The organism is Chryseobacterium sp. c4a, from assembly GCF_009900745.1.
Classification (GTDB): Bacteria; Bacteroidota; Bacteroidia; order Flavobacteriales; family Weeksellaceae; genus Chryseobacterium.
This window is the reverse complement of record NZ_WXVU01000012.1, coordinates 57,672-173,014: the sequence shown is the minus strand read 5'-3', so window position 1 is coordinate 173,014 and position 115,343 is coordinate 57,672. Positions and strand designations below refer to the sequence as shown.

The 115,343-nt window shown below is 35.0% G+C and carries 109 protein-coding genes (2 of these 109 cut by a window edge); 62 read left to right on the top strand and 47 right to left on the bottom strand.

Features of this window, described 5'->3' with window-relative positions; all coding sequences use genetic code 11:
• The 3 genes from GTR01_RS16110 to GTR01_RS16100 form a co-directional block, all read right to left on the bottom strand.
• Window positions 1-1,470: the 5' portion of a phage baseplate assembly protein V gene (locus tag GTR01_RS16110; RefSeq protein ID WP_185155137.1), read on the bottom strand. 633 nt of this gene lie to the left of the window's left edge; the window shows 1,470 of its 2,103 coding nt (coding positions 1-1,470); it begins with the start codon at window positions 1,468-1,470; the stop codon falls past the left edge of the window.
• Between the two features lie 880 nt (window positions 1,471-2,350).
• Window positions 2,351-3,514 (bottom strand): iron-containing alcohol dehydrogenase, encoded by a 1,164-nt coding sequence (locus GTR01_RS16105; protein WP_160138824.1) that lies wholly within the window; start codon window positions 3,512-3,514, stop codon window positions 2,351-2,353.
• Window positions 3,515-3,670: 156 nt separating this feature from the next.
• Entirely contained in the window at window positions 3,671-4,081 is a 411-nt protein-coding gene (locus GTR01_RS16100; protein WP_160138823.1) for a winged helix-turn-helix transcriptional regulator, read from the bottom strand.
• Between the two features lie 99 nt (window positions 4,082-4,180).
• Between GTR01_RS16100 and lpdA the strand changes: the two genes are divergently transcribed.
• On the top strand, window positions 4,181-5,581 hold the full coding sequence (lpdA, locus tag GTR01_RS16095) for a dihydrolipoyl dehydrogenase (RefSeq protein WP_160138822.1): 1,401 nt from the start codon (window positions 4,181-4,183) through the stop codon (window positions 5,579-5,581).
• 132 nt (window positions 5,582-5,713) lie between these two features.
• On the opposite strand, the gene GTR01_RS16090 is transcribed toward lpdA, so the two are convergent.
• The 3 genes from GTR01_RS16090 to GTR01_RS16080 all read right to left on the bottom strand — a co-directional run bounded on the left by GTR01_RS16090 (window position 5,714) and on the right by GTR01_RS16080 (window position 7,588).
• A complete protein-coding gene (locus tag GTR01_RS16090; protein WP_160138821.1) occupies window positions 5,714-6,319 on the bottom strand; it encodes a hypothetical protein in 606 nt (201 codons plus the stop codon).
• Between the two features lie 64 nt (window positions 6,320-6,383).
• The gene (def, locus tag GTR01_RS16085) at window positions 6,384-6,965 is read right to left on the bottom strand and encodes a peptide deformylase (protein WP_160138820.1); all 582 of its coding nucleotides are present in this window, start codon (window positions 6,963-6,965) and stop codon (window positions 6,384-6,386) included.
• Window positions 6,966-7,021: 56 nt separating this feature from the next.
• Window positions 7,022-7,588: a Crp/Fnr family transcriptional regulator gene (locus GTR01_RS16080; protein WP_160138819.1), complete on the bottom strand. Its 567-nt coding sequence runs from the start codon at window positions 7,586-7,588 to the stop codon at window positions 7,022-7,024.
• 272 nt (window positions 7,589-7,860) lie between these two features.
• Between GTR01_RS16080 and GTR01_RS16075 the strand changes: the two genes are divergently transcribed.
• Together GTR01_RS16075 and GTR01_RS16070 are read left to right on the top strand one after the other, a co-directional pair.
• A complete protein-coding gene (locus GTR01_RS16075; protein WP_160138818.1) occupies window positions 7,861-10,395 on the top strand; it encodes a phosphoenolpyruvate carboxylase in 2,535 nt (844 codons plus the stop codon).
• A 5-nt stretch (window positions 10,396-10,400) separates the two neighbouring features.
• Window positions 10,401-10,979, top strand: a complete 579-nt coding sequence (locus tag GTR01_RS16070; protein ID WP_160138817.1) for a hypothetical protein — start codon at window positions 10,401-10,403, stop codon at window positions 10,977-10,979.
• A 34-nt stretch (window positions 10,980-11,013) separates the two neighbouring features.
• Here the strand turns inward: GTR01_RS16070 and GTR01_RS16065 are convergent, their stop codons facing one another.
• Entirely contained in the window at window positions 11,014-12,618 is a 1,605-nt protein-coding gene (locus GTR01_RS16065) for a S8 family peptidase (RefSeq protein WP_160138816.1), read from the bottom strand.
• 87 nt (window positions 12,619-12,705) lie between these two features.
• Here GTR01_RS16065 and GTR01_RS16060 point away from each other — a divergent pair, with 87 nt between their 5' ends.
• The 4 genes from GTR01_RS16060 to GTR01_RS16045 all read left to right on the top strand — a co-directional run bounded on the left by GTR01_RS16060 (window position 12,706) and on the right by GTR01_RS16045 (window position 16,557).
• The gene (locus GTR01_RS16060; RefSeq protein WP_160138815.1) at window positions 12,706-13,830 is read left to right on the top strand and encodes a DegT/DnrJ/EryC1/StrS family aminotransferase; all 1,125 of its coding nucleotides are present in this window, start codon (window positions 12,706-12,708) and stop codon (window positions 13,828-13,830) included.
• Between the two features lie 456 nt (window positions 13,831-14,286).
• Window positions 14,287-15,306, top strand: a complete 1,020-nt coding sequence (gene galE, locus GTR01_RS16055) for a UDP-glucose 4-epimerase GalE (RefSeq protein ID WP_160138814.1) — start codon at window positions 14,287-14,289, stop codon at window positions 15,304-15,306.
• Between the two features lie 21 nt (window positions 15,307-15,327).
• Window positions 15,328-16,092 carry a methyltransferase domain-containing protein gene (locus tag GTR01_RS16050; protein WP_160138813.1) on the top strand — a complete coding sequence of 255 codons (765 nt, stop codon included), beginning with the start codon at window positions 15,328-15,330 and terminating at the stop codon, window positions 16,090-16,092.
• Between the two features lie 12 nt (window positions 16,093-16,104).
• Window positions 16,105-16,557, top strand: coding sequence for an adenylyltransferase/cytidyltransferase family protein (locus tag GTR01_RS16045; protein ID WP_160138812.1), 453 nt, complete (start codon window positions 16,105-16,107; stop codon window positions 16,555-16,557).
• A gap of 45 nt (window positions 16,558-16,602) precedes the next feature.
• Here GTR01_RS16045 and GTR01_RS16040 read toward each other — a convergent pair whose 3' ends face one another.
• The 5 genes from GTR01_RS16040 to pnuC form a co-directional block, all read right to left on the bottom strand.
• Complete coding sequence (locus tag GTR01_RS16040; protein WP_160138811.1) at window positions 16,603-19,209, bottom strand: TonB-dependent receptor; 2,607 nt, start codon at window positions 19,207-19,209, stop codon at window positions 16,603-16,605.
• Window positions 19,210-19,340: 131 nt separating this feature from the next.
• Complete coding sequence (gene mltG, locus GTR01_RS16035) at window positions 19,341-20,366, bottom strand: endolytic transglycosylase MltG (protein ID WP_160138810.1); 1,026 nt, start codon at window positions 20,364-20,366, stop codon at window positions 19,341-19,343.
• 29 nt (window positions 20,367-20,395) lie between these two features.
• Complete coding sequence (gene dapF / locus GTR01_RS16030) at window positions 20,396-21,163, bottom strand: diaminopimelate epimerase (protein WP_160138809.1); 768 nt, start codon at window positions 21,161-21,163, stop codon at window positions 20,396-20,398.
• Window positions 21,164-21,268: 105 nt separating this feature from the next.
• The gene (locus GTR01_RS16025; protein WP_160138808.1) at window positions 21,269-21,937 is read right to left on the bottom strand and encodes a hypothetical protein; all 669 of its coding nucleotides are present in this window, start codon (window positions 21,935-21,937) and stop codon (window positions 21,269-21,271) included.
• 4 nt (window positions 21,938-21,941) lie between these two features.
• On the bottom strand, window positions 21,942-22,613 hold the full coding sequence (pnuC, locus tag GTR01_RS16020; protein WP_160138807.1) for a nicotinamide riboside transporter PnuC: 672 nt from the start codon (window positions 22,611-22,613) through the stop codon (window positions 21,942-21,944).
• A 165-nt stretch (window positions 22,614-22,778) separates the two neighbouring features.
• Here pnuC and GTR01_RS16015 point away from each other — a divergent pair, with 165 nt between their 5' ends.
• The 3 genes from GTR01_RS16015 (at window position 22,779) to hemN (ending at window position 26,995) form a co-directional block, all read left to right on the top strand.
• Window positions 22,779-24,293: an amino acid permease gene (locus GTR01_RS16015; protein ID WP_160138806.1), complete on the top strand. Its 1,515-nt coding sequence runs from the start codon at window positions 22,779-22,781 to the stop codon at window positions 24,291-24,293.
• A gap of 52 nt (window positions 24,294-24,345) precedes the next feature.
• Window positions 24,346-25,356, top strand: coding sequence for a WD40/YVTN/BNR-like repeat-containing protein (locus GTR01_RS16010; RefSeq protein ID WP_160138805.1), 1,011 nt, complete (start codon window positions 24,346-24,348; stop codon window positions 25,354-25,356).
• 280 nt (window positions 25,357-25,636) lie between these two features.
• Window positions 25,637-26,995 (top strand): oxygen-independent coproporphyrinogen III oxidase, encoded by a 1,359-nt coding sequence (gene hemN / locus GTR01_RS16005; RefSeq protein ID WP_160138804.1) that lies wholly within the window; start codon window positions 25,637-25,639, stop codon window positions 26,993-26,995.
• Between the two features lie 306 nt (window positions 26,996-27,301).
• Here the strand turns inward: hemN and GTR01_RS16000 are convergent, their stop codons facing one another.
• Window positions 27,302-28,681, bottom strand: coding sequence for a PQQ-dependent sugar dehydrogenase (locus tag GTR01_RS16000; protein WP_160138803.1), 1,380 nt, complete (start codon window positions 28,679-28,681; stop codon window positions 27,302-27,304).
• Window positions 28,682-28,897: 216 nt separating this feature from the next.
• Between GTR01_RS16000 and secD the strand changes: the two genes are divergently transcribed.
• From secD to GTR01_RS15970, 6 genes are all read left to right on the top strand, one after another.
• On the top strand, window positions 28,898-31,792 hold the full coding sequence (gene secD / locus GTR01_RS15995) for a protein translocase subunit SecD (protein ID WP_160138802.1): 2,895 nt from the start codon (window positions 28,898-28,900) through the stop codon (window positions 31,790-31,792).
• Window positions 31,793-32,220: 428 nt separating this feature from the next.
• Window positions 32,221-32,793 carry a hypothetical protein gene (locus GTR01_RS15990; RefSeq protein ID WP_160138801.1) on the top strand — a complete coding sequence of 191 codons (573 nt, stop codon included), beginning with the start codon at window positions 32,221-32,223 and terminating at the stop codon, window positions 32,791-32,793.
• An 87-nt stretch (window positions 32,794-32,880) separates the two neighbouring features.
• Window positions 32,881-34,152, top strand: a complete 1,272-nt coding sequence (locus GTR01_RS15985; RefSeq protein WP_160138800.1) for a hypothetical protein — start codon at window positions 32,881-32,883, stop codon at window positions 34,150-34,152.
• A 225-nt stretch (window positions 34,153-34,377) separates the two neighbouring features.
• Window positions 34,378-35,598 (top strand): TCR/Tet family MFS transporter, encoded by a 1,221-nt coding sequence (locus GTR01_RS15980; protein ID WP_160138799.1) that lies wholly within the window; start codon window positions 34,378-34,380, stop codon window positions 35,596-35,598.
• 51 nt (window positions 35,599-35,649) lie between these two features.
• Window positions 35,650-36,555, top strand: a complete 906-nt coding sequence (locus tag GTR01_RS15975) for a helix-turn-helix domain-containing protein (protein WP_160138798.1) — start codon at window positions 35,650-35,652, stop codon at window positions 36,553-36,555.
• 73 nt (window positions 36,556-36,628) lie between these two features.
• A complete protein-coding gene (locus GTR01_RS15970) occupies window positions 36,629-37,423 on the top strand; it encodes an arylamine N-acetyltransferase family protein (RefSeq protein WP_160138797.1) in 795 nt (264 codons plus the stop codon).
• Window positions 37,424-37,501: 78 nt separating this feature from the next.
• Here GTR01_RS15970 and GTR01_RS15965 read toward each other — a convergent pair whose 3' ends face one another.
• Entirely contained in the window at window positions 37,502-38,446 is a 945-nt protein-coding gene (locus GTR01_RS15965; protein ID WP_160138796.1) for a hypothetical protein, read from the bottom strand.
• Between the two features lie 315 nt (window positions 38,447-38,761).
• Here GTR01_RS15965 and GTR01_RS15960 point away from each other — a divergent pair, with 315 nt between their 5' ends.
• The 4 genes from GTR01_RS15960 to GTR01_RS15945 all read left to right on the top strand — a co-directional run bounded on the left by GTR01_RS15960 (window position 38,762) and on the right by GTR01_RS15945 (window position 41,084).
• A complete protein-coding gene (locus tag GTR01_RS15960) occupies window positions 38,762-39,100 on the top strand; it encodes a twin-arginine translocase TatA/TatE family subunit (protein WP_123908190.1) in 339 nt (112 codons plus the stop codon).
• A gap of 3 nt (window positions 39,101-39,103) precedes the next feature.
• Window positions 39,104-39,670 carry a phosphatase PAP2 family protein gene (locus GTR01_RS15955; protein WP_160138795.1) on the top strand — a complete coding sequence of 189 codons (567 nt, stop codon included), beginning with the start codon at window positions 39,104-39,106 and terminating at the stop codon, window positions 39,668-39,670.
• Window positions 39,667-40,479, top strand: coding sequence for a tetratricopeptide repeat protein (locus tag GTR01_RS15950; protein WP_160138794.1), 813 nt, complete (start codon window positions 39,667-39,669; stop codon window positions 40,477-40,479). Before GTR01_RS15955 ends, GTR01_RS15950 begins: the two co-directional genes overlap by 4 nt.
• Window positions 40,480-40,628: 149 nt before the next feature.
• A complete protein-coding gene (locus GTR01_RS15945; protein WP_160138793.1) occupies window positions 40,629-41,084 on the top strand; it encodes a tRNA (cytidine(34)-2'-O)-methyltransferase in 456 nt (151 codons plus the stop codon).
• Window positions 41,085-41,122: 38 nt separating this feature from the next.
• On the opposite strand, the gene GTR01_RS15940 is transcribed toward GTR01_RS15945, so the two are convergent.
• A complete protein-coding gene (locus GTR01_RS15940) occupies window positions 41,123-41,596 on the bottom strand; it encodes a 23S rRNA (pseudouridine(1915)-N(3))-methyltransferase RlmH (RefSeq protein ID WP_160138792.1) in 474 nt (157 codons plus the stop codon).
• Between the two features lie 264 nt (window positions 41,597-41,860).
• Here GTR01_RS15940 and GTR01_RS15935 point away from each other — a divergent pair, with 264 nt between their 5' ends.
• On the top strand, window positions 41,861-42,874 hold the full coding sequence (locus GTR01_RS15935; protein ID WP_160138791.1) for a YihY/virulence factor BrkB family protein: 1,014 nt from the start codon (window positions 41,861-41,863) through the stop codon (window positions 42,872-42,874).
• Here GTR01_RS15935 and nhaA read toward each other — a convergent pair.
• The 12 genes from nhaA to GTR01_RS15875 all read right to left on the bottom strand — a co-directional run bounded on the left by nhaA (window position 42,871) and on the right by GTR01_RS15875 (window position 58,608).
• Window positions 42,871-44,049, bottom strand: a complete 1,179-nt coding sequence (gene nhaA, locus GTR01_RS15930; RefSeq protein ID WP_160138790.1) for a Na+/H+ antiporter NhaA — start codon at window positions 44,047-44,049, stop codon at window positions 42,871-42,873. The genes GTR01_RS15935 and nhaA overlap by 4 nt on opposite strands.
• Window positions 44,050-44,051: 2 nt before the next feature.
• Window positions 44,052-46,262, bottom strand: a complete 2,211-nt coding sequence (locus GTR01_RS15925; RefSeq protein WP_160138789.1) for a RelA/SpoT family protein — start codon at window positions 46,260-46,262, stop codon at window positions 44,052-44,054.
• Between the two features lie 109 nt (window positions 46,263-46,371).
• Window positions 46,372-46,737, bottom strand: a complete 366-nt coding sequence (locus tag GTR01_RS15920) for a hypothetical protein (RefSeq protein ID WP_160138788.1) — start codon at window positions 46,735-46,737, stop codon at window positions 46,372-46,374.
• Between the two features lie 489 nt (window positions 46,738-47,226).
• A complete protein-coding gene (gene acs, locus GTR01_RS15915; protein ID WP_228452261.1) occupies window positions 47,227-49,155 on the bottom strand; it encodes an acetate--CoA ligase in 1,929 nt (642 codons plus the stop codon).
• 99 nt (window positions 49,156-49,254) lie between these two features.
• The gene (locus GTR01_RS15910; RefSeq protein WP_160138786.1) at window positions 49,255-51,141 is read right to left on the bottom strand and encodes an AMP-binding protein; all 1,887 of its coding nucleotides are present in this window, start codon (window positions 51,139-51,141) and stop codon (window positions 49,255-49,257) included.
• A gap of 55 nt (window positions 51,142-51,196) precedes the next feature.
• Entirely contained in the window at window positions 51,197-51,556 is a 360-nt protein-coding gene (locus GTR01_RS15905) for a response regulator transcription factor (protein WP_160138785.1), read from the bottom strand.
• Between the two features lie 9 nt (window positions 51,557-51,565).
• Window positions 51,566-54,268: an ATP-binding protein gene (locus GTR01_RS15900; protein ID WP_160138784.1), complete on the bottom strand. Its 2,703-nt coding sequence runs from the start codon at window positions 54,266-54,268 to the stop codon at window positions 51,566-51,568.
• Complete coding sequence (locus tag GTR01_RS15895) at window positions 54,261-54,455, bottom strand: hypothetical protein (protein WP_160138783.1); 195 nt, start codon at window positions 54,453-54,455, stop codon at window positions 54,261-54,263. Before GTR01_RS15895 ends, GTR01_RS15900 begins: the two co-directional genes overlap by 8 nt.
• An 80-nt stretch (window positions 54,456-54,535) precedes the next feature.
• Window positions 54,536-54,763 (bottom strand): DUF6814 family protein, encoded by a 228-nt coding sequence (locus GTR01_RS15890; RefSeq protein ID WP_160138782.1) that lies wholly within the window; start codon window positions 54,761-54,763, stop codon window positions 54,536-54,538.
• Window positions 54,764-54,806: 43 nt separating this feature from the next.
• Window positions 54,807-56,387, bottom strand: a complete 1,581-nt coding sequence (locus GTR01_RS15885) for an MFS transporter (RefSeq protein ID WP_160138781.1) — start codon at window positions 56,385-56,387, stop codon at window positions 54,807-54,809.
• Between the two features lie 192 nt (window positions 56,388-56,579).
• Window positions 56,580-57,959, bottom strand: a complete 1,380-nt coding sequence (locus tag GTR01_RS15880; RefSeq protein ID WP_160138780.1) for a porin — start codon at window positions 57,957-57,959, stop codon at window positions 56,580-56,582.
• Between the two features lie 232 nt (window positions 57,960-58,191).
• A complete protein-coding gene (locus GTR01_RS15875) occupies window positions 58,192-58,608 on the bottom strand; it encodes a helix-turn-helix domain-containing protein (RefSeq protein WP_160138779.1) in 417 nt (138 codons plus the stop codon).
• 160 nt (window positions 58,609-58,768) lie between these two features.
• Here GTR01_RS15875 and GTR01_RS15870 point away from each other — a divergent pair, with 160 nt between their 5' ends.
• The 8 genes from GTR01_RS15870 (at window position 58,769) to argH (GTR01_RS15835) (ending at window position 67,347) form a co-directional block, all read left to right on the top strand.
• Complete coding sequence (locus GTR01_RS15870) at window positions 58,769-59,407, top strand: GNAT family N-acetyltransferase (RefSeq protein WP_228452256.1); 639 nt, start codon at window positions 58,769-58,771, stop codon at window positions 59,405-59,407.
• Window positions 59,379-60,575: an argininosuccinate synthase gene (gene argG / locus GTR01_RS15865; protein WP_160138778.1), complete on the top strand. Its 1,197-nt coding sequence runs from the start codon at window positions 59,379-59,381 to the stop codon at window positions 60,573-60,575. The genes GTR01_RS15870 and argG overlap by 29 nt, the downstream gene beginning before the upstream one ends.
• 55 nt (window positions 60,576-60,630) lie before the next feature.
• Entirely contained in the window at window positions 60,631-61,596 is a 966-nt protein-coding gene (gene argC, locus GTR01_RS15860) for an N-acetyl-gamma-glutamyl-phosphate reductase (RefSeq protein WP_160138777.1), read from the top strand.
• Between the two features lie 82 nt (window positions 61,597-61,678).
• Window positions 61,679-62,818: an aspartate aminotransferase family protein gene (locus GTR01_RS15855; RefSeq protein WP_160138776.1), complete on the top strand. Its 1,140-nt coding sequence runs from the start codon at window positions 61,679-61,681 to the stop codon at window positions 62,816-62,818.
• A gap of 31 nt (window positions 62,819-62,849) precedes the next feature.
• Window positions 62,850-63,803 (top strand): N-acetylornithine carbamoyltransferase, encoded by a 954-nt coding sequence (locus GTR01_RS15850; protein WP_160138775.1) that lies wholly within the window; start codon window positions 62,850-62,852, stop codon window positions 63,801-63,803.
• A 74-nt stretch (window positions 63,804-63,877) separates the two neighbouring features.
• On the top strand, window positions 63,878-64,672 hold the full coding sequence (argB, locus tag GTR01_RS15845) for an acetylglutamate kinase (protein WP_160138774.1): 795 nt from the start codon (window positions 63,878-63,880) through the stop codon (window positions 64,670-64,672).
• Window positions 64,647-65,729, top strand: a complete 1,083-nt coding sequence (locus GTR01_RS15840) for a M20 family metallo-hydrolase (RefSeq protein ID WP_160138773.1) — start codon at window positions 64,647-64,649, stop codon at window positions 65,727-65,729. Before argB ends, GTR01_RS15840 begins: the two co-directional genes overlap by 26 nt.
• Before the next feature lie 313 nt (window positions 65,730-66,042).
• On the top strand, window positions 66,043-67,347 hold the full coding sequence (argH, locus tag GTR01_RS15835; RefSeq protein WP_160138772.1) for an argininosuccinate lyase: 1,305 nt from the start codon (window positions 66,043-66,045) through the stop codon (window positions 67,345-67,347).
• Between the two features lie 310 nt (window positions 67,348-67,657).
• Here argH (GTR01_RS15835) and GTR01_RS15830 read toward each other — a convergent pair whose 3' ends face one another.
• Window positions 67,658-68,119, bottom strand: a complete 462-nt coding sequence (locus GTR01_RS15830) for an Lrp/AsnC family transcriptional regulator (protein ID WP_160138771.1) — start codon at window positions 68,117-68,119, stop codon at window positions 67,658-67,660.
• A gap of 240 nt (window positions 68,120-68,359) precedes the next feature.
• Here GTR01_RS15830 and GTR01_RS15825 point away from each other — a divergent pair, with 240 nt between their 5' ends.
• From GTR01_RS15825 to GTR01_RS15765, 13 genes are all read left to right on the top strand, one after another.
• On the top strand, window positions 68,360-69,250 hold the full coding sequence (locus GTR01_RS15825) for an aspartate carbamoyltransferase catalytic subunit (protein ID WP_160138770.1): 891 nt from the start codon (window positions 68,360-68,362) through the stop codon (window positions 69,248-69,250).
• An 83-nt stretch (window positions 69,251-69,333) separates the two neighbouring features.
• Window positions 69,334-70,407 carry a carbamoyl phosphate synthase small subunit gene (locus GTR01_RS15820; protein WP_160138769.1) on the top strand — a complete coding sequence of 358 codons (1,074 nt, stop codon included), beginning with the start codon at window positions 69,334-69,336 and terminating at the stop codon, window positions 70,405-70,407.
• A 41-nt stretch (window positions 70,408-70,448) separates the two neighbouring features.
• Complete coding sequence (locus GTR01_RS15815) at window positions 70,449-70,802, top strand: four helix bundle protein (RefSeq protein ID WP_160138768.1); 354 nt, start codon at window positions 70,449-70,451, stop codon at window positions 70,800-70,802.
• Between the two features lie 59 nt (window positions 70,803-70,861).
• Window positions 70,862-74,044 carry a carbamoyl-phosphate synthase large subunit gene (gene carB / locus GTR01_RS15810; protein WP_160138767.1) on the top strand — a complete coding sequence of 1,061 codons (3,183 nt, stop codon included), beginning with the start codon at window positions 70,862-70,864 and terminating at the stop codon, window positions 74,042-74,044.
• A gap of 118 nt (window positions 74,045-74,162) precedes the next feature.
• Window positions 74,163-74,606, top strand: a complete 444-nt coding sequence (locus GTR01_RS15805) for a hypothetical protein (protein WP_228452255.1) — start codon at window positions 74,163-74,165, stop codon at window positions 74,604-74,606.
• Window positions 74,607-74,621: 15 nt separating this feature from the next.
• Complete coding sequence (locus GTR01_RS15800; protein ID WP_160138766.1) at window positions 74,622-75,161, top strand: hypothetical protein; 540 nt, start codon at window positions 74,622-74,624, stop codon at window positions 75,159-75,161.
• A 178-nt stretch (window positions 75,162-75,339) separates the two neighbouring features.
• Window positions 75,340-76,023, top strand: a complete 684-nt coding sequence (locus tag GTR01_RS15795; RefSeq protein WP_160138765.1) for a hypothetical protein — start codon at window positions 75,340-75,342, stop codon at window positions 76,021-76,023.
• A gap of 61 nt (window positions 76,024-76,084) precedes the next feature.
• Window positions 76,085-76,921, top strand: a complete 837-nt coding sequence (locus GTR01_RS15790) for a hypothetical protein (RefSeq protein ID WP_160138764.1) — start codon at window positions 76,085-76,087, stop codon at window positions 76,919-76,921.
• A 27-nt stretch (window positions 76,922-76,948) separates the two neighbouring features.
• Window positions 76,949-77,299, top strand: coding sequence for a hypothetical protein (locus tag GTR01_RS15785; RefSeq protein ID WP_160138763.1), 351 nt, complete (start codon window positions 76,949-76,951; stop codon window positions 77,297-77,299).
• A 163-nt stretch (window positions 77,300-77,462) separates the two neighbouring features.
• Window positions 77,463-77,957: a hypothetical protein gene (locus GTR01_RS15780; RefSeq protein ID WP_160138762.1), complete on the top strand. Its 495-nt coding sequence runs from the start codon at window positions 77,463-77,465 to the stop codon at window positions 77,955-77,957.
• Between the two features lie 203 nt (window positions 77,958-78,160).
• Complete coding sequence (locus GTR01_RS15775) at window positions 78,161-80,338, top strand: TonB-dependent siderophore receptor (RefSeq protein ID WP_160138761.1); 2,178 nt, start codon at window positions 78,161-78,163, stop codon at window positions 80,336-80,338.
• Window positions 80,339-80,571: 233 nt separating this feature from the next.
• Complete coding sequence (locus GTR01_RS15770; RefSeq protein WP_160138760.1) at window positions 80,572-81,846, top strand: PepSY-associated TM helix domain-containing protein; 1,275 nt, start codon at window positions 80,572-80,574, stop codon at window positions 81,844-81,846.
• Window positions 81,830-82,885, top strand: a complete 1,056-nt coding sequence (locus GTR01_RS15765; RefSeq protein ID WP_160138759.1) for an alpha/beta hydrolase — start codon at window positions 81,830-81,832, stop codon at window positions 82,883-82,885. Before GTR01_RS15770 ends, GTR01_RS15765 begins: the two co-directional genes overlap by 17 nt.
• A gap of 60 nt (window positions 82,886-82,945) precedes the next feature.
• Here GTR01_RS15765 and GTR01_RS15760 read toward each other — a convergent pair whose 3' ends face one another.
• The 6 genes from GTR01_RS15760 to GTR01_RS15735 all read right to left on the bottom strand — a co-directional run bounded on the left by GTR01_RS15760 (window position 82,946) and on the right by GTR01_RS15735 (window position 86,788).
• Window positions 82,946-83,395, bottom strand: a complete 450-nt coding sequence (locus GTR01_RS15760) for a MarR family winged helix-turn-helix transcriptional regulator (protein ID WP_160138758.1) — start codon at window positions 83,393-83,395, stop codon at window positions 82,946-82,948.
• Entirely contained in the window at window positions 83,396-83,809 is a 414-nt protein-coding gene (locus GTR01_RS15755; RefSeq protein WP_160138757.1) for an EVE domain-containing protein, read from the bottom strand.
• On the bottom strand, window positions 83,806-84,225 hold the full coding sequence (locus GTR01_RS15750; protein WP_160138756.1) for a polyketide cyclase: 420 nt from the start codon (window positions 84,223-84,225) through the stop codon (window positions 83,806-83,808). The genes GTR01_RS15755 and GTR01_RS15750 overlap by 4 nt, the downstream gene beginning before the upstream one ends.
• Before the next feature lie 105 nt (window positions 84,226-84,330).
• Window positions 84,331-84,741, bottom strand: a complete 411-nt coding sequence (locus tag GTR01_RS15745; protein ID WP_160138755.1) for a hypothetical protein — start codon at window positions 84,739-84,741, stop codon at window positions 84,331-84,333.
• Window positions 84,742-84,910: 169 nt separating this feature from the next.
• Window positions 84,911-85,915, bottom strand: coding sequence for a hypothetical protein (locus GTR01_RS15740; protein ID WP_160138754.1), 1,005 nt, complete (start codon window positions 85,913-85,915; stop codon window positions 84,911-84,913).
• A gap of 18 nt (window positions 85,916-85,933) precedes the next feature.
• Entirely contained in the window at window positions 85,934-86,788 is an 855-nt protein-coding gene (locus GTR01_RS15735) for a hypothetical protein (protein ID WP_160138753.1), read from the bottom strand.
• Between the two features lie 68 nt (window positions 86,789-86,856).
• Between GTR01_RS15735 and GTR01_RS15730 the strand changes: the two genes are divergently transcribed.
• The 8 genes from GTR01_RS15730 to GTR01_RS15695 all read left to right on the top strand — a co-directional run bounded on the left by GTR01_RS15730 (window position 86,857) and on the right by GTR01_RS15695 (window position 91,976).
• Complete coding sequence (locus tag GTR01_RS15730) at window positions 86,857-87,375, top strand: Crp/Fnr family transcriptional regulator (protein WP_160138752.1); 519 nt, start codon at window positions 86,857-86,859, stop codon at window positions 87,373-87,375.
• 53 nt (window positions 87,376-87,428) lie between these two features.
• On the top strand, window positions 87,429-87,977 hold the full coding sequence (locus GTR01_RS15725; RefSeq protein ID WP_160138751.1) for a DinB family protein: 549 nt from the start codon (window positions 87,429-87,431) through the stop codon (window positions 87,975-87,977).
• Window positions 87,978-88,019: 42 nt separating this feature from the next.
• Entirely contained in the window at window positions 88,020-88,532 is a 513-nt protein-coding gene (locus tag GTR01_RS15720) for a methylated-DNA--[protein]-cysteine S-methyltransferase (protein ID WP_160138750.1), read from the top strand.
• 103 nt (window positions 88,533-88,635) lie between these two features.
• Window positions 88,636-89,400: an isocitrate lyase/phosphoenolpyruvate mutase family protein gene (locus GTR01_RS15715; protein ID WP_160138749.1), complete on the top strand. Its 765-nt coding sequence runs from the start codon at window positions 88,636-88,638 to the stop codon at window positions 89,398-89,400.
• A gap of 2 nt (window positions 89,401-89,402) precedes the next feature.
• Window positions 89,403-90,446, top strand: a complete 1,044-nt coding sequence (locus tag GTR01_RS24910) for a bifunctional transcriptional activator/DNA repair protein Ada (protein WP_160138748.1) — start codon at window positions 89,403-89,405, stop codon at window positions 90,444-90,446.
• 29 nt (window positions 90,447-90,475) lie between these two features.
• Window positions 90,476-91,078 (top strand): DUF2911 domain-containing protein, encoded by a 603-nt coding sequence (locus GTR01_RS15705; protein WP_160138747.1) that lies wholly within the window; start codon window positions 90,476-90,478, stop codon window positions 91,076-91,078.
• Between the two features lie 2 nt (window positions 91,079-91,080).
• The gene (locus GTR01_RS15700; RefSeq protein WP_160138746.1) at window positions 91,081-91,608 is read left to right on the top strand and encodes a GNAT family N-acetyltransferase; all 528 of its coding nucleotides are present in this window, start codon (window positions 91,081-91,083) and stop codon (window positions 91,606-91,608) included.
• On the top strand, window positions 91,605-91,976 hold the full coding sequence (locus GTR01_RS15695; protein WP_160138745.1) for a cupin domain-containing protein: 372 nt from the start codon (window positions 91,605-91,607) through the stop codon (window positions 91,974-91,976). Before GTR01_RS15700 ends, GTR01_RS15695 begins: the two co-directional genes overlap by 4 nt.
• A 186-nt stretch (window positions 91,977-92,162) precedes the next feature.
• Here GTR01_RS15695 and GTR01_RS15690 read toward each other — a convergent pair whose 3' ends face one another.
• The 4 genes from GTR01_RS15690 to GTR01_RS15675 all read right to left on the bottom strand — a co-directional run bounded on the left by GTR01_RS15690 (window position 92,163) and on the right by GTR01_RS15675 (window position 95,086).
• Window positions 92,163-92,906, bottom strand: coding sequence for a dienelactone hydrolase family protein (locus tag GTR01_RS15690; protein ID WP_160138744.1), 744 nt, complete (start codon window positions 92,904-92,906; stop codon window positions 92,163-92,165).
• Between the two features lie 72 nt (window positions 92,907-92,978).
• Window positions 92,979-93,935, bottom strand: a complete 957-nt coding sequence (locus GTR01_RS24905) for a thrombospondin type 3 repeat-containing protein (RefSeq protein ID WP_160138743.1) — start codon at window positions 93,933-93,935, stop codon at window positions 92,979-92,981.
• 72 nt (window positions 93,936-94,007) lie between these two features.
• A complete protein-coding gene (locus tag GTR01_RS15680; protein ID WP_160138742.1) occupies window positions 94,008-94,622 on the bottom strand; it encodes an HAD family hydrolase in 615 nt (204 codons plus the stop codon).
• 32 nt (window positions 94,623-94,654) lie between these two features.
• The gene (locus GTR01_RS15675; RefSeq protein WP_160138741.1) at window positions 94,655-95,086 is read right to left on the bottom strand and encodes a type I restriction enzyme HsdR N-terminal domain-containing protein; all 432 of its coding nucleotides are present in this window, start codon (window positions 95,084-95,086) and stop codon (window positions 94,655-94,657) included.
• Window positions 95,087-95,093: 7 nt separating this feature from the next.
• Here GTR01_RS15675 and holA point away from each other — a divergent pair, with 7 nt between their 5' ends.
• The 3 genes from holA to GTR01_RS15660 all read left to right on the top strand — a co-directional run bounded on the left by holA (window position 95,094) and on the right by GTR01_RS15660 (window position 97,983).
• Window positions 95,094-96,131: a DNA polymerase III subunit delta gene (holA, locus tag GTR01_RS15670; protein ID WP_160138740.1), complete on the top strand. Its 1,038-nt coding sequence runs from the start codon at window positions 95,094-95,096 to the stop codon at window positions 96,129-96,131.
• A gap of 277 nt (window positions 96,132-96,408) precedes the next feature.
• Complete coding sequence (gene trxB, locus GTR01_RS15665; RefSeq protein ID WP_160138739.1) at window positions 96,409-97,350, top strand: thioredoxin-disulfide reductase; 942 nt, start codon at window positions 96,409-96,411, stop codon at window positions 97,348-97,350.
• 255 nt (window positions 97,351-97,605) lie between these two features.
• Window positions 97,606-97,983 carry a VOC family protein gene (locus GTR01_RS15660; protein ID WP_160138738.1) on the top strand — a complete coding sequence of 126 codons (378 nt, stop codon included), beginning with the start codon at window positions 97,606-97,608 and terminating at the stop codon, window positions 97,981-97,983.
• A gap of 74 nt (window positions 97,984-98,057) precedes the next feature.
• On the opposite strand, the gene GTR01_RS15655 is transcribed toward GTR01_RS15660, so the two are convergent.
• Window positions 98,058-98,306 carry a hypothetical protein gene (locus tag GTR01_RS15655; protein WP_160138737.1) on the bottom strand — a complete coding sequence of 83 codons (249 nt, stop codon included), beginning with the start codon at window positions 98,304-98,306 and terminating at the stop codon, window positions 98,058-98,060.
• Between the two features lie 30 nt (window positions 98,307-98,336).
• Entirely contained in the window at window positions 98,337-98,801 is a 465-nt protein-coding gene (locus tag GTR01_RS15650) for an HAD domain-containing protein (RefSeq protein ID WP_160138736.1), read from the bottom strand.
• Between the two features lie 332 nt (window positions 98,802-99,133).
• On the opposite strand from GTR01_RS15650, the gene GTR01_RS15645 reads away from it, so the two are divergent.
• Window positions 99,134-99,505, top strand: a complete 372-nt coding sequence (locus GTR01_RS15645; protein WP_160138735.1) for a VOC family protein — start codon at window positions 99,134-99,136, stop codon at window positions 99,503-99,505.
• Window positions 99,506-99,571: 66 nt separating this feature from the next.
• On the opposite strand, the gene GTR01_RS15640 is transcribed toward GTR01_RS15645, so the two are convergent.
• The 5 genes from GTR01_RS15640 to GTR01_RS15620 form a co-directional block, all read right to left on the bottom strand.
• Window positions 99,572-100,177, bottom strand: coding sequence for a hypothetical protein (locus GTR01_RS15640; RefSeq protein WP_160138734.1), 606 nt, complete (start codon window positions 100,175-100,177; stop codon window positions 99,572-99,574).
• Between the two features lie 58 nt (window positions 100,178-100,235).
• Window positions 100,236-100,526, bottom strand: coding sequence for a DUF1272 domain-containing protein (locus tag GTR01_RS15635; RefSeq protein ID WP_160138733.1), 291 nt, complete (start codon window positions 100,524-100,526; stop codon window positions 100,236-100,238).
• Window positions 100,527-100,693: 167 nt separating this feature from the next.
• Window positions 100,694-102,286: an argininosuccinate lyase gene (argH, locus tag GTR01_RS15630; RefSeq protein ID WP_160138732.1), complete on the bottom strand. Its 1,593-nt coding sequence runs from the start codon at window positions 102,284-102,286 to the stop codon at window positions 100,694-100,696.
• 266 nt (window positions 102,287-102,552) lie between these two features.
• Complete coding sequence (locus tag GTR01_RS15625) at window positions 102,553-103,611, bottom strand: serine hydrolase domain-containing protein (protein WP_160138731.1); 1,059 nt, start codon at window positions 103,609-103,611, stop codon at window positions 102,553-102,555.
• 142 nt (window positions 103,612-103,753) lie between these two features.
• A complete protein-coding gene (locus GTR01_RS15620; RefSeq protein WP_160138730.1) occupies window positions 103,754-104,908 on the bottom strand; it encodes a helix-turn-helix domain-containing protein in 1,155 nt (384 codons plus the stop codon).
• Between the two features lie 346 nt (window positions 104,909-105,254).
• On the opposite strand from GTR01_RS15620, the gene GTR01_RS15615 reads away from it, so the two are divergent.
• From GTR01_RS15615 to GTR01_RS15605, 4 genes are all read left to right on the top strand, one after another.
• On the top strand, window positions 105,255-105,398 hold the full coding sequence (locus GTR01_RS15615) for a bacteriocin-like protein (RefSeq protein ID WP_160138729.1): 144 nt from the start codon (window positions 105,255-105,257) through the stop codon (window positions 105,396-105,398).
• A gap of 25 nt (window positions 105,399-105,423) precedes the next feature.
• Complete coding sequence (locus GTR01_RS24900) at window positions 105,424-105,570, top strand: bacteriocin-like protein (protein WP_410492602.1); 147 nt, start codon at window positions 105,424-105,426, stop codon at window positions 105,568-105,570.
• A 169-nt stretch (window positions 105,571-105,739) separates the two neighbouring features.
• Window positions 105,740-106,564, top strand: a complete 825-nt coding sequence (locus GTR01_RS15610; protein ID WP_160138728.1) for a GyrI-like domain-containing protein — start codon at window positions 105,740-105,742, stop codon at window positions 106,562-106,564.
• 70 nt (window positions 106,565-106,634) lie between these two features.
• On the top strand, window positions 106,635-107,762 hold the full coding sequence (locus GTR01_RS15605; protein ID WP_160138727.1) for an agmatine/peptidylarginine deiminase: 1,128 nt from the start codon (window positions 106,635-106,637) through the stop codon (window positions 107,760-107,762).
• Window positions 107,763-107,898: 136 nt separating this feature from the next.
• Here GTR01_RS15605 and GTR01_RS15600 read toward each other — a convergent pair whose 3' ends face one another.
• Together GTR01_RS15600 and GTR01_RS15595 are read right to left on the bottom strand one after the other, a co-directional pair.
• Window positions 107,899-108,717, bottom strand: coding sequence for a GLPGLI family protein (locus GTR01_RS15600; RefSeq protein ID WP_160138726.1), 819 nt, complete (start codon window positions 108,715-108,717; stop codon window positions 107,899-107,901).
• Between the two features lie 169 nt (window positions 108,718-108,886).
• Window positions 108,887-109,216 carry a hypothetical protein gene (locus GTR01_RS15595; RefSeq protein WP_160138725.1) on the bottom strand — a complete coding sequence of 110 codons (330 nt, stop codon included), beginning with the start codon at window positions 109,214-109,216 and terminating at the stop codon, window positions 108,887-108,889.
• 1,249 nt (window positions 109,217-110,465) lie between these two features.
• Here GTR01_RS15595 and GTR01_RS15590 point away from each other — a divergent pair.
• The 4 genes from GTR01_RS15590 to GTR01_RS15575 all read left to right on the top strand — a co-directional run.
• On the top strand, window positions 110,466-111,230 hold the full coding sequence (locus tag GTR01_RS15590) for a hypothetical protein (protein ID WP_160138724.1): 765 nt from the start codon (window positions 110,466-110,468) through the stop codon (window positions 111,228-111,230).
• A 720-nt stretch (window positions 111,231-111,950) separates the two neighbouring features.
• Entirely contained in the window at window positions 111,951-113,387 is a 1,437-nt protein-coding gene (locus GTR01_RS15585) for a tetratricopeptide repeat protein (RefSeq protein WP_160138723.1), read from the top strand.
• 352 nt (window positions 113,388-113,739) lie between these two features.
• Window positions 113,740-115,278 (top strand): hypothetical protein, encoded by a 1,539-nt coding sequence (locus GTR01_RS15580; RefSeq protein WP_160138722.1) that lies wholly within the window; start codon window positions 113,740-113,742, stop codon window positions 115,276-115,278.
• A gap of 33 nt (window positions 115,279-115,311) precedes the next feature.
• A protein-coding gene (locus tag GTR01_RS15575) for a hypothetical protein (protein WP_160138721.1) crosses the window boundary here: on the top strand, window positions 115,312-115,343 show its start. It continues 682 nt past the right edge of the window; only the first 32 of its 714 coding nucleotides appear in the window; it begins with the start codon at window positions 115,312-115,314; its stop codon lies off the right edge, out of view.

Below are 115,343 nucleotides of genomic sequence, written 5' to 3'. Positions count from 1 at the left end.
CATCATTCTAATAAAGTGGGTCGTATTATGGTTTTGCCAGTCAAACTGCACTTGTACTCGTCCCTGATTCAAAGGATCGGTATTGGAGATTACTTTACCTAACTGAGGATCTGCTTTAGGTACCTGAAATTCCGGTCTTGGTATAAACCCGGAGTCGGCGGCTATAGCATCAAAACTACCTTCGTAATAACCCCGCCCATCCACTTCATGCACCACATTAAGCATCATTATTTTCGTAAAATACATTGTTTCATTGGAATCAGGTTTGCGCATTTCCAAATTAGCACAGCAACCGGGATATAAAAAAGGAACAGAAGTAGTTCCCGAAGTGATAAACACTTCCGAGGCATTGCTTCCAGCTGTCCCTTTTTGAGAGTCTTCCACATCCATAAAATTAACGGCCTGAATCGGCGCTACTCTTAAAGAGGGAGTTGTGTATGTTTTCTTTGAAATCTCGTACGCCTGTTTGGCAATTTCTGATTTATGATCAATCTTTGAACTTCCCGTCTGAAGCTTTTCATTTCTGCTGCTATTATATCCATAGAATATTGGATTCACGTGCAGGGCACGCATCTTCACACTAATATCACTTACACTGCTTCCATAGACAAGGGTAAGTGTATTTTCAGGGGGTGGAAGCTTTCCAAAATGCATGACTTCACCATCATAAAAAAACTGTTCGCCATACGCTTCTGCTATACGAGCCAGATAGTTGTAATGGGTTTCTTCGTACTGAGAACTATAATTGACATTATTATGTTTTGCATCTACTCTGAAATCAAATTTGTTTTCACCCAATCCTTCTTTTAGCACCTCAGATGCAATGGTATTAAGACTTACAGGTTCTTTTCCGCCAAAACTCTGGGTGTGTGGAGCGGCATCTAAAAGCATAGTGGGGCTAAAACCGGTAAGAACAATATTTCCCAGACTTCCTTTATCCTGTGCAAAACCCACTTCAGTAATCACCCCCACAAAATTCCGTTCCGGAGAATTCTCTACATCTTTGTAACTAAAAGTAGCAGTGATACGTTTTCCCAAAAAACTCTGTACCTGTTTCATGTTATGATTCTCTGCATCTCCCAAAACATCATAAGCCAGTGTGATGTTAAACTCATGATGCTTATTGGCACTTTGTACTAATTTAAAGTGTTTGAAATATTTAATAACAGTGCCATCAATTACAATTTGTAATTTTACAACACGGTTGATTCCTGCTACTTCACTTGATGGGATCGCAGCAGCATTATGAATTTTTGAGGTGGGTTGTTTTGCCCATAATTTTTTATCGACTGTAGTAGGCTGGTTGGGAACCAGATTTTGGTTCATAAACTTCTGCTCTGCGTCTTTAGCTTGCTTTTTTGGATCAATTCCCCGGCTAAGATCAGTTGTATTTTTATTAACAGCTTTAGGAAGATTTACTTTGGACGAATCTCCTTTTTGTGGAAGATCCCCTTTGAATTTTTGAAACATAAATAATTTTTTTACAGTTGTGTTTTTAAATATAAAATGAGTATACCCATTTATTTGCTGGCCTTAATTAGCTCATACACGGTCAGGCAAAATTGCGGGCCTCCATGTCCTTTTCCTAAAGACGGGTATGAGAATGTTTCAGAATAGTAAAGCATTAGTCTGAGTACTTTACTATATTACTTATAAGAAATGTTGAATGTATTTTCACAGCCAATATTTCATGATTTAATTAAGACTAATATACTACCATAAAAATTCACCACAAAATGAATCAATAGTTTTTTCGAAAATTGTAGTAGTTCTACGACAAAGCCTACCTAATTAGAAATCAGTTATTTTTAAAAAAATATTTATAAAACAGGTCTTAAAACATGAGTACAAACCAATAATTTAATTTCAATTACCCCTTATACATTTTAAATAATTGATAGTTCGGTTGAAGTATGCTTTATTACTAAATTGGAAGAATAATGTTTAATCCTCTTTCTTTGTTTTTTGAATAAGTAAAATTGAGGCTTGTAATTTTTTTATTAACGCTCTTAGGAGTTTCTAATTCTATTTTAGCGTGGTTAAGCAAGTCAATTTGAATTTCTGAAGATAAATACCCTTTGCTTCTAAGCAACGTTCAATGAGATAATGGTTCTCCAGCGTATTTTAAATTATTTATTGTGAGTGTTTTATAGTTGGTTTAGTTTGCTGATTTTTCAATCAAATGAGCAACTTTTTTCTTTTTTAAATTCATAATGCGTAACAGGTTTACTTATTCATGAATTTACCAATGTTCAGAATCAACAAGAGCAGGTTTTAACCTGCTCTTATTATAAAATGTATATTCTTTTGCTTTAACGAAAGCTTAAAGCAGGAATGTATTGAGAAATTTTTAGTAGCTCATTTCTACAATTTTGGAAGCATCCTGGGGAGTTAGTTTTTTATACTCTCCAAGTCCCATCCAATTTCTTTCTGTAAAGGCTTTTTCCACTCTTTCAGCAGTACCTTTATAGTCTTCTGTATATTCGGAAAGTTTGGTTTTAATGTGAAGGCTGTGGAAGAATTCTTCAAGCTTTTTGATTCCCAGTTCTGCTTTTTCTTCGATAGAACCTTCTTTAATTCCCCATACTCTTTCAGCATATTGGGCAAGTTTCCCTTTTTTATCTTCAAAGTTATAACGGTAGTGAGAAGGAGCGATGATAGCCAGAGTTCTGGCATGATCAATACCAAAGTAAGCTGTTAATTCATGTCCCATTGCATGCACTGCCCAGTCTGTAATAACTCCTTTCTGAATCAACCCGTTTAATGCCATGGTACAACACCACATAAAGTTTCCGGCAGCATCATAGCTGAATTCATCTGCTAATACTTTTGGAGCGGTTTCCTGAAGGCTGATTAGGATGCTTTCAGCAATCCTTTCCTGAAGATCTGCAGAAGATGGTGCTGTCATATATTGTTCCAATACATGAGTATACGCATCAGTAAGCCCGTTTACAATCTGGTTTTTAGGAATAGATCTGATGACCTCAGGATCTAAAACAGAGAATTGTGGGAAAAGTCCAGGCCCACCGGAAGATAATTTTTCATTAGTTTCTCTTCTTGAAATAACGTATCCGGAATTCATTTCAGAACCCGTTGCAGGCAGTGTTAAGATACTTCCAAAAGGCATTCCTTCTCCTTCAAACGTTCTTACCTGCTTTCTCAAAATATCCCAAGGTTCACCATCATAGTTCGCTGCTGCAGAGATAAACTTAGTTCCGTCAATAACAGAACCTCCACCTACAGCAAGAAGGTAATTGATTCCGTTTTCTTTAATAAAGCTAATAGCATTGATTAATACTTCGTATTCTGGGTTTGCAGGAACTCCTCCAAATTCATACAAATCATGATCTTTTAAGGCTTCTTTTACCTGGTCGTAAACACCATTGTTTTTGATGCTTCCACCACCATAGATCATTAATATTTTAGCGTCTTTTGGAATTTCATTGGAGATTTTAGCGATTTCACCTTTTCCAAAAAGTATTTTAGTCGGATTTTTAAATTCGAAATTAAGCATTATTCTAAATTTATTTTATTCAAATTTACGGAATGAAAAGGGAAAATTAAGTTAATGAAATTTTAAAATTGCTATGATTGTATTTTATGAAAGCTATCAAAACTTAATCCCGTGTTTATCAATATCCGTAATGATTGATAGTCTTTTTAATTGTATTTATTTGACATTATTAGACAGGTACGCCTTCGCTCTTTTGATAAAACCTTCCTTATCCTTTTTAATCTCTTCAAGAAGTTTCTTTCTATCATCCGGGATCGTTAGATACTTATCTCCCCAAAGATTCATTTCAACAATAATTGGCACCAGATCAATCCCTTTTTCTGTAAGATGATATAATATTTTTAACTTATTGTCCGGATGGTTTTTCTTGTCAATGATGCCATTTTCCAATAAGTTCTGAAGCCTTGTAGCCAGAATATTGGATGCAATTTTTTCATCAGCTTTTTGAAGCTCTCCATAAGTACATTCTTTTTTAAGCATCAGGTCACGGATGATCAATAATGACCATTTATCACCCCAGATTTCCAGAGAACAGCTGATGGGACAGTCTGATCTTTTTTTACTCATTATTTTTATTTTAAAATATTACTTGCAAATTGAAAGTGTTTGTTTTAATTTTGCTTTTATTTTGCAAGTAAATTTAACCATAAAAAATTAATAAATCAAATGGAAAATTATGACATCGCCGTAATTGGTTCAGGCCCCGGAGGATATGTTGCTGCTATAAGAAGTGCTCAATTGGGGTATAAAACCGTAATAATTGAGAAATATGAAGCGTTGGGCGGAACTTGTACCAATGTGGGTTGTATTCCGACAAAAGCTTTACTAGACAGTACTCACCACTATGCAGAAGCTCATCATAAATTTAAAGAGCATGGAATTATGCTTGATGAAATAGAACTTGATTTTACCCAGATGTACAAAAGAAAGTCAGAGGTAGTAGGTAAGAATATTAGTGGACTTGATTTCCTAATGAGTAAAAACAAAATTACTCGTTTGAGAGGTACAGCTGGTTTTATCAATAACACAACCATTAAAGTTGTTCATGAAACAGAAGTTAAAGAGATTACTGCCAAAAACTATATCATTGCAACAGGTTCAAAACCCTCAACTATTCCAGGGGTAGAAATTGATAAAAAAAGAATCATCACTTCTACTCAGGCTTTATCTTTAAACGATAAACCCACATCAATGATCATTATTGGTGGGGGAGTCATTGGAGTAGAAATGGCTTCTATTTTTAACAGAATTGGAACCAAGGTCACTATTCTTGAATATGCAGATCATCTGATCGCCGCTATGGATCATGAATTAGGAAAAAATCTGCAAAAAATTCTTAAAAAAGAAGGTGTTGATATCCGTTTGGGACAATCCGTATATAAAACAGAAGGTTCAGAGTCTGAAGCAAAAGTCTTTTTTAAAGATAAAAACGGTACAGAAAATGAATTGACAGCCGATTATATTCTTGTTGCTGTAGGAAGAAGCCCTTATACAAGAGGATTGGGGCTGGAAAATACTGATGTACAGTTGGATCAACGTGGATTTATTAAAGTAGATGAAAATAATCAGACCTCTGTTTCTAATATTTATGCTATTGGTGATGTTATAGGAGGAGTAATGCTCGCCCATAAAGCGGAAGAAGAAGGGGTTTTGGTTGCGGAATTGATTAACGGACAAAAACATCATATCCATTATAATCGTATTCCATCAGTTGTATATACCTGGCCGGAAGTAGCATCTGTGGGCTATACCGAAGAATATCTTAAAAAGAATAATATTGCCTATAATGTTGGGAAATTCCCGTTTTCGGCAAGCGCAAGAGCAAGAGCTGCTATGGATGTGGATGGGTTTGCAAAAGTTTTGGTAGATCCAAAATATGGAGAGGTTCTTGGTGTACATATTATCGGAGCAAGAGCAGCTGACCTGATTGCACAGGGCGTAATTGCACAGGAGTATGAGGTAACCGCAGAAGATATGTTTCGTATTTCTTATGCCCATCCAACCTACTCAGAGACTTTGAAGGAAGCTTATCTGATAGCTTCTGGACAAGGAGCCATTAATATCTGATGGTGAAGACGATAAAAAACACAAAAAAATTATTTTAGGTCAACCTGTTTTAAATTTTCAATGAATGCACGAATTATTTTATTCGTGCATTTGTGTAATATAATCTTTACGCTTTTGTATATTTAAAACAGGCTATAAAGTATTGCAATTTTCACTTTTTGAGTAAATACCATTACTTTTAGCTGCCAGTTTTCCAGATTTTCGATTGATTTTAATTAAAAAAGATTCTTTAATTACGGGACAACCTTTAGCCTGTAAAGCATATAGTGAAATGTAGTGATCATCAATTTTGTAGGAACCCGTGAAATGATTTTGAGTGTCAATTGAATATCCATAAGTAGTCGCTATTAAAAGCGCTTCGGGAAGATTATCAACTGTTCCGACGAAATCTCTTAATTGTTGTTCATTGGAAAAATAAACAGTTCTGTCTTTTTTGCAGGCAAGGATATATGAAAAACAGTTATTACCCATACATTTCTGGAGAAATCCTTTTTCAGGAGCAGGCTCGTTAATTGTCATGTAAAGAGGAGCCTGACTTTCATAAATGATAGCTTTATCCGGATCAGGGTCATTGGTCAATACCCTCCAGTAATCATATTCTTTGCTGGGAATGATGAATGGATAAAGATATTCCGTAGTGTCCAGAATATTCGGGATTTTTTTATAATCATCAGGAACCGTGATCTGAGCAGAAAGCAGATTGGAAATGATCAGGGAAAGAGTGATGATTATTTTCATAAAGAAATGCGTTTTCAGGACAAATTTACAAAAATTACTGATGCTTTTTAATGCTTTGAGTGGATTATAGAAACTTCATAGGATATCCTGTTTTGATGTTTCCATGAATGATCTTTTTCAATTTGGATTCAATCATTTTTTTCGTCAGGGGTTTTAAATGATCGATATATAAAACACCCTGCGTATGATCATATTCATGCTGTATGATTCTTGCTGTTAACCCACTGAAAGTTTTCGTTTGTTGGATAAAATCCTGATTGAGATATTGAATAGTAATCTGCCATGGCCTTTCCACTTTTTGAGACAAGCCGGGAATACTTAGACAGCCTTCATAATCTTCCCAGGTTTCTTCAGAAGAATCGATGATCTTAGCATTGATAAAAGTTTCCCTGATTCCTTTATCATTCCTCTCGAAATTAAGGAGCTGATCTTCAGTATCAAAGTTTTCAAAGATGATTTGGCTGTCAACAATAAAAAGCTGTAGAGGTTTATTGATCTGGGACGAGGAAAGTCCACATCCGTTGGAATTTTCCATGGTTTCCCACATATTGGAAATGAGATCCTGGATTTCCAGGCTGTTTTCATTAATTGATACACATTTTTGCTTTAAAATGCGGTTTCCATAGGCAACAATAGGTAAATTCATTGAAATAATTTTCTGCAAAGTTCAGCAGAAGAGGAGAGATATACAATGAACCTATGTTAATTAATCTGTCTACGGATTCTGCTTAAAGCTTGTGGAGTAATCCCGATATAAGAAGCAATATACTTTAACGGAACTCGTTGGAGCAGTTCAGGCTGTTCTGTGAATAATTTTAAATACCGTTCTTTGGCCGTAAGCTTCAATAAAGATATTTCTCTTTTGCTTTTTGCCAGAAACAGTTTCTCTGAAGCAAAACGCCCCAAATGGTTTCCTACATTGGTTTGACTGTATATTTTCTGTAAGTCGTTGTAAGAAATTTGCCATACCACAGTTTCTGTTAATGCCTGCATCTCATATTCAGAAGGTGTTTGGGTAAGAAAAGAATCATAGGCACAGGTGAACTCTTTTTCAAAACTGAAGCTGAAAGTATAGCCATGTTCATCATCAGGAATATAAAACCTGACCAATCCGGATTCAATGAAAGATAGAAAATTTTCTGTATTGCCTTGCTGAGTAATGATCTCATTTTTAGCATACACTTTTCTATGGAAATATCCTGCGATAAATTCCCATTCAGATTCTTGTAGCTTAACAATTTGCTCGTAATATTCTCTGATATAACCCATTTGTGACATTTTTTAATACAGCATCGGATGATATTGTAGATAAGAATTAATGAAGGTTCAAAGTTACGAAATGTTTCATTGAAGATACATATAATGATGATGTATGGAATGCTTAACTTTTTATGATAAAAAAGACTGCAGTTATCACTATTATTTTTAATTTTCAGGTGATGATAAAGTTTTAAAAATAAATTTTGAAATAAGTAAATTAACTTTTCATTTTTTGTCATTTATCAATTCAACTAATTTCAAAATCACTTACATTTGTTATTATGAGACACGACCAACGCGCAGAAAAATTCAGGCAGATCGTGGAGAATAAATTCCAGATCTACAATTCATTATTTATGAGCCTGCCCTATGATAAAATGACGAATATCGGAATGCTGCTTCCGTTCCTTTATGAGGAAAGCAGAACCGGCTATGAGGTAGGAAAAACACCCGAAGAAATCGTCGAAGAATTTTTTAAAAACCATACGGATCTTCAGACTGAAGAGCAGAAACTTGAACTGCTTTTTAAGATCATCCAATATATAGAGAGGCAAGTGGTTTTATTCGATAGTATCGAAGATGCTGCGTTTCCAAATCTACATTCTGAGAGTGATGGCGGAACCGTAACCAATCTTTTTGAACGCTCTTTTCAGGATCATAAAATTGAAAAGGTACGTGAGAAACTGAAAGATTTCAGTGTGAAGGTTGTATTTACCGCACACCCTACTCAGTTTTATCCAAGTTCAGTACAGAGAATTATTCAGGATCTGAGAGGAGCTATTACCAGTGATTCCGTTACACAGATTGATACACTTTTGCAGCAATTAGGAAAAACACCTTTTGTGAATAAAGAAAAACCTACACCTATTGATGAGGCTTTGAGTATTATTTCATATCTGAGATATGTGTATTATGATACCATTGGTGAACTATTTACTAAGATTAAAAAAATATTTGGAAACGGACATTTCCATCTGCATGAAGATATTATTCAGCTTGGCTTCTGGCCAGGTGGAGATCGTGACGGAAATCCTTTTGTAACGGCAGATGTCACCAAAAGAGTGGCCGAAGAACTTCGTTCTGCAATTCTAAAGTCTTATTATAGCCACTTGAAATTTATCCGAAGAAGATTGAGCTTTAGAGGTGTTTCTGAAGTATTAACCGCTTTAAGTGAAGAATTGTATGCTGCAATTTTTGATGGAAAAACAATTACTGCAGAAGCGATTTTAAAGAAGACGGATGAAGCTGAAAAAATATTGATCAATGAACACAATTCCTTGTTCCTGGATCTTTTGGTTAATTTCAGAGATCGTGTGAAGATTTTCGGAACTCATTTCGCAACATTGGATATTCGCCAGGACAGCAGGATTCATCAGAAAGTAATTGATGAAGTTTTTGCTAAAGTATATGGTGATGAGGAGGCAGATCATGAACAAAAATTCAATAAGCTGATTCAAATGTCAAATTCTGTAAATGCCAACGATTTTGAAGATATTGTAAAAGATACTTTACTAACGGTTTCTCAGGTTTCTGAAATTCAGGATCTGAATGGATTGAGAGGCATGAACCGCTATATTATTTCCAATTCCGATGCTGTGAAAGATGTGATGAATGTTTACGCATTCTTTAAGGTTTGTGGTTATCAGGATGAGGAAATCAATATGGATATTGTACCGCTTTTTGAAACCATGGAAGGTCTTGATAATGCAGAACATGTGATGAACGAACTGTATCAGAACCCTGTCTATAAAAAACATCTTGAAAGAAGAGGCAATCAGCAGACGATTATGCTAGGATTTTCTGATGGAACAAAGGATGGCGGATATTTAAAAGCCAATTGGGAAATTTATAAAGCAAAAGAAGTGCTGACTAAACTTTCGGAACAAAATAATATCAAAGTGGTATTTTTTGACGGTAGAGGCGGGCCGCCAGCAAGAGGAGGAGGAAAGACCCATGACTTCTATGCTTCCCAAGGAAAAACAATTGCCAACAATAAAATTGAACTTACGATTCAAGGGCAGACTATTACCAGTATTTTTGGAAATAAAGAACAGGCAAAGTATAATTTTGAACAGCTTTTGACGGCCGGGGTAGAAAATGATGTATTCAAAAATGCTAAAAAAGATCTTACAGAAAAAGAAAGAGCATTGATCATTGAGCTTGCCAATATCAGTTACCAGAAATATTCAGATTTGAAAGCTCATCCAATGTTTGTTCCTTATCTTCAGGAGATGAGTACATTGGAGTACTATGGAAAAACAAATATTGGAAGCCGCCCATCGAAAAGAGGTGGCGGAAGTGAACTGAAATTTGAAGATCTAAGAGCGATACCATTTGTAGGATCCTGGTCACAATTGAAGCAAAATGTTCCCGGGTTTTTTGGTTTTGGATATGCAATGCAGCAGATGAAAGAGCAAGGAAGGTTTGAAGAGGTTAGAGACTTGTATAAAGGTTCGGATTTCTTTAAAACATTGGTTTTAAATTCAATGATGAGTATGAACAAATCCTACTTTCCGTTGACGTATTATATCAAAAACAATCCTAAATTCGGTGCTTTCTGGAATATTCTTTTCAATGAATATGAGCTTTCAAGGGACATTATGTTGGAGCTTACAGGGTTCAAAATGCTTCAGGAAGAAGATCCATTATCCAGAAAATCTGTGAAAATTCGTGAAAAAATTGTTCTTCCGCTGTTGAGTATTCAGCAATATGCTTTGATGAAAATCCAGAAAGGAGAGGGAAATAAAGAAGCCTATGAAAAACTGGTAACAAGATCTTTGTTCGGAAATATTAATGCAAGTAGGAATTCTGCTTAGAAAGAATGAAAAGATTAAGTGCTGTGTTCTTATTGTTCATTTCTATTTTGGGATCTGGTCAGGCTAGACAAATGTGGAAATTTGAATTTGAGTTTAGTATAAAGTCACAAAAAAACACTTCATATCAATACCAAGATCTTGAGGTGTTTGTAAACGAAGCCAGTACATATCTTAGAGAATCTGAATTGAAATATAATCCTGTAAGCAAGAAGTATAATGTATTACTATCTTATACTTGTTTTGGTTGTGGGGAAGGATACAATTGCCAGCCACCGGAATTATACCTGAAACTGAATATGGAAGATATATCATTTTCCAATCCTAAACAGTTTTCTGCTTTAATTCCTGTATACTTCCAAGAGTTGCCGTTTGACCAAGATAAGCTAAATGAGAATGAAGTAATTCGCATTGGTGAAATTAATGTTGACCGTTTTCTATCAAAAGATGCCAACACTTATGAGGGTATAGAAATGCTTTCTCCTTTTGCAAAAAAACATAGTAAGAAAGGAGAATATATTCCCAGAAAAATTACCAGAATGGTGCATGTCCCTTTGCTGACTAATTCCAATAACAAACTTAAATAAAAATGGCTGTTTCATTTGAAACAGCCATTTTTATTTATTCTTTTATAAATTTTTCATAATAAACTTTGTCTTGTGAGATGATTTTAAGATAATAAACTCCTTTGGAAAAGTCATCAACTTTTACTGATTTTTCGTTGTTTACTTTTCTGATTAATCTTCCCAGATTATCATAAATTTCCAGTGAAATGATACCATTTTCTGATGCAATATTCAAAATATTTTTAACAGGATTCGGAAACAGAGCAAATTTTTCTTTTTTTACAATTTCAGACGTATTTAATACACTGTTGTACAGACTTCCAAAATTAAGAATGCCATATCCCATCTGGTCATTATGGTTAGGATAAAGTGAAGCCGTTTGTCTTAATTTTGTTTTGAGCTGATCCCTGTTCATGGTAGGAAATGCCTGAAGAAGACAGGCTACCCCTCCTGCAGCAATAGGAGTGGCAAGGGAGGTTCCGTTAGTACTATAAGTTGTGTCACCTAAAACTGTAGCCGTAGCCGTTCCGCGGGTGCTTCCATCAGGTTTAACGACTCCAAGTGAATTAGGGCCAAAAGATGAAAATATGGAAGAATTCCCGGCAGCATCTACAGCGCCAATGGTAAATACTTTAGGATTGTCTGAAGGGGTAAGAAGATAATGCCACGGCTTATCTCCTGAATTTCCAGCAGCAACAAGGACGAAAATTCCTTTGTCTGTAGCAATTCCGGCCCCTCTAGCAATAAAGGAAGTAGTCCCGTTCATGTTAGCATAGGTGTAATTATATTGTGGGTTATCAAAAACATTATATCCAAGGGATGTGGTGATAATTTCGACCCCTTTTCTATCAGCTTCTTCTGCTGCTTCAATCCAATAGAGTTCTTCTTCCGGGATTTCAGCTGCTGTATTTTCGCTACAGTACAGATAAAAATCAGCATCCGGAACCGAACCTGTAAAAACATTTTCCAGATATCCACCCATAACACCTAAAACAGTTGTGCCATGGGCATTCAGGGAAGAATTATAGATGTCGGTTGATTTGTTGACAAAGTTATAGCCGCCTTTTATTTTATTATTGTTTCTTAATCTTAGAAATGCTGCTCCGGTATTTACGGTGGGAAATCCGGTATCAATAACAGCAATAGAAATTCCGGTTCCGGTATAACCGGCAAGATGAAGAGGTCTTATATTGCTCTGGTCTATCTGTGCTGTCCCCGAACCATATTCAAAAGTTGTAAGCACTTTTTGTGCATTGGTGGGCTTATTCCATTTATTAACAGGTGACGACTTTACAATAGTTGCTCCGTTTTTGGCAAAACTTTCCACAGAAAGTACAAAAGGCTGTGTTTGCAAAAGGGCAATTTGAGTAGCAGTAGCATTTACAGCAGCACCATTAAGCCACTTAGAATAATCGGTGACGGTAAATCCCAGATTTTGAAGATTTTGTATATAAGATTGTTCTATGGGAGCATCCTGATCATTAAGTGATATTCCTAATATTGTGCGTCTGTCAAGGGATTTTTGACTAAGTTCAGAAAGAGGATTAGCAAAAAAAGCAGCTTTATTAGGCTTATCCTTAAAATACACAAAAACAAGCTGAGTTTGTGCTGTAGTATAGGAGTAACCTGCTAGGAAACAAAAGAGTAAAAATTTTTTCATATAAATTTTTGTATAAAGATAAAAACAAAATCAATAAAATTTTTGATAGGATTTTAAAATCCTTATTTTTACAGAAATAATTTATTTATGAAAAAAATTCAGATGGTTGACTTGCAAAGTCAGTATTACAAAATAAAGAATGATGTAGACAATGCAGTTTTAAATGTAATGGATTCCGCGGCTTTTATCAACGGTCCTGAAGTGAAGTCTTTCCAGAATGAATTGGAGTCTTATTTAGATGTAAAGCATGTTATTCCATGTGCTAATGGAACTGATGCATTACAGATTGCCCTTATGGCGTTGGATTTGAAGGAAGGGGATGAAATAATTACTGCAGATTTTACTTTTGCAGCTACAGTAGAGGTGATTCATTTACTTAAATTAAAATCGGTTTTAGTAGATGTGGACTATGATACTTTTACAATATCAACAGATGCTTTAAGAAAAGCGATCACTCCAAAGACAAAAGCAATTATTCCGGTACACCTATTCGGACAATGTGCCAATATGGAGGAAATTCTGAAAATTGCAGAAGAGTACAATTTATATGTAATTGAAGACAACGCACAGGCAATTGGTGCAGAATATACATTCTCCGATGGAACATCAAAATATGCCGGAACTATGGCAACAGTAGGAACAACCTCTTTCTTCCCGTCCAAAAACCTTGGATGTTATGGAGATGGTGGAGCTATTTTTACAAACAATGATGATCTGGCACACCGTTTAAGAGGAATTGTAAACCACGGAATGTACGAAAGATACTATCACGATGAGGTAGGAGTGAACTCTCGTCTAGACAGTATTCAAGCTGCTGTTCTAAGAAAAAAATTACCTCACCTGGATTCATACAATGAAGCAAGAAGAAAAGCTGCAGATTATTATGATGAAGCCTTTGCGGGGAATGAAAATATTTTAACACCTAAAAGATCTGAGAGCTCTACTCACGTATTCCACCAATATACACTAAGAATCCTGAACGGTAAGAGAAACGAACTTCAGAAGTTCCTTACAGAAAAGGAAATTCCGGCAATGATCTACTATCCGGTAGCACTAAGAAAGCAAAAAGCATATTTCCAGGAAAGTAATGCTGCTGACTTTGTGAATACAGATAAGCTTTTGGATCAGGTGATCTCTCTACCGATGCATACGGAATTAGACGAAGAACAGCTAAAGTATATCACAGATGCTGTGCTTGAGTTTATGGGATAAAAAAGTATGAAGGAATTTTTTCTTAAAAGTAAAAAGTATAAAATCTTTTTAGGGTTTCATCTTTTTATTACAGGGATCTATTCACTTTATTTAATAAATACGGTGATATCCTATAATTCCTCATCTTACTCTGAATACTATAAAGAGAGTATTTTTGAAAATATTCTGAAATACTCTCTTTACATTATTGTAAATTTAATGGCGGTGATCGTTATTTTTTACAAATTAAAATACACAAAGGCTATTCTCAATTTTTTTGCGGTAGTGATCTTTATTTTAGTTTGTTTTGCTAACTATACCTTAATTAAAAGTTACATTAACAATTCATATTATAACTTTGTAATTATTTTTAATACATTAGTTATAGGTTTTATTCTTTTTTATATCTACTATCTAAATTATAGAGAAATAGAAAAAAATGAAATAGAAAATATAGGAAAACACGAAGATTAAAAAATGGCAATACTTGTTACCGGAGGACTTGGATACATTGGTTCTCACACTGTAGTGGAACTTCTCAATAATGACTTTGATGTCGTTATTGTAGATGATCTATCCAATTCGGAGAGGTTTATTTTAAAAAATATTGAGGAAATTACAGGTAAAAAACCTGTTTTTTATCCTTTTGACCTGAAGCGTAAAGAACTTCTTTCTCAGGTTTTTGATGCACATAAAATTGATGGCTGTATTAATTTTGCAGCTTTCAAAGCTGTAGGAGAGAGCCAGGTAAAACCTGTAGACTATTATGAAAACAATTTGTTTTCCCTAATCAATATTCTTCAGGAATTTAAAGAAAGAGAAATTTCAAACTTTATTTTCAGTTCATCATGTACCGTATATGGACAGGCAGATGTGATGCCGATTGATGAAAATACACCCTTGAAAATGCCTGAAAGCGTTTACGGGAAAACAAAGCAAATGGGAGAAGAGATTCTGATCGATTTTGCGAAGGCATACAACAGGAAAATATCATTGTTGAGATATTTTAACCCTATTGGAGCACACCCCTCTGCAAAAATTGGAGAACTGCCAATAGGAGTTCCCAATAATTTGGTTCCTTACGTAATGCAGACTGCTGCAGGAGTACGTGAGAGACTAAGCATTTGGGGAAATGACTATCAAACATCAGATGGAACAGCGGTTCGTGATTATATTTACGTTATGGACTTGGCAAAAGCTCACGTATTAGCTTTGAAGAAACTTATAAAAGATCAATCAGTAGAAGCTGTAATTGATATTTTTAATTTGGGAACAGGAAAAGGCTCATCCGTTTTGGAAATTGTAAAAGCTTTTGAAAAAGCAAATGAAGTAGAGGTGCCTTACCAGATCTGCGATAGAAGAGAAGGAGATATTACTATTGCTTATGCTGATCCTTCTAAAGCGGATAGAGAACTTAATTGGAAATCTGAAACATCACTGGAAGAGTCTTTAAGAACAGTCTGGGAATGGCAAAAATATCTTAATTCGAGAAATTAGAATCATAAAAATACAATCATTATGGCTTGGAATCCGGAAGTGTACGATCAGTTTAAAGAAGAGCGCTCTGCTCCATTCTTTGATCTTTTAAAGCTTGTCGAATCAAGAACAGGAATATCTGTTATAGATTTGGGATGTGGAACAGGAGAATTAACGTCTAAGCTTTTGGATTATCTTGAAGACTCAAAGGTTTTAGGAATAGATTCTTCAGAGGAAATGCTAGAAAAAGCAGCTCAATTCAAAACAAGCCGATTGAGTTTTGAAAAAAGAAGTATTGAAGAACAGCTTCATCTAGGAGACACCTATGATTTGATTATTTCCAATGCAGCAATCCAATGGTGTAATAATCATAAGGAACTCTTTCCAAGAATCATCAGTAAGATTAAGGAAGGAGGCCAGTTAGCAGTACAGATACCATCTAATCATGAATATATAGTACATCAGCTTCTTAGAAAGATTGCTGGTACTGAACCTTATAAAAGTGCTTATAATGGCTGGGAAAGAGAGTATACCGTTTTAACGATTGAAGACTACGCCCGAATATTATTTGATCATAAAGGAAGAAACATTACCGTGTATGAGAAAGTATTTCCCCATGTTCTAGAAAATGCAGAGGCTGTATTTACCTGGGCTTCCGGAACAGCGATGCTTCCTTATATAGAAAGGCTTCCTGATGAGATGAAAGAACAATTTAAAAACGATTATAAACAACAATTACAAAACATCTTCCCTGAATCACCGGTCTTTTATCCCTTTAAAAGAACATTTATCTCAGCGAAGTTTTAATTTAACATTAATATGAAGACACAAAGAATAGGTATTACATTTTCCTCATTTGATTTATTACACGCAGGGCACATCAAAATGCTTGAAGAAGCAAAAACAGTGTGTGATTATCTGATTGTTGGGTTACAGATTGATCCATCTCACGATCGTCCCAATAAGAACAAGCCAAGTCAAACGATCGTTGAACGTTATATTCAGTTGAAAGCAGTGAACGCTGTAGATGAAATTATTCCTTACTACACCGAAGAGGATTTGCTGGATATTTTAAAATCATTTGTAATCGATGTAAGAATCATTGGTGATGATTACATGGATAGAGATTTTACCGGTAAACAATATTGTGAAGACAAAGGAATTGAGATCTTTTATAACAAAAGAGACCACAGGTTTTCCACCAGCGATTTAAGAAAAAGAATTTACGAAGCTGAAAAAGAAAAAGCTGAAAGACCAGAAACTGTAAAATAAAAGAATAAAAAATCCCGAAAATTACTTTTCGGGATTTTTGTTGTATTACATCGGGCCTTGTTGTTCGTCCCCGGTTGTATTAGAATTAATATCCTTTTTTCTCTTAGGCTGTTCTATTTTCTCACCTTGTTTGAATCTATAGGTTAAAGATACAGAAAACTGTCTTGGCTGCCATTGCATATAGCTGCTTCTCGTATAGTCACTTGTATAGTTAAATACTTCCATACCTCTTGTGTTAAAGATATCCTGAATATTGAAAGAAATAGTTCCATCTCCTTTCCAGATTGTTTTAGATGCTCCAAAGTTCAAAGCATACATATCTTTTCTATCTTGGTTGTCTGTTTTTTGACCTCCTCTGTAAAACCCTTGTAACTGTACGCTTAATGTCTTATCCAATCTGAACGTTGTATTAAGACGTAATCTTGTGGAGAAACCACTACCGTTAAAGTTTAACGTCCTTGTCTGAGATAAACCATTGATATCTGTCGTCAGATAGGAAGCAATTCCCGTTGTTTTGTATCTAAATATATCGGCACTACCCATAATTTTAAACCATGCAAAAGGATCATAGGTAAAGTTCAGATCCAAACCAATACGATCATCATTTCCTAAGTTTTCAGGTTTAGTATAGAATACTTTCTCTCTTTCATCCGGTCTGTAGACTAGCATTTTAGTGTCATCTGTGGCATGTCTGTAATAGAAAGTAGGGTTTAGGGTAAACTTCTTCTTAGTCAGATTATAACCTACTTCATATGAATCTACATAAGATGGATTCAAATCAATATTTCCTTCAAAAATATTCTGATTATTCGTATAGTTCGGGAAAGGAACCATAAAGAAAGATCTTGGTCTGTCTATTCTGCGGGAATAATTAACTAAGATTTGATTGTTCTTCGCGATATCATAACTTAAGAATACACTTGGAAATAAATTATTGTAATTCTTGGGTTTATCTAATGGGGCTTTCGTAGGGTTCTGGCTGATATAGTTGATTTTAATGTTAGAAATTTCATCTCTTAATCCTACCTGATACCCAAAGTTTCCAATCTTACTCTTAAACTGCAAGTAGAATGCGTTGAACATTTCCTTGTAATCTGTATTGTTGTTATAATCAGGAATAAGAGGATTATTAGACGTACTGCTTACAAAATTATCATAAGTATTGTTATTGATATCTAGTCTGTAACCGGCTTCAAGTTTTGAATTTTCACCTATTGGTAATTCATAATCTGCTTTTCCTATTATGGTTTTGCTTACAGAATGCCTTCTTGTAATATCCTGTACAGAAGGTACGTAATCTAAACTCTCCAGAATATCAGCATTATTGTTACTTCTGTTTCTTTGTAAACTTAATGATAAAGATAAATTTTGACCTTTATCATCAAACTTGTGATCCAACCCTACATCTCCCTGGAAGGCAAGATTGTTAAAGATACTTTTAGCATCCCTTAATGTGTAAGGGTTCATGAGTTTCCATAAATTTGAAGTATTTCCAGTATATTTATAGAAAGTATCATAAGTGTTGACAAGCTCATTTCCATCCCCTTCAAAAGTTCTTACTAATCCCGTTAAATTAATGGATGTTTTGTCTGAAATATCATATACAAAACCAGCATTCAAATTATAGTTTTTGCTATACGTCTTATTGGTTGAATTTTGAAGCTGATGAACAGCAATGGTTGGAATTTGATCTATTTCGTCCTGTGTAGTTGGAATAGGATTTATTGTTGGGAATTTAATGTTATGGTAAGTGGTTTCAGAATTGTTTTTCGTCTTGTTTTCTGTATAGCCACCGCCACCATTTACAAACCAAGTCCAGTTGTTTTTTCTCCAGCTTAAATTGGCGTTTAGAGATGTTCTTGGAAAATATCCCAAAGTTCCAACCACGCTTCCGTTAAACCCAATCTTTTTGCTCTTTTTAAGAATGATATTTAAGATACCGGAAGTTCCACTAGCTTCAAATTTTGAAGAAGGGTTCGTGATTACTTCAATTTTCTCAATCTGGTCAGCAGGAATACTCTGCAAAGCATTCGCTCCATCATCAATACCCAATAGGGAAGAAGGCTTACCATTAATTAAGAATTTTACATTGGAGCTTCCTCTCATAGAAACCGTTCCATCTGTATCTACTGTTACTGACGGAACATTTGTCAGAACATCCTGAAGGCTTCCTCCTTTGCTTACAATATCCTGAGATGGATCATACGTTTTTTTATCCAGCTCTACCTTGTAAGGTTTAGCTGCAGATGCTGTAATAACAACCCCTTGTAACTCTTGTGTTTTTCCATCTAATGTGGATGTCGTTGAAGCGTCAATAGATAGGGCACCAATATTACCGGCTCCGGTAATGTTTTTATTGATGATGCTTTTTTTGTAATCAATAGCCTCTACAGTAATATCATAGCTTCCGGGAGTAAGCTGTAATTTGTATTGCCCTTTTTCATCGGTCAATACCGCATCACTTAATGATTTGTTGGCTTTGTTCGTAAAGGTTACTGAGGCGTAAGGTACAGGTTGATTCTTTTTATTGACAATGATCCCCGTAACGCCGGCTTTCTCCTGTGCAAATGCCATTGCAGCTGCCGAAAGTACGAATGTAAGTCCTAGTGCTTTTCTGGTGAAAATATTGACAATTTCTGTCTTATTCTTCATAGGTTATTTTTTTGTATAAAATCGTGAAGGGATAACCCTACATACCTTTAAAATCAGTATTGGGTTGATTTTTAAAATATTATGATTTAATTATTCCGTTTTTATTGATAACACTCAGCTATCTGCTGAGCTTATTTTATATTTTTTGAATTAAGCCAGTCCTGATAAGCCTTTGCGTTTACAGCATGTTCTTCCGCACTAGCAGTGAACTTATGATACCCAAACCTTGCAGGGTCTGCACACATAAATATATAATTATTGTTTTCTGCATTCAAAACAGCATCTACTGAGTTCTTATCCACTACACAAATAGGCCCAGGAGGAATCCCTGCATTAGCATAGGTATTGTATGGAGAAGGAGTAGACAGATGCTTATATAAGACCCTTTTGATAGACTCTTTAAAATTCGTCTGCTTATTGATAGCATAGATCACCGTAGGGTCAGACTGAAGTTTCATTCCTTTTCTATAACGGTTCAAATACAATCCTGCAATCGTTTTCATTTCATCCTTCTTTCCTCCGGATTCCTTATAAACAATAGAAGCAAGTGCATAAATCTGCTCTCTTGTAAGGCCGGATTGCTGTTCTTTATTTTTTCTTTCAGAAGTCCAGAATTCATTGTATTGATCTTCAAACTTTGCAAAAAACTCTCTTGGGCTTACTGTCCAGAAGAAATTATAAGTATCAATGAAGAAATATTTTTTCAGATCTTCAACGTTCTTATATCCTTTTTCCTGAGCAACAACATCCAGGTCATTTACAAAATGAAGAGAATCCAGTTCTGTTTTTTTGGTAACCTTACCAATCATTTGGTACATATCTCCAAAATCTCCGATTCTGAATGAATTTGCTGTTTGGTTACCTGCTTTAATCATATTTACGAGATCTGTATTTCCTTTCCCGCTTTGGATGTGATAACGTCCCGCTTTAAAATTGTCAGGAAGACCTTTGTCTTTAGCTACAATTTCAAAAGACTCACGATCTTTAATATACGGAGCAATAGAATCCAGGATCTGATTAAAGTTTGCCTTATGAGGGATCAAAATATAACCGTCCTTTTCTACGTTATTTCCGAAGTATTTATTATAAAATCTCAAACCAAAAAATCCTGCCACTACAAAAACCAGCAGAATGATAATGAGAATAGCTTTTTTCATTCTTATATTATTGATTAAAAGTTTTGATTTTAAAGAAGTTCTACCTTACCTTTAAAAACTTGCTTTGCGGGTCCTTCCAGCCAGATATTGCAGAATGAATCACCGCTTTTTTCAGCATATACTTTAAGATTCCCTCCTAAAGTTTTAACTTTTACGGAAGTTAGATTGTCTTTTTGAAGAAAAGTTAAAGCCGAAGCTGTAACTCCGGTTCCACAACTGTAAGTTTCATCCTCAACGCCTCGTTCATAGGTTCTTACGAAAATCTCATTGGCTGAAATTTTTTCAACAAAGTTAACATTGATCCCTTTTTCTTTATAATTTTCCGAATTTCTGATCCCGTGTCCTTGAGTATAAACATCGTAATCACCCAGATTTTCTACATATTTTACGTAATGAGGAGAACCCGTATTCATTACAGCATCTTGTCCATCGTGTGAAATAGTGTCTACATTAATCATTTTTAGTTTAATGATCCCATTATGGATTTCTGCTTCATGCTCACCATCTATTGCAATGAATTTGCACTTATCTTCAAAAACGTCAAGGAAAAAAGCAAAAGCTACCAGGCATCTTCCGCCATTTCCACACATAGTACTTTCTCCACCATCTGAATTATAGTACACCATTTTAAAATCATAATCAGGATCGTTTTCCAGAAGGATAAGCCCATCAGCGCCTATTCCGAAACGTCTGTCACATAGCTTTTCAATGATGTTTTTATCTTTAGGAAACTGAAGGTCACGGTTATCTACCATTACAAAATCATTTCCTGTTCCCTGATATTTATAAAATTCCATATTGTTTTTTGTCTAAATAAAGAAACAAAATTAGTATATTTTAAATGAAAAACGAACAGTGTTAACTGTTCGTTTCCTTATTTATAATCGTTATTTATAATTGTTCTATCTAAAGCCTCCACCACTGTTTTGTTCTCTAGTTGTGCTTGTATTTTGGCTTCCTGAACTGCTGTTTCTGAAACCGCCACTGCTGAAACCTCCGCTAGAAGATGAAGATTCAGTTCTTCCGGTGTTAGTACTTCCAGAATTTCTGAAGCCTCCTGAGGTAGATCCTCTGTTTTCAAAGCTATTGTTTTGATTTCTGAATCCACCGCTACTTTGGTTATTCTGATTTCCCTGGTTGTTCTGATAGCCGCTGTTTGAATTTCTGAATCCACCACTGCTATTATTAGAATTAGAATTTTTGTAGCCTCCATTATTGTAATATCCGTTATTACTATTGTTATCACGGAAACCGTTATTAGGTCTCTGTGAAGTAGGAGTAGAATTTCTTCTTTCTACATATACTTTTCTTCTGGAGTTATTATAAGTGTCATAATAGTAAGGCATACCATTATCATAGTAGTAATTGATGTTGTTTCTATAATAATAGCCGTCATTACCATAATACCCGCCATTACCGTAATATCCGGAAGGTGCGTAATAATATCCATTGTTATAGTATGGGTCACCATAACCATAACCGTTGCTACCATATCCGTCCGTATAAGCTAAACAAGATGTTAAACTGCTAATAGCAAAGATACTAACTGCTATTTTTAATAAATTTTTCATGACTTTATTGTACTTTTTTTTCTTTAAAACTTTTTTTCCAATTGAGGTATCCTAAGATAGCCATTATTGTAAATACCAAATATTGAACCGAAGTGATACCAAGACCCTTAAAAATCATCATAGGAATGCAAATTAAGTCTCCGATAATCCAGAAAATCCAGTTCTCAATGCGCTGTTTAGCCATAAACCACATTCCTGCTAAAAATATTGAAGTGGTAAAAATATCCAGCCAATTTGCCCAATCCAAATGATAGAGTCCAAGGTTGACTCCTGCCATTGAAAAATGATTGTCAATATAAGGTTTATAATAATAAATAGAAGTAACCAATCCTAAACTCAGGATAAAAAGGATGATGGCATAGACCCATTCTTTTTTTGTTGCCCATGTAACATCCACATGGATATGATCTTCCGAATTTTTGGCCCATAATATCCAACCATATATACTCATCACAGTATAATAGACATTGATCAGGCAGTCTCCCAATAGTCCGAAATTAAAAAGAATATATACATAGATCAGCGTTGAGATAATGCCTGTAGGGTATACCCATATATTTTTCTTAATTGAAAAATATACGCTCATAGTTCCGAAAATAGCACCTGATGCTTCAAGCAAAATCTGTAAAGAATCATAGCTTTCATAAGGCTTTACAAAAAGATCATATAAATTCATGCGTTCAAAAATAAATAAAAATATGGACTTTTTAAAATGAATTAAATAATATGTTGTTTGGGCTTTTGAAGATTTTAATGTAAAATAAATGATGAAAGTTTAACGATAAACGCGGGAGTTCCTAAATTTTTTATATTTTCGTAAATCCTTAATAAATAAAAAAACATGTCGAAAATTTGGGTTAAAAAACCACTAAGTGCCTATGAGGCAGATATGAAGAAAAGTGAGCTGAAGAAGGTTCTTGGAAAATGGAGTCTAACAGCAATAGGAGTAGGTGCTATCATTGGAGGTGGAATCTTTGTTCTTACGGGAACAGGAGCCTATTATCATGCAGGGCCAGCACTTGCAATTTCCTTTATTATAGCAGGTATTGCCTGCGTTTTTGCAGCATTGTGCTATGCGGAGTTTGCCTCCATTATTCCCGTTGAGGGATCTGCGTATGCGTATGCGTACGGAACAGTTGGAGAAATCTTTGCTTGGGCAATGGGATGGTGTCTCATACTGGAATATGCTATGGCAAGTATGGCGGTTTCCGTGAGTTGGTCCGGATATTTTACCAAATTCTTGAAAATCTTTGGCGTTCATTTACCGGCATATCTTACGTCAGATCCTGCCAGTTACACAGGAGGTGGTTTTTCTATGAACCTGCCTGCATTTGTTCTTGTTCTTTTGATTACAGCTTTATTGGTAAAAGGAACTAAAGAAGCAGCAGGAGCTAATAACCTGATTGTTTTGATGAAAACTTCTGCCGTTATCTTTGTAGTAATTGCCGGAGCTTATATCATTTTCTCAAACCCTGAGCTGTACACAGCAGCAGACGGCGTGAAAAACTGGAAGCCTTTCATTCCGGATCAAGTTCCGATCAAGAATTCTGAAGGAGACTTGGTTTCTGCTTATGGTATCAAAGGAATTATTTCCGGAGCAGCAGCTATTTTCTTCGCTTATATCGGATTTGATGCCGTTTCTACTCAGGCAGGAGAAGCTATAAATCCTAAAAAAGATGTACCATTTGCAATCATTGCTTCATTGTTGATCTGTACTGCTTTATATATCTGTGTATCGCTTGTATTAACGGGAATGATGCATTATACAGACTTTAATCCAAATGGGAAATATCCGGATGCAATTAAAGCACCTGTAGCGTATGCATTTGAAATTGCAGGAAAACATTGGGCAAGTAATATCGTAACGATCGCCGCTACAGTGGGACTAATCTCTGTAGTAATGGTAATGATGATGGGACAATCCAGAATCTTTATCGGAATGGCAAAAGATGGATTGATTCCTAAATTCTTTGGAGAACTTCACCCTAAAACGAAAACACCTTACAAAGGAATTATTTTACTAGGAATTATCGTAGCATTGATTGCTGCATTTACCCCTATTTCTACTTTGGCAGATATGACAAGCTTCGGAACCCTATTTGCGTTTACATTGGTTTGTATTGCTGTTTGGGTAATGAGAAAAAAAGAACCTAATTTGATCAGACCTTTCAAAGTCCCAGCTTATAAAGTTGTAGTAGGACTTGGAGTACTTATTAATTTATATTTGATTTATAACCTAAGTGATCATGCTAAAGAGCTTTCTGCTTGCTGGTTATTATTAGGTGGAGTTGTATATTTTCTTTATGGTAAAAGAAATAGTAAACTTAATAATCCTGAAAAATATCAGAACGATTAATGATAATATAAACCGCTTCGGCGGTTTTTTTGTTCTTAAATACTAATATCTTATGAAAAAAATATTTTCTATTATACTCCTTTCTGTAGGAATGACTGCTTTTTCCCAACAAGTGGAAAACATTGAAACAATTCTTACTGATAAAATAAGCATCAGAGCCCTTGAATTGTATGACCATAAAGTCTGGTACAGTGGGACTGATTCCAAATTTGGATTTGTGGATCTTAAAGATTATAAGAATCAAAAACAGATAAAGCTATCAGAAGAAAAACTGGAGTTTAGAACTTTGGGACAGAACAAAGATTCTTTTTATGCAATCAATATAGTAAGTCCCGGTCGTTTCTTTAAAATTGATAAAAATGATCTTACATCAGAAATCGTTTATACTGATAATGCTTCAACGGCGTTCTATGATGCCCTGCATTTTGTAAATGATAAGCTTGCTTATACATTCAGTGATGCCGATAAGGATAATCTGTTGAAATTAGCCGTGTACAAGGATGGAGAATGGAACCCGTTTAAAAGTGATTTTAAATTAAACGAAGGAGAAGCTGCTTTCGCTGCAAGCAATACCAATATCTCTTCTTCTCAGAAATACCTGTGGATTGCCACAGGGGGGAAGGCTTCGAGAATTTTAAGAATGAATTTAAAAAATGAAAAGCTGGAAGCTTTCAACACTCCATTTGTTCAAGGAGAATCTTCTCAGGGAATGTATTCGATAGATTTTTTTGATGACCGTTTTGGAATTGCAGTAGGAGGTGATTATACCAAGCAAGCCGCTAATGTTAATAATATTGCAACCACTCACGATGGCGGTCAAACCTGGCAGGTTCAAGCTTCCGGACAGAATGCTGGATATATGACCTGTGTAAAAATCAAGCCAGGATCTAAAGGAAAGGAGATTATTGCAGTAGGAGATCAACATATAAGTTATTCTTCTGATTTTGGAAAGACCTGGAAGAAGATCTCTGATGAGAAAGGACTTTTTGTTTGTGAATGGATTAATGGAAACAGTGTTGTGTTGGCAGGAAATAGTAGAATTATAGTGATGAAGTTGAAATAGTTTCGCTTTCACTTGATTTTCTTAAAAAGATTCCAATCTATTTATTTTTATAGGGTAAATATTAAATACTTGTGATAAGAGAATCCGGATCAAAAAAATAAATAAAACTGATAGAATTTATCATTATCTCTGTAACATGCTCTGTTAGCGTATTTAGATTCATTATAAACTAGAACCTAATATAATTCATAGGTTAAAATTCATAACTAATGGTTAATTTTGTAGGATGGAATTTTAATTATGTTAAATTTCCTCACCTTATAAAATTTTATTTTTCAAAATGAACTCTTTAATAGATAAGTATAATATTCCTGGGCCTCGTTACACTTCTTATCCTACCGTTCCTTATTGGGACGAATCTACATTTTCTCCGGAAAAATGGAAAGAAACAGTAATCAGGTCATTCCATGAGACCAATGCAGAGGAAGGAATTTCTATTTATATCCACTTGCCTTTCTGCGAGGCGTTGTGTACATTCTGTGCATGTCATAAGCGTATTACCAAACAACACAGTGTTGAAGTTCCTTATCTTGAAAGTGTTTTAAAGGAATGGAAACTTTATCTTGAGCTTTTTAATGAAAAACCAAAACTGAAGGAATTGCACCTTGGTGGTGGAACTCCTACATTTTTCTCTCCTGAAAATTTAAAAACATTATTGGAGGGCATTTTTTCTACTGTAGAGATTGCGGAACATCCGGAATTTTCATTTGAAGGGCATCCGAATAATACAACAAAAGAACATCTTCAGACTTTATATGATCTTGGATTTAGAAGAGTAAGTTTTGGGGTTCAGGATTACGATCCGAAAGTACAGAAAGCAATCAATAGAATTCAGCCTTTCGAGAACGTGAAGAACGTAACGGAATGGGCTAAGGAAATTGGATACAGAGGAATCAGTCATGATTTGGTATTTGGACTTCCGCACCAGACTTGGGAAGCGATGGAACATACGATCAGAAAAACGATGGAACTGAAGCCGGATAGATTAGCATTTTATTCCTATGCACACGTTCCATGGGTGAAAGGGGTAGGACAGAGAGGGTTTGATGAAAATGATCTTCCAAGTGGAGAAGAAAAACGCCGTCTGTATGAAGACGGAAAAAAATTGCTTCAGGATTTAGGGTATATTGAAGTAGGAATGGATCATTTCTCATTAGAGCACGATGATTTATATCAATCTTTGATTCATAAAAAGCTTCACAGAAACTTTATGGGATATACTTCAAGTAATACTCAGCTGATGGTAGGACTCGGAATGTCTGCTATTTCAGATTCATGGTATGCTTTTGCTCAGAATGTGAAAACAGTGGAAGAGTATCAGACGATGGTGGAAGAAGGTAAAATTCCTGTTGTAAAAGGACACGTTCTGAATGACGAGGATCTGATTGTAAGAAGACATATTCTAAATCTGATGTGTCAGCTTGAAACGACCTTTACTTCAAACAATTCTTTCCCGGAACTTGATAACGCATTAGAAATGCTGGAGGAAATGCAAAATGACGGATTGGTTGAAATTTCAGGTAAGGAAATTAAAATTACTGAAGCGGGGAGAGCCTTCACTCGAAATGTAGCTATGGTTTTTGACCTTAGAATGATGAGGAATAAACCGGAAACGAGAATCTTCTCGATGACAATATAAAAACAAAAGCGATTCAACACTGAATCGCTTTTTATTTTAGCCACAAATACACGAATATTTTTGTATCATGAACTGAATAAGACTTTTTATATAATTAAAATTCCATATGCAGTTTGTTATTCCGTAGGAATCCAGATTCTTCTATTTCAATAGGCTATGTTGAGATTCCTACGGAATGACAATACACTTATAAATAAAAGATATTCGTGCATTCGTGACGATAAAACAGTTGAGTGAAATTCCTTTGTGAGTTTTTTTCGTTACTTATTAGCAATTATCATTGCGTTTCGTTTACAGTTAGGAGTATTATTTAATAACGATTTTCTGGCTGTAGGACTTATAATCTCCCGATTTCAGATTGATAAAATAAACCCCCGCGGGAATTCCGGAAATATTAATTCCTTTTTCATTAGTGATGTGATCTGTTACTAAAACTTTTCTTCCATCTGCGCTAATGATTTCTGCGGTTACGCTTTTATCTTTAATTCCACTGATGAAAATCTCTTTGGAAGCGGGATTAGGGTAAATTTTTAGGGTTTCCGAAAGATTATTTTCACGGATGTTTAAAGTTCCTGTGGTGATTTTGAAAATTTTCCCACTTTCTACTCCTGCTACGTAAAGCTCTTTTTGAGAATCCTGTCCGAAGGATGAAAAGCCGTTCCCACTATAGGCTGTTGTCCAGGTAATAGAATTATCAGTACCTAAGATACCGATTTGGTTGGAGCAGTAATCGGCAAAAAAATATTTTCCTTGAAGTGAAGGATATTGAGAGCCTCTGTACACATAGCCACCGGTAATTGAACATTTTCCTCCGGAATGATCGTATACGGCAATAGGAAATGTCATAGAAGATTGGACTGGACATCCTGTTGTAGTATTATAAGCATTGTTTCCTTCATAGCAACGCCATCCATAATTGATTCCAGCTTGTGAAATAGGCATTTTGTTAATCTCTTCAATCGCTCCTTGGCCAACATCTGCAATCATGGCATTTCCTGTGGTAAGATCAAATGAAAATTTCCAGGCATTTCGGAGCCCATACGCCCAGATTTCATCAGCACCGTCAATACCAGCACCTGCAAAAGGGTTGTCGGAAGGAATATTGTATGGAGTAGGATCTGTAGCATTCACATCTATTCTCAGCATTTTTCCCAGTAATGAGTTTTTATTTTGAGCATTATTATTAGGATCTCCACCGCTTCCGCCATCTCCTGTCACAACCCATAGTTTTCCGTCGGGTGCAAAATGAATACTGCCTCCGTTGTGGTTAGCAAATGGTTTTACAATCGTTAACAGGATTTTTTCAGAAGCGGGATCGGCAATATCCGGATTGGTTGGATTAACACTGTATCTTGCCAGTACAATATTTCCTGCTGTATTGTTATAATACACAAAAAAATACCCATTGGTTGGGTATTGCGGATGGAAAGCAAGTCCTAAAAGACCTCTTTCACCATTAAAAACAATTTTTGATGAAATATTCAGAAAGTTAGCTGAATTAATAGCTCCGCTAGGTTGAATAATCTTTATTATACCATTCTGCTGAACAACGAAAAGCCGGTTGTCATTGGCGTTCGTAATCTCCACTGGGCTTGTTAATCCCGTGGCAAATTCTTCCAAATTAATGCTTTGTGCATTAACAATTAAAGAAGAAAAGATACTTAGGGTAAAAAGTAAATTTTTCATAATATTGTGATAATTAGTGTATTGAGATGTGAATGAAAATTTTATACCAATCAGTTTTTGAAAACTTCACTATGATAGTATGAAAAAATTGTTAAATCTTAAATAGAAATCAGAATACTGATATATCTGAAAATAAACCATTTCTGTTGTTAAAAATTCATAAAATACAAGAAAATCATTATATTTGCCGACTTAATTTAACGTAGTTATAATAAAATGCAAGGAAAAGGGCTTATTACAATTGTTGCTATTGTCCTGGGGTTGATTTGCTTAAACGAGCTATTGCCAACCTGGTACGCCAGCAAAATTGAATCGCAGATAGAAGCTGCGAAAGGAAACGAGAAAGAGATCAAACGAATCAAGGAAGATACTCTTAATCTTGGGTATACAAAGCTTTATTATTCAAAAGCTAAAGACAAGGAAATGAAATTGGGTCTTGACTTAAAAGGAGGGATCAATGTTCTATTGGAAATCAACCAAAGAGATTTGGTAAATGATTTAACCAATTATTCTACAAATCCTGTTCTTATTGAGGCTTTAAATAAGACTGATGAAGCTCAGAAAAACTCAACAAAATCTTACATCGACAACTTCTTTGAACAGTTCGATGCAGTAAACAAAGCAAAAGGAACAAACCTAAAGCTTGCTGATCCGGAACTTTTCGGAAATACGACTTTATCTGAAATCAAGTATAATACTACTGATGAGCAGGTTAAAAGTATTGTGAAGAGAAGAGTTGACCTTTCTGTAGGAACAGCTTTCGAGGTAATCAGAACGAGAATTGATAAGCTTGGAGCAATCCAGCCAAACGTTCAGAGAGTACCTGGTACAGCTAGAATTTCTGTAGAAATGCCTGGTATGAAGGATATTGACAAAGTAAAGAAAATGCTTCAGACTTCTGCAAAACTTCAGTTCTGGGAAGTACAGCAAGTTCCTGAAATTGCCCCTTATTTCCAAACATTGACAACTATGGTTGCTGCAAAAGGAGATTCTATGGGAGTTGCAAAGAATGTGAACTTCATGAACCTTCTTCAGCTTGACAAATTAAGAAGTAATGGTGTTGCCAACGTAAAGTTATCAGATACTGCTGCTGTAAACAAAATCTTGAACAGCAAAGTAGGAATAGCTGCACGTCCTGCCAACATTAAATATACACAGTTTATGTGGGGTTACAAACCTGAAGCTACAAGTCCTGATGATTTAGTATTGTATGCAATCAGAAGTAACATCAACCAAAAAGCTCCGGTAGATGGAGCGGTAGAAACTGCAAACATTAGCTATGACGAACTTGGAAGAGTAGTTGTAGATATGCAGATGGATTCTAAAGGAGCAAAAGAATGGAAAACGTTAACTGAGAAGAACGTTGGAAAACCAGTAGCGGTAACTCTTGATAACAGAGTGTATACTGCTCCAAATGTTGTAAACGCTATTCCTAACGGTAGAACTCAAATTTCTGGTAACTTCTCTCAGGAAGAAGCCAAAGAATTGGTAGACGTTTTAGGAGCTGGTAAATTACCTGCTGGTGCTAAAGTAGTTCAGGCTACTCAAGTAGGACCTTCACTAGGACAGGAGTCTATCAACGCTGGTATGATTTCATTTGCAATTGCATTTTTAATTATTATTGTTTATATCATTTTCTATTATGGTGGTGCGGGAGTATACGCTGTAATTGCGATGGTAATTAACCTTTTCTATATTTTCGGAATTATGGATTCCGGAGATTTTACTCTTACGCTTCCTGGTATTGCTGGTATCGTATTGACGATGGCTATGGCAGTAGACACGAACGTAATTATCTACGAAAGAACAAAAGAAGAATTATTTGCTGGTAAGAGTATCTTAGAAGCTTATAAAGATGGTTTCAAGCATGCATTAAGTGCAATTATTGATGGTCACTCTACTACGTTATTGACAGCTGTTGTATTGTTCTTCTTCGGAACAGGGCCTATTAAAGGTTTCGCATTGACATTGATGATCGGTATTATCATGACATTGTTTACTTCTGTATTATTATCAAGAGTAATGATCTTCAGCAGACTAAACAAAGGAAAACAACTTTCTGTATGGACTCCTGCTACAAAGAACTTATTCAGAAATACGTGGATTGACTTCATTGGAAAGAGAAAGTATGCATACATCATTTCTGCTGTATTAACAGTGATCTGTTTAGTATCAATGTTTACACACGGTTTCAAATATGGTATCGACTTTACCGGTGGTAGAAACTATGTAGTAAGATTTGATAAAGAGGTTAATGCTAATGATGTTGAAGAGAAATTAGTAAAACTATTCAAAACTGAAGATGGTAAAAACTCTTCTGTAGAAGCTAAAACTTTCGGAAATAATAAGCAATTAAAAATCTCTACAGATTATCTTATCGAAGATGAATCTTTAAAAGCTGACCAGACGATTGAGCAGAAATTATTTGAAGGATTAAAAGCAGATCTTCCTGCTAATACTACTTTAAATGATTTTAAATCTGCAGACAAAGATCATGCTGGTATCATTTCATCTGAAAAAGTAGGGCCTACTGTAGCTGATGATATTCAGACACACGGTATCCTTGCAGTAGTAGCTGCATTGGCAGGTATCTTTATCTATATCTTATTCAGATTTAGAAAATGGCAGTTCTCTTTAGGTGCTGTTGCAGCATTATTCCACGATGCGGTTATCATTTTAGGAACGTATTCATTACTTCATAAATATATGCCATTCAACATGGAGATCAACCAGGATTTCATCGCTGCGATCCTTACGGTATTAGGATACTCTATTAATGATACGGTAATTATTTTCGACAGAATTAGAGAATACCTGAGAGAGAAGAAATCGATCACATTAGCTGGATTATTTGATGACTCTATTTCAAGTACATTGGGTAGAACATTCAACACTTCATTCACTACGATTTTGGTAATCCTTGCGATCTTTATCTTCGGTGGTGATAACCTAAGAGGATTTATGTTCGCTCTGTTAATTGGTATTGGATTCGGTACTTACTCATCTATCTTTATTGCATCGGCAATTGCTTATGACTTCCTTAAGACAGGAAAAGAAGAAGATGTACACGGAAAAACAACTTCCGAGAAAGAAGTACTTGCTTCAAAATAATACAAACTACAATAAATTAGTAAAAAGCCTTTCGAAAGAAAGGCTTTTTTCATTTTTGAACTATTTTCTTTAAGGCATCTTCTAGTATATTTTTCTATATGAATTGAGAAGCGGTATTTAATAGCTTGTGTAGTAAGGGATATTAATGATTGTGATGTTTTTTGTATTACTCATGCTTAAAATTTATTATATATTTCTCAGTGTGCGTGTTTTAACCCATTTTTTAGACTTAAAAAAACGCTCAATTTAACATAAAGTAGAGTTATTTTAAAATAAATCTATTTTTAGAGATTAATAATTTCGTGTAAGGTCTCAATAATACGGCTTTTTTTAATATTTTATATTAATAATGGTTTTGATTAAAAAAAATCAGAAAAATATAGAGTTATGCGGTAAATTATCATATATTTACTATAAACAAAACAAAAATGAAATTTGAAAAATTATTCGTGGCTGCGGCACTATGTGCTGGCGGCATTATTACCGCACAGACAGGGATTGGCACTCCTAGCCCTGATAAAAGCTCTGCTTTAGACGTTACTGGCACCAATAAAGGTGTATTAATCCCAAGAATTTCTGATCTAACTACTGTAGCCACTCCGGCAAATGGTTTATTGGTTTATGATCTGAAAAGGCAGGCTTTAACGCAGAATATCGGAACTCCTGCTTCTCCCAACTGGGTTCCCATCAGTGGAAACATCGTTAAATTCTTTTACATGCCCTCCATCAGCATTGATACGTCTACTTTAGGTACGGGAAGAACTTTAGATCTGTACCAGTTGTATAGAACACAGTTTTCAACACCTAAAGTCATCAGTACAGGAGCTCCTGCAGCAATTCCTTTTTTTGTAAATGCTACAGACCTTTATTATTATGTAACAGATTTTGACGGAAGTGTTTTAAAGAATGTAAGCATTGATGCTAATGGGATACTGAGGTATGATGTGACAGGAACAGCTACAGCCTGCTCCTTTGTTAATATTGTATTTGTTATCAAATAATTTTAGGAAACATAAAATCATTGCAGTCATGCCTAGCTAGGGATGAGTATTATTTCGTGTACAATTAACAGCTTAAAACTATCAATGATGAAAACAAATTCAATACTACGTTATATGCTTATAGCATTGTGTCTTTTCGTGTCAAACAAAATGACATCTCAGGAAATGGTTTCCCTGCCCATGGGTGGATGTGGAAGATTATTGGATACAAATACCTCTGCTCAATATGCTAATTTTATTACTATTTTTCCTCCTTGTTTAAAGGTGGGTGCAGTGGCAGCTAATGCCAGCAATATGACTGATATCGACGTTAATTCATACGCGTCTCTTAAACCGGGTATCGGAGCAGGGATATGTCCTATCTATATCAGTGTAGGAACTACCGGGAGCGATTTTCCTGCAAACAAACCAGTGTATATAGATTTTTCTTCTGAAGGATTTAATTTTAATGCTAGCTTCAATGATGCTAGTTTCAGATTTTTTAATAACGGTCAGGAAGTATATTCAACTCCGGTAGGAGGCCACTTTTTCTTTGATTTTGGAGATAATCAACCCAGAAAGATCATTAAAGTAATACCCACTGTAGCTTGGGATGAAGTTCGGTTATCTTATTCAGATTTTGGAATTGGCTTTACATTCAATGAAATGAAGGTGTACAATATCCTTTCGGAATATTATATAGATCCCATGACATACTTGTCTCAGCCGTCCGACAGAACTGTACCTGTAGGTGGATCCACTACCATGACAGCGGTTATCAGTAATACGGATATAGATGAGACTCCTGCTAATGTTACCTATCAATGGCAGGTATTAAATGGCTCTATATGGACTAATCTTACCAACGGAGCAAATTACAGCAATGTTACCAGTTCAACATTAAATATTAATAATGTTCCTGCAGGATTTAATAATAATCAGTATAGAGTAGTGGCTAAATCCAGTTTCTATACTTGTTCATTTCAGGCCAATTCAAATACAGGAAGACTTTTTGTAAATGCAGTAAACAATCCCGGAACTGTAGCTGCTGACCAAACAGTTTGCTTGGACATTAATAGTGATCCGGCTGCTTTCACCGAAACCGCGGCTGCACAGGTTACAGGAACAGCGGGTTATCAATGGCAAAGTTCAGCTGATAATATAACTTTTACAAATATTACCAATGCCACTTCTGCTACATACGATGCACCGGCAGTATCACAAACGACTTATTACCGCCGTGGCGTAAGATCAACACTTAACGGAGATATTACTGCTTATCAGTATAGTAATGTAGTAAAGGTTACTTTAAAAAAGAGCTGCCTTATCAAATGCATTATATCCAATCGAATGATCTCTACAAAACTTAATAGCAACTAGTTTTATGTAAACATTTATCGTAAAAGACCTGTTTTCAGAATCACCTGAAATCAGGTCTTTTTGTTTTATGATTATTATATCTTTAATTTTCTCTTCTTTCTATTGTTTAAAATAATATAAAAACAGATAGTTATGTAATATGATTCTGTTGTTCAGTATTATACTTCTTTAATATAGTGCAATTTAGAACCATTATTTTTAAGATTTGTTTAATTTTGCAGCATCATGGAAAATTCAAAGAAAAAAGCAGCTATAGGCTTTATATTTATTACTTTACTGATTGATATAACAGGATGGGGAATCATTATCCCCGTTGTTCCTAAATTAATAGAGGAGTTAATTCATGCCGATATCAGTGAAGCTGCTAAATATGGTGGCTGGCTGGGGTTTGCCTATGCATTCACACAATTTATCTTTTCGCCGCTGGTTGGAAATTTGAGTGACAAATATGGGCGTAGACCCATTATTTTGATCTCACTTTTCGGATTTGCCATAGATTATATTTTCCTTGCACTTGCCCCAACTATTTGGTGGCTGTTTCTGGGAAGAATTATAGCGGGAATTACCGGAGCCAGTGTCACTACAGCGAGTGCTTATATTGCAGATATTTCTACGGACGAAGACCGGGCAAAAAACTTTGGACTGATAGGTGCTGCTTTTGGTTTAGGATTTATTATAGGCCCTGTTTTGGGGGGAGTTCTTGGGCATTATGGAGCACGAGTTCCTTTTTATGCTGCTGCAGGTCTATGCCTTCTTAATTTCCTTTATGGGTATTTTATTCTTCCTGAAAGTTTGGATAAAGATAAAAGAAGAGAATTTGATTGGAAACGTGCAAATCCTGTAGGTTCATTTAAGTTCTTAGGAAAGCATCCGGAAATCTCAGGGCTTATTACTGCACTGATCCTGATTTATATTGCAGGACATGCTGTACAAAGTAACTGGAGTTTCTTTACCATGTATAAATTCAACTGGACGGAAAGAATGGTTGGTATTTCATTAGGAGTAGTAGGTTTGCTGGTAGGATTAGTACAGGGGCTTTTAATCAGGTGGACTACACCAAGGTTAGGAGAACAGAAGAGTATTTATTATGGTCTTGCCATGTATGCAATAGGATTGTTGTTGTTTGCTTTTGCTTCAGAAGGCTGGATGATGTTTGCCTTTTTAGTTCCTTACTGCTTGGGTGGGATCTGTGGGCCGGCTTTACAGTCTGTGATTACGAAAAGTGTACCTTCCAACGAACAAGGAGAACTTCAGGGAGCATTAACGAGTTTAATGAGTGCCACTTCCATTATAGGCCCGCCAATGATGACCAATCTGTTTTATTTCTTCACGCACGACGAGGCTCCATTTAAATTTTCTGGGGCACCGTTCTTCTTAGCATTCATTTTAATGGCGATTAGTGTTGTCATTACTTATTCTGCTTTTAAGAAAAAAGGAAAGATTTAATATATTCGACTTTTAAACCGGGAAGAGGAAGAAAATGATTATTTTTAAGAGATGAATCGTATTCCTCAATATAAGCCGGATGAGTTTAAATCGATCCTTGATCTGGATTGGGCGGGTAGGAGTATGGTGCACCAAAACCTTAATGCATTCTTTATCGAACCTCTTAAAGTTCTCAAAGATGCTAAAACCCCTTCTCAACCCCATCGTAAGACAGTTAATGATTTCGTTTTTATAAAGAAAGGAAGTCTTGAAAAAATGGTATGTTCAGATGTGTTCACCATACAAAAGAATATGGTAGTTATTCTGCCGCCATACAAAATCAGAACCTTTCTTAATAATACACCGGATGTGGAAGGTTTTTATTGTCATTTTTCTGATGAATTTATTTCAGAAGGTATTCCGGGGTTAAAATACCTTCAGGATATTTTGAGCTATATAGAGATCAGAAATAATCCTACATTATATCTTGACGATGAGCATCAGGAAAGAATAGATATCCTTCTTCAGAACATGACTGATCTTTATATGATGGATAATGATTCGGAGCTTGTAAGGATCTATCTTTTTACTTTATTAGGAGAAATCCGACATTTTATACAAGGGCTTCCTAAGCGAAATCTATCGATAAATGAAACTCTTGTATTCCGTTTCAGAAGGTTAATAACCCATCATATTCAACAGGTTCATGCGGTAAAAGAATATGCTGATCTTTTAAATGTTTCTCCCAATCATCTTAATAAATCCGTGAAAAAAGTAACGGGGAAAACGGCTTCTGATATTATCAATGAAGCACTTCTGATGGAGGCAAAGGCTTTACTTTCATCATCACTTCATACAGTCTCTGAAGTTGCTTTTGCAGTAGGGATTGATGATGTTTCCTATTTTTCAAGACTTTTTAAAAAGCATACAGGAGTAAGCCCTTCTGAGTACCAAAAAAGGATTGATTTATCCTATTAATGATTGTATATGTTCTAACTTTTTAAAACATAATCTCAGAAATTTGCAGATGTAAACATTTAAAATTAGAATCATGGATGATTTAAAATTAGAAAAATACCTCAGAAGAATTCATTATTCTGGTAATTTGGGGGTGAATATGGAGGTTTTAAAAAAGATTCATCAATTACACCCTCAGTATATTCCTTTCGAAAATATAGACTCTTATACAGGAAAAGTCCCCTCATTAGAGCTAGAACAAATTTTTCAGAAATTGGTAATGGAATCCCGAGGTGGGTATTGCTATGAACAAAATCTGCTTTTGAGTGAAGTGCTGAAATATTTAGGTTTTAAAGTTGAATTGCAATTGGGCAGAGTATTGTGGCGAAAAGATGAAAACAGCAGTGCTGCTAAAACACATTTATTGCTGATTGTTGAGTTGGATGATCAAAAGTATCTTGTAGACTGTGGTTTTGGAACTGCTACACTTACCAGTCCATTACTTTTGAATGAAGAGGAAGGGCAACAGACTCCTAATGAGCCGTTCAAAATTTCACAAAAAAATGGTGCTTACACACTCTGGACTTGGAGAGAAAAATGGCTGCCGGTGTATCGTTTTGAGCTGGAACAGGTAGAAGCTCCGGATCTTGACATCTGTAATTGGTATCTATCAACCTATCCCGAATCTAATTTCAGGAAAAATTTGATTCTTTCAAAAGTTGATGCTCTTGCACGGTATACATTTAGTGACAATACTTTAAATATCCGAAAAAAGACGGAAGGAAAAGAATCTGTTTCTATTGATAATGAAATCCAGCTTTTTCAAATGTTAAGGGATATTTTTGGTTTGAAGGAAAATGCAATTGAGCTTTTAAGGCAAAAAGGATAAATTAATATACTATATAAATAAAGGGAAGCTGCTGCCAGACTTCCCTTTATCATTTTGAAAATTTTATATTCTATGAAACTAAGGATATAGTGATTTTACTCCATTGCTTACCATATTGCTGCCTAATCCTGAAAATGATACCGAGAATTTGCTGGCATTAAAACTTAAAGATCCGGTTGGAGTACAAAGTCCCAATGCATACTGACATTGTCCATAAGCACCAGTTCTTTTGATAATTTTGCTTTCGCTTTTTGCTTTTCCTAAGCTGATATTGGCCCAATCATTAACATCTGCGTTGGATACTGATGAGCCAGAGTAGTAAATGGTAATCTGATATCCCATTTCTCCTCTTTTAGATCCCCAAAGCCAATTGGCTGTCCACCATTCCTTGTACCATTTGGAAACTACTTTTGCAGCGGCTGTATTTGAATTCTCAACAGTACTTCTCGTATCCATCATAATAAGACTTCCAAGAACATTATCCCAGATAATCCCGGCATCATTATAGAAGCAAAGAGTAGTGAATTTACCGCTTTTATTACTCCAAATGATTTCCATAACGTTGGTTCCGGATTTTATTTCTGAAGTCACCATTTCTTTTAATCCGCTTTGGGCAATGGTAAGATCATCACCTACATATAGATCACCAATTCTTCCCAATTTTACAGTGGAAAGATCTAAAAGGTTTCCTACAGCAATAAACTGATCTTTATCAGAAATAAGATTTTGAGAGAGCTCTATTCCTTTTTGAGTTGAAATTTTCCCGATCACATTTACACCGGCGATTTGTAAATCACTGTGCATGTATTTTTCAAGACTCTTTTGAGATTCATTCAGCTGAGACTGTACAATTTCTGGAACAACAGATGAAATAGAGGTGGTTTCTTTCTTCAGATCAGCAGAAGTGATTTTAGTATGAACAGCTTCTTGTTTGGAGATTTCGTTGTTATCATCACTACAGCTGCTGAGAACTAATACCGATAGAACGGCCATACATTTAAAGGCAGTAATTAATCTTTTCATAATATATTTGATTTAGGTTGTGCTTAGTAAATATAATTAAATATTGTGTAATTCTCAATATTTTGAATTAATTATTTATTAATTTGTAAATAAAATCTATTAATTGTGAGAAAGGTAGAGGCTGGATATAGTAAGGGAAATAGATTGGTAAAGGATAAACGTGGAAAAAGATGTTTGAAGTTGAAATTTAAAATCAAGGAAAGGGGAGTGCTCTAAATCTCTGATAATAAATCTAACTTTCCTTTGAAATCTTAAAATTTGTTTAAATTTTTAGTTTACCTTAAATAAATGTATAATCTTTCGTAATTTTACAGCATGGAATTAAGCATTGGAGAAATGGCACTGATTGCAATAGCAATCGTTGTATTATTCGGCCCGGATAAATTGCCTCAGATCGCGCGTGACTTAGGTGCGGGCGTTAGAAAGATGCGCGGCGCAGTAGAAGATATCAAAACTGAAATTATGAAGGAAACAGATAATCCTGTTTCTGAGATTAAACGTGAGATTGAAAAGGTAAAAGACGCTGCTAAAGATTTTAATCCCATGAAGGATATCGAAAAGGATGTTCTTACAGAACCTGCTTCTACCACTCAGGAGCCTCCAAAACCAAAGCCTGCCGATGATGAAACCTACGAAGGGCCTGTAAGCAGATAAAATATGGAGGAAATTATTCAGGAAGATAAGCAGGTATTTTTATACCTTAATAATTTGGGCGATCCAGCCTTTGATCAGTTTTGGATGTTGATATCCAGTACATGGATCTGGGTGCCGCTTTATATTATATTCCTTTATTTTTTATACAAAAATTATAAACTAAAATCTTTAGTTTTTATTCTTATATTTTTAGCACTTGGAGCCACGGTTTCCGATCAGCTTGCGAGTGTATTCAAATATGGAGTGGCAAGATTGAGACCCTGCCATGACCCTAGTTTGGAACATTATATGAGGATTGTAAAATGTGGCGGGCAGTTTGGATTTTATTCTGCTCATGCTTCTAATACATTCTTTTTAGCCGCCTTTTTAAGTATTTTGCTTAAAAATAAACTAAAATGGTTTCCTTATGCTATATTTGTATGGGCTATAGTGGTTTCCTACAGCCGAATATATTTAGGAGTGCATTTTCCAATTGATATTTTGGTGGGAGCGTTTGTTGGATCTTTATTGGGAGTGATATTTGGTGCACTCGCCAGAAAAGTGATCAACAAACAAAATATAACCTCATGAAAAAATCTTTATTACTTTTAGTTTCCATTAGTTTCTCTTTAAATGTCTTTGCCCAGGATAAAAAAATGGCCGAAGAATGCTTCAAAAAAGCAGATTATAAATGCGCTGAAGAACAATATTCCAAACTGGTGGAAAAAGAACAGATCCGAAAAATTCAATCAGAATATTATAACTATCTGGGAACGGCGCAAAGAAGATTAGGGAAGACCAGTCTTGCTTTCAAATCATATGATATGGCCTTAAAGACCAATCCAATGTCAGTTTCTGTGTATGAAAATCTTGCTTCATTATATAGCCAGAAAGGAGATAAGAAAAAAGCATTAGAGTATGTAGAAAGCGGACTTAAAGTAAATGACAAAAGCCCTGATTTATATCTCACCCGTTCCAAAATCTATGAAAGTCAGGACAAAAAAGATTTAGCTAAAGCGGATCTTAATCATATCCTAAACTTCGAGCCGGATAATCTTTTTGCAAAAACCGGATTGGCCAATCTGAAAAAAAATAACGGTGAACTGGAAGATGCATTAAAAGATTACAATAAACTCATCGCTGAAAAACCTGAATCTTTATTGTATAATGGCAGAGCCGATGTTTATGTAAGAATGAAAAAAAATAAAGAAGCTCTTGCAGATGTTACTAAAGCTATTTCCATTGATCCGAAATTTGCCCAATCCTATGTAACTAAAGCATTGATTTTATTTAATACCACTAAGCCTAAAGAAGCTTGTGAAAATCTTGATAAAGCGGTAGGGCTAGGTTATGAAAAAGCTATATTGGCAGAGTATTATGCTAAATGTAGTAAGAAATAATACAACTCTGTATAATTTTCCAATTCTTAAAATATACCTTGAATGATCAGGATTTTATTGTGAAATCTATTATTAACCAGAAATAAAAAACAGTTGAATAAGGTGATACACCACCCTTTAATTGTTTTTATTCATATAAAAAAATATACATGTTAAATGTCGTTCTTGTAGAGCCTGAAATCCCTAATAATACAGGAAATATCGGACGCTTGTGTGTGGGAACAGAATGTAAACTACACTTAGTTCATCCTTTTGGATTTATAATTAATGATAAAAACCTGAAGAGATCCGGATTGGATTATTGGGTACATCTCGATGTTACTGAATATGCGAATGTAGAGGAGTGGGTAAAAAGTATTCCCGATCCATCCCGAGTTTTTTTAATGAGTTCACACGCTGAAAAATCATATCTTGAAAACGAGTTTCAGGATGGTGACTGGCTTGTTTTCGGAAAGGAAAGTGTTGGATTGAGTGAAGAGGTTTTAAGCCAATTTGAAAAACATTTAACCATTCCAATGTCCAAGCTGATCCGAAGCTTTAATATTGCCAATTCGGTTGCTTTTGTTGTAGGAGAGGCCAAAAGACAGATCGGTCTAAAAAAGTAATCTGCTATTGACCGTATTTTTAATAAAAGAAATGACTTTTAATCATTATGATAAGGCTTTCCCTGAAGGATCTGATCTGCACGGTAAAGCTGTTCCACGATAAATAAGCGGATCATCTGATGGGTAAAAGTCATTTTTGATAACGACATTTTTTCATTCGCTCTGCTATACATATCTTCGGAGAAACCATAAGCACCTCCAATTAGAATGTGTACCTTTTTTATGGATGAATTCATCCATGTATCTATTTTTTGTGAGAACTCGCGACTTGTAAATTGTTTTCCCTTTTCATCAAGGATAACAACAAGATCGTTTTTATCAATATGGTTTAGAAAAAGCTTAGCTTCCTCTTTTTTAAGAAGATCAGGAGATAGATTTTTTGCATTTTTAACATCAGGAATTTCCGTAATTTCAAAATTCCAGTGCTTGGGAAGACGGTTAAGATAATAATTGATCAGGGATGTAATTTCCTTATCATCCGTTTTGCCGATACAAAGTAAACTGATTCGCATTGTAAGAAGTTTCAGGCGGCAAAGATAAGGTTTTTATGGTAAGGTTCAATATGAACTTAGATAGCTGGTTTAATGTTGAAAGTTCAAAGTTCAAGGTTTAAAGTGGTTATCCCTTCGCTTGTTATTGACGATTCACTTGCGAAGCAAAATTGACTATTGACATCTCATATCTCTAAGTCTATTATCTCTCCGTCTATTATCTCCGTATCTCTTTCTACTTATTTAATTTAATTCCCCTACCTTTGTAAAAATACAAGCACATAGATGGGTATAAAAGTTCCTAATTTTATTCTGAAGATTCAAGATTTTTTTGACAACATCCATATTCCGGTTTTAGGAATATCGCTTTGGCAAATGTTTCAAATCTATATCTCCGGGATTTTCAAAGGAAAGATAGGGCGAAAAGCAGCTGCTATTTCCTGGAGCTTTACCATGAGTTTATTCCCTTTTATCCTGTTCTTACTTTCGGTATTGCCTTATATGCCGCATTATGATAAATTGCAATTCTATATTTTTGATGTCCTGATGCATAATGTTTTTCCATCCAATATGGAAGGGGATGTGAGAGGATATATTGAAACCAATATTATTCCCAATATGAAAGGAATCAGTAATCTGACTATCGTATTGGCGCTCATTTTTGCAACGAACGGTACTTTCTCTTTGATTAATGGATTTAATGAAAATACAGAAGAAAAACTGAGTGATGTAAAGGAATTTATCCTTTCATTTTTTATTACCATAGGTTTTATTACCATGGTATTTTTAACACTTTTCGGAGTTTATTATGTGGAAGTGGTAATGAAGCTTTTTACGCCGGCTTATGATGTAACATGGCTGGTGGATAATCTTTCCAGTATCATTGGTTTCGTATCTTTTCCGCTGTTTTATTTTATTCTTTTAACTCTATTTTATTGGTTGGGAACGGTAAAAATTACAAGATTCAGACAGGCGGTTCCGGGTGCGATTCTTACAACAGTATTGTTTGTTTTAACGACCTATATTTTTGCTATTTATGTAAAGGATATTGCCCGCTATAACGTTCTTTACGGATCCATCGGAAGTATGATCCTATTGATGGTTTGGGTGAATGTAAATGTGTATCTTTTGCTCTTCGGAAATGAATTGAATATGGCGATCAGAAAACTTAGAATAGAAAAGCTGTTGTCGGATGAAATTCAGAAAGAAACTGTTCATTATCATTTACCGATTACCGAACCTAATTTTGAAAGTGATGAAGAGCATAGAAGAAAACTGGAAAACCAGAAAAAGAATTAATCTTCTTCCGGTTCCATATTTCTTTTAGAGCTGATGCTTAAAATCGTAAATCCTAAAATTGCAGCAATAAAGGAAGCAATCAGAATGGCAAATTTAGCTTCATCCTGAATCATAATTTCACCTTTAAAGGATAGTAAAGCAATAAAAATAGACATTGTAAATCCAATTCCTGCAAGCAAACCTACCCCAATCATCTGAGTCCAATTGCTGTTTTGTGGTAAAGAACTAAGCTTTAATTTAATCGCAATCAAAGAGAATAAATTGATTCCGATAAGTTTTCCAAGAATCAATCCGAAAATAATCCCCAATCCTAAAGTACTTGTTATCCCCGCAACCATTTCGTTTGAGAAGGTAATATTGGTATTTGTTAAAGCAAAAATAGGCATGATCAGGAAGCTTACAGGAATGTGAAGCTGGTGTTCCAGTTTTTCCAATGGTGAAATTTCTACATTCGAAGCGTTGGTAGGAATGGAAAACGCTAGTAAAACTCCTGCTATTGTTGCATGAATTCCGGAATGATGCAGGAAATACCATAAAAACAGCCCAGGAATAATATAAAATATTGTTTTGGTAACTTTTAAAAAGTTTAAAATAAATAGCAGAGCAGTTATTCCAAACGAGAGCAGGAGGTAAGTCCAGTGAATTTGATCAGTATAGAAAATAGCGATGACAAGAATTGCTCCAAGGTCATCTACAATAGCTAATGCTGCTAAAAATATTTTAATTGAATTAGGAATTTTCTTTCCCAGCATCGAGATTATGGCTAAAGAAAAAGCAATATCTGTAGCCATAGGAATTCCCCAGCCATTGCTGTATTCTGTTCCGGTATTGAAAATACTGTAAATAACTGCTGGTACAAGCATTCCACCCACTGCTGCAAAAATAGGCAATGAGGCATTCTTAAAAGAAGAAAGTTCACCCTCTACAAGTTCCCTTTTTATTTCAAGACCCACCAAAAGAAAGAATACGGCCATCAGGCCATCGTTAATCCAGATACTGACTGGATATTCCAGCCCAAATAAGTGTGTTCCTACTTCCTTGTCTAAAAAGTTCTGGAAACTTTCGGCAAGTGACGAGTTAGCAATAAGTAATGAAATAAGCACACAGAAAATAAGGATGATTCCTGAGGCTTGACTGTTGTTGAAAAATTTTTTAAAATAAAGAGATAAATTCATGTTTATGATTGTAGTCGTCTCACTCTGGAGACTCCATTAATATTCTTGAGCTTCTTGAAGGTTTCCTCCAATTGCCCCTTATTCTTGACTTCAAGATTAATGTTTCCGATGAAAACTCCGTTGTTGGATTCAATAGACATACTCTTCATATCCATTCCCATACTGCCACTGATCACTGTGGTGATATCGTTAATCATACCCATTCTATCAAGGCCTTCGATCTCGATTTTCACTCGGTTTTTGAAGCTTTCTTCATTTACCCATTTAGCAGGAATGACACGATAGTCATATTGTGCTCTAAGGTTAATAGCATTCGGACAGTTATCGCTGTGTACTTTAATACCATCAGAAATGGTAATGAATCCGAAAATTTTGTCTCCCGGAATTACCGTGCAGCATTTTGCATAGGTATAGTTCAGTCTTTCTTCATCTTTTCCAAAGACGATCATGTCAAGGTTTTGCTGTTTCGGCTCCTCATAATGAACATTCTTAGACGGAGATTTTCTGAATCTCGAAAGTAGATTATTAAATACGTTCTTACTTTCAATATATTTTCTTAAACTGCTTGCATCCAGTTCATTGGTCTGGAATTTAAGGAACAGTTCTTGTGAAGATTTTAAATTAAAGAACTTTTGCAGTTTATTGATTTCTTCATCATTGAAATTGATTTTTGCATGACGAAGTTTTCTTTGTAAAGTTTCTTTTCCTTCTTCTACCAGTTGATTTTTCTGGGAATTCAGATAACTTTTAATCTTGGATTTGGCTTTGGAAGTTACCACGAATTCCAGCCAGTCAGATTTAGGTTTCTGATTTTGAGAAGAAAGGATGTCTATCTGATCTCCATTCTGAAGAACATAAGAAATCGGAACCAGTTTTCCATTGATTTTCGCTCCCAAACACTTCATTCCCAAATCCGAGTGAACGGAAAAGGCAAAATCCAATGCTGTTGCATTGGTGGGTAAAATCTTAATTTCTCCTTTTGGAGTAAATACAAAAACTTCTTTTGAATAAAGATTCAGTTTAATATTGTCCAAAAGTTCAGAAGTAGAAAGATTCTGCTGTTGCTCAAGCACTTCACGAATTTCTGTAACCCATTTTTCGAAATTACGATCGTCAGAGCTTTGTTTATACCCTTCTTTATATTTGTAGTGAGCTGCAACCCCTTTTTCAGCGATTTCATCCATTCTTTCTGAACGGATCTGTACTTCAATCCACTTTTTATCAGGCCCTAAAACGGTAAGGTGCAAACTTTCATATCCTGTAGAACGAGGCTGGGTAATCCAATCACGCATTCTGGAAGGATTGCTGTGATAAACATCTGTAACGATGGAGTAAATTTTCCAGGCCAGGAACTTTTCGTTTTTAGCATCCGATTTATAAATAATTCTGATGGCATAATTATCGAAAACTTCTTCAAAGGAAACTCCTTGCTTCAGCATTTTTCTATAAATAGAAGAAATAGCCTTTGCACGCCCTTTGATTTTAAAATTTAGCCCTTCTTCACGAAGTCTTTCAGAAACCTCGGTTTTAAATTCCTCAATATATCTTTCGCGGCTTTCCTTGGCTAATTCCAATTTTTCCGTGATTTCATTATAGATCTCAGGGTTATTGTATTTTAAAGAAAGATCTTCCAGCTCAGATTTAATATTGTATAATCCAAGACGGTGTGCCATCGGAGCGTAGATATAAACCGTTTCTGAAGCGATTTTTTTCTGCTTGTCTGGTGCCATACTTTCCAAAGTACGCATATTGTGAAGGCGGTCTGCAATTTTGATCAGGATCACTCTGAAGTCTTCGGATAGCGTCAACAACAGTTTTCTGTAGTTTTCTGACTGTACAGAGATGTTCTGATGGTTCATGATGGATATTTTGGTCAATCCATTCACGATATTGGCAATTTTCTCACCAAATATCTTTTTCAGATCCTCATAAGTATAATCGGAATCTTCAATGACATCATGCAGCAATGCACAGGCAATGGAAGTTGCCCCCAAACCAATTTCTGTCGCTACAATTTTAGCTACAGCGATAGGATGGTAGATGTAAGGTTCTCCGGATTTTCTCCTTTGATCCTTATGAGCATCCAATGCAATATCGAATGCCTTCCGGATAAGTTTATTATTTTCCTCATCCAGTGTTCTGTATGTGTTAGAAATCAGATCCTTATATCTTGCAAGGATCTCTTTGTTCTCTTGTTCTAAATCGTAACTCATTTGTGCAGATGCCTATATTTAGACGAAAATACGAAATTTTTTGCTTTTTTCAAACATAAAAAATCCGTAGCACGCACTACGGATTTCTGGTTATTAGGTTTTATATCGATTAAGATTTTACTTCCGAATTGATCCCATCAGTTGATGTCTTAATTCTAATATCAGGGCTGTTGTGAATTTCAGCTCTGTTTCTGGCATCAATATATTTTTTAATGGTATCGTAATTAGCCTGATCAATGCTCATGTTTTCGAACAGGTACGTTTTTATGACAGCATTTTGGGTGAAAATATTTCGGACACTTTCCACCTGACTGCTATCTTTCGCTGCAACACTTGCCAGGTATTGGGTGTTACTGGATTCACTGCTAAGGTATATGATGTAATCAGAGTTGGAAATTCCTGAGTTTTCCAAATCACTCTCAAGCTTTTTGTAATCGCTATGGTGCTCAAATAGCCCAGCTAATATATTTGACATAATTAATGGGTTTTAAAGTTGTGATTAAAGTTAATAATTATTTTTCTAATTTTTTGTTGTAAAGGCAATAAAATTTATCTATTAATATTTTATCTATAAAATAATGTTAAATTGTTTGAGAATGTCTATTGAACGCGTGTTTGAATTTTAAAATTCAATAATTTTTTTGAAAGATTTCGTAGGAAGATAGATCTTCCTGTCAAAAGAAGATTGAAAAAAACTAGGGCTGTTTAACTCTAATTTTCTGATGGAGATTAATATATTCTTCGTGCAGATTTAAAAATGAACAGGTGGTATTCTGTACTCTGTTATTCTGAACGAAGCAAAATGCAGTGAAGAATCTTTTATATTGCCTAGATTTTTCACACTGAGATTGCTCTCATTACCTTTCACTGTGCTACAACATAACCATCTGCAAAATCTGCGAGAGATAAAAATAAAGAGACCACTTTATAGAAATGATCTCTTAATCGTAATATTTGAATTTAATTAAATTCTTTCGTTTTTAATTTCATCTACAATTTCAGGATTTAATAAGGTGCTGATGTCTCCAAAGTTGCTGAAGTCGCCTTCTGCAATTTTTCTAAGGATTCTACGCATAATTTTACCTGAACGTGTTTTGGGAAGTCCTGAAACAAACTGAATTTTATCCAGTTTGGCAATAGGGCCGATCTGATCTGAGATCAGCTGATTAATTTCTTTTTTAAGATTTTCTTTATCACGGCTTTCTCCGGTTTCTTTAAGCATTACATAGCCATACAGGGCATTTCCTTTGATATCGTGAGGATACCCTACGATAGCAGATTCTGCCACGGCAGGGTGTTGGTTGATGCTGTCTTCAATAGGAGCTGTTCCAAGATTGTGCCCGGAAACGATGATGACATCGTCTACACGTCCTGTAATTCTGTAGTAGCCCACTTCATCTCGTAGAGCACCATCACCTGTAAAATATTTCCCTGGAAAAGCTGTAAAATAGGTTTCCTTATATCTTTGATGGTCGCCCCAGATGGTTCTTGCAATTCCTGGCCATGGAAAACGGATACATAAGTTTCCGGTTACCTGATTTCCTGTAATTTCATTGCGTTTATCATCCATTAGAACAGGTTGAATTCCTGGTAAAGGAAGGGTAGCGTACGTTGGTTTGGTTGGAGTAACAAAAGGAAGCGGTGAAATCATGATTCCCCCAGTTTCAGTTTGCCACCAGGTATCAACAATAGGGCACTTTTTCTTTCCAACATGATCATTAAACCAATGCCATGCTTCATCATTGATAGGTTCTCCAACAGATCCAATGACTTTAAGAGAGCTTAGATCATGTTTATCTACCCACTCTGCACTTTCTTTAGCCAAAGAACGAATTGCGGTAGGAGCGGTATAAAATTGAGTGATCTTATGTTTTTCAATTACCTCCCAGAAACGATCCGGTTCAGGATAAGTAGGAACACCTTCGAAAATGACCGTAGTAGCTCCATTTAATAGTGGGCCGTAAAGAATATAAGAGTGACCGGTAATCCAGCCGATATCAGCGGTACACCAATAAATATCATTTTCTTTATAATTAAATACATTTTTGAAGGTATAAGCAGTGTACACCATATATCCGGCACATGTATGAAGCATTCCTTTTGGTTTTCCTGTAGAACCGGAAGTGTAAAGAATGAAAAGCGGATCTTCAGAATCCATGATAACGGTTACGAAATCAGGAGAAGCTTTTTCGTACAAATCTGCCAGCCAATAATCTCTTCCTTCTTTCATTTTGATCTCGTTGTGAGTTCTTTTAACGACTAAGACATTTTCAACCGTTGGTGTTTTTTCTAATGCTTCATCTACAATACTTTTCAGATCCAGAACTTTGTTTCCTCTGTAGCTTCCATCGGAAGTGATTACCATTTTTGCTTCACAGTCATTTACTCTTGAAGAAACTGCAGAAGCAGAAAATCCCGCGAAAATAACGGAATGAACAGCTCCTAGTTTAGCACAAGCCAGCATGGTAACGGCCAGCTCCGGAATCATCGGAAGGTAGATGCAGACTCTATCTCCTTTTTCAATACCCATCTCCTTTAAAACATTAGCTGTTTTATTAACGCGGGTATACAGTTCGTTGTATGAAATATGCTGAGCCTCTTCTTTTGGATCATTGGGTTCCCAGATAATTGCTGTTTTTTCTCCTCTTATGGCGAGATGTCTGTCCAGACAGTTTTTTGTGATATTAAGTTTGGCGTTTTTGAACCATTCGATTTTAGCTTCATTCATATCATACTTAACAACCTTGCTCCATCTCTGATACCACACGAAGTTTTGATCGGCTACCTTGTCCCAGAATTTCTTCGGATTTTTGATCGATTTTTTGTAATCTTCAAAATATTGTGGTAAATCTTCTATTAAGTAATTTCTCATATCCTTTTCGTTTTTTGAAATTTGAATTGTATTGATAGTTTGTTTTGATTGTATATAAAAAGAAGGAGGTACCTTTTTTTAAATTAAAAATGATACTTAAATATATGTTTAATTTTTCGGTTAACCCCTATATTCATTGATCTTTTCCTGAATTTCCTCAATAATTTTCTCATCATCTATAGTGGATGGAATCTGAAAATCTTTTCCATCCAGTAATGTTCTGATGAGCTTTCTTAAAATTTTTCCGGATCGTGTTTTAGGTAATCGTTTGACAACCATTGCGTTTTTTAAAAAGGCTACGGCTCCAATTTTTTCACGAACCATTTGAATGATATTCTTTTCAATTTCTTCTTCAGTGATGCTGGTGCCATTTTTTAAAACAACAGTTGCAAAAGGAATCTGACCTTTTAAATCATCATCTATTCCTACAACAGCGCATTCTGCCACATCGGGATGTGAAGAAACGATCTCTTCCATTTCAGATGTTGAAAGTCGATGTCCGGCTACATTGATTACGTCATCCACTCTTCCGGTGATAAAAATATAGCCGTCTTCATCCTGGATGGCACCATCTCCGGAAAAATAATATCCGTTGTATTGTGATAGATAACTGTTTTCAAAGCGCTCATAATCTTTCCAGATGCCAAGTAATGCTCCGGGAGGAAGAGGTAGTTTTATTACTAAATACCCTTCATGGTGAGGATCTAGCTCCAGTCCGTTTTCATCGAAAATTTTGATATCATATCCCGGGATAGGTTTTCCTGCAGAAGCTCTTTTGATTTTATAATTCTCATCATACGTTAATAAGCCAAGCATTGGCCAGCCCGATTCAGTTTGCCACCAGTGATCGATGGCTGGGATGCCAATATGCTCTGCAAACCAATCCAGAGTAGCAACATCACATCGTTCCCCGGCAAGGAATTGCTTTTTGAAGTTTGACAGGTCATATTTTTTTACCAATTCTCCATTGGGGTCTTCTTTTTTAATTGCTCTGATAGCGGTAGGAGCAGTAAACATGACCGAAACTTTGTATTCTGAAATAATTCTCCAGAAAGTCCCGGCATCAGGGGTCATGATAGGTTTTCCTTCAAAAATAATGGTTGTGTTTCTATTCAGTAAGGGGCCATAAACAGAGTAGCTGTGTCCAACAGCCCAACCAAAGTCGGAAGCGGCCCAATAAGTTTCACCAGGTTCAACACCATAGATATATTTCATGGAAAATTTCAATGCTGTGGCATATCCTCCGGTATCACGAACGATTCCCTTAGGTTTTCCTGTAGTTCCGGAAGTGTAAAGCAAATAGAGTGGGTGAGTGGATTCTACAGGAATGCAGTCAACAGGTTCTGATTGTTGAACTAATTCTTCATAATCAATCAGTCCTTCAAACATTTCATTCTGATTATCTACTAATTTCCTGTTGTAAACAACGATGTTGTCTACCTTATCCTGTGCTAACTCAATCGCTTTTTCTACCAATGGAAGATAAGGTATTCTTTTAGCTATTTCTATTCCTGCGGTAGCGGTGATTAAAACTTTAGGTTTGCAGTCGTCAATTCTTACCACCAGTTCATGAGGGGCAAAACCTCCGAAAACTACATTATGAATGACTCCAATTCTTGAACAGGCTAGCATGGCAAAAAGGGTCTGCGGAATCATTGGCATATAAATAACAGCTGTATCTCCTTTTTTTAATCCTAAAGAAGCTAGTCCCCCTGCAAGTTTTGATATTTCTTCCTTGGCTTGATTGAAGGTGTATTTTTTTTTCTGTCCTGTTACGGGGGAATCATAAACAATAGCATTCTGATCTCCGAAACCATCTTCAATATGTTTGTCAATGCATAGATAACACATGTTGAGTTTTCCATCGGCAAACCACTGAGGATAGCCGTTGGAATCATTTGAAAGAATCTGTTGTGGAAATTCAAACCATTGTATAGCCGCAGCCTGTTCTTCCCAGAATTTTTCTTTATTTTCTATGCTTTGTTTAAATAGAGTATCTGTATTCATATCAATAGTCTTGTATTTGGTGTTTTTTTGTTATCCTTGACAAGGATATTTTTCTCTAAAACAGCTCTTCAATCTGCTGTATCAGTTTCTTAATAGAATAAGGTTTTGTAACATAGGCATCAGCTCCCATTTCAAGGCCTTTTTCAATATCTCTCGGGTTGTTTTTGGCGCTGAGAAAGATCACTTTTGTGTCCTTTAGTTTTTCATCCTGTTTAATGAGATCTAAAGTGCTGTAGCCATCAAGATTAGGCATCATGATGTCGAGAAGGATCACATCCGGAACCATTGTTTTTAAGAACTCTAGAACCTCCGTTCCATCACGGGCAATGAAGACATCATAGCCGTTTTTCTTAAAGCTGTATTCGAGCGACATTAATATTTTGTGTTCATCATCTGCAATGATTATCTTTTTCATAAAGGCTTTTTAAAGAGGTTCAACTTCATTTTTGCTCTCGTTTATTATTTTCTCGGGAAGGCTGATGGTAAAGGTTACGCCTAGACCTCTGTTTTCAGCTTTTATACTTCCATTGTGAGCTTGTATTATTTTCTTGGAAATGGCCAGTCCAAGTCCGCTTCCCGTAGGTTTTAAAATATTTTGATTTTTAGACTGATAAAATTTGTCAAAAATCATTTCCAGATCTTCTTCCGGAATATGTTTTCCTGTGTTGAAAATGGTAATCATCAATTGGTGATCTCTTTCCAATAATTTAGTTTGTATGGTTCCTTGTTCATCAGTGAATTTTAAAGCATTTCCCCAAATGTTTTGAAGCAGCTGGATCATTCTTGCTTCATCATACTCAAAGATAAACTGATTCAGGAGATTAACCTCGCTTAAATGAATGTTTTTCTGTTGTATCAGATGGAGGAGAGGGCTTAATGCTTTTTTATACGTGTCAAGAATGTTGTTTTGTTGAATATTCAAAGAGATCTCACCATGCTGAAGTTTGTCGAGGTAAAGAATATCGTTAATGATCTCACTTAATCTGTCAGATTCCGTGATGATATTGTTTAAAAATTCCTGCTTGATTTCAAAAGGGATGTCGTCGTCATCGGCTAAGATCTCTCCTGCTGAACGAATTGCTGTGATTGGGGTTCTGAGTTCATGAGCAACAGAATCCAGAAAGTCGTCTTTTTGACGGTCTTTTACAATCAGGTTTTCATTAGCGGTTCGAAGATCATTAGATAATTTTTGAAGCTCTTCAGATTGTTCTGTCAGCTTTTTATTTAAACTGATATTTTCTTTGGATTCTTCAAGAATATTAAGAACTTCTTTCAGAGATATTTTATCCTCCTTGGTTACTCCTTCAATCAATATTTTTGCTGAAGCGGTTCCAATTCTTCCTGCCAGAAGGTTTTCAGAAAATTTGATAAATCTTGAGTCGGCGGTTTCTGTTTTAGAATCAATATTATATTTTAAATTAAAAATTCTCAAGGCTTGTTCAGTCTTGTTTTTGCCTAAAAATCGTTCCAAAATGTTTTGAATGTCTGAAATATAAGCGGTTCCTCTCCAAATAAAAGCATCTTCATGATTTTGAATGTATTTATCAATATCTACATACAATTCAGCGAAGTTTCTTTCACGGTAATTTCCTTTGGTACTTACAGAAATAATAGTGAACAAGCCTGTATTCACTAGAATCGACCAAAAGAAAATCTGTGGAATTCTTGCCAAGTAAGGAATCGTAAAGAAATTGAAAGAATTGTACATGTCTCTTAAAACCCCTTTGAATTCCTGGTTGTATGAGAAGTAATATTGCGGAATGATCAGTCCGAAATAACAGATTCCTAATCCTGCAGCAAGCCCAATCAGAGCGCCTTTATAACTTCCTCTCCTCCAGAATATAGCACCAAAGAATGCTGGAGCCAATTGTGCAATGATCACAAATGAGATTAATCCTACGGAGTCTAATGACGTTTTTAGGATGAAATATTTATAAAACACAAAAGCCATGATAATCAGAGCAAAAATGCTGAACTTCCTGATATTGGTAATGCTTCTTGTGTTTTGTTCCTCGTTTTCAGATTTTAGTTTTCCAAGTAAGCCATAAGGAATGATAAGATTGTTGGAAAGCATGATGGATAGAGTAATTGCAGAAATGATAATCATGGAAATGCATGAGCTCAATCCTCCAAGGAATACCAAAACAGTGATGATCGTATTGTCAAAATGTTGTGGAATTAAAATAGAGTAGAACTCCGGATTTACTTTTTCGCCATCAAAAATCAATCTGCCACCCCATGCAATTGGGAAAATAAATATGGTGAAGATTAATAAATAAAGCGGGAAAAACCAAATAGCAGTTCTGATGTGTTTTTCCTGTCTGTTTTCAACAATAGCTACGTGAAATTGTCGGGGTAATAGGCAGATGGCTGTAGCTGAGATCATACATAAAACCATCCAGTTCATAGCGCCTTCAATACCGTTGAACGTGTTTTTTTCTTTAAAATCTTCAAAATGACTTGCTTTCTGATAGATGTCTGTGAATCCGTCGAAAACATAATAGATCACGAAAAGACCAAGGATAATAATGAAAAATAGTTTTAAAAAACTCTCCAGCGCAATCGCTGAGATGATTCCAAGTCGCTTTTCTGACGCATCTACATATCTTGTTCCATAATATGAAGAAAATAAAGCGATTAAAACAACAACAAATGTTGCGTTATCAGTCAATATATTCTTAGACATAGGAGTTTCTGTAACCAGGTGAAAGGTTTCAGAAATGGCTTTTATCTGTAATCCGATATAAGGAATAATGGCTAAAAGGCAGACAATGGTGATGATGGCACTCAGGCTTCTGCTGTTTCCATATCTTAATGAGATGAAATCAGCGAGGCTGCTTATCTTATTAATTCGGGCAATTCTTACAATTCTTGTGTTGATGTAAATCCATGCAGGAATAATCATAGCGGGGCCAATGTAAATCGGAAGATAGTTAAGCCCGCTTGTAGCAGCAACACCAATGCTTCCATAGTAAGTCCATGCGGTACAATACACAGCCAGTGACAATGCATAGATATAAGGATTGTTGATCCAGAACTTACTTCTTTTCTTCTCTGCTAGGTGGGCAACTAAAAACAGAAGAGCCAGATAAAACAATACCACAAAAAATAATGCAAAGCTACTCATTGTACTTTTTTACAATTACAAAGGAAATCAAGATGGAGATCATCCAGACAACAAACAGATAGATTAAAATCATGGGATAGCCTAAAACCTCTCGCTCGCTATTGAAAAGTAATGAAATAGGGATGCTGAAAGCAATCATTAATCCGATGCTTAGGATAACCAATTTTTGTTCGTGTCTTTTTTTCATAAATGATAATTAGAAAAGATAATTGATGAATGATCGCTTTATAATGAATCATCCACCAATTATCATGAATCTCTTATTAACTATATTTTGTCATCAGAATATTCTCCTGTTAAAGCATAGTATCCAAAAACAGCCATTCCGCCTGAGATAATTGGCATCAATACAAATAAGATAATAATCCCAAAAACCAGGTCTTCCTGCTTTCCGGAAGTAATCTTTGGAATCCCCATCACTGTAATTCCGAAATATCCCACGACCACTGCTATTGCGATCCAGAGAATACCTAATATTTTTTTTAGTCCGTTCATTTTAGTTGTTTTAAAATTAATAAAAATTTGAGTGAATCAATGCTTAATCGTGAAGATTATTGTTCTTATTTTTAAGATAAATTAATCCGATGATTAGGCAGACTCCGGCTACTCCAATCGGATACCATAATCCTTCAAGATACCATGAAGCGTGTCCTGCTTCTTTTCCTGTGGTAACCAGGTAAGTTGCTACTGCAGGAAGAAGTCCTCCAAATACTCCGTTTCCAATGTGATAAGGTAAAGACATTGAAGTATAACGTATTCTTACAGGGAACATTTCAACAAGGAATGCTGCAATAGGCCCGTACACCATCGTTACAAAAATAACCTGAATAAATACAAGGAATACCAGGTACCATTTTGTGTGATCACTTACTGTTACAGATTGGGAAACTTTTGGTTCTTCAGCTTTTCCGTCTTTTATGATGGGGCCGCTTGGAGACCAATGAACGATACTGTCTTTTTTAATTAAAGTTCCATCTGTGTAAAGTGTTTCTTTATGAAAGGTCACAAGGCTGTCTGTAGCAATATCTTTGTGAATTTTAGCTGTTCTTTTTTCTGTAATTCCGTGGGATGCTACTGTTTTATTTTCAAGACTGACGCTTTTAAACATGCTGTCGTAAATAGGTCTGTAAGCTAAAATTGCAATCAACATCCCGGTCATCATCACTGCTTTTCTTCCGATTTTATCCGATAGCCAACCAAAGAATACAAAGAAGGGTGTTCCTAAAAACAAAGCTGTTGCCATTAAGTAATCTACCTGTGTAGAATCAATGTTCATTACCTTTTGCATGAAGCTCATCGCATAAAATTGTCCTGTATACCAGATGACCCCTTGTCCCATGGCTGCTCCAAAAAGGGCAAGCAGAACAAATTTAAAATTCAATTTATTACCAAAGCTTTCTTTTAATGGATTTTTAGAAGTTTTTCCTTCACTTTTAGCTTTTGCAAAAAGAGGAGATTCCTTCATGTTTTTTCTGATGATATAAGAAACCCCTACCATTAAAATGGAAATCCAGAAAGGGATTCTCCATCCCCAGCCATCAAATTCTTCAGGAGAAAGGGTGGTTTTTGTAATTAGAATCACAATTAATGAAATGAAAAGCCCGGCCGTTGCAGTCGTTTGGATCCATGAAGTCCAGTAACCTCTTCGATGAGGTTGTGCATATTCTGCAACATAGGTTGCAGCACCTCCGTATTCACCTCCAAGAGCGAGCCCTTGTAATAATCTAAGAATTAAAACCAAAACCGGAGCAAGAAATCCAATGGTTTCATAACTTGGAATACATCCGATAAGGAATGTGGAAAATCCCATAATAAGTAAAGTAACAAGGAAAGTATATTTTCTTCCGATAAGGTCACCTAGTCTTCCGAAAAATAAAGCTCCAAAAGGTCTTACTACAAATCCTGCGGCAAAAGTAGCTAAGGTTGATAAAAATGCTGCTGTTGGATTATCTGCGGGGAAAAACTTCGTGGCCAAAACAATGGCTAAACTTCCGAAAATGTAGAAGTCATACCATTCTATCAATGTTCCGAGAGATGAGGCTGTGATAACGCTCCAGATGGTGCGGTTTTTCTGCTTGTCGGTCATATTCTCGTAACTTTCGTGATGATTATCGCTCATATTGATTAGTTTTTGATGTTAATGGAAAGTGATCTTGAATGATCCAAAAAAGGATTGAGTTTAAATTTATTTTTGATCTATTAAGGATAGTAAAGATGATAACTAAGATTATTTTTAGTGGTATACTTATTCTTCATCTTTGGTGAAGCTTCATTTTTTTTTAATCTTCACATTTCTTAATGGTTTAAAACCTTATAGATAGATTTGGAACTGTACAATGAATTCTCCCTTTGAAGATGGGCTTTCGCTAGGACTGGTGTAAACAGGTCTTGTTGAGTATTGAGTGGTGATTTTGGCATGATGCCCGTCTATAAACCAATTGGCACCCACATCAAACTGGGAAGACGATTTATCAAAAGCTTCAAAATTCTTATGAGTATAAGCTGCGAAAGGCTGTATTCTGATTTTTGGCTTTTCTGCCTGACTTGGCAATAGTAAACCTGCTTGTGCGTAGATAATATTACCTGTTCCAATGGTGGGTTGTAGATTTCCTGGCCCTGCAATAGCTTTATTGCCGGTAAAATTAGGATCAACTGCCGCAACATTCATGGTGCCAAGATTTCTTACATAGTTGGGGCCGAAGTTGTAATTATAATATCCGGCATAAGCGGAAACAGCCATTTTGTTTTTGGCTTCTCCTAATGGGATGTCTGCAAAAGCATCTACTGCGAAAAGAGTAATGTCGTGTTTTTCTATGTTTGAATTAACGGAAGTTCTTGTTCCATCTGCCTGATGGTAAAATCCGGCACCTACATTGAAAACTTTCTTTGTTCCCAGATAAGATCCTACTTTAAAAGGTAATGTGTTGGATTCTTCATCAAGGAATTGATATTCCACGTATCCTGCTTTTGAAAAACTTGGGTTTCCATTGTTGTCTACTGCGACAGCTTTTGAAGAGTTGGTTACATTCGCTGGAGTAAGATCGGTAGCGAAAGGTTTGTTTAAACTGAAACGATATTCCAGTTTTCCATATTTCCCTTTGGCAAACATTCCGATTTGTCTTCCAAACTGATCCGAATTGTCAATCAATGGCCATGAGAATACTGGCGAGTCTACTGTAAGGAAGTTCAGGGTGGATGCCATAGTCATACGAGAAAGTCCCATATAGTAATGAAGTCCTGCCCCTAAAGATAAACTGAATTTTCCCGCTTCTCCAGGTAAAATAACTGCGTATTCATTCCAGGCATCATGAAAGAACATCTGAGTTTTCTTTCCGTTTCCATAACCTCCTGTTCCTGAGGTGCCCGAAGCGCCACCATTGATGAAAGTTTGATTATTGATTCCAAAATGAAGAAGGATCATATATCTTTTAGAGATCTGTGCATAGGTTAAAGCCCGTAATCTTCTGTTTCCCAGACTCCATGTGTTGTCTGTGGGTTCGTTTCCAACCATACTTCCGGGATTCATGGCGCTGTTTCTTAGCCAAAGCTGATCCCATAAAATAAATCTGATGAATTTGTCTCCCTCAGGGTTGAGGTTAATTTTTAATCCACTGCCATAATCAGGAGAACCCTGTGAATACATAGAACTGCTTATTAAGACTGCTCCAATAAATGTAAGTAATTTCCTCATAAATTATCAATTTTTGGCGTTGTTTTTTGTGAATACCAAATTGTAATTAATAATTTGTTTACGAAAATTTAATATATATTAGTGGTAATAGTATAGGTATAATTTGTTGCGAGGTGCGGGTTTCGTGTTTCGTAATCCGGGTTTTTGGATTTGTTTTATTTATAAAATATTGATAATTAATGATTTGTTGTTTTTTTACTGCGCTTCGCTTCTCTAGCCCCGAACCTCGCATCTACTTCTTAAATCTCTCCCATTTAATCAGCATATACTTATCAGCAAACTGAGTAATGATAATTCCTGAGTTTTTAATATTCTCTTCCTGAGCAATATATTCAATGAGTTCATTTTGTTTCAGGATTTTATAGACAGGATGGAACTCTGAGTGGGGTGGTCTTGTGATGTTGTATTTTTTGATCCACGAACTAATAGTCACATGAGATACTCCAATAATTCGTTCAATTTCACGGTAACTTAGTCCTTCCAGGTAGAGTTGTAAAGCTTTAGTGACATAATAGTCATCAATCTGTTTTCCTAGTTTTTTTACCGTAAAATAATAGTTGCAGTTTTTACAGTAAAACCGTTGTTTATTATTGATAATACCGCTTTTAACCACTTTATTACCCTTGCATTTAGGACATGTGTTTTCCATAACTATAGTATTTTAGCAAATATATAATAAATTAGCAAATATATATTTTTGATTAAAGATAATTTTACCTGTATAAATTTTTAAAACAAAAAAAATATCTTTTTTATTTGCATTTGAAAGAAAATATATTTTAAATTTGCCAAAAAAATTAGATAAATAAATGGAAATAGAAATTTCCTCATGCGAACATCTAATGTATGTGAGTGAAATACAGCAGGAAATGTATGATTCTGCACAGCGTAGAGGAACGGGAATCGCAAAACGTTCTATAGAATATTTGAGTAAAAAGATTTCAGAAGGCAATGCTGTGGTAGCCACTGAAAACGGAGAGTGGGTAGGTTTCTGTTATATAGAGACCTGGTCGCATGGGAAGTTTGTAGCTAATTCGGGATTGATTGTATCGCCCAAATTCAGGCATGGTGGAGTTGCTACTCAGATCAAACATAAAGTTTTCCAATTATCTAGAGATAAATATCCGGAAGCTAAGGTATTCGGGTTAACTACGGGACTTGCAGTAATGAAAATCAATAGCGATTTAGGATACAAACCGGTTATTTATTCTGAACTGACTCAGGATGAGGAGTTCTGGAACGGATGTAAGAACTGTGTGAATTATGAAATTCTAATGAAAAAGGAACGTAAGAACTGTCTTTGTACAGCAATGCTTTTCGTTCCTGATAATATTAAAAAAGATGAGGTTGTCAACAGTCAGCCTGATAATAATAAAGTAAATAGTGTTGTGAATGCACAACCAGAAATTAAATATAGCAATGAACAAGAAAGTCATCTTAGCGTTTAGTGGAGGTTTAGATACTTCCTACTGTGCAAAATATCTTAGTGAAACACTGGGGTATGATGTATATGCAGTTACTGTAAATACCGGAGGTTTTTCCAAAGAAGAAGAAAAAGAGTTGGAGAAAAAAGCTTTAAACCTTGGGGTAAAAGAATACAGGTGTGTAGATGCTCAGGAAGATTATTACAATTCTTGTGTGAAGTATCTGATTTTTGGAAATGTATTGAAAAACAACACATATCCTCTTTCTGTAAGTGCTGAACGTACAATTCAGGCACAGGAAATTGCAAAATATGCGATTGAAGTAGGGGCAGATGCAATTGCTCATGGAAGTACGGGAGCGGGAAATGATCAGGTTCGTTTTGATCTGATTTTCCAGGTGATGTGTCCTAATATTGAGATCATTACGCCAATCCGTGATATGGCTTTGTCTCGTGAAGAAGAGATTGAGTTTTTGAAAAGCCATGGCTACGAAATGGAATTCCATAAAGCACAATATTCAGTGAATAAAGGGCTTTGGGGAACTTCAGTAGGAGGAAAAGAAACTTTGACATCAAGAAATTACCTTCCTGAAGAAGCTTTTCCATCTCAGGTAGAGAAAACTCAACCTTCAGAATTGGAAATTGAGTTTAAAAATGGAGAGGTAGTGGCTGTAAATGGAGAAAACTTTGATCATTCCGTATATGCAATTCAAAAAATAGAAGCATTGGCTTCTGCTTACGGAATCGGACGTGATATTCATGTGGGTGATACCATTGTTGGAATTAAAGGAAGAGTAGGATTTGAAGCAGCAGCAGCATCAGTGATTATCAAAGCGCACCATTTATTGGAAAAACATACGCTTTCAAAATATCAGCAAATGATGAAGTCCCAGTTGTCTGATTGGTATGGAAACTGGCTTCACGAAGCGCTTTTCTTAGATCCGGTCATGAGAAATATTGAATCTTTCTTAACGGACTCTCAGAAAACAGTAAGCGGAAAAGTTTTTGTAACGCTTCATCCATACCGATTTGTTCTAAACGGAATAGAATCGGATCATGACTTAATGTCTGATAAATTCGGAAGCTATGGAGAAGCCAACAGAGCATGGACGGGAGATGATGTAAAAGGATATACAAAAATTGTAAGCAATTCCTTAAATATATATCACCAGATTAACCAAAATATCAACTAAAGTTCCGAAGGAACGCTTTACCCCCAAGATAGGACACAGTCCTATCGATTAAAGTATGAAAAAGACAGTAGGAATAGTTGGTGCCAACGGTTATACAGGAAGCGAGTTAATACGTTTACTAGCCTTCCATCCTCATGTGACATTGAGTTTTTTATATAGTCGTTCGAATTCGGGAACAAGAATTTCAGATCTGTACCCGGATTTAACGACGGTTTGTGATCAGGTATTAACTAATCAGGTAGAAGAGGTTGATGTACTTTTTTTGTGTCTTCCTCATAAAGAGAGCCAAAACTGGTTGACTCAAAATCCGGTTAAAGAAGAAACGCTGGTTGTTGATTTAGGCAATGACTTCCGTTTGGATGGAAATTTTAAAAACAGAAATTTTATCTACGGATTACCTGAAATCAATAAAAAACAACTGTCAGGTTCAAAAAGTATCGCGAATCCCGGATGTTTTGCTACGGCAATTCAATTGGCATTATTGCCATTGGCTGAAAAAGGATCTTTAGATGAGATTTTTACAACGGGAATCACAGGATCTACAGGAGCAGGTCAGTCTTTACAGGCAACAACACACTTCACCTGGAGAAATGATAATGTATCAGCTTATAAAACATTAACTCATCAGCATGTAGATGAAATTTTACAACAAATAGTTTTGTTTAACCATAAAGAAGTTAGCCTGAATTTTGTACCATGGAGAGGTGATTTTGCAAGAGGGATTTTTACAAGTTCTACAGTGAAAACAGATTTGGAACTTTCTGACATCTATCAATTGTATCAGGATTTTTATGCAGAGGCACCTTTTGTTACGGTGAGTGAAAAAGCAATTGATTTAAAGCAGGTTGTCAATACCAATCGCTGTGTGATCCAGATTGAAAAGAGTGGGAATGTAGCCGTTATTCACTCAGCGATTGACAATTTGTTGAAAGGAGCTTCAGGACAGGCGGTACAAAATATGAATATCGCGATGGGCTGGGAAGAAAATACAGGTTTGAACTTGAAACCGATAGCATTTTAATGCAATAATGTAACAACTGATATTTATGGGAACTCGAAACTCGAATCCCGTATCATTAATCAATTATCATTTATAAAAAGACATGAATTTATTCAACGTATATCCATTATTCAATATAAATCCAGTTAAAGCTCAGGGATCTTTCCTTTGGGACGATAAAGGCGAAAAATATCTTGACTTCTACGGAGGACATGCTGTAATCTCTATTGGCCATAATCATCCACACTACCAAAATAAACTGAAAGAGCAATTGGAAAAAATTTCATTCTATTCTAATTCAGTTCAGAATGAATTGCAGGTAGAACTGGCGGATAAACTGGGGAAGCTTTCAGGATATGAAGACTATAATCTTTTCCTGTGTAATTCAGGAGCTGAAGCTAATGAGAATGCATTAAAACTGGCTTCTTTTCATAATGGAAAAAGCAAAGTGCTTTATTTCTCAGGATCATTTCACGGAAGAACTTCTGCGGCGGTTTCTGTAACGGATAATCCTAAGATTGTTGCTCCGGTAAACTTTTCAGAACGATTCATCAAATCTGAATGGAATGATGTAAAGCAGCTTGAAGAAACTTTTGCTGTACATGGAAATGAAATTTCTTCCGTAATCATCGAAGGAATACAGGGAGTGGGAGGAATTATGATTCCTACAGAAGAGTTTTTATCGAAAATTAAAGAACTGTGTGATCAGTATGATGCTGTTTTGATTTTAGATGAAGTACAATCAGGATATGGAAGAAGCGGATACTTCTTTGCGCATCAGGAATTCGGAATTGAAGCAGATATTATCACTACGGCTAAAGGCATGGGAAATGGATTTCCTGTTGGCGGAGTTTTGATTAGTCCTAAGTTTCAGGCTAGCAATGGTTTGCTGGGAACTACTTTTGGTGGGAATCACTTAGCTTGTGTGGCTTCGATTGCAGTTCTGGATGTAATGAAAGATGAGAATCTTATAGAAAATACTCAGCAAATGGGTGAGTATATTGAAAATGAAATTAAAGATTTACCCCATATTAAATCGATCCGAAGGAAAGGGTTGATGATCGGAATAGAGCTCGATAGAGACTGTTCAGAAGTAAGGAAAAGCTTACTGTTTGATCATCATATTTTCACCGGAAACTCAAACGATAAAAGTGTTTTAAGGATTCTTCCTGCACTCAATATCAAAAAAGAGGAAACGGATCTTTTTATCAATGCTTTGAAAGAGGCGTTGGAAAATATTTAATAGGTATTAAAATCTTTAAAATCAATTCAAAATGAAAAAATTCACAGCTGTAAGTGATGTAGAAAACTTACAGGAAATTATAAAAAAAGCTTTACAAATAAAAGCAAACCCACATTCTGAAACAGAAAAAGGAAAGGGGAAAACAATAGGTCTTGTATTTTTAAATTCAAGTTTAAGAACCCGTTTAAGCAGCCAGATTGCAGCACAAAACTTAGGGTTGAATGTATTAACCTTAAATGCAGCGCAGGAAGCATGGAATCTTGAGTTTGCAGATGGAGCGGTAATGAACGGAGATACAGTAGAACATATCAAAGATGCTATTGAAGTTTTAAATCAATATTGTGATATTATTGCTGTACGTTGTTTTGCAGGAATGAAGAGTAAAGAAGATGATGTAAATGAAAGTATTCTGAGCCAGTTTGAACAACATGCAAAAGTTCCGGTTATTTCTCTGGAATCAGCAACACGTCACCCGCTACAAAGTCTTGCTGATTGTATTACGATTACAGAAAACTGGAAAGAAGACCGTAAGCCAAAAGTGGTATTAACTTGGGCACCACATATCAAACCAATTGCTCATGCGGTAGGAAATTCATTTGCAGAATGGATGCAGGAAATGGATGTAGAGTTGGTGATTACCAATCCTGAAGGATACGATTTGGATCCTGCTTTTACAAAAGACACAAAGGTAATTCACGATCAGGATGAAGCATTAAAAGATGCAGATTTTATCTATGTGAAAAACTGGTCTTCTTTTGATGATTATGCAGCAATGCCTGAAGTAAAAGGAGATTGGATGCTGACTAATGAAAAGCTTGCAAATACCAATAAGGCAAAAGTAATGCACTGTCTTCCGGTTCGCCGTAATGTAGAATTAAGTGATGAAGTAATGGACGGAGAAAATTCAATCATCTACCAACAGGCAAAGAACCGTATTTTCTCAGCACAGGCAGTTTTCAGCGAAATATTAGATACCATAAAATAACCTCCAATGAGTCCCGAAGGGACGATTTAACCCAAGATAAGAACTCATTTCTATCAATTCTAAATGTAAAAAAAATGAAACAGAAAATATACATCATAAAAATAGGCGGAGCGCTCATTGATGATGAACGATTACTGGATCAGTTTTTAGATCAGTTTTCCGAAATTAAAGAAAAGAAAATTCTTGTGCATGGCGGAGGTAAGCTGGCAAATACGCTGGCAGATAAACTCGGCATAGAGCAGAAAATGGTGAACGGAAGGAGGATTACGGATAAAGATACATTGGATATCGTAACAATGGTATATGCTGGTGGAATCAATAAAAATATTGTTGAAAAGCTACAGCAGAAAAAATGTAATGCGATAGGGTTTTCGGGAGCAGATGGAAATCTGATTAAAGCTAAGAAAAGACAACATCCTGAAATAGATTTTGGATTTGTGGGAGATATCAATAAAAAGAGTGTGAATAGAAAGCTTATCTCAAAATTGATGAAGCTGGATCTTATTCCTGTTTTTTCTGCCATTACCCACGATAAAAAAGGGAATCTTTTTAATACCAATGCAGATACTATTGCTTCTGTGATGGCACAGGCATTGTCGGAGAAATATGAAGTGGAGCTTTTGTATTGTTTTGATAAACAGGGAGTGTTGGAAAATGTAGATGACCCAGAATCTCTTATCAAAAGTATTTCTGAAAACGATTTTACAACGCTGAAAGAAGAAGGAAAGCTTCACAAAGGGATTTTACCCAAATTAGAAAATGCTCTTGGAGCAATAAAGAATAATGTAGATAAAGTGTTTCTGATTAAAGAAACAGAACTTAAAAACCATATAGAGAATCATCATGCAGGAACTGAAATCTGTTTATAATAAAGAAGAATTGTTGAATAATGCGGTTGAACTGCTTAAAAAACTGATTGAAATTCCTTCCTTCAGTAAAGATGAATTCAATACATCGGTGGAGATTGAAAACTTTTTCAAAAAACACCAGATCCCGACGAAGCGTTTTAAGAACAATATCTGGGCGGTGAATAAAAACTTTGACGTTTTTAAACCTTCAGTTTTATTAAATACACATCATGATACGGTAAAGCCTAATAAAGCTTATACGCTTGATCCGTTTGTTCCTATTGAAAAGGATGGAAAGCTATTCGGATTGGGAAGCAATGATGCCGGAGCTTCTCTGGTTTCTATGGCTCAGGTTTTTTTACATTTTTATGATAAAGAAGATTTAAAATATAATTTAGTGATTGCGTTGACAGCAGAGGAGGAGATTTCAGGTTTTGACGGAATCGAGGCTCTGTACCCACAGTTACCTAATATAGAACTTGCCATTGTAGGAGAACCCACGCAGATGAATCTGGCAATAGCCGAAAAAGGACTGTTGGTAATTGATGGAGAGATGAAAGGAACTCCTTCTCATGCTGCTCATCCTAATGACGATAATTCGATTGTAAAATGTATGCAGGATCTGCAGGGAATTTTAAACTTTAAGTTTCCGAAGGTTTCAGATTATCTTGGGGAAGTGAAAGTGACCCTGTCTGGAATTAATGCCGGTGTACAGCATAATGTAGTACCAGAGTCTTGTCATTTCACATTAGATGTAAGGGTAACGGATGAATATTCCAATAAAGAAGCCTTTGAAATTATTCAGTCTCAGATGAAATCAACGCTTACGGCGAGGTCTTTCAGGTTGAATTCTTCAAAAATCGAAATGGATCACCCGTTTGTAAAAGCAGGATTGGAAATAGGAAGGACAACTTATGGTTCGCCAACATCTTCGGATCAGGCAATCATTCCATGTACCTCTGTAAAAATGGGGCCTGGAGACAGTAGGCGCTCTCATACAGCCGATGAATTTATCTACATCAATGAAATTGAAGAAGGAATAGATATCTACATTCAGGTTTTGGAAAAGGTGTTATAAAGGATGGAAGCGGGAAGAAGGAAGAAAGGAGGTTGTTGCGTTTTATTATTAACTTCCAGTCTCCAGTTTCAGGCTTCCAGCATAATAAATATTTTGACTAATGCTCAGCAGGCAATAAAGTTTACGTTTTAATAAGGATTTATGCAAACGATACCATTAAAAAGTGACTTTATATATTAAGGAAATGTTTTTTTATAGTTAATAGTAATAAGGATAGTCTTGCTGGGCTTGTCAAAATCAATCAAATATTTTAAATCGGACTGTATCATATTATAATAAGGTGATTACAGTCTTAGAAAATCAATACGTACTTATGAAAAAGATATGGCAAAAGGACGACCTGGCCACCAATATATTAGTCAATAATTTTACCGTAGGAAAAGACCTTGACTTCGACGAACGTTTAGCAAAATATGATGTTAAAGGCTCTATGGCACATTGTAAAATGCTGGCAGAAACCGGAATTATTTCTCATGAAGAATCTGAGCAGATGCTGGTAGTGTTAAACGATATTTTACAGCAAATTGAAAATGGTGATTTTGAAATTGATAAAGAAGCTGAGGATATCCATTCTCAGATAGAAGCCATCCTGATTGCAAAACTAGGCGATACAGGAAAGAAAATCCATACAGCAAGATCAAGAAATGATCAGGTTTTACTGGATATTAAATTATATTTATTGGATGAAATTCGTGAAATAACGGCACTCACCGATGAGTTTTTCCAGATTTTGATCCAATTGGCAGATCAATATAAAAATGTATTGCTTCCAGGATATACCCATTTACAGATTGCAATGCCTTCTTCTTTCGGATTGTGGTTTGGAGCTTATGCAGAAGCACTTTTAGATGATGTGGAAATGTTGTTTTCAACAAAAAATATTATTAATAAAAATCCACTGGGATCAGCAGCAGGGTATGGTTCTTCTTTCCCGATCAATCGTGAAAGCACAACGTATAACCTCGGGTTTCAGTCGATGAATTATAACTCTGTGTATGCTCAGATGACTCGTGGAAAATCAGAGAAGTTATTGGCGATGGCAATGGCAACTTTAGCGGGAACACTTGGGAAATTTGCTTATGATGTTTGTCTGTATCTGAATCAGAACTTCGATTTTATCAGCTTTCCAAAAGAATTTACAACCGGAAGCAGCATTATGCCGCATAAGAAGAATCCGGATATCTTTGAATTGGTTCGCGCACGATGCAACAGAATTCAGGCGTTACCGAATGAGTTGATTTTATTGACGAATAACCTTCCGTCAGGATATCACAGAGATGTACAATTGACCAAGGAGATTCTTTTCCCTGCCATTGATTCATTGAAAGAATGTCTGGAGATATTAAGCTATACTTTGCCAAATATCCAGGTAAAAGATGGAATTCTTGAGGACGAAAAATATAAATACCTGTTCAGTGTAGAAAAGATCAATGAAGAAGTGAAAAGTGGAAGTTCTTTCCGTGATGCTTACATAAAAGTAGGGCAGGAGATTGAAAATAATGAGTTTGAATTTGAACCAGGCGCTCTGGATCATACACACCAGGGAAGTATAGGAAATCTATGCCTGGATAAAATAGAATATCAGTTCAATAAACTGAAAAATAAATTATTGGGTTAAAATCTAAACCATTAAGATATATAAAGGCTTGAGTTGACATAAAAATCTAAAAATTACTTTAGAATCGCCTTATGTTTTATCGTTGTGAAATCCTTAAATCTTAATTGCTTAAGCTGTCTTAATGGTTGGATTTTATTTTGATCTTTGAAATTGATGATGGTGGCTACCACCTTTAAAAACCATGAAGAATTTTAAAGGTAAAATGAGTTAAGAAAAGCTTGAGTTTTTACACTTAGCTTTTGTCATTCGCATGCGAGTATTCTTAACTATTTTTCATCACTTAAAGTTTTTTAATGGTTTAAATTGACAGCTATTCCAGTTCTATCTTAAATTTAGTAGATTTTTTTACCTCATGAAGTACGATGGAACTATGGTACTGTCCAATATTAGGAACGTTTGAAATCACATTGACTGCAAATTCATTATAAGAATTGATGTCTTTGGCAATAATCTTCAACATATAGTCATACTCTCCGGAAAGACTGATGATTTCCTGTACTTCATCATATTTACCGATATGTTTCTCAAAAGTTTCCAAAACTTTCTTGGATTGCTCTTTAAGACGAACATTACAGTAGACAACAATATTTAACCCCAGCTTCTCACGATCTAAAAGGCCTACATACTTTTGAATGATCCCTTGCTTTTCCAACTGTTTGATTCTTTCATAGGTTGGTGTAAAGGTAAGACCAATCTTTTCTGAAATTTCTTTCACTGATAGAGTAGAGTCTTCCTGAATAATGCTGAGAATCATTTTGTCTTTTAAATCCATAGAATAAATTTGAATGTTAACAAAAATATTAATTTTAAATGAGAATAGGTAAATACTAAAGGTTTTAATTTATTTTAAAATTTGTTTTTGGAGGTTCGTGAAATTTTTGTATCTTTGCACCTAATGAATAAAAAAGCATTTATATCATTAGATTTACCGGGCGAAAGCGCCCTTTACGATATTTATTGTTATTAGCGAAGATTGTTGTCTTCGCTTTTTTTATGCTTAAAAATTAAGATTATGTTTACGATTACAGAACTAAGTACCGAGAAAATCAACAGTATACTGACAGAAGCGATGGCTTTCAGAAATGGAAAAACTGCTAAAATTGAAGGCGAAGTTTTTTGCTCCAATCTTTTCTTCGAAGACAGTACAAGAACAAAAACAAGCTTTGATATTGCAGAAAGAAAATTAGGATTACAGGTTGTTCCTTTTGATGCTTCACACAGTTCTGTAAATAAAGGCGAAAGTCTTTATGATACAGTAAAGACCATTGAAAGCCTTGGAGTAAACCTTGTAGTAATCCGTGATAAGAAAGACAGATATTTTGAAGAACTGAAAAATATTAAAATTCCTGTAATCAATGGAGGAGACGGAACAGGAAACCATCCTTCACAATGTATGCTGGATCTGATGACGATCTATCAGGAATTTGGAAAGTTTGAAGGATTAAAAGTAGGAATTGTAGGGGATGTAAAACACAGTCGTGTTGCCAATTCAAATGCTGAAGCTTTAAGAAGACTAGGGGCTAAAGTATATTTCTCCGGTCCTGAACAATGGTTTGACGAAGGAGCATTAATCAACGGAACTTATCTTTCCGTAGACGAATTGATCGCTGAAGTAGACGTTCTGATGTTATTAAGAATCCAACATGAAAGACATGATGACGCAATGAGCTTTACTGCTTCAGATTATCACAGAAAATATGGTCTGACGAAAGAAAGAGAACTAGCCATGAAAAAAGAAGCCATCATCATGCACCCGGCACCTATCAACAGAGGAGTGGAAATAGATTCAGATCTGGTAGAATGCGAACGTTCAAGAGTCTTCAGACAAATGGAAAACGGGGTTTTCGCCAGAATGGCCATCTTAAAAGATGCATTAGAAGAAAAAGGATTTACCTTTAAATAAAAAGAGCCAAGGTAAAAGTAAAAAATATAGCGAGCTCCGTAGGAGCGACCTGATAATAAAAAAAGAAAATCTAAATAGAAAAAATGAAGAAAAAATTAATACTGGAGTCCGGTGAAGTATTTCATGGAGAAGGTTTCGGAGCAGAATTGGAAACTGCAGGAGAAGTAGTTTTCAATACCGGAATGACAGGGTATCAGGAATTGATCTCTGACCCATCGTATTGTGGTCAGATAGTTTGTATGACCTATCCGCTTATCGGAAATTATGGTATTAACCGTGATGATTATGAAAGTATTGAGCCGGCAATTAAAGGGCTTATCGTAAAAGAACTTTGCGATCTTCCTTCTAACTTCCGTACTCAGATTACTTTAGATGAACTATTTAAAAAGAAAAATCTTTCAGGAATTTCAGGAATTGATACAAGAAGACTGACAAGAATTCTTCGTAATTCAGGAGTAGTGAAAGGAAAAATTGTGAATGCGGACGCAGATGAAGCGTCAACTGCTGCAGAATTAAAAACAACTGCATTCCCAACAAATCAGGTAGAAGAAGTTTCTACAAAAACACCTTATGCAAACCCAAACAGAGGTTTCAAAGTGGTGTTGGTAGATTTCGGAGCTAAATTAGGAATCATCAGAGAATTATCTCAAAGAAACTGTGATATTATTGTGGTTTCTCAGGATACAACAGCTGAAGATATCCTATTGATGAATCCAGACGGAATCATGCTTTCAAACGGCCCCGGAGACCCGGAAGATGTACCACATGCATTAGATATGATCCGTGGATTATTAGGAAAAGTTCCAATCTTCGGAATCTGTTTAGGACACCAGTTAATTGGTCTTGCTTGTGGAGCTAAAACATTCAAACTGAAGTTTGGACACAGAGGAGGTAATCACCCAGTACTAGACCTAGCGAAAAACACGGTAGCAATCACTTCTCAGAATCACGGATATGCTGTAGATCAGGAAAGTTTAAAAGGAACAGACCTTATCGAAACGCACATTGCACTAAACGACAGAACCAACGAAGGATTAAAACACAAAATCCACCCTTGTTTCTCAGTTCAATATCACCCTGAAGCAAGCCCAGGCCCTGAAGATGCAAACTACTTGTTTGATGAGTTTATTGAAATGATGGAGGACTTTAAAAAGTAAGAAAGACTTCAGATATTAGACATCAGATAACAGACTTGATCATGCATAATTTTGAAAAACTGGTTTTTTGGCAGAAATCTATAGAACTTGCAAAACAGATTTATATCATTTGTGCAGAGTTACCTAAAGATGAAAAGTTTGGTTTGGTTTCTCAAATTAAAAGGTCTGTGGTCTCTATTCCTTCAAATATAGCCGAAGGAGCCGGAAGAAATAATGATAGAGAATTTTATCATTTTCTCGGAATAGCCAATGCGTCCTCTTTTGAGCTACAGACACAGCTAATTTTAATTAGAGAGTTAAATTTACTAGAAGCAGAAAAAGTCAATGGTTTAATATCAAATCTGAATGAAATTCAAAGAATGATTTATACATTCAAATCTAATTTAAAAAAGTAAAACATCCTGTTGGAAGTCTGAAATCTGACATCTAACATCTTGTATCTAAAAAAAGAAAAATGGCAAAACGTACAGATATAAAAACAATTTTAGTAATCGGTTCAGGCCCTATCATCATCGGACAGGCAGCTGAATTTGATTACGCAGGAACGCAGGCTTGCTTATCTTTGAAAGAAGAAGGCTACAAAGTAATTTTGATCAATTCAAACCCTGCAACGATCATGACAGATGTGGAAATCGCTGATAAAGTATATATCGAGCCGATTTCATTACAGTTTGTAAGCCACATCATCAGAAAAGAACGTCCTGATGCATTACTACCAACGCTTGGAGGACAAACAGGTCTTAACATGGCGGTAGAACTTGAGAAATCAGGAATTCTTGAAGAATGCAAAGTGGAAGTATTGGGAACTAAACTTTCTGCCATCAACAGAGCGGAAGACAGAGATCTTTTCCGTGAATTGATGAGAGAATTGAACGAGCCGGTTCCTGAATCTGATATTGTAAATACAGTAGAAGGAGCATTAGCTTTTGCTGATGAGATCGGTTATCCTGTAATTGTTCGTCCTGCCTTTACAATGGGTGGAACAGGTGGAGGTATCGCTTCCACTGAAGAAGAATTAAAAGAGATTGCTGAGCTAGGACTAAAACACAGCCCGGTTACACAGTGTCTTATTGAGAAATCAATTGCTGGTTTCAAAGAAATTGAGTACGAAGTAATGCGTGATGCAAACGACAACGCGATTGTGGTTTGTAACATGGAAAATATTGACCCGGTAGGAGTTCACACAGGTGACTCTATCGTAGTAGCACCTTCTCAGACCCTTTCAGACAGAGAGTACCAATTATTGAGAAATGCTTCTTTAAAAATCATCCGAGCATTAGGAATTGAAGGTGGGTGTAACGTACAGTTAGCACTAGATCCATATTCATTCAACTACTATATCATCGAGGTAAACCCTAGAGTTTCCCGTTCATCAGCTTTAGCAAGTAAGGCAACAGGATATCCGATTGCAAAGATCGCAGCGAAAATTGCAGTAGGATTAACGCTGGATGAAATCATGAACCCGGTAACAGGAAAAACATACGCATGTTTTGAACCTGCTCTGGATTATGTGGTAACAAAATTCCCAAGATTCCCATTCGATAAATTCGAAACTGCAGACAGAAGACTTTCCACTCAGATGAAAGCAACTGGTGAAGTAATGGCAATCGGAAGAAACCTTGAAGAGTCTTTACAAAAAGCAATCCGTTCATTAGAAACTGGAATCAAGCATTTAGGATTAAAAACAAAACAAGCTCAGGCTCTTACTGCTGAAGAAATCGAAAGAAGAATCAGAGTGTGTGATGATGAGAGATTATTCATCATCGGAGATGCTTTAAGAAGAGGATACGACTGGGAGCAAATCGTAGAATGGAGCAAAATTGATAAATTCTTCATCTGGAAACTAAAAAAACTAGTTGATTTTGAAAAAGTTATCGCTGAAAATAAATTTGATAAAGAAACATTAATTGAAGCAAAAAGATTAGGTTTCGCAGATATCAATATCGCAGTTCTTTGGGATGTAAAAGAACGTGAAGTATTCAACTTCAGAAAAGAAAACGGAGTAATGCCGGTTTACAAAATGGTAGACACTTGTGCGGCTGAGTTTGAAAGTGAAACTCCATACTTCTACGGAACTTATGAAGAAGAAAACGAAAGTGTAGTTTCTGATAAAGAAAAGATCATCGTACTAGGATCAGGACCTATCAGAATCGGACAGGGAGTTGAATTTGACTACGCAACCGTTCACTCAGTATGGGCGATCAAAGAAATGGGTTACGAAGCAATCATCATCAACAATAACCCTGAGACGGTTTCTACAGACTTCTCTATCTCTGACAAATTATACTTCGAGCCACTTACTGAAGAAGATGTAATGAACATCATCGAGCTTGAAAAACCTAAAGGAGTAGTAGTACAGTTCGGAGGACAAACTGCAATTAACCTTGCAGACAAATTAGCTTCTCATGGAGTACAGATTTTAGGAACTTCACTTGAAGATCTTGACAGAGCTGAAAACAGAGATAAATTCGAAAAAGCACTTCAGGAACTTGGAATTCCTCAGCCAAAAGGAAGAACTTCTACTTCAAAAGAAGAAGCCATTAAAATCGCTAACGAAATCGGTTATCCGGTATTGGTACGTCCAAGCTACGTTCTTGGAGGTAGAGCCATGGAAATTGTATATGCAGAAGCAGAACTGGCGCACTATATGGAGCATGCGGTAGATGCAAGCCCTGAGCACCCTGTGTTGGTTGATAAATATATGGTAGGAAAGGAGATTGAAGTAGATGCGATCTGTGATGGTGAAACAGTGGTAATTCCAGGAATTATGGAGCACATCGAAAGAGCAGGAGTTCACTCCGGAGACTCTATCGCAGTATATCCGCCACAGAATATCTCACAAAGTGAAATCGATACTTTAGTAGACTATACTCAAAGACTGGCAAAAGGACTGAAAGTAATCGGATTAATGAACATCCAGTATGTACTTTTTGAAGGAAATGTATATGTGATTGAAGTAAACCCACGTTCATCAAGAACAGTTCCTTTCTTATCTAAAATCACGGAAGTTCCAATGGCAAACCTTGCAACGAAAGCGATCTTAGGACAGAAGTTAGTGGATCTTGGTTACAAAAACGGATTGGTTCCAAATAAAGAAGGAGTCTTTGTAAAAGTACCGGTGTTCTCTTTCTCAAAATTAACGAAAGTTGACATCTCTTTAGGCCCAGAAATGAAGTCTACAGGAGAAGTTATGGGGAAAGATACGACTTTAGAGAAAGCCCTTTACAAAGGACTGGTAGCAGCAGGAAGAAAAGTTCCTATGCATGGTTCTATCTTATTCACTGTAGCAGATAAGCACAAGGAAGAAGCTGCTGATTTGGCTGCAAGATTCCATGAAGTAGGTTTCAGAATCTGGGCTACAGAAGGTACTGCGAAATTCTTCGAAGAAAAAGGAATTCCTTGCAAAATAGGATACAAAATCGGAGAAGAAAATGTAAACCTGATCGACCTGATCCAGAAAGGAAAAGTTCAATATGTGGTAAATACGACTACAAAAGGAAAACAAGCCGAAAGAGACGGATTCCAGATCAGAAGAATGAGTGTGGAAAACGGAGTTCCTTGTTTAACTTCAATGGATACAGTAGAAGCCATTCTAAAAGTAATCGAAAGCATGAGCTTCAAAATGGAGACGATGTAATTTCGAAAAACAAATATTTCAAATCCCGCGAGCTTTCTTGCGGGATTTTTTTTATTAAAAAAATCACCAATCAAAGTATTCTGTTTATTTTTACGAAAAACATCTAAACTAAATTGAAGTGAGTATAAAAGCAATGACGACAGGTTTTTTAAGTTTTATTTTTATCCTGATTTTTTTAGGATGTTCTTATTCAACAGATTTTTATATTCAAAATCTGACCGGAACAAAAAGAATAATAACGATCAATTATCATTACCCTGTTTCAAAAGCAATAAATAATGATTCTGTTAGTTTCGGATTTCATTATGAAAATGAAATATTATCTCCTAAAGCTTTTAGAAAAATAAAAAAGCTGAAGTCTCTTGAAAAGATAGAAATGAAAGACTCTGCTATTGTTCTGGAAGTTCCGCCCAATTCCACAACAAGGATTGACAAAAGCTATAACGGAAGATGGAGATATATGATTAAAAGTGTTGAAGTTGATGGAAAAGTCTTTAACACTGAGGACTTGCAAAATAAAACCAAGTTTATCAGTAATGATTATATTTATAAAATTGAATAATAAAAAATGGATTGAATGAGAAATGTAAGATATGTTTTTTTATTATTTAATTGGGTTCTTTTATGTTCTTGTGTAGCAAAAACTAATTTTGAAAATAATTCAGAATTCAGAAAGTATGAACTTGCCTATAATTCTATTGCTCATAAACTTAATCAAGGAAAACCATTGCTAAAAGAGTATAATTCAGATGCTTCTGGAGTGAAAATAATTTCCAGAATTTATAAAATTAAAAACTATTCTCTCTATAAAAGTGAATATTTTAAGAATGAGAATTCATTTCCAAACGCAATCATAGCTAAGATCTCAAAAAAATATACTCAACCAAATTGGAGAGAAGATAAAAAGTATAGAGTTATAAGGATTGATGAATTAAGTAAATTTCATGGGCCTTTACAGTATATTTACTTTTCAGAAATCAAAAATGATTCTCTGAGAGCAGATATTTTAGGAAATCCTTTTACAACATATTCAATGACTACCGGTCAACATTATTTAATCATATTTAAAAATAATAAGATTGAATCTGTACAAAAAAATATTGGACATTATGATTAAAAGTGTTGAAATAATTTTACAAAAAGAATATAAATTCCTCGCTAGACTGTATCTTCGCATATAGATATCTATACGCACCATGAAATACAAATATTTACTTTACATTCCGTTATTGACAATTATATCTTGTAATAAACCTGACCAAAGAAATTCTGCAACCCCAAAAAGATCAGTTACTTTGGCATCAGTAAAAAATCAAAACGGGAAAGAAATATCTTGGAAAGGTTTTGTGAACGGGAAAACTCCTGTATTTATTCACTATCAGATTGATGGAGATATAATTGTAGGTGAAATTACTTACTTGAATACCAAAAACAAATTACCAATAACACTTATAGGAACCCTTGAAGCTGATCATAGTTACAGAATTCTGGAGTTTGAAAAGTCAGGAAATATAACCGGTGTTATTACCGGAAAACCTACAGAAGGTAATTTCAAAGGAAGTTGGTTTTCGCCCAAGACCAGAAAGGAACTTGTACTTGATCTTGTGAAGAAGGATACAGCTCTTGTTTCAAAGGAAATAGAAACAAAAAGAGAAGATTTGTTCGGACGTTACCATTACCAGTATAGTGAAGCTGGGTATCAGGGAGATTTGGAAATTAAGAAATTACCAGATTCAAAAGCTGTTTTTGGGATAACATCAGTAACAGGAGATCCGGGAAGAAATATTGCCCAAATAGATGATGACACCATCAGTCTTACAACAACCAATTTTACTTACAAACTTCCGGATACAGATGATTGTGAGTTTAAAGTAAAATTCTACAAAGGGTTTGCTGTAGTTCAATATACTCAGGGAGTATGCAGCGGACAATTCGGAATGAATGCCACCATTGAAGGAATATATTTGAAGACAAAATAATCAGTGATCACTGTTTATTACCTAGGAATAAGTGAATACATAATATGATTATCGATAATAGATGGACGAAAAAGCAATAAAAATCTTGCTCAAAACTATAAAGAAATCTCAGGATGAAAGCTTAAGGGATTGGTTTGAATGGGATGCTTATATACAATATATTACCAAAGAAGATTTTGAATATGCAAAGAAGCATCATGTAATGTATGAACAGGAAAATATCGGTCATGATGAAATTTGCAGTAGAATTAAAACTGCTGTAGCTAAGATTAAAAAACAGGATGTTGTAAACGCTTTCCTTTATAGTTTAAGTACCAGACAATTAGAATACCGCTCATTTTTATCAAGTTACTGTATTGCAAAATCATTGTCGGAACATAGCTTTACAGCCAGTCCGGAACCGAATGAAGATATTTGTGCAGTTTGTGGACTTCATACCTTTGAATTTGAAGAGTCTATTGAATTTAATACGATCAATTATTTTAAATATAAAGACGGAGCTTGCTTTGATAGTTTAATCCAGGTGTTATTTGATGTAGAACAATTTCCAAAACTACCTGTTGTAAAGCCTAATGAAAATGATTATACAATATTATCAGAGCTGAAAGAAGTTATTGAAACTTCTGACCCCAACGATAGAGTAGCTCAACTTAAAAAAAGGATTTCCAAAATATTAAAATCAAATGATGGAGAACGGGTAGCATTGTTGGAAATTCTGGGAGTTATTGATATCTTGCACGATGATGACCATTTCGGATATGCTGAAAAATATGTTACTTATCCGGAAAGAGAACACAGACCCATCAGAAATGATGATGTTAGTTATCCGGCACGATGGTGGCAAGGAAAATTTGGGATTGATATTGAAAAATGGGAGTATTGGTTTAAAAATGAATAACATTATTATTGTAATAACTTAAATACAATGTCAGAATTAGAAAAATATAAAAGATTGATACTTGGTAGAGAATTATCTAATCTGTTTTTTACCAGACAGGATGGGCCTTATGAACATATACAAGGCATCTCACCTGCATACTATTTTTCAACAGTTATGGAACTTGATGATACATTGAAACTGCACTTTGGAAGCGACTTTATTACAGATTGGATCAGTAAAGAACCTCTTACTATTCTAACAAATGAAAATTGGGAACTTCCCAAGGATATAGCTTTCAAAGGTCAGAAAATCATAGATCTGAGTAGGGATGAATACGAACAGCTTGTTTTTCATCTAGAAAACGGAATAACCATAATGCGCACAATGGATTATTGAGATCAGTTGTTTATTGAAAAGATGGCGTAAAATAGACAGCAATATAAATCTAATTTATTTTTTTTTGCTGATTTATGTAAGAGGTTGTAAATTAGGGGGTCATAAATAAATGATTCAAGAATTGTTATAAATTAATCAACTCCCACCAAACTATAAAACAACCATGGCAGAATATTACGCAAAATCTAATGATTCTTTATCTTTTGATCTCATGCATGATGATCAACTCACAGGAAAAATTACCTATAAAAGTTGGTTTAATTTCAATGCAGTAATGGAACTGGCCAACCATCAAAATTATCAGATAGAACCCAAAGGATTTTGGGGTACAACTATTGAATTGAAAGATAATGAAAAGGTTCTGTTAAAGTTTAGAATGAATTGGAATGGTGAAATAATCGTACAAACGTATTTTGATGGAGTAAAAGAAAGTTTTGTGTGTAAACATAGAGGAGTCTTCAAAGATTCATTTGTACTTACTGATAAATTGGGGATAGAACTTTTAGTAATGAAACCTAAGTTTAAATGGAACCTACTGAATTATGAATATCAAATCAATACTTCTGATGGCTTTGAGGAGTTTTCCCATAAAGATATCCTATTATTGACTTCATTACACTGTGCAAACTATTATATGTCTATGATGGTAGTTGTATAAAGAATTCAACCAGAGATAATAAAGTTTTTATATAAAATAGAGCGGTTAAATTTCAATCGTTATTGAAATAAAGGGTTTGTGATTTTTCACAAACCCTTTATTTATGGCCTTTTTCCAGGGATAAAATTTATGATATCGATCATGTTTTTATTTAGAATTAATAAAAATAAACTATTTTTGTTGGACTAAGCTTAATTATAAAAATGAAAAAAACTATTATTTCTGCTGCTTTATTGGCAGTAACCATGCTAAGTGCACAAGAAAGTGATACCATTAAAGTAGCCGAGATCCAGTCGGTATCCCTTCAGGGAACCCACAATTACAGAACCAAAAAATCAGAATCAGTAGCAAGACTTCCTTTAGAAAACCTCGAAAATCCAACGGTTTATAATCTTGTTCCTAAAGAGATCATCAGCGAAATGAGTGCTACCGATTTCAATACGGCAATGGCTTCGGCTCCCGGAGTTGTAGTAAACAACAGTGTTAATGATAGTGGTAACGATATTTTTCTTAGAGGATTCAGCTCCAATGCCAGTTTCAGAAACGGATTGACTCAAAACCCAAGAGTACAGTCGGAAATTGCCAATATTGAAAGAGTAGAAGTTATCAAGGGGCCATCAGGAACATTGTTTGGTGGAACGTTGGCAAGCTATGGCGGAGTAGTGAATGTGGTTACCAAGAAGCCACAGGAAAACTTTGGCGGAATCATCAATTACACCACGGGAAGCTGGGGAATGAGCAGAATCACAGCAGATGTAAATACCCCTTTGAATAAAGAAAAAACAGCATTGGCAAGATTTAATGTAGCTGCTTATTCTCAAGATTCTTTTCAGGATGCAGGGTACAGTAAAGGAGTATTCTTTTCAGGAAGTATCTTATATAAAGTAAGTGATAAAACTACTGTAACCTTAGATACAGAATTTCACGCACCGGAAAAAACACTTAATGCTTATGTAAGAAGGTCTGAAAACTTAACCTTACATTCTATGAAAGACCTCTCGGCAATTCATGGCAGATCATTTACCAGTAATGATGTTGGCTCGAAAAGAACCAATTTTGTAACCATGGCTGAAGTTACCCATAAATTCAATGATCAATGGACTTCCAGAACATCTTACCAAAGAGGAGAAGCTAATGAGAAAGAATCTATTTTTTTGGTATTAAATTACAAGGATAATAACTCAGTAAGCAGAAGTATACGCCCTTTTGATAATTATAAAATTACAACAGATAATATTCAGCAAAACTTTATTGGCGATTTTAAAATTGGAAATTTAAGAAACCGTTTGGTGGTGGGATTAGACTATTTCCAACAGACCAGCAAAAATCAATATCCAGTATATAAAGTAGGGAGTAACCCCTCTTCAGCATTCGTTCCTTATCCTTTAGACGGGATCATTAATCCGGATAAAAGCAAACAGAAAGATGATGTAGTTATTTTAGATTCTACATCACCATGGGCTCCTATTTCACGAGATATTATCAAATCACTTCCGAGAAACGGGACGATGTTCGATATCAATAAGGTGACTACACTCAGTGTATATGCATCAGATGTATTGAATATTACTGATAATCTATTGGTAATGGCAAGTTTGAGAATGGACAATTATAAGAATGAAAATTTGATCAGTAATGGAGCAGAAAAGCAGGGGGAGTATAAACAAACTCAATTTGCACCTAAATTCGGATTGGTGTATGAAATTGTAAAAGATCAGGTTTCATTCTTTGCTAATTATGTGAACGGATTTAAAAACGTTGCACCTCAAAGAGATCCAAGAAATACAAATGTTTTTATAGAATACAAACCTGAACAAGGGAACCAGTTTGAAGCTGGATTTAAGCTAGACTTATTAGGCAAAAAATTACTGACAACGGTAAGTTATTATAATATGAAAATTAAAAACCGTCTGATTGAAGATCCTTCTATTCTAGGATTATATATTCAGGATGGAAATATCAAAAATCAAGGTTTTGAGGTAGATGTTGTAGCAAACCCTGTGAAAGGATGGAATATTGTCGCAGGATACGGTTTTAATGATAATAAATTTGATGACAGAAGCCCGGATGCCGGAAAAAGAAGCGCCTGGACACCTAAACACGTAGCCAATTTCTGGACAAGCTATAAAATTATGAGCGGAAGCTATGAAGGACTAGGTTTCGGAGCAGGATTCAATTTTGTAGATAAAACGTACATCAATATCAAAAATCATTTCCTGGCACCATCATATACCACGGTAGGTGCAACGATTTTCTATGATAAGAAAAAATACAGAATCGGTCTGAAAATGAATAATGCATTCAATGAAACCTATTGGAACTTCTACGGACAGCCACAAAAACCAAGAGAATTCCTGGCCAATTTTGCATTTAAATTCTAATATTCATTAAAAAACAAAAAACGTTGTCTCAACCTTAAAGTTGATTGGAAAAGCGCAACGGCGTAAAAAACAAAATTTTCAGCAGGAATAGCCTGTTATATCAATCTCACAAATTTCAATAGAGTATGACCTACGAGAGATAATATAACAAATTTTGAAATTGTATGAAGATAAAATCTTTGCGCCCTTGCATTTTCCAACAACACAATGATCAAAAGACGACTCTTTCAGATATGGAAAATAAAAAAACTAACCCCAAGAAAAAACAGGGAAAATCCCTGACAAAAAGAATTACAGGATGGCTCCATCTCTGGCTCGGACTTGTTTCCGGGATCATACTACTTGCCGTTACGCTTTCCGGAACGGTTTTCGTCTTTTGTGACGAGATTGTTGATCTTTGTGGTGGAAGTGCCAAATATGTACAGGCTCCGGCCAATGCAAAAAAAATGTCACCTGAAGAGCTATTAGCCAAGTTTCATGAACAGGTTCCAGATCGTAAAGCATTTTATTTCGATACCTATAGAGAAGCAGACAGAACATTCCGGGTAGCTTCTGCCACCAAACCGCCAAAAGATAAGAATGCTGAAAAAGCAGAAAAACCTAAAGGAAAAGGCAGAGGGCCAAGAGGTGTATTTGCCTATCATTATCTTGATCCTTACACTGGAAAAGTGATGGGGTCTACAAAAAGTTATGAATTTTTCTATGTGGTCGCTCACATTCATGCCCAATTATTGGCAGGGAAATTTGGAAAAACGGTAGTAGGAGTAGCTTCTATTATATTTTTTATTCAGCTAATCAGTGGATTGATCCTCTGGTGGCCAAAAAAATGGAACAAAACAACAAGAACAACTGCTTTTAAAATCAAATCAGGAACAAAATGGCGCAGAAAAAATTACGATTTCCATAATGTTTTTGGGTTCTATTCTCTGTTACCTGCTGTATTTATTACAATTACAGGACTGATTATGGCGTATAAGGTTTTAACAGATCTTACTCAGGTTACTTTTGGGGGAGCTCCCGATGCGCATAAGATTGCAGAAAAATATGATCCCGTATATGATCCCGAGAAAAAAGCATTGTCGTTTACAGATTTTATAGATCGAAGTTTTAAAGAAATTCCCCAGGCAAAACAAGTCAGAATGAGTGTGCCGCGTAAAGATTCTGCAACGGTTTACAATGTGGTGGCCGCTAAATTTATTGGCTTAAAAAGCATTGTGGATGGGAAAAGCAAAGAAGTCAACAAATATACAGGAGATGAAATTAATTATCCGAAAGAAGTGCTGATGCATGAAGTGATAGAACATATGAACTTTGACCTTCATGTTGGTTATTGGGGTGGAATGTTCGGAAAGATTTTCACGTTTATTATCGGAATCATTTGCAGCAGCCTTCCCATTACAGGATTTCTGATCTGGTGGGGAAGAAGAAATAAAACAACTAAAAAGAATACTGAAATTAAAAATATTCATCAACACAGAAAAGAATCACATCATGAACAATTGGTTTAAAATTTTATATGTATCTATATTTTCATTCTTTACACTTGGAAAAGCTCAGGAAAAGGTAACGATTGGAGAGAAACAAACTGTATTTTCAAAAATTTTGAATGAAAACAGAGAAGTCTGGATTCATCTGCCTAAAACCTATAATGATACCACTATTAATCCTGCAAAATATCCGGTGATCTATCTTTTAGACGGTGAGATCAATTTTGAATATTATACCGGGCTGACGGATTTTATCGCCAGAACTCCTTATGCGGATATGCCGGAATGTATTGTCGTTGGAATCAAAAATACAGAGCGTACAAGAGATCTTACCCCTACAAAATCCCAAAAGAAAAGCCCTGTAAATCCTTTGCTGACTCTTTTTGCAGACAGTGGCGGAAGTGAAAACTTTGTAAAATTCTTACAGGACGAGCTAAAACCTTTCATCAGCAAGAACTACAGAACGCAGGAGTATTCTGTGTTGGTAGGACATTCGTTTGGAGGTTTGTTTGCCATTAATGTGTTGCTTGCTCATCCGGAATATTTTAATGCTTATGTTGCCAATGATCCAAGTTTATGGTGGGATAATGAAGTAACGCTTTCAAAAGCAAAAGATTATCTTGATAAAAATAAAAAATTCCCTGCCAATAAATCTCTATATGTTTCTCAGGCTGATAATGAAGAACAACAGAAAAACTGGAATTCTGATATGACCCAGGCTATAGAGAAATTTAAAGAAATGGTTGAGAAAAACGCTACCTTAAACTATAAGCATCGCTTTTTTGAAGGAGAAACACATGGGACGGTTTCTTATCCTGGAAACTATGAAGCGTTAAAGTTTATCTTCAAAGGTTTCAGAACGGATATAAAGCAGCTTGCTAAAAATCCCGGGTTACTGGATGCAGAGTATAAAAAGTTCTCAGGAAAAATGGGAGCAGAGTTTATACCTTCCGAATCCTATCTGAATGTGATTCTTAAATTCATGAAAGGAAATGATTTTAAAGAATCCGAAGCGTATTTTATAAAGCAGAAAGACAAGCTTTATCCGAAAGTTAAATAATTGATAAATTGGGGTACACTGACAAAAGTTCAATGTACCCCATTTTTTATAGATATTTATTTATATTTTTAATAAGCTCAGTAGGTTCTTATTGAATTCCTTTTGTGAAGTTTCAAGCTTTGAAAAGAATTCACGATCAAAATTTTCTACAGCAACTACAGCTTTTTTTATTGTTTTTTTTCCGGCATCGGTTATTTCAATGGTTTTGGCTCTAGTATCTGTGATATGTTCTTTTCGACTGATAAACTCCTTTTTTTGCAGTGCCCTCAATACCTGTGAGGTTGTCATTGGGTCAATTTTAGTCGTGTGAGAAAGAATAATCTGGGTAACTTCAGTCTTTTGAAGAATAAGCCAGTGAGCACTCGCTAAAATAACAAATTGTGAGTGGGTGAGATCAAATGGCAAGAGTGCTTTTTTAATTTCCCGTTGCCAAAGATTGGTAACCTGCCATAATAAAAAACCTGAACTGTCCTCAGCTTTCTCTACACTGAATGTATTATCCTTATTCATTTAGAACATTTTTGAAGCGATTAAATTAAAATCTTTTTCGGAAATTTCAAAATGTCCATAGCGAAAGGGGTAGCCCCAAAACTTTTTATTTTCTATAAAATCAAGCTCCTCAATGAGTGGGATGATAGAACATTTTTTACAATCATAAAATTCTACATTTCTTCTGAAAGGAATAAATGTTTCTGTCATTTGAAAAGAATAGATTTCATCTTCAATGATTTTTCCAATTGCAGTAAATGCCTGTAGTTTTGCCGGGCTGCTCATCTTTATCTTAGAAGAGTAAACAATAATATAATCACCCTTTTTCATGCGCTGTAAAGGTGCTTTTTTACCGTGGCAAACCTGAATAAATTTACCCTCTACTCCGAGTTCTGTATGTTCTCTAGACACAGAAGCTATCCAATATCTGGTCATAATTTCTTAGCATTTTTAATTTGATTAGCAATATCTTCCGGAAGACTCTTAACAATATCATGAACAACCAGTTTGATCCAAAGTTTAGATAATAAACCTTTTACAGTCATTGTAACCGTGATTTTTAAACCATTTTCTGTTACTTCGTAAAAATGCTCGCCATACATTTTCGCCAACGGAAATGAAGTTAAATCAGTAAATTTTTGAAAAGGTATAACTTCTACAATTTTAATTTTTACTTTTGGCCCCCCTTTCGGCTTTAAAATAAAAAATTCCCCTTCCTTAAATTCCCTCAAAAGGTTTGAATACTCAACAGTATCATCCCAGTCTTTCCAATGATTAATGTCGGTAGTTAATTTCCAAATTTGTTCTCGGGTAACTTCTCTTGTAAGTACTGAATATGTTTTTTTCCACATAATATTAATTTTATAAGTGCAAATATAATAAGTGTGCATATTAAATGCAAAAGATAAATACTGTTTATGATAATGGTGTGTTTTAATATGTTGTTTGTCTGTTGTTTATATTTTGTGTCTCATGAAATATAAACAGATAAAATTGAATAATGCTAAAGGTATCCAGAAAGGACAGGCCAGGACAATTGCAAAAATAAACATAGGAATCGCTCCTTTTAATCCGGCACTGATGATTCCGTCTGTTGATAAACGATTCCCAATGGAAGTAAAGATACATGCAATGAACAAGGATGCAAGACTCAATCCGGCTGAAAATCCAGTCAGTTTCCAGTTTCCGTAATTCTTAGAAGTTCCGTTCAGTTTATAAAATACGATTCCATACATAATGAATATGAAAAGTGAAATAAGAATATGATAAATGGACATCAGACCAGGAAAGATAATGATGAGTACAATATTGCCAATCAGTAGATTAATGAAAATACATAATGTAAAAAGATGTATATTTTGTTTCATAATTGTGTTTTGTGTTATCTTAAAATTACATTATTTTTTGCTTCAAAAACTTTTTACAATAAAAAAAACAAACCTGTACATTCACAGGTTTGTTTATCAGTTTATTTCTTTGAAAAATATCTTGCAAACACTGCTGATTGAGCAGCTTCAACAAACTATTTTTCAGCAATTAATGCCTGTTATCGCAATTAATGCTAAGTTCAGTCTTTTCTTTATCCAAAAATGTAATCACCGGGCAACCGAAAGAAGGAGATATGAAATTAAAGACTACAGGTTCTTTTCCTTTAAAAAGTTTACCCGTCCATTGAGCATAATTATTGGAAGAATCATTTTCCGTTTTTACTAGAGGATTAAATTCTGCACCGTCTTCAATGAAAAATGTTTTTTCAAATATTTTTTCTTGATGCTCATTAACCACAACCAGTTTACGTTCCTGCGTTCCATATTCTTCAAGAAGATCCTGTACATAATAGGTAAGATTTTCATATTGATACTGATAAATACCACCGTATTTTAGTTTTGAACCGGAAAAATATTTTTTCTGAATATCAGCATCTGCTTTTTCCCATTTGATCATCTTCATTTGATTTTCTACAAATGGACTTTTACTCCCAAAGTAAGCGATCACATTCGTGTATTTATCAAAGATATCATTGCCTTTCTGAGTGTCAAGCTGGAATCCTACCATATAAGACTCAGAATCTATCTCATCTCCTTCACCCATATAAGGTGAGATATAGGCTACAGCTTTTAGCTTATTAACAGGGATTTTTTGCAGCTTATTGGTTTCATAATTGTAGAGATATAATGAATCATTTTCTGTAATATGAATTCCGGCCAGCATTTTTTTTCTGTAAGAATCATCTAATTCAATATAAGATAACTCGTTAAACGGAAGTTCCTTTTGTTTTTTCAGAAAATCTGCCGGAACAGCATCCTTGTCATTATAAATATCAGAGACCGAGATAAAGGTATCCATAAGGTCTTTGCGCTGCATGGTGGAAACATTGAAAATATTAAAATTCTTAAAATCTATTTCCTCTTCCTTGGTAGCCGTTTTTACAGAATCTTTTACAATTGTTTGCTGATTCTGAACCGTTTGTTTGTCATCTTTTTTACAGCTGACAATCATTAGTTGTGAACATAAAAGCACTATGGCCGTATTAATCTTCATGATTAAGAATATTTGAATTTAATTTATTTTGTAATAAGTCTCAGAATAATATTTACTAGGCTTAATGTAAGCCATTTTTCTGTCTGCATCAAAAATCCAGATGAATCTACGCATCATATCTGCTCCAAAATAGCTGATATTTTGAGTTTTAAGTTCTCCGGAAAAGAACCCTACAGGCATGTTTTTAAAAACAAAATTTCCAAGTTTAAACGCAGGAAGAATCGCTTGTTTTGTAATGACGCTCTGGCCTTGGGCATTTTTTAGCGTTTTTTCTCCAGTAACTTTTAAATGTTTGTTCAGCTCTTTGTCATCATCAAAATCATTGCTATATAAAATGCTTCCTGAATATCCGGACTGGAGTGCAAAATATTCTTCCTGTTGCTTTTTCCCATCCACAACATTATCCGCCGCAAGGTAAAAAACATCCTGTTTCCACAAAATAGGAACAGCTTGGAATCCTTTTAGATCTGGGAGTTTATCATAGACTGTAAATTGGCTGTTATCATAATCAATTTTAAAAGTTTTTCCCTCAAAAAGAGCTGTTCCAATCTTGCCATCTGCTTCAAGACCTGTTAATTGATTATCTGTAAAACTGACATCTTTCCAGCTCATATTGCCAATATCAACAGTATTATGCTCGCTGATTTCCTCTTTATTGAAAATGATATGATCCGTTTTTCGTTTTCGTTGCGGAGAAACAGCAGCCTCCTTCATGGCAATCTGAAACATCAGGTCTAATGAATCTTTTTTGTTGACAAGCGTTTTTATAATAATGGTATTATGTTTTGTGATTCGGAAAGGAATGTTTTGCTGAGCCTTTATACCGAAAAATACAGCAGAAAAGAGGAGTGAAAAAACTGTTTTTTTGAGCATTATTCGTGATTGGTATTTAAACCTTTAAAATTACCCATTATCTTTGGAACACCAAATAATAATATGAAATGGTTGAAAAATTACTTCAAAGCGGAATTCATTGGGAAGATAGAGCGTTCAGACGGAATGAGCTTCTGAAGATTTCAGGAAGTACAGATACTGATATTTATTTTATTGAAAAGGGAAGTGTTCGGATCTTTATGATGGATGAAAATGAAGAGAGAATCATTCGTTTTGGATATACCGGGAATATTATTGTTTCCCTCGATTCCTTTCTTTCCGGAAAGCCATCGGAGCTTTATATTCAGGCTATCAAAAAAACGATGGTAAAAGTTGCTTCAAAAAAGGATTTTTATGGCTTTATTCAATCTGATGAAGAAAATATGAGATTTTGGATGAATGTTTTAGAAGATCTTGTGCTACAGCAATTAGAAAGAGAAAAAGATCTGTTGATTAATGCTCCAAGAGAACGCTTCGAAAGAGTATTAAAGCGAAGTCCAAAGTTGTTTCAGGAAGTTCCCAATAAGTATATTGCCAATTATCTAAGGATGTCACCGGAAACCTTATCAAGGCTTAAAAAATCTTGAGTTGAATCAATATTTAAGAATATACCGATTCGGAAATTTGTAAAAAAACAGTAATGAAAATTTCAACCGCAAAATTGTTAGATGAATTAAAAAGCAGAACCGGAGAACACTTACAATATGCCCGAAATCTTTTATTAAGACCGGAAAATGAACTGAATTTCAGAACATCTGCCGATAGTTGGAGTGTATTGGAATGTCTGGAACATCTCAATCGTTATGGAAACTTTTATATCCCTGAAATTTCTCATCGAATTTCTTCTTCTGCAACAAGTCCGAAACCTGATTTTAACCCAGGAATTTTAGGAAACTATTTTGCTAATATGATGCTCCCCAAGGAAAAGTTGAATAAGATGAAGACCATTAAAACCATGAATCCTATTCATAGCCAGCTGAATAAAGAAGTCGTGAATGAATTTATAATACAGCAGCAACAGTTACTTGATCTATTGGAAAAGGCAAAGCATATCAATCTGGAAAAAACAAAAACCGCAATCAGTATTTCAAAATTAATCACCTTAAAATTGGGTGATACTTTCCGTTTTGTCATCTACCATAATGAAAGACATATTGCCCAGGCAAAAAAGGTTATAAAGAATATATAAAAGAAAGGGTGTGAATTCGGGAAAAATAGTAATTTTAAACTAATGGAATTCATACATCAAAAAAAGATACAGACTCCACTGGGAGAAATGATTGCCTGTGCAGTTGATCAGGGAATCTGTCTGTTGGAATTTACTGACAGGAAAAATTTTGATAAACAACTGAAAGCATTATCAAAAACACTGAAGGCAGAAATTGTAGAAAAAGATCATATTCATTTTCAACAATTGGAAAAAGAGCTAAAAGAATATTTTGATGGAGACAGATCCCGGTTTGAAGTCCCTTTATTTATCACAGGTACTGAATTTCAGAAAAAAGTTTGGCAGTTATTACGCGAAATACCAATGGGAGAGATCAGAACCTATAAGCAACAATCTGAACTTCTTGGTAATCCAAAAGCTATTCGTGCTGTAGGTACCGCTAATGGAATCAATAAAATTGCAATTTTAATTCCTTGTCATCGTGTTATCGGCTCGAATGGAGAACTGGTAGGGTATGCAGGCGGAATCTGGAGAAAACAAAAGCTGTTGGAATTGGAGAAAGCAATCCTGTTTTAAAAGTTTGTAAGAAAAATATAAAACCCAACACCTTCAAAAATACTTGTTCATTTTTCGGTTGCAGCCACCTGAGTAATATTCCTACTTTTGACTAAAAAATAGAATGATCAGTTTCAAAAGTTTACATCAGGAAGAAGAGCCCTTACTATTAGGAAATGTGTGGAATGTACAAAGTGCAAAAGTATTTGAAAAATTAGGGTATAAAGCGCTGGCAACTTCAAGTTCGGCTGTAGCGATGAGCTTAGGATATGAAGATGGAGAGCAGATGAGTTTCGAAGAGTATTTTTATATCATTAAAAGAATAAAAGCATCCGTTTCCATTCCTTTATCTGTTGATTTGGAGGGAGGGTATGGAAGTACCGATGAGATCGTTGTTTCAAATATTATCAAGCTGCTGGAAATAGGAGTAGTCGGAATCAATTTGGAAGACACCTATGTTATTCACGGAGAAAGAAAGCTTTTAGACAGAAATGTATTCTTTGAAAAACTAAGCACTATTCTGTCAATGCTAAAAGAAAGAAGAAATGAAATCTTTATCAATATAAGAACTGATCCTTTTTTACTGGGTATGGAAAATGCATTGGAAGAAACACTCAAAAGAATTGAAGGGTTTGAAAAACTTAATGTTGATGGAATCTTCGTTCCCGGCATGACGAATGAAGAAGATATCAAAACAATTGTCCATGCAACATCACTTCCCCTTAATGTCATGTGTTTACCTGATCTCCCCAATTTTGAAACCTTGAAATCAGCAGGCGTAAAAAGAATTACTTCAGGGGCATTTTTAAACAGGCATATTTATCGTGAATTGGAAAAAATAAGCGATACAATTACGAATAGCAAAAGCTTTACAGCACTTTTCATCTGATCATGGAACTTACAGAAAAAATAATGTATGACGCTTCTTTTCGGAAAGATTCCTCCTTTGAGGGGATCTTCTGGATGGGAGTAAAGACGACCGGAATATTTTGTCGTCCTACCTGTACTGCGCGTAAACCGAAATTTGAAAATGTGGAATTCTTTTCCAATACAAAAGAAGCGATGTTGAAAGGGTATCGTCCCTGTAAAGTTTGTAAACCTTTGGAAACTTTGAATGTAACTCCTACTTATATTAAAGAATTGCTGCAGGAAATTGCCGAAGATCCTGCTTTGAAGCTTAAAGATTATGATCTGGTGAAAAGAGGATTGGAACCCGCAACGGTTCGCAGGTGGTTTCTGAAACATCATGGCGTTACGTTTCATGCCTTTCAGAGAATGTCTAAACTAAATACAGCATTTAAAAAACTTCAGCAAGGCGAGCTGGTTACTGAAGTTGCTTTTGATTCAGGATATGAAAGTCTGAGCGGTTTTAACGAAAGCTTTAAAAACATTTTTGGAGTATCACCAGGTAATAATAAATCAGAAAAGATTATTGATCTGAAAAGAATAGAAACCATACTGGGAACCATGGTAGCTTGTGCAGATGAATACGGGATTTGCCTCCTTGAATTTTCAGACAGAAAGGCTCTGCCGACAGAATTGAAAAATATTTCCGCTTATTTTAATGCAAATATCATACAAGGAGAAAACTCTCATTTTATAACCCTGGAAAAAGAACTTGATGAATATTTTGAAGGAAAAAGGACAGCATTTACCGTTCCTCTTTCTCTTGTAGGAACCGCTTTTCAGAAGCAGGTCTGGGAGATATTAAAGCAAATTCCTTATGGAGCAACCAGAAGTTATCAGGAACAGGCCGATATTCTCGGAAATCCGAAATCTGTTCGAGCAGTAGCTAATGCCAATGGACTCAATAAAATCTCAATTTTGATTCCCTGCCATCGGGTTATTGGAAGCAATGGACAGCTAACAGGTTATGGTGGCGGAATCTGGAGAAAACAAAAATTATTGGAGCTGGAGAAAGCTATTTTATTTTGATTTTCGTAATTTTAAACAAAAATTTACACGTGAAAAAGTTATTAGTAGCAGTTTGTATTTCAGTTTCAGCGTTCGCTTTAGCACAGGATTACTCCGTACCAGCGGTAAGTCCGCGTCAGAAAGTAGAACAGCAGTTTTCTATGTCTAAAATTTCTATTGACTATGGAAGACCGGGAGTAAAAGGACGTAAGATTTTTGGAGAACTAGTTCCTTATGGTCAGATTTGGAGAGCAGGAGCTAACTCATCTACAAAAATTACATTCGGACAGACCGTTAATTTTGGCGGAAAAAATGTTCCGGCAGGAACTTACGGATTATTTATTGTTCCTACAGAAAAAGAATGGAAAGTAATTTTGAATAAAGATTTCCAGCAATGGGGTGCCTATACTTATGATCCTAAACAGGACGTAGTAGACGTAACGGTGCCGGTGAACAAACTGGCAGACAAGCAGGAGTGGTTTGAAATTACCCTAAATCCAACAGATGAAAACTCAGGGAACTTAGTGATCAAATGGGATATGAACCAGGCTGAAATTCCATTGAAACCAGCAAAACTGGATACGGTGATCAAGATTTCTGATAAATTGAAAGAAATCCAGAAAATAGAATCCGATTCTAATAAAAAAGGCTAAGCATGAATTTTTCTATTCAGCCTGTTTTAGAGAATGAAGAATTTCAATTAATCCCCTTACAGCAAGGGGATTTTGAATCTTTATATGAAGTAGCATCAGATCCTAAAGTTTGGGAACAGCACCCGAACAAGGATCGTTACCAAAGAGAAATTTTTGAAAATTTCTTTAGAGGAGCTATAGAAAGTGAAGGAGCTTTTAAAATCGTAGAAAAAGCAACCGGAGATGTATTGGGAAGCAGCCGTTATTATAATTTTGATGAAAAAGACAGCCATATTTTCATAGGTTATACTTTTTATGGTACAAAATCATGGGGAAAAGGAATTAATCCTAAAGTGAAGAAGTTAATGCTGGATTATATCTTTCAATATGTAGATAAAGTACATTTTCATATTGGGAAAGAGAATTTCCGTTCACAAAAAGCCCTTGAAAAACTTGGCGGGATAAAAATCGCAGAAGAGGAAGTTGCCTACTTTGCAGAGCCTACAAGAACCAATTTCGTATATGAAATTAAAAAAGAAGATTGGGTATGAAAAAATATAAAATACAACAGTCTCCTTTTGTAGTTCCTACTACAGACGGAAAATTGATTGAAGAACATTGGGGAAATTCCACTGGGAATTCTAATGTCTCCATTGCTCACATGGTAGCTCCTCCGGATTGGAGTGAACCCCATCAGACCCCTGAGTTTGATGAATTTACCTACATTATTTCTGGGAAAAAGCAATTTGAGATCGATGGCGAAATCGTTGTTTTGGAAAAAGGAAGCAGTATCCTTATTGAAAAAGGAGCGAGAATTCGTTACAGCAATCCATTTTCAGAACCATGTGAATATCTTGCGATCTGCCTGCCTGCTTTTTCTATGGAGCTGGTGAACAGGGAAGAGGAAGGAGTAGACTAATCATTGATGGCTTTTTAGAAAGTAAAAAGGATGAATGGATCTGCAATGAGTGTGGTGCTAAAGCAAAAACTAAACTGAAAGATCCTTCAAAAGAATATTGGTTGTAATACAACACAAAAATAAATGAAAGCTATCTCAAAAATGAGATAGCTTTTTTGTGGTAAGGACTCTTTTTTAGACTGTATACTATCTAAGAATTTCTTTTAAAAACAACAGCGTATGGCTCCAGGCTCTCTTTGCCATCGTTTCGTTATAATCCGGTGATTTGGGATCTGTGAATGTATGCTTGGAATGAGCATAAGTAATGATTTGCCAGTCTGCATTTCCGTCATTCATTTCCTTGATGAGGTTATTGTAGTCATCAGGGCTTACACTTTTGTCATCGGCAGGATTTTCCACCAGAATTTTAGCATTTAATTTTTCATTTTTTCTGCTCTGATCTCTTCCCAGACTTCCATGAATAGAAACCACACCTGCTACAGGAAGATTTCCTCTGGCAGACTCAAGAGCACCTGTTCCTCCGAAGCAATAGCCGATCACTGCAATTTTATCAGCAATGGCTCCGCCTCTTTTCAGTTGTTCTAAAGCCAGGGCAATTCTGTTCTGATATTCTTTATAATTTTGTTTGTAATAGCCAGAGCTTTTGGCTGCTTCTTCATTGTTGACAGGGATTTTCCCTTCTCCATAAATATCTGCAATGAAGGCAATATAACCTTGTTTTTCAAGTTTAAGAGCTGCTGTTTTGGCTTCCTCATCAATTCCTTTCCAGGCGGGAAGAATAAGGACTCCGGGAAGTTTCTGTCCTGCATTGGACGTGACTAAACCATTCAGTTTTTGTGAGCCGTCTTTATAAGAAACTGTTTTAAGGTTTTGACTTAAAAGAGTTCCTGAAGCAATAATTGATGCAGTGAGTAAGATTGAACGTATCATATTATTTTGTTTTTTGCTGAGGTTAAAAAATGATTAGAGATCTAAATTAATGAAAAATAATGGGGTATAGTTTTATTCTTTAAGGGATTTCCACTGGCCGTTTTTATATTCATAGGTTTTTGGAAGAGCAGAATTCAGAATTTCGATTTTAAAGGGGGTTATAAATTGTATATATATTTGAATATAATCCTTAGGTCTTATTTTGTTTTTGGATGGAATGATGATATTGTCGCTTTCTTTATCGTAATACTGAAGAAGGTACTGAAAAGTGTCCTTACCCATTAAGCTTTCCAGTTCAGTATTCGTAGAGTCATCAAAGATTATTCTTCTGATAAGGATTTCCTTGTTGTACTTTTTTAAAATGTATTGGAAGATATCTTTATTCCAGAATTTTGAAATCAAAAAGTTTTTAATGTTCATAGGATAGGGATCATAACAGCCAGTTCCGCAGATGGAAGTGAACTTTATATATCCGATACTGATCCCAAAATTATGACTTAGTACCTCTTTTTTATGAGTGGCAAGAACATCTTCCAGGATTTTTTTATTGAGAAGGCTATATATGGCTTCAATGTTTTGATGTTCTTCCTGAAATTGCTCATATTTTATTTGTTGTTGTTTTTGAAACTTCCCGCAATCTTGTTGAGTAGGACGGGGACAGCCACTATTTTCAGGTAATCCGGGTATTGTGGGGCAGGCATCATCTTTATCCAAGATACCATCATTATCATAGTCAGGCCATGGGCAGCCGGAATTTTCAGTTGGGCCGGCTACTTCGGGACATTGGTCGTCTTTATCTACTATGCCGTCCTTATCAGTGTCAGGCCACGGGCAACCGTAGTTTTCTGCTGCACCAGTTTCTGTAGGGCATTTGTCAAGGTAAAACGGGATATTATCATGGTCTTCATCTGCAAGACAATTTTTTTTGTTGAATTCTTTTCGGCATTTTTGGAATGCTTCCTTGTCTTCAATGGTCTGGGCATGAAAGAAAGTACATACAAATAGTAATAAGAATAAAAAATTTCTCATATTTATAAAAAATCCTCAGCCAAATTAATGAAAATAACTTAACTGAGGATTTTTTTTATATTTATAATAAAATTACTGGATTTCGATACCCAGATGAGCTAGCTCTTGCTTCAGATCCGTATCCGGCAGGATATGAATGGTTTTGAATCCCAGTGATTGTGCCATTTCAATATTCTTTAGGTTATCATCAATGAAAACTGATTCATTTGCCTGGATATTATACCTTTCCAATAAAACCTGCCAGATTTTAGGATCAGGCTTAATCAGTTTTTCTGTTCCGGAAACCACAATTTTTCCATCAAAAAGCTGGAAGAAATCATAATTTTCCAAGGCGTAAGGAAAAGTTTCAGCTGACCAGTTGGTGAGTCCAAATAAATGGTAGTCTGTGTTCTTTAGTTTCCTTAAAATATCAACATTTTGAGGGATATCACTTTTCAGCATTACCGTCCAATTATCGTAATAGGCTCTGATTTCTTTTTCCCATTCCGGAAATTTCTTTATCTGTATTTCTGTGCCCTCTGAAAGACTTCTTCCTCTGTCTTGTTCAATATTCCATTCGTCCTGGGCAATATTTTTCAGAAAGTATTCCATTTTTTCATCATCATTGAAATAATCTTTAAAGAAATATCTTGGATTCCAATCCATTAAAACACCTCCGAAATCGAATATTATATTTTTAATTTTCATACTGAATATTTGCTGCTTTTTTTGTTTAAGCTTTAATCTGGTCTATAAAATATATATTGCTCATTTTCATAATAAGCATTAATGTGCTGAAGACCATTTGTTAAAATAATTTCCTTAGCTCCGATAATAGAGTTGTATCTGGCCGTCTGTTCAAATGTTTTTTCCGTGAGTTTAATTTGGGGAGCTTTACATTCAATCAGGATAACAGGTTCTGTTTTTTCGGTGACTAACAGATCGATTCTTTTGGTGAGACCATTTAAAACAATCTTTTTTTCGGTAATTAAAGCAGAGGTAGAGTAGGACTTTACATTAAGATAATAATGTATCCAATGTTGTCTTACCCATTCCTCAGGAGTGAGTAGAAGATAAGTTTTGCGAACCAAATCATAAATAAAAAACTTATCTTTGTCTTTCTTGAATTTAAAATCAAAAGTTTCCTGAAAATTCAGTTTTGGAAGTTCCATTAGTAAGATGAAAGAATTAGATTTAATCCTCAAAAATATTAAAAATAAAGAAGTTTTACCTATTTATTTTTTCCACGGAGAAGAAGCCTACTTTATTGATGTTGCCGTAAAAGCCCTTGAACATAACTTTTTGGAAGAGGATGAAAAGGCCTTTAATCAAACCGTTACCTACGGAAAAGATACTTCTTATCAGGAGGTACTTTCTTTGGCAAGGCAGTTCCCAATGATGGGTGATAAGCAGGTAATTATCGTAAAAGAAGCTCAGGATCTGAAGCTCAATGAAGAGGAAAACAGAATTCTGGAAGCTTATGTTGAAAATCCCGTACCTTCTACGGTATTGGTTTTTGCCCACAAACATAAGAAACTGGACAGCAGAAAAAAGGCTGCTAAAGCTCTGGATAAGGCCAATGCTCTTTTTCTTAGTGAATCAGTAAAGGAAAACAACCTTCCCAAATGGATCTCTGATGAATGTGTAAAGCTTAAAATCAAGACAGCTCCCAATATTTCTCATCTTTTAGCAGAATATCTTGGAAATGACCTTTCAAGAATTGCCAATGAACTGAATAAACTGAAAATTATCCTTAAAGAAGGAGAGGTTTTAGATGGAACGATCGTTGAAAACCATATCGGGATCAGTAAAGAATATAATATTTTTGAGCTTCAAAAGGCCTTGGGAACAAAAAATGCCAATACAGCTTTTAAGATTGCTCATTTTATGGGTAAGAATCCTAAGAATAATCCTTTTGTGATGATGCTGGCAAGTCTTTACAATTATTTTTCTAATGTAATCATTTATCAGACGATGGCAGGGCAGTCACCACAAACGATAGCCTCACAGATGGGGGTAAATCCTTATTTCGTCAAAGATTATGCAGAAAGTGCAAGGTTATATCCTTTGAAACATGCTACAAGAGTGATTTCTATCTTAAGAGAATTTGATATGAAAGGAAAAGGTCTTGGTGCTGTGAATATGGGCGAAGCTGAACTCATTAAGGAATTGGTGTATAAAATCATTAATGTAGACAAAATTAAAATGAAGGTATAGAGTAGAGAGATAGACTAATAGATAATAGACGGAGAGATGAGAGACAGGGAATAGGTCTCAACAAATAGGTTGGGAATAGGTCTCAACAATAAGTTGTGAACTTCAGAACACCTGTTACACAGCATCATCTGATATCTCGAAACTTGCATCCCGCACTTTCATTGACAATCCGCATATCTCTTATTGACAACTATCATTAAAATAACTTTAAAAAGACGACAAAAATTACGAAATTAGCGGTCTTAATTTAATTAAATCCTTTTCGAACAAGTAAATTATGGAGCAAAACATTTTAGATTGTGTGATCGTTGGATCTGGGCCTTCTGGTTTCACAGCTGCTATTTATGCAGCAAGAGCAGACTTAAAACCTGAATTATATACAGGTTTGGAGCCGGGCGGACAATTAACTACAACTACCGAGGTTGATAACTTTCCAGGATATCCAGCAGGGATTACAGGCCCTGAAATGATGATGGATCTGCAAAAACAGGCGGAAAGATTTGAAACTAAAGTACATTACGAAATGATCACTAAAGCTGAATTTTCAAAAGAAGTAGGCGGTGTTCACAAATTATATGCTGGAAACAAAGAGATTTTAGCCAAATCGGTAATCATCTCTACAGGAGCTACAGCAAAATACTTAGGTCTTGATGATGAGAAGAAATATGCTGGCGGTGGAGTTTCCGCTTGTGCTACTTGTGACGGATTTTTCTACAGAGGAAAAGATGTAGTGGTAGTAGGGGCAGGAGATACTGCTGCTGAAGAAGCTACTTATCTTGCTAAGCTATGTAGAAAAGTTACATTATTGGTTAGAAAAGATGTTTTCAGAGCTTCAAAAGCAATGGTTCACAGAGTAGAAAGTACTCCGAATATTGAAGTGAAATTTCACCACGAACTGATTGGTATTGAAGGTGAAAATAGCTTAGTAGAAAGAGCGGTAATTATCAATAACCAGACTCAGGAAACTTCTACTGTAGATGTGGAAGGAATCTTCATTGCCATTGGTCACAAACCTAATACGGATATCTTCGTAGGTCAGGTAGATCTTGATGAAAACGGTTATATTGTAACTGAAAAAGGATCTTCAAGAACCAATCTTCCTGGAGTTTTTGCTGCAGGTGATGTTCAGGATCATATCTACAGACAAGCTATTACAGCTGCGGGAAGCGGATGTATGGCTGCTATGGATGCAGAAAAATATTTAGCTGAATTACACTAATAAATTTAGCATTTAATGATACAAAGCGTACCCAATGGGTGCGCTTTTTTGGTTTCCATGAAAAGTATATCAGTGTACAATTTTATCGGAGATAGAATCTTTATGCCTTACAACATGTTATTTTATATTATTTGCACCCATGCGATTTTTCAACCATAAAAGTATAGGAAAACTTTGTTTGATTTGATAAATGTATAATGAAACATTGATATATTTGTGAAATTTCAAAACAATATAACGCTTAAAATAAAAGGCATGAAAAAAGTAACAGCAATTGGAGGAATCTTCTTTAAATGTAAAGATCCGGAACAAGTGAATGATTGGTATAAAACTCACCTTGGAGTAGAAACCAGTCCATACGGAGCAAAATTCGATTGGAGAGAAGCAGAATCAGAGAAAAAAGGATATACATTATGGAGCCCGTTTAAGGAATCTACCCAATATTTTGAACCTTCGGAAAAGGATTTTATGATCAATTATCATGTGGAGAATATCGAGGCATTGGTAGAAGAGTTAAAAAAGGAAGGAGTTACTATCTTGGATGAAATTGCAACCTATGAATATGGTAAATTTGTTCATATTATGGATCCTGAAGGCAATAAAATTGAGTTATTTGAACCGGCAGGAGAGTAGATCAACTATTGAATATAAAAATAAAAGCGGCCTTCAAAAAGGCCGTTTTTTATTGTATTGCTATTGAAGAGCATTTAATCTAAAATATAGATCTTCTTTTCTTTTAAATTAAACCCAAGTTTCTTTCCAAGCCAATTGATACTGGTTTTACCTTCATAGATTAATTCATCCACAAAAAACACATTAGGTTTCTCAACCTTTGCAAACGCATTGGAAACAGAGTTTACACTTGCCTTATAAAACTTGCTGGTAATAGCCGGATTAAATTCACTTTTCTTTTCGATAGGCTGAAGACCTTCTTTCTTAATGCCCAAAGTAACCATCAATCTTTCACTCAGCCGGAAAGAATCTATTTAACAAGCTCCTTTTTCTAATATTTTTTTAATTTCATTATCATTATCATTATCTAATCCCCTATAGGGACTAGTTAACACAACTCTATCTTTGAGATGTTTTGGGAAGCTATTTAAAGACTTGTCATCATCAATAATGGTAATTTCATTAACATTATAATGCTTAAATTCTATCCATTTTTCAATTTCTTCTCGTCTTGAAATTTTATGTGAGTTTTCGGTTTCAATGATAGAAATAGAAATAGAAATAAAATGAATCCCCCGTTTCTCAAATATTTTTTCCCAATTATGAATTGTAAATCTATGCCTGTGAGATGTTGATAGAATAATTTCGGCATTTTCAATAGAATTAATAGCAGATATTGCCTTGTAGGAAAATCTGTAAAATCCATCATCCTCTAATTCTACTGTTCTATGAGGATTAGCATGAACCATTACGCCATCTATATCTAAAAATACTTTCATTATTTAGTCTCTATCGAAATCTTTTAAAAATTCATCTGATTATTGATGAAATTTAGATTCTTCATAATTGTGCTCATTTGATAGTTCATTTTCATTAGTTATCAATTCTACTAATTTTTAGTAAAAATAAATAGAACTGTCTAATAGTCAGAGTTATTTATGATTGTTTCTTTTTAGATTAGCAAATACTGTTTAATTGTAACAATCTTTATCTCTAAGATCTTATGATTAATTTCTTTGTTTTGATTTGTGTGGTTGAATCTTGCCATAAGACAACCCTTCCGAAGACTCATTTTAATAGCTTTATGAAACCCATTGAAAAACTATCAGATATGACACCTCAATTTGAAGCTGGAATTAACATTGCTATTAAGATTCCAAAAAGTAAATATGATAAGACTGTTGCTTTTTACAGAGATATTTTAAAGTTACCGGTGGAGGAGAAGCCGATTGATAATCCCACTGTTTCCCGAACCCATGAAGTGAAGTTTGGACATGCTATCATCTGGCTGGATTGTGTAGATAATTATACACACTCTGAAACCTGGCTGCAGCTAACCGTTCCTGATGTTGAAGAAGCTACAAAATATCTGCAATCAAACGGAGTGGAAACCTGTGATGAGCTTGAAGAGCTTCCGGAAAATATGCATTGGATCACAGATCCGGCGGGTACGGTGTTTAATGTACAGCAAACTCCATCATAAGATATATAGGTAAAAACCTACTGATTGCAGTAGGTTTTTATTTTGTTAAAAGAAAGTCATGGATATTTAATATCGTTCCAGATCAGCAAAACTTAAATCCTGGATTTTTGGTAATGTATTTACTTTGATCTTTTTTGTTTTTTTGTTTGAAACTTTAGCAGAGCCTAAGTCTCGCTGAAAATCTACCTGAGTTTGTGCTAATAAATCAATATCGGATTCAGAGGTAGTGTTTTTTCCATCCCAGGATACGTGTGAGATTTTAATCAGTTCAAAATTATTTTGTTTCAATCTGAATTCATAGCTGCTCTTGCGGCCGTTGATATCCGTTAACATTTTTAAGTTACCATCTTCAATGATGAAGTCCGGAATGTTATTTCCGTTATGGTTTCCTTTTTTATTGGCTGGATATTGGCTTTCCATAATTTTGGTGGAAGATACTGCCAGTTGCAATTTTTTATTAGGCTGTGAAAGGAATATTTGGAGTCTTAATGGTCTCGTTTTATCCTTTATATCCATTTCTACAACAACTTTGTCATTATAGGTATCATTATTTAGATCTCCTTCTTCGCTTTGTACCTGAGCGGTGTAATTGTTTTTGTCAGCAGTTTGCGCATATACATTAACTGTTGTCAAAATAGAAAGTAAAACAATATACAGTGATGATTTTTTCATACTTTATGAATAATAATTTGGCTTAGTGAATACTTCAGTACTGTGAATGATTTGATTTTTATCGTTCTCCTAAAGGAACATTTATTAATCGCTCTTGTTTTATTTTGAACTCAGCTTCATTAATCGGTTTGTAGACCACTTCAGCACTCACGGGGTATTTTGTAAGAAGACTTTTGGGTCTGATAGGCCGTTTTTCTAATCCGCCGCCACAGTTCGGGCAGACATTCTTGAAAATCTGGTCAACACAATCTTTGCAAAATGTGCATTCAAATGTGCATATCATGGCTTCGGAAGAGTCGTAAGGTAAAGGTTTCTGGCAATTTTCGCAACTGGTTCTGATCTCTAACATAGTAGATTATTGTTCTGATTATTGGTGATACGAAGTTAATTTAAATTTGATACATACAATGTTCTTCCTTGTAATTTATTCATTTTCTCTTGCTGGTACTGTTGTATATTCCTGAAAAACAAAACCTACTGAAAATAGTAGGTTCTGATATATTGTTTCAATAAATATTATTGTATGGTACTGGTAAGCATGGACAGATTAACGGCACATTGATGCAGGTGCTCTTTTTGAGCATTGAGCCATTCTTTTCTTTTGATGATATCACTCTTGCTGCTATTAATCATTTTACTGACTGATAAAGGGGAAGGCATCCCTTCTCCTGTTTTACGGGTAATACTTTGTAAAGGATCAATAGCTGATTGAAGTTGTTTGTCATTAAGTTGAATCATTAAGCCCAGTTGCTTGTGTACAGCTTCTTTGACCATACTAACTGTGATTTTGTCAGCTGTCAGCTTTTTAGAGAGCGCGTCTTTTACAATAATAGCAACCACTTCATGGGCATCTCTAAAATCTATATGATAATCTTTTACAAGCATATCAGCTAAGTCTGTCATCGTAGAAAAATTTTCTTTAGCATACCTTAGCATCACTTCTTTGTTGGGGTGGAGTGTACGTATAACACCAGTCATAGCGTGGGTAGCCGCCAGTACAGCTTCCAAAGGTTTTGGATCCAAAGGATATCTTGTTCCGGAATGTTGGTATTCAATAGCGTTTAATGAACTAAGGATAGACATTAGCTGGCCAATACTAAGATTGGAAGCTTTTCGGCTTCGTTCCAGGGCATCCGGGTTTTTCTTTTGAGGCATCATACTGCTGATTCCAGCAAAAGAATTATCCAGTTCTGCCATCTTATATTCATCGCTGCTCCATAGCTGTATTTCTGAAGCTAATCGGCTTACTCCACTTAAATAGATCGCATTGTCGGAGGCAAATTCTGCAATATGGTCCCAGCCGGCAACGCCTTCAATAGTATTGGTAACCAGACCTTCAAACCCCAACAATTCTGACACACGTTGTCTGTTCAGAGGCCATCCTGTACCTCCAGTAGCTCCTGATCCCAAAGGAGATTGGTTGATTCTGGCATAAAGTTCAATATAACGGGCAAGAGATTTGGAGAAGGATTCGTCTAATGCCATCAGATAATGAGCTAATGTAATAGGTTGTGCTTCTTTTCGGTGAGTATAGGCAACCATAACTGTTTCTAGATTTTCAGAAGCTTTTGCAGCTAATGTTTCCCGAAAATAAATCAAGGATTCAATGATCTGTAGTAATTTATCCCTCAAAAACATTCTGTTGGTCGTGTTATCTAAGTCATTACGACTTCTGCCTATATGCATTTTTCCACCCACACTTCCAATTTGCTTAATAAGAGCTGCTTCGTAGGGCATATACACATGTAATGAGGCATCTTTTTCTGCTAAAGAATCTACAGTGCTCAGTCCTGCAAGAATTTTAGAAGCCTCGTTCTTACTTATTATATTCTGTTCTCTAAGCATAATAACATAGGCGCGATGAACTGATGGTTGATAAGGAAACATGGCATCGGCTAAACTTTGATCTTTATTCTCATAATCATAGAGTTCCTGGAATTCTGCAGCTTTTGCTCCTGATGTTAATCCAATTCGACTGGCATCTTTGAGGGAAGTATTATCTTTTGTTTTGGGGTGCGTTTCTTTGCTTATGTTCTGGGATAAAAATTGCCCCTGAAGGTTTAAAGCTGCCGCGGAAGCAAGTATGGCAAGTGCCAATTTGTATTTCATGATAAGGAAAATTTTAATAGGTATTTTGTTAATGCAATTGAGTTGCAAAAATAAAAACTTATTTGGAACTATTTGAAAAAATCCATTTTTAATTATAAATTTTTGTTCATGCCTTATATAAAGACTTCATTGTTCTTGGGGTTGATAACAGCTAAGATACTTTATTGTTTAATGAAAAAAAGATCCTGAAAATGAATGCGGTAAAGCATGATTTTCAGGATCAATCCTAAATGTTTTTTGTCGTTTTCCTATCTGACTTTTGTAAATTATTTTAAAACCTTTTCGTAGATTTCATTCAATAAATTCTGTCTCATTTTTGAGTTCCTTTGATTTAAAAGAATGATGATTCCCCAGTTTTTAGCTCTGTTATAGCAAATGATGGAAGATTGTCCCATAGAATCACCGGATTTTAAATAGATGGTATTTTGGTCGTCTGTACTGATGTTAAATCCTAGTCCCATTTCTCTTTTTTCATCCTTGTAATAGATTTTTTCGGTCAACAATGCTGCTTCGGATATTGGATTTCCTTTGCTTAAAACAGCTTTTAAATATTTAACCATATCAGAAGCATTAGACTTTACCAGTCCGGCTGATGCTGTCACATTCCATTTGAAGAATTCCTGAGCGCCACCTTGAGGATTGTAACCCGTTGTTTTGTTTTTTACATCGAAATTTTTGGTCAAAGTCTCATTCATTTTCACGGGATTCAATATTTTATTTCTCAAAATCTCATCATAACTTTTACCATAAATCTTTTCCAATATTTGTCCCAGTAGAGTATAGCCAATGGTAGAATATCGGTATTTTCCGTAGTCGATAAGCTCACTACAATTATTGATGATTTCTGTCAATGTCTTTTCGGTAACATTGCTCACAGGTTGTTGTGGATTAAGTTCTATCAGCTTTGCAAAATCGATGTCTGGTAAACCTGATTGATGAGAAGCTAAATCTGAAATTTTTATTTTGTTTTTCAGATTTTGTTGTAAAACATATCCCTTAGGCAGATAGCTGTCGATATAATCATCTACTTTTAGTTTTTTTTCAATGGCTGCCTGTGCAATTAAATTGGAAGTCAGAATTTTGGTAATAGAAGCAATTTCGAATATCGTATTTCTATCAACTTTAGTCTGGCTTTCTTTACTCAAATTACCATAAGCTGTATAATATGTTTCATTGTTTTTGACGAATCCGACACTAATGGATACATCCGGATTTTTTTGATAATTGTCCTTGATAATTGAATCTATTTTCTTGGTAATATCTTGTCCAAAAGAAAAGCTGCTGATTAATAATAGCACTGCGAAAAAGGTGAATGAAGTTTTCATTGTATCGTTGTTTTTAATGTTAAAAAATTATTTCGATACAAAGATGTGGAACCGCTTAAACCTAAGCGACCGAATAAACGTATTCGGGCTCATTTATCCTGAGAAAATAGGTTCGAGTGATGGGAAATAGACGTACGGGTAATTACAAGCTGTTGTATTTTAGTAATTTACGATATTCGGTAGGAGTGTTTCCCGTATGTTTTTTAAAGGCAGTATTAAAAGAAGATTTTGAATTAAAACCTGCTTCATACAGAATTTCAAGAATAGTTACCTTATTTTTTGTAGGGTCTTTTAGAATTTCTTTAGCATATTCAATACGATAAATATTTACAAAATCATAGAAATGTTGTCCTAATTGATGATTGATCAGAACGGAAAGATCACGAACCGGAACATTCATCTCTTTGGCAATATCCTGTATGGTTAAAGAAGGATCAAGAAACGGTTTTTCTTCCGTCATGAATTTCTTCAGTTTCACTATATCTTCATTGTTTTTATTTTCATCCGGAATTTCAGGCTCATCATTCTTTTCCTCAGAAATAATAGTTGAAACAAGCTTTAATTTTGAATCTACATTTCTGAAGAGATCAGGATGATTCAATGCTTTGTATAAATACCAGCAAACGATGAAAAGCTGAAGTACCAATATTCCAATCTTGATCCATTCGGAAGCATTGGGGTAGTCAGAAAATTTGAAGATATTCTTTAAAAGAGCAATCGAATATAAGATGGTTAATACTATAGTAAACTGAAATAGCCATTTATAGGAATTGATATTCGTACCGGCATAATTTTCCAAATACAAATTTTTTGTCTTCTTCAACTGGAGAAATACGGCAGTAAAATAAACAATGATTTGAAGGTGAAAAAGAATATGATTGATCTGCAGTTCTATCATATTCTGTCGATTCGTGATGAAATCAATTTTAGAAGCAGTATCTACACTGTAAAATCGAGGCAGTAAAATGACATTTACAATTAAAAACGGGAGTAAATGAATGAGATATTTTGGTGTAAGCTTAAAATCAGAGTAGGAAACCGATAGTACATACAGATAAAAAACCGGAATTTGTAAAAATGCAATTGTATATCTCAGCATTCCCAGATTGGAAGGGATATCAGAAATGGAACTCAATAATGGCTCACAGATATCTATTGCGGTAATGATGAGAAAGGCAGCAAAAAGACGATTGCTGATCTTGTTGTTTGTTTTAACAGTAAGTAAAAAAAATGCAAGAAAAAATGAAATGAATAACGATATCATCGTTACAATACTTAACATATTCATTTTATCCATTCACTATTCTTTTGTTTAGCATTTGAATTCTGGTTATATTTTTCGTAAATATAATTATTTTAATGAATTAATTAAGTAGAATATATATTCGGACTTATGAAGTGAAAATAGCTTTCTTTTTCATCCTCAGTAATGTAAAAATCTCTTACATTTTGAAATTGATCCAAAATAGGGACTTACAGGTTCAATTTTTTGAGCTCATAAAGTTCCGGAGATAAGAATTTAATGCAGTTGAAAATTATTCTAAAATTCATTAATAATTTAAAGTTTATACAAATGTTGTAAAAATAATTTATTTATGTTGATGAAAATTTGTTAATTTAGAGCTTCATTAAATCTAAATATTATGAAAAATTTACAAAAAATCCAAAGACAGGAAATGAAATCAATTAAAGGAGGTATCAACTGCCCTGGTGGTCAAATATGTTTGATCGGCGGAAAGTGGCAATGTATGCCATACGATGGATGTGGCGGTGGAAACCAGCCTTAACTTGTAAACACAGCCCAACTTGACTATGAAAAATTGTAAAAAAATTTCAAGAGATCAGCTGAAGAGCATCCATGGAGGAGCGGTAAGCTGTTCGGAACTATGCTGCCCACCTCCGGGAATAAAAAGATGCCCTTGGGTTTATTGTGTAGCACCCTGTGAAATATTGAGCTAGTAGTTTAGCTTGTGTATCAAAGTAAATAAAGCCTTAAATTCATTGATTTAAGGCTTTTTGTAATGAAAGAGAAGATATTGCTTGTTTTCTTTATGCTATCTTAACTCTATTTTATTTCCTTTATTTGCAATTTATTTCAGACCAATTACCTCTCAAAATGCCATTGTTTATGGAAGACAACCTGAACTGTATTTATAAAGTCATCAATTTCATTGAAAGAAATTATGATCAGCAGATTTCTGTAAAAGATTTGGAAGAAGTTTCGAATTACTCTTACAGAAATATTCAGCGTATCTTTAAATACAGCTGTGGGGAAACAATAGGTGCTTTTCAGCAAAGACTGAAGGTGGAGAATGCTTATAAACGAATACTCTATACTCAGGAAAGCCTTACGTCTATTGGGGTGGAAGTAGGGTTTTCTTCTATAGCTTCTTTTTCAAAAGCTTTTAAGCAGCATTTTGGGATATCTCCTAAAGAAGCGAAACTAAGTAAGCAACAGTTACTTTGTGAACCGGATCTGATTCCGATAACCTCTGATATCTTGTTGGAACCCGAAATTGTATACCTTAAACCGGTACAGGTGTATTATCAGAGTATTCAAACCTATTACAATAATGAAGAAATTGAATGGCTTTGGGACAATTTTATGCATAATGAATTTCCCAATTCCAATCCAGAATATTTTGGAGTCATAGCAGATGAACCTTTAATTAAGACTGAAATAAACTGCCGGTATGATGCCTGTTCAACCATTCAGGCTCAGAATAAAAAATTGCCCTCCAAGCCTATATTGGGAGGTAAATATGCACGTTTTATTCATTCCGGAACCTATGAAACAATAGATGATACTTATACCAAAATTTATTCCCGATGGATTTTTAATTCCGGACTTGAGTTTTCACATAGTCCTATCATAGAAAAATATGAAAGGTACTCAGAGGATATTGAGGATCAGGAGGAACAATTGACTTATATTTTACTGCCATTGAAATAGATTGTCAATTTTGGACAACTTTGACGCTATGTATCGATCTAATTTTACCTTATCAAAAAATATATCACCTATGCAAAAAAAGAAAATCATGTTCTTATTGTTACCTGTTATCATGTTTTCCTGTTCTCAGGATGAGATAACAGCTCCTTCCACTTCAGGTACGCCTGACCCAGCTTCTGTTGTTTACAAAATGCCTGAGGAATCAGCCCCACACGAAGGAACCTGGCTTCAGTGGCCTCACAAATATCAATATGGTATTGCCTATCAGAACCGGTTGGATCCTACCTGGGTGGCAATGGCTAAAGCGCTTGTAGAAAGTGAAAAAGTGCATATTGTTGTTTATGACGCTACGGAAAAAAATCGAATTATGGGGTTGTTAAGCAATGCCGGAGTATCACTCACCAATATCGATTTTAAACTACATCCAACCAATGATGTCTGGGTAAGAGATAATGGGCCTATCTATGTGAAGGATAAAAATGGCAAGCTGTTTATTCAGGACTGGGGATTTAACGGATGGGGAAATAAAGCCCAGTATGGTAACTGTAATACCATTCCTTCCAAAATTGCAGCCGATAGTGGAGTCCCAAAAATAGATCTTAATTCTGTAATGATCAATGAAGGAGGAAGTGTTGAAATTGATGGAAATGGGGTGTTAATGGCTTGTAAAAGCTCTATCCTTAATGAGAACAGAAATCCTGGAATGACCCAGCAGCAGGCAGAAGCTATTTTTACTAAAAATTTAGGAATTACAAAATTTATCTGGCTGGACGGAAAAGCCAATCTTGATATCACAGATATGCATATTGACGGATTTGCCAGATTTGCGAATTCTACTACTATTATCACCATGGATACGAATGATCTGGATTACTGGCAGGTTCCAAGCAGTGATATGGGTAAGCTTTACGGTGCAACACAAAAAAATGGTTCTCCTTACCAGTTTGTGAAAGTTCCTTTAACAAAGTATGATGTGATAACCACCTATGGAAAAAATGTAGGTAAAGCATCTTATATTAATTATTATATTGCGAATAACCGTGTTTTGGTGCCTAATTATAATGATCCTAATGATAGCGTTGCTAACCGCATTATACAACAATTATATCCCGATAAAAAAGTGATTGGAATTGACTGTCGTAACCTGTTTGCCAATGGTGGAATGGTGCATTGTGTAACGCAACAGCAACCAAAATAAATTACTTTATAATAAAAACAAAAAAACCTACTGGTATTTAGTAGGTTTTTTTGTTGTTTCAGCGGAAAGTGAATTTTAATATGATTACTTTTTTTACTGTTTTCTATGCTTAAAATAAACAAAAAATAAATTTTCATTATTCTAATTCAATAGGATTGTGCCCTTTTTTCTCTGCTTCACTTATTTTGGGTCTTGTGTGATCCTGTGAAAATACAGTTCCCATGCTTTCTAACTCTCGTTTGGCATTTGCTCTAAAATTTGTTCTGGCTTCCGATAATTCTTTTTGTGTGACCAATTTAGCTCCCTGGTATCGTGCTTTATTTATTGTAATGGTCTTACCTCTTAGTTTAGAGCTGGATACTGCTTTTACTAATTCATAATCATAATCACCTGTTTTATCAGTTATTTTTACAATTAATCCTGGAAGGCCACTGAACTTGTATGGGCCATAAGGAAAAGGAATTTCAGTTGAGTACCAGGCGATCCAGTCTCTACCTTTATAATTTACTTCTGCCTTTTTACAGTTAATAGAGTTAATTATTTTTGTTTCATTAATTAGCTTCCAGTTATGAATTATGGGGTTGTTGTAGTATAGTAGAGTCATTCCTATTGATTCATAAAATTGCGAATTTTCATTTGTTTGGATAATTAAAAAGTTAGATCTCGAAGTAGGAATACTACTTAAATCAATAACATTACTTTTTTTATTATATTCTGCTGAAAAAGCGGAGTCAAATTTTAATTTATTTTCACTACTGAAAAAAGAACGTTTATCGGCTATTTGTAATGAATATAGCTCTTTTATAATATAATCTGGGTTTAGATTATTAGGCTTGTACTGAAGTAAGTAGGAGAATTCGCCTCTTAAAGAATCGCTTACAGCTGTTTGAGAGAACGAAATTGAGAAAATGAATAAAAATATAATAGTTAAAGTTTGTTTTTTTATAAAATTCATAATTTTTCATTTACAAGAAACGTTCAAAAAATCTTTGTATGTACTTCTTTTTAATTGTAATGAAACAAATTATTTTCAAAAGCAATACAAATTATTTTTGAACGATTTCTTTTTTAGATTAATCTAATTAATCAGGTTTTTATTCTTTATATTCAGTTTAGTGAAACAATTAAGGCGTGTATGGGCTGTCATACATACAGTAATTGGTTTGAATACTGGACCCCCAGCTATTCCATTGATTCTCCGACCAGTCTTGGCAAGTATATGCAGATGTACAAGTCACCTTTACTGTTCTACAGTCACTAAACCATGCTGCCTTAGCTTTTGCATTTGTTTTACTTTTATTCTTTGAAAGGACGGCTTTTTTAGTCTGAGATTTTACTGTTTTCTCACTTTTCAGACTATTCGATTTTGTATTTATAATGTCAGAAGCTAAAGTGTTAGCAAATCCTAGTGTTGTACCAGTTAATAAAACTGCTACAAATAATAATTTTTTCATAGTTATTAAAAAATAAATTAATGGTATATGTTGTTATCGATAACGGGACAAATCTACTAATTTAGTAGACAAATAAAAAATGAAAATATCGAAAAAAAACTAATGTCATTTTTGTTAATTTAATATTTTAATACAATTACTTATTTAAAGTTTATTAATTATTAAAGTCTAAGATTTGAGTTTAATTATTTCACTTTTTATGGATTAATTGTTGAAATATTTTTTTTAAATAAATTAATGAAAACTTTGATTTTGGCTGGAATAGAAGCCTTATTTTGATGATTAAACCAGTTTTTTATAATTGGTTTAATTACCAGGATGAGCTAAAAGCCCTCTAGTTGTCTCGTTTTTGGTAAATTTTCTTGCTTTTTGAGATTGAACTTATATCTATTTGTCTGGAAAGTTTAAATATTTTGGATTTGTGATTTTCGAAAGTTATAGAAGTCTGTTTTATCCTTGAAAATTTATTAAATAGGGTACTTAGATAAGAAGTTACTATCATCAGTACAAACTTATTAAGTGTTTGAAGATGCTAACCGATAATTTTTTAAGAAGGAATAATAATGAATGTGGGATCAGAAAGTCTAATAAAAAAAACTACTGGTATTCAGTAGGTTTTTTTGTTTCTGCGGAGAGTGAGGGATTCGAACCTAATGTTTTAAGTGATTGAAAATCAAATGATTTAAAATTTACTTTTCAAAAGTGCCACGAATTTGCCACAACTCCAATATCTTATGGATCATGCTACAAAATCTTAACAACTCAACTAAAATATACTTTAGTTTCGTTAGCCAAATATAAGAATTATCTCATTTATTGAGTTAATTTTTGAATGAATCAATTTAGATGTAAGGTTTTTACTTATTCTTCTGCTGGATTTATATCTATTAAAGGGCTACTAAGTCCCAGTCCAAGAATTCACTGTAAATAAATACGTAAAGTATCTTCTTGGATGGAATGAAGCTCGGACAGTAGAGACGTTAAAGTTGGATAATTGTAATTCATGTATATTTGATCGGTGTTGCTTACAGAGGGCTTTTTCCATATGTTAAACTCACTGATTTCATTTTTTACAGCATAATTTTTCTTACTTATCAGATTATCATCTCTTATATTGGTTTTTTTGTTAAATTAGCCCATACAACTGGCTTTTGTGACGTTTGCGTCTAAATCGAAATTTTTATCTTAAATTTTTTGCCACTTCGCAAACTTCGAAAAGATGTTTGTAATATTAAAAAAATCACAATAAATGAAATTCATATATTTTTGCTCCTTGTTTATTATTTTATTGAGTTGTAATTCTTCTAATGAAGAAATTCATGCAGAGCTAGAAAAATTTGATAATTCTTTAGATTCTCTAATTTCAGTTAAAACATATAATGAACCAAATATTCTAATTTTCGAAGCAGATACTTTAAAAAATAATCCTAAAATAATTGAAGAAACTTGTTATCAAATCATTGAAAATGATTCTATAAAAATTGATGCGAATTGTCATATTTACGAATTTAAAAATAATGACTTAGTGCTTAATTCAAGTGAAAATGTTTTGGGAAGGAAATTTGTTATAAAGCATATATATTTTTCAAATAATATTGATAATAAATTAATTGAAAGATTAAGAAAAAGAGAAGCAAAATCAGATACAATTTATTCGGGCAATGTAAAAAAGTACGATCATCGTGGACGTCTTATAAAATTTGTAGAATCAGGAGTATGGGACGAAATTGAAAATGGAGTTAAAAAAAACAAGGAAATTAGACGTGTTGAAATATATAAATATAATAATGACCAGACAATAACGACTTGGAGAAAAGACTATTTCAATAAGCAATATAATATTGATAGCCTTAAGCAAACAAAAATTACGACTTTTACTAATTCTAAAGATAATACACTGTCTCAAGACCCTAAAGAATATTTATATAAAAGAGATAAATTCGGAAATTGGATTGAGAAAAGAAGAGATATAAAAGAAAATCCTGAGGTTTATTATAGAAAATATACTTATTAGAAGCATTACAAACAAAGAGCAAGAAAAGTAGGGCTCTTACCTACTTTTCTTGCTCTTTGCTCTGCGAATTGGGTTTTGAGTATCCTCTAGGGATACTCTCTGCGTTTAATGTGTGGTATTTACGGACATTTTTTTTCATTTATTTAACTGACAATCAATCCAATAATTCTGATCTCTAATTCGTTGCTTAGTTGGGTCGTAAATATCACCAACTTCTTTCCATATTGGAGTTTCATCTGATAAAGCATTGACTACCTGAATTGGAGTTCGGCTATATTTCAATATTTGGAAGATTCAATTTCGATGTGAAAATTTAATTATTCTTTGATTTATATCTATTAAGGGGTTATTAACTCCAAGTAAGTAAATATGTAAAGTATCCTTTTGAATGGTATGAAGATCAGACAACTGAGACTAGAAAGTTGGGTGGTTGGGTCTTAATAGGTTGCCTTTAGATTGAGTGTTTAAAATTTGTTCTCTGATGACGAATTCGCCGTTAGTAAACAGAGGAATCAGAAAAAGAGTTTGTACAACTAGGTTGATCACTACGAAGGGTAATTTCGAAAAGGAGTCATTTGAAATTTGATAATATTCCGCCTTACCTGTTTTATTCTCTTTATATAATAATTTCCAAATAAATTATCAAGTTGAGTTTTTTAATCTTAAATAAATTAATTATTGTAATTAGGAATTTTTTATATTTACGGTAAATGCATTGTAATGAAAAGGATTTTTTTATTAATTTTTTTATTTTTCTTTTTATGTTCGTGTAATAAAACACAAGAAACGGAGATTGATTCAATATTTAATTTTCCTCTGCGTAAAGAAATGGATTCACTACCAATAGGTAACCAGAAATACCAGATGGAAGTCATTAATAAATACTTGAAAATAGCGGAGAAAGGAAATTATAAAGATGGTAAAGCACATTGCTATATTGATATAGCTAATGTTAATATTAACCAGGGGAAATTTAATGAAGCTCTCATTGTTCTTAATAAGGCGGAAGCTTTTCTTAAGAATTCAGACAATATACCACTTAAAGCTTATATGTATAATGTTTATGCACTTCTTTGTTATAGGGTGAATCTCAATGATAAGAGTTTTGCACTCATGTATAATGATAAGGCATTGCATTACATGGAAGAAATTGCTACAGACAAGTATAATATATATCATTTGGATAACATATATCAGGTAAGGTCCGATTTTTTCTCTACCAATCAACATCAGGATTCAGCCATCTATTATCTAAATAAAGCCAGGAACAATCCTAGTTCACTTATTTATTATATAAGAACCACTACTTCCTTAGCAGAGTTGAAGATGTATCATTTCGAGCCTGGTTCTGCTACTATATATATTAATGAGGCTCTAGAAAAAATTAAAAAGATAAAAACAGAAACAAGGACGCATCTCTACACATACATGGTTGCGGGTTGTTATTATATGAAAGTTGGTAAATATCATGAAGCAGTTGAATTTTTACATAAAGCATTGGAAATTAATGATGAAATTCCTGATAACCACTATTCTCCTTTTTTATATGCTTATCTGCAAGAATTGTATCAGAAAATAGGGAATAAAGAAAAAGAGCTCTACTTTATGAGTTTAGCCTCAAAAGCAAAAGAAAAAATGTTCGAACAGCGGGACTTGGCTCTTAATCTGGTCAATAAAAAATTGATTTCAGATACCAAACAAAGTAAAGCAGCGAAAATCAGTATTATATGGCTATGTTTTGCTTTTTTTATTATGGTGGCTCTTGCTGTTAGTATGTACATATATATAAAAATAAAAAAGCTGAAAGCTGAAAAAAATATGCCGGAAGTTCAGCCTGAAATATTTCAAAGCCCATTAGGTGTCCAACAGACGAAAGAATTGATTGAACTTGCAAGAAATAATGATTCTTTCTTTCTTGCGAGGTTTAAAGAAGAATATCCAATATTTATATCGAAATTACTGAAGATAAATCCAAATTTGGAAAATTCAGAAATTATCTTTTGCGCAATGCTTAAATTAGGGTTTACATCTAAAGAACTGGCACAAAATCTTGTAATACAACATACTTCCGTACAGAAAAGGAAAAATAGGATAAGAAAAAGATTGAATATTCAAAGTGATATTGATATTTATGATTTTTTCGACCGCCTTGGATAAATAACTTAGTTTGGGATAAGGTTTGAAGCTGGGAAATAGAAGAAGGAAGCTATGAAGATAATCAATACTTATAACTAAAAGTGACTTCTCGCTTTGTATACTTTAACTCCTCAACCCGAACTTAGATTATTTCAGGCAAGTAAATTAGAAATACCTTCAATATTAATTTGTTCTGATTATCAAATTATTAAATGTTTGTATTACTCATGTCATATGAAATTATCCCTATGTGAAGCCCGTGTCATATGTAAGATTAACGTGTTGAAGTACATTTGTAATATGTTGATATTTGTATTTTTCTCTTGATAAATTGACATTTGCCTAATACAAATTTTCAATTAAAACTAAAATTATGAAGAAAAATATACTTTGGTGTGTTTTGATAACATCCTCAACAGTATTGCATGGGCAGATGGGCGTTAATACAATAATACCTAAGTCTACGTTCGATATAAGTGCTAAAAGAGATTTATCTGGAAATATAACGGATAATACACAATTAATAGGTTTGCAGGCTCCTCGTCTTACCAGGGCTGAACTAACATTAAATACCGCAGCTTACGGTTCAGATCAGCAAGGAGCTTTAGTATATATTACAGATATAACGGGTGGTGATACAAATGGGACGAGAACGAATATTACGGGTATCGGATATTTTTACTTTGACGGAAGCCTGTGGCAGAAAATCAATACATCATTGACCTCGAATGACTGGCATACTACAGGGAATTCAGGAACACAGGCAGGAACCAATTTTTTGGGGACTACCGATGCACAGGAATTAATGTTTAAAACAAACAATGTTCAGAGTGGATACATGGATTATTTGAATGCCAAGCAAAATACCGCTTTCGGATATAATGCACTGGCTGCAGGACCTAATTATAATATTGCAAATTCAGTTACGACAAACAACAAAAATACAGCGCTAGGTTACGAAGCATTGAACTCACTTGGCACTGTTTCCGGTTCGTTTCAGAGGGAAAACGTGGCCGTTGGTGCAGGTGCTATGAAAAATCTGGTGGGAGGTGCATGGAATACGGCTGTTGGAGTCAATGCAATGGGAAGTGCCACAGGTAACCCTAATACATTATCAACGATGAGGAACAATACGGCTTTAGGGATCAGCGCTCTGGCACAGCTAAATAACGGAGCCTTTAATATTGCTATCGGACCCAATACGATGTCTCAGGCTATGACTACCATGCCAACAGATGTATTATCGGGTAATATCGGCATGGGATTGGTAACATTGGACGTCTTACGCAGTGGAACCGACAATGTAGCATTAGGGACCTATGCAGCACAAGGCCTCAAAACCGGGAGTAATAATGTTTTCATAGGAACAATATCGGCGCGCAATGCTACAGGTGGAGACCAGAATATATTTATAGGGCACTATGCTTCCGGTTCAACCACTACTTCGAGTAATGAAATCAATATAGGGAATGTCATTACCGGAACCGGTGCCAACAATAATGCCACAGCAGCCATAACGAAAAAGATTGGAATCAATATGGGAGGGACTTTGCCCAACTCTACATTACAGGTTGGTGGTTCCGTATCATCACCAATAAAAGCTGTTACAGCAGATTATACCATAACAGACACTGACTATAAGATTCTGACACGGCATACAGGTGCTTCAACAAGCATAACCCTTACTTTACCCGATCCCACAACCTGCGCAGGAAGAATGTATTTGATCCAGAATATGAAAAATAATGGAGGAGTGAAACTTAACTACGATATTGAAATAGGGGGTGGCTATGTCTGGACGAACGGAACCGCCTCGTTAACCGCTCAAGGGGTAATAGCTGGGACCTACGTAACTGGGACTTCTATTATTTTACAAAGTGATGGTATCGGATGGATTGGTATTAGCCAATAGCAGGATAATAAATTACAACTTAATTCTCAAATTATGATAAAAAACATATTAGCTGTATTGTTCGT

What these genes read in the sequence shown, in the direction of transcription:
- GTR01_RS16105 (WP_160138824.1), bottom strand. Translation starts at nt 3,514, where the DNA reads ATGCTTAATTTCGAATTTAAAAATCCGACTAAAATACTTTTTGGAAAA.
- GTR01_RS16100 (WP_160138823.1), bottom strand. Translation starts at nt 4,081, where the DNA reads ATGAGTAAAAAAAGATCAGACTGTCCCATCAGCTGTTCTCTGGAAATC.
- lpdA (WP_160138822.1), top strand. Translation starts at nt 4,181, where the DNA reads ATGGAAAATTATGACATCGCCGTAATTGGTTCAGGCCCCGGAGGATAT.
- GTR01_RS16090 (WP_160138821.1), bottom strand. Translation starts at nt 6,319, where the DNA reads ATGAAAATAATCATCACTCTTTCCCTGATCATTTCCAATCTGCTTTCT.
- def (WP_160138820.1), bottom strand. Translation starts at nt 6,965, where the DNA reads ATGAATTTACCTATTGTTGCCTATGGAAACCGCATTTTAAAGCAAAAA.
- GTR01_RS16080 (WP_160138819.1), bottom strand. Translation starts at nt 7,588, where the DNA reads ATGGGTTATATCAGAGAATATTACGAGCAAATTGTTAAGCTACAAGAA.
- GTR01_RS16075 (WP_160138818.1), top strand. Translation starts at nt 7,861, where the DNA reads ATGAGACACGACCAACGCGCAGAAAAATTCAGGCAGATCGTGGAGAAT.
- GTR01_RS16070 (WP_160138817.1), top strand. Translation starts at nt 10,401, where the DNA reads ATGAAAAGATTAAGTGCTGTGTTCTTATTGTTCATTTCTATTTTGGGA.
- GTR01_RS16065 (WP_160138816.1), bottom strand. Translation starts at nt 12,618, where the DNA reads ATGAAAAAATTTTTACTCTTTTGTTTCCTAGCAGGTTACTCCTATACT.
- GTR01_RS16060 (WP_160138815.1), top strand. Translation starts at nt 12,706, where the DNA reads ATGAAAAAAATTCAGATGGTTGACTTGCAAAGTCAGTATTACAAAATA.
- galE (WP_160138814.1), top strand. Translation starts at nt 14,287, where the DNA reads ATGGCAATACTTGTTACCGGAGGACTTGGATACATTGGTTCTCACACT.
- GTR01_RS16050 (WP_160138813.1), top strand. Translation starts at nt 15,328, where the DNA reads ATGGCTTGGAATCCGGAAGTGTACGATCAGTTTAAAGAAGAGCGCTCT.
- GTR01_RS16045 (WP_160138812.1), top strand. Translation starts at nt 16,105, where the DNA reads ATGAAGACACAAAGAATAGGTATTACATTTTCCTCATTTGATTTATTA.
- GTR01_RS16040 (WP_160138811.1), bottom strand. Translation starts at nt 19,209, where the DNA reads ATGAAGAATAAGACAGAAATTGTCAATATTTTCACCAGAAAAGCACTA.
- mltG (WP_160138810.1), bottom strand. Translation starts at nt 20,366, where the DNA reads ATGAAAAAAGCTATTCTCATTATCATTCTGCTGGTTTTTGTAGTGGCA.
- dapF (WP_160138809.1), bottom strand. Translation starts at nt 21,163, where the DNA reads ATGGAATTTTATAAATATCAGGGAACAGGAAATGATTTTGTAATGGTA.
- GTR01_RS16025 (WP_160138808.1), bottom strand. Translation starts at nt 21,937, where the DNA reads ATGAAAAATTTATTAAAAATAGCAGTTAGTATCTTTGCTATTAGCAGT.
- pnuC (WP_160138807.1), bottom strand. Translation starts at nt 22,613, where the DNA reads ATGAATTTATATGATCTTTTTGTAAAGCCTTATGAAAGCTATGATTCT.
- GTR01_RS16015 (WP_160138806.1), top strand. Translation starts at nt 22,779, where the DNA reads ATGTCGAAAATTTGGGTTAAAAAACCACTAAGTGCCTATGAGGCAGAT.
- GTR01_RS16010 (WP_160138805.1), top strand. Translation starts at nt 24,346, where the DNA reads ATGAAAAAAATATTTTCTATTATACTCCTTTCTGTAGGAATGACTGCT.
- hemN (WP_160138804.1), top strand. Translation starts at nt 25,637, where the DNA reads ATGAACTCTTTAATAGATAAGTATAATATTCCTGGGCCTCGTTACACT.
- GTR01_RS16000 (WP_160138803.1), bottom strand. Translation starts at nt 28,681, where the DNA reads ATGAAAAATTTACTTTTTACCCTAAGTATCTTTTCTTCTTTAATTGTT.
- secD (WP_160138802.1), top strand. Translation starts at nt 28,898, where the DNA reads ATGCAAGGAAAAGGGCTTATTACAATTGTTGCTATTGTCCTGGGGTTG.
- GTR01_RS15990 (WP_160138801.1), top strand. Translation starts at nt 32,221, where the DNA reads ATGAAATTTGAAAAATTATTCGTGGCTGCGGCACTATGTGCTGGCGGC.
- GTR01_RS15985 (WP_160138800.1), top strand. Translation starts at nt 32,881, where the DNA reads ATGAAAACAAATTCAATACTACGTTATATGCTTATAGCATTGTGTCTT.
- GTR01_RS15980 (WP_160138799.1), top strand. Translation starts at nt 34,378, where the DNA reads ATGGAAAATTCAAAGAAAAAAGCAGCTATAGGCTTTATATTTATTACT.
- GTR01_RS15975 (WP_160138798.1), top strand. Translation starts at nt 35,650, where the DNA reads ATGAATCGTATTCCTCAATATAAGCCGGATGAGTTTAAATCGATCCTT.
- GTR01_RS15970 (WP_160138797.1), top strand. Translation starts at nt 36,629, where the DNA reads ATGGATGATTTAAAATTAGAAAAATACCTCAGAAGAATTCATTATTCT.
- GTR01_RS15965 (WP_160138796.1), bottom strand. Translation starts at nt 38,446, where the DNA reads ATGAAAAGATTAATTACTGCCTTTAAATGTATGGCCGTTCTATCGGTA.
- GTR01_RS15960 (WP_123908190.1), top strand. Translation starts at nt 38,762, where the DNA reads ATGGAATTAAGCATTGGAGAAATGGCACTGATTGCAATAGCAATCGTT.
- GTR01_RS15955 (WP_160138795.1), top strand. Translation starts at nt 39,104, where the DNA reads ATGGAGGAAATTATTCAGGAAGATAAGCAGGTATTTTTATACCTTAAT.
- GTR01_RS15950 (WP_160138794.1), top strand. Translation starts at nt 39,667, where the DNA reads ATGAAAAAATCTTTATTACTTTTAGTTTCCATTAGTTTCTCTTTAAAT.
- GTR01_RS15945 (WP_160138793.1), top strand. Translation starts at nt 40,629, where the DNA reads ATGTTAAATGTCGTTCTTGTAGAGCCTGAAATCCCTAATAATACAGGA.
- GTR01_RS15940 (WP_160138792.1), bottom strand. Translation starts at nt 41,596, where the DNA reads ATGCGAATCAGTTTACTTTGTATCGGCAAAACGGATGATAAGGAAATT.
- GTR01_RS15935 (WP_160138791.1), top strand. Translation starts at nt 41,861, where the DNA reads ATGGGTATAAAAGTTCCTAATTTTATTCTGAAGATTCAAGATTTTTTT.
- nhaA (WP_160138790.1), bottom strand. Translation starts at nt 44,049, where the DNA reads ATGAATTTATCTCTTTATTTTAAAAAATTTTTCAACAACAGTCAAGCC.
- GTR01_RS15925 (WP_160138789.1), bottom strand. Translation starts at nt 46,262, where the DNA reads ATGAGTTACGATTTAGAACAAGAGAACAAAGAGATCCTTGCAAGATAT.
- GTR01_RS15920 (WP_160138788.1), bottom strand. Translation starts at nt 46,737, where the DNA reads ATGTCAAATATATTAGCTGGGCTATTTGAGCACCATAGCGATTACAAA.
- GTR01_RS15910 (WP_160138786.1), bottom strand. Translation starts at nt 51,141, where the DNA reads ATGAATACAGATACTCTATTTAAACAAAGCATAGAAAATAAAGAAAAA.
- GTR01_RS15905 (WP_160138785.1), bottom strand. Translation starts at nt 51,556, where the DNA reads ATGAAAAAGATAATCATTGCAGATGATGAACACAAAATATTAATGTCG.
- GTR01_RS15900 (WP_160138784.1), bottom strand. Translation starts at nt 54,268, where the DNA reads ATGAGTAGCTTTGCATTATTTTTTGTGGTATTGTTTTATCTGGCTCTT.
- GTR01_RS15895 (WP_160138783.1), bottom strand. Translation starts at nt 54,455, where the DNA reads ATGAAAAAAAGACACGAACAAAAATTGGTTATCCTAAGCATCGGATTA.
- GTR01_RS15890 (WP_160138782.1), bottom strand. Translation starts at nt 54,763, where the DNA reads ATGAACGGACTAAAAAAAATATTAGGTATTCTCTGGATCGCAATAGCA.
- GTR01_RS15885 (WP_160138781.1), bottom strand. Translation starts at nt 56,387, where the DNA reads ATGAGCGATAATCATCACGAAAGTTACGAGAATATGACCGACAAGCAG.
- GTR01_RS15880 (WP_160138780.1), bottom strand. Translation starts at nt 57,959, where the DNA reads ATGAGGAAATTACTTACATTTATTGGAGCAGTCTTAATAAGCAGTTCT.
- GTR01_RS15875 (WP_160138779.1), bottom strand. Translation starts at nt 58,608, where the DNA reads ATGGAAAACACATGTCCTAAATGCAAGGGTAATAAAGTGGTTAAAAGC.
- GTR01_RS15870 (WP_228452256.1), top strand. Translation starts at nt 58,769, where the DNA reads ATGGAAATAGAAATTTCCTCATGCGAACATCTAATGTATGTGAGTGAA.
- argG (WP_160138778.1), top strand. Translation starts at nt 59,379, where the DNA reads ATGAACAAGAAAGTCATCTTAGCGTTTAGTGGAGGTTTAGATACTTCC.
- argC (WP_160138777.1), top strand. Translation starts at nt 60,631, where the DNA reads ATGAAAAAGACAGTAGGAATAGTTGGTGCCAACGGTTATACAGGAAGC.
- GTR01_RS15855 (WP_160138776.1), top strand. Translation starts at nt 61,679, where the DNA reads ATGAATTTATTCAACGTATATCCATTATTCAATATAAATCCAGTTAAA.
- GTR01_RS15850 (WP_160138775.1), top strand. Translation starts at nt 62,850, where the DNA reads ATGAAAAAATTCACAGCTGTAAGTGATGTAGAAAACTTACAGGAAATT.
- argB (WP_160138774.1), top strand. Translation starts at nt 63,878, where the DNA reads ATGAAACAGAAAATATACATCATAAAAATAGGCGGAGCGCTCATTGAT.
- GTR01_RS15840 (WP_160138773.1), top strand. Translation starts at nt 64,647, where the DNA reads ATGCAGGAACTGAAATCTGTTTATAATAAAGAAGAATTGTTGAATAAT.
- argH (WP_160138772.1), top strand. Translation starts at nt 66,043, where the DNA reads ATGAAAAAGATATGGCAAAAGGACGACCTGGCCACCAATATATTAGTC.
- GTR01_RS15830 (WP_160138771.1), bottom strand. Translation starts at nt 68,119, where the DNA reads ATGGATTTAAAAGACAAAATGATTCTCAGCATTATTCAGGAAGACTCT.
- GTR01_RS15825 (WP_160138770.1), top strand. Translation starts at nt 68,360, where the DNA reads ATGTTTACGATTACAGAACTAAGTACCGAGAAAATCAACAGTATACTG.
- GTR01_RS15820 (WP_160138769.1), top strand. Translation starts at nt 69,334, where the DNA reads ATGAAGAAAAAATTAATACTGGAGTCCGGTGAAGTATTTCATGGAGAA.
- GTR01_RS15815 (WP_160138768.1), top strand. Translation starts at nt 70,449, where the DNA reads ATGCATAATTTTGAAAAACTGGTTTTTTGGCAGAAATCTATAGAACTT.
- carB (WP_160138767.1), top strand. Translation starts at nt 70,862, where the DNA reads ATGGCAAAACGTACAGATATAAAAACAATTTTAGTAATCGGTTCAGGC.
- GTR01_RS15800 (WP_160138766.1), top strand. Translation starts at nt 74,622, where the DNA reads ATGAGAAATGTAAGATATGTTTTTTTATTATTTAATTGGGTTCTTTTA.
- GTR01_RS15790 (WP_160138764.1), top strand. Translation starts at nt 76,085, where the DNA reads ATGGACGAAAAAGCAATAAAAATCTTGCTCAAAACTATAAAGAAATCT.
- GTR01_RS15785 (WP_160138763.1), top strand. Translation starts at nt 76,949, where the DNA reads ATGTCAGAATTAGAAAAATATAAAAGATTGATACTTGGTAGAGAATTA.
- GTR01_RS15780 (WP_160138762.1), top strand. Translation starts at nt 77,463, where the DNA reads ATGGCAGAATATTACGCAAAATCTAATGATTCTTTATCTTTTGATCTC.
- GTR01_RS15775 (WP_160138761.1), top strand. Translation starts at nt 78,161, where the DNA reads ATGAAAAAAACTATTATTTCTGCTGCTTTATTGGCAGTAACCATGCTA.
- GTR01_RS15770 (WP_160138760.1), top strand. Translation starts at nt 80,572, where the DNA reads ATGGAAAATAAAAAAACTAACCCCAAGAAAAAACAGGGAAAATCCCTG.
- GTR01_RS15765 (WP_160138759.1), top strand. Translation starts at nt 81,830, where the DNA reads ATGAACAATTGGTTTAAAATTTTATATGTATCTATATTTTCATTCTTT.
- GTR01_RS15760 (WP_160138758.1), bottom strand. Translation starts at nt 83,395, where the DNA reads ATGAATAAGGATAATACATTCAGTGTAGAGAAAGCTGAGGACAGTTCA.
- GTR01_RS15755 (WP_160138757.1), bottom strand. Translation starts at nt 83,809, where the DNA reads ATGACCAGATATTGGATAGCTTCTGTGTCTAGAGAACATACAGAACTC.
- GTR01_RS15750 (WP_160138756.1), bottom strand. Translation starts at nt 84,225, where the DNA reads ATGTGGAAAAAAACATATTCAGTACTTACAAGAGAAGTTACCCGAGAA.
- GTR01_RS15745 (WP_160138755.1), bottom strand. Translation starts at nt 84,741, where the DNA reads ATGAAACAAAATATACATCTTTTTACATTATGTATTTTCATTAATCTA.
- GTR01_RS15740 (WP_160138754.1), bottom strand. Translation starts at nt 85,915, where the DNA reads ATGAAGATTAATACGGCCATAGTGCTTTTATGTTCACAACTAATGATT.
- GTR01_RS15735 (WP_160138753.1), bottom strand. Translation starts at nt 86,788, where the DNA reads ATGCTCAAAAAAACAGTTTTTTCACTCCTCTTTTCTGCTGTATTTTTC.
- GTR01_RS15730 (WP_160138752.1), top strand. Translation starts at nt 86,857, where the DNA reads ATGGTTGAAAAATTACTTCAAAGCGGAATTCATTGGGAAGATAGAGCG.
- GTR01_RS15725 (WP_160138751.1), top strand. Translation starts at nt 87,429, where the DNA reads ATGAAAATTTCAACCGCAAAATTGTTAGATGAATTAAAAAGCAGAACC.
- GTR01_RS15720 (WP_160138750.1), top strand. Translation starts at nt 88,020, where the DNA reads ATGGAATTCATACATCAAAAAAAGATACAGACTCCACTGGGAGAAATG.
- GTR01_RS15715 (WP_160138749.1), top strand. Translation starts at nt 88,636, where the DNA reads ATGATCAGTTTCAAAAGTTTACATCAGGAAGAAGAGCCCTTACTATTA.
- GTR01_RS24910 (WP_160138748.1), top strand. Translation starts at nt 89,403, where the DNA reads ATGGAACTTACAGAAAAAATAATGTATGACGCTTCTTTTCGGAAAGAT.
- GTR01_RS15700 (WP_160138746.1), top strand. Translation starts at nt 91,081, where the DNA reads ATGAATTTTTCTATTCAGCCTGTTTTAGAGAATGAAGAATTTCAATTA.
- GTR01_RS15695 (WP_160138745.1), top strand. Translation starts at nt 91,605, where the DNA reads ATGAAAAAATATAAAATACAACAGTCTCCTTTTGTAGTTCCTACTACA.
- GTR01_RS15690 (WP_160138744.1), bottom strand. Translation starts at nt 92,906, where the DNA reads ATGATACGTTCAATCTTACTCACTGCATCAATTATTGCTTCAGGAACT.
- GTR01_RS24905 (WP_160138743.1), bottom strand. Translation starts at nt 93,935, where the DNA reads ATGAGAAATTTTTTATTCTTATTACTATTTGTATGTACTTTCTTTCAT.
- GTR01_RS15680 (WP_160138742.1), bottom strand. Translation starts at nt 94,622, where the DNA reads ATGAAAATTAAAAATATAATATTCGATTTCGGAGGTGTTTTAATGGAT.
- GTR01_RS15675 (WP_160138741.1), bottom strand. Translation starts at nt 95,086, where the DNA reads ATGGAACTTCCAAAACTGAATTTTCAGGAAACTTTTGATTTTAAATTC.
- holA (WP_160138740.1), top strand. Translation starts at nt 95,094, where the DNA reads ATGAAAGAATTAGATTTAATCCTCAAAAATATTAAAAATAAAGAAGTT.
- trxB (WP_160138739.1), top strand. Translation starts at nt 96,409, where the DNA reads ATGGAGCAAAACATTTTAGATTGTGTGATCGTTGGATCTGGGCCTTCT.
- GTR01_RS15660 (WP_160138738.1), top strand. Translation starts at nt 97,606, where the DNA reads ATGAAAAAAGTAACAGCAATTGGAGGAATCTTCTTTAAATGTAAAGAT.
- GTR01_RS15655 (WP_160138737.1), bottom strand. Translation starts at nt 98,306, where the DNA reads ATGGTTACTTTGGGCATTAAGAAAGAAGGTCTTCAGCCTATCGAAAAG.
- GTR01_RS15650 (WP_160138736.1), bottom strand. Translation starts at nt 98,801, where the DNA reads ATGAAAGTATTTTTAGATATAGATGGCGTAATGGTTCATGCTAATCCT.
- GTR01_RS15645 (WP_160138735.1), top strand. Translation starts at nt 99,134, where the DNA reads ATGACACCTCAATTTGAAGCTGGAATTAACATTGCTATTAAGATTCCA.
- GTR01_RS15640 (WP_160138734.1), bottom strand. Translation starts at nt 100,177, where the DNA reads ATGAAAAAATCATCACTGTATATTGTTTTACTTTCTATTTTGACAACA.
- GTR01_RS15635 (WP_160138733.1), bottom strand. Translation starts at nt 100,526, where the DNA reads ATGTTAGAGATCAGAACCAGTTGCGAAAATTGCCAGAAACCTTTACCT.
- argH (WP_160138732.1), bottom strand. Translation starts at nt 102,286, where the DNA reads ATGAAATACAAATTGGCACTTGCCATACTTGCTTCCGCGGCAGCTTTA.
- GTR01_RS15625 (WP_160138731.1), bottom strand. Translation starts at nt 103,611, where the DNA reads ATGAAAACTTCATTCACCTTTTTCGCAGTGCTATTATTAATCAGCAGC.
- GTR01_RS15620 (WP_160138730.1), bottom strand. Translation starts at nt 104,908, where the DNA reads ATGGATAAAATGAATATGTTAAGTATTGTAACGATGATATCGTTATTC.
- GTR01_RS15615 (WP_160138729.1), top strand. Translation starts at nt 105,255, where the DNA reads ATGAAAAATTTACAAAAAATCCAAAGACAGGAAATGAAATCAATTAAA.
- GTR01_RS24900 (WP_410492602.1), top strand. Translation starts at nt 105,424, where the DNA reads ATGAAAAATTGTAAAAAAATTTCAAGAGATCAGCTGAAGAGCATCCAT.
- GTR01_RS15610 (WP_160138728.1), top strand. Translation starts at nt 105,740, where the DNA reads ATGGAAGACAACCTGAACTGTATTTATAAAGTCATCAATTTCATTGAA.
- GTR01_RS15605 (WP_160138727.1), top strand. Translation starts at nt 106,635, where the DNA reads ATGCAAAAAAAGAAAATCATGTTCTTATTGTTACCTGTTATCATGTTT.
- GTR01_RS15600 (WP_160138726.1), bottom strand. Translation starts at nt 108,717, where the DNA reads ATGAATTTTATAAAAAAACAAACTTTAACTATTATATTTTTATTCATT.
- GTR01_RS15595 (WP_160138725.1), bottom strand. Translation starts at nt 109,216, where the DNA reads ATGAAAAAATTATTATTTGTAGCAGTTTTATTAACTGGTACAACACTA.
- GTR01_RS15590 (WP_160138724.1), top strand. Translation starts at nt 110,466, where the DNA reads ATGAAATTCATATATTTTTGCTCCTTGTTTATTATTTTATTGAGTTGT.
- GTR01_RS15585 (WP_160138723.1), top strand. Translation starts at nt 111,951, where the DNA reads ATGAAAAGGATTTTTTTATTAATTTTTTTATTTTTCTTTTTATGTTCG.
- GTR01_RS15580 (WP_160138722.1), top strand. Translation starts at nt 113,740, where the DNA reads ATGAAGAAAAATATACTTTGGTGTGTTTTGATAACATCCTCAACAGTA.